Origin of the sequence: Candidatus Nitrospira nitrosa, assembly GCF_001458735.1 — a bacterium.
GTDB classification, from domain to species: Bacteria; Nitrospirota; Nitrospiria; order Nitrospirales; family Nitrospiraceae; genus Nitrospira_D; species Nitrospira_D nitrosa.
Map to the genome: position 1 here is coordinate 461,370 of NZ_CZQA01000009.1, position 86,044 is coordinate 547,413.

An 86,044-nucleotide genomic window follows, 5' to 3' on the forward strand; every position below is an offset into this window, starting at 1 on the left:
TCCGCGGGTTTCCCGTCACACAGGAAAAAGACATCCCCCATCAGCTGCGCACCCTCTTGTCCGAATCCGAGGCCCTATGGCTCGTTCCCGACCCAACAGTGCTGACGGACGAATCTATCCGCTTTATCCTGGAATCCGCAGTCGCCAAACAAGTTCCTGTTATCGCTTTTTCTACTGAGTTTACACGTCTGGGAGCCCTACTCAGCTTGTCGGTGGACTACAGCGAAGTCGGCCGCGAGACCGGTCGTTTGGCAAAACGCATTCTGAACGGCGAACCGATGATGACGCTCAAACCTGTGTCGGTCCAGCGAATCCATATCACCGTGAATCAGAAAACAGCTCGCTACCTAGGCATCACGATCCCAAAAGAGGTTGAGCCTCTCATCGACGAAACCTATTGAGCGACCCGTCATGTACCCTTCTCACCAGGACCAGCCCGAAGCTTCTCCACCAGGGCCACGCCGCGCGTTCGGCCTGCGCATTAAGTTCGTATTATTATTCAGCCTGATCCTCATCATCACCTGCTCGACTTTAAGCTGGTATTTTCTTGAAACCAGGCACCAGGCGATGACCACAAGCTTAGAAGAAATGGGGACCATTCTTCTCACCGCTACCATACGTAATGATCATTTCCGAGTGGCTGGGATCGTCTTAGAGGACCGCAGCACCCTCGATCAATTCCTCCAGAGTCTGATGACCATCGACCACGTGGTGTATGTCATCATCACGGGATCTGACGGTCGTCTACTCAGTAGACAAAGTAAACGCTCGCAGGATCCCGCTCGCAACTTATCGCGTGCCTCGCCTTCACCGATCTACCCGGACGACAGACTGTCTGAATCGTTGACTGATATCCCGTTGACGACTCCGTTGATCACGCGCTTCGTGTGGTCGTCAGACCAGAAGAGATTGATTCCTCAACAGACATCCTCGGACTGGTTCCTCCCCTTCCTGATTCGGGAAGAAACGCTCTTTGATTTCACCATGCCGATCTTGCGAGATGTCACTCCCTTATCCTCACCATCTATCGAGCTTGAGGACAGACGGAGGGCTCCATCACCCGCCACACAATCCTCGGTGGTGGGCATTGTCCGTATTGGGATCACGGATGGCCAAGCGAAGGCGGCATTGGCGCTCATTGTGCGCAACGTCCTCATCCTGACCATCTTCATCATTGCAACCGGCATCCTCATCATCTATTTGCTGACCTCCCGCATCACGACCCCGCTGCGCAGCCTTGCAGCAGCCACTCGTAAACTTGCTGAAGGTGAGGACACTACAGGCTTGCCTGTCTCCTCACACCATGATGAAGTCGGACAGCTCACCCATGCATTCAACTTGATGACGCAATCCTTGCGTGACCGTAACCAGGCAATTACCAGGAATATCGACACCATACGACAGCAAGTCCGGCAATTGACCGCCGTCCATCAGGCCAGCACCGCCATTGCAAGCACCAGTGTCATGGATATGGAGCGGCTGATTGAGACGGTGCTCCAGCTCCTTTCGGAAAATCTCGGATTTTCAAAGATGGCGGTTCTCCTCTACCACCCGGAGACAAATTGCTGCTCCGTTGCCCAAGTCTTCGGAGCTTCCCCTGCAATTGCTAACGCTGCGCGTCAAGTGCATATCCCTGTCTATGAAGGAAGCATCACCGCCGATCTCCTCTTTGACCACAAGCCATTCCTGATTCAGGACATAGAAACTATGGCTCCACGTTTCTATCCGCCGCTCCTTGATCTGTTACGGCGTTCCGGCACAAAATCGGTTGTCATCGTACCGCTTCAGAGTCAAGCCAAGATTCTCGGTTTTCTAGCAGGAGGTCGTGATACTCATCAATGTGATGAAGAAGATCTCCACATCTTATTGACTATCGCTGGCCATGTCGCAGCAGCCATTGACAATGCCACGGCTTACGCTAACCTGGCCGAGCTGACTCAGCATCTGGAAGAACGCATTGGACAGCGCACCGAGGAACTCTCTCAGGCCAATATCCAACTTCAGGAGCATGATCGGCGTCGATCGAAGTTTCTGTCTGTCGTTTCCCATGAGCTACGGACACCCATGACCGCAATTCGGAGTTTTGCAGAGAACATGCTGGACGGTGTCACCGGTCCGTTGACTGACCTCCAGCGAACCTATCTCACGCGGGTTCAGCACAATGTGGCACGACTTAGCAGAATCATCGCCCAGTTGCTCGACTGGTCACGTCTGGACACCAAACGAGTCGATTTGCGCTTGGAAACCGTCTGTCTCCATCACATCGCCACGATAGCCGTAGACAGCTTGCAGACGGTGGCTTCTGAAAAGAATGTCTCGTTGGTGGTTGTCCCCATCGGATCCCTACCGCCGGTTCTGGGGGATCGCGACAAACTGGAACAAATCTTCGTGAATCTGATCGGCAACGCCATCAAGTTTACTCCGCCCGGTGGTCATGTATGCGTTGAACCTTGTGCCTCATCACCAGGCGTCGTTCAGGTGTGTGTAGCTGATACCGGTTGCGGCATCGATGAGAGGCACCTCCCGAATATCTTTGAAGAGTTCTCCAAGGTGCCGTCGGCGATGCCCTCATCACAAGGTGCTCAACTTGGACTTTGGATCACCAAGACCTATGTGACGATGCACCATGGCCGGATCTGGGTCGAGAGTCAGCCTGGGGCAGGGTCTCAATTCTACATTGCCCTTCCGGCATGCGAGTCACAGGAGCAGGCGAAATCGAACCCAAATGAGTCCGTGTCAGCTGAATGTCCTCAGCCTGGGCACAGGTCTTTCTAGAAAGGAGTCTCCACTGATGCGTGCGAAAATCCTCATTGTCGATGACGATCACGATATCCTCCTTAGCCTGGAAAATCGCGTCACATGGATGGGTCATGAACCGGTGACGGCGACGAATGGGCAGGAGGCGCTCCGATTGATCCAAGAGGAACAGCCTGACCTTGTCTTGTTGGATTTGGAGCTTCCATTACTATCGGGGCTTGACGTCTTGAAACATGTCAGCCAAACATCCGTACGTACCGACTCTCCGGATGAGGAGGCCCATCCAATATCAGCAACCTATACGACTCCACTCATCGTGATGCTGACCGCGTACGGAACGATTGAACGCGCCGTGCAAGCCATGCAGTTGGGTGCATTTGATTTCGTCCCCAAGCCATTCACCTCTGACCACTTAACCGTCGTCATCAACAAAGCACTCGATACCGTGACACTTCACCGCCATGTCGCCACTCTCCGGAAGGAGGTTGAAAATCAGTTCCAGCCGGCAATCACCAACAATGCTCACATGGCTGCGCAGCTCGCTGTCGCCAAGCAGGCGGCCTCTTCACCCGTCACAGTCCTATTACTCGGTGAAACGGGCACAGGGAAAGAGGTCGTCGCACGGGCGATCCATCGGTGGAGCCCGCGATCCAGCAAACCCTTCGTCGCAGTGAATTGCGCGGCGTTCCCTGAAAACTTGTTGGAAAATGAGCTATTCGGCCACGAAAAGGGTGCTTTCACCGGAGCCATCAAACGAGAACCGGGGAAAATTGAAATCGCCGAGGGAGGCACCTTGTTTCTCGACGAAATCGGAGACATGCCACTCACCATGCAAAGCCACCTCCTCCGAGTGCTGAACGACCGAAGATTCTACCGAGTCGGAGGCACGCAGGAAGTGCGGGCTGACGTGAGGTTCATCGCAGCAACCAACAAGAATCTCCAGCAGGCAATTCGCCAAGGCACATTCCGAGAGGATTTGTATTTCCGTCTTGCGGTGATTTCCCTCAACTTACCCCCTCTACGCGATCGTCTAGATGATCTACCGGCGCTTGCCGACCATTTCCTCACACAACCTGGAAAACTTGGACTCAATCGGCGCTGTACGCTCAGCGACTCGGCCTTGGAGCTGTTGCACACGTATTCCTGGCCTGGAAACGTACGTGAACTCGAGAACGTCCTCACCCGTGCCCTCGTCCTCTGTCCTGGTGACACAATCGGCCCGGAACATCTCTCCTTAATGACCCTACCACTCGAGACGGACGCTTCATCCTCGTTGAATCAGCAACCATCCTCCGACATCGTGTTCTTCTCTTATCACGAGAGTATGGACGCCTATAGCCAAACACTCATTGAAAATGCCCTCAGGAGAAATGGCTGGAATCAAACCAAAGCGGCAACAGAGTTAGGACTCCAGCGAACCTACTTGACCAAACTCCTCAGGCAGAAACAGATCCCCGCAAAACCACCCTCTTCATTTTCGGCGGATTAGCCAGCAGTGAAACACGGTCGCTGGCAGACACCATAGCGGACCGTCTTGAATTCGCTCCCCAGAGTCCCCTGGATGCTCAGAATGGCCGTCCGGCGCAGCCGCTCTCTCCTCCTTTGTTGTGCGACTGGGAAGCGAACGGCGCTTCAGGAGATACACTGCCTGCACGTAACAGCACACTGGTAGAAAACACCATACTCCGCTGTAGCACGTCACCACCTCTCAGCACCGCCAGAGGCTGATCGAAGGCCGGCTTGTCGCTACCATGACTCGTCCGCTCTTCTACGCTCTCATTCACATCTGTATCAATTCAGATCCATGACAGAATCTTTCCTGATCCAGAATCTCACGAACGCAATGGCGCCACCCTACCTCTAGCACATTAGAATCGCCGCTCTTCTCCCGCAATACATCTTGGCGCAAGTCATGCTCCAACAATCTTCTGCCGATGCCGTACTGTTCCCAACAGTGAACAGCCCTGGGCGTGATGCCCCTGCCATCGGTGAATAACGGGAAGGCGCTTCAGTGGCTTTACACGTATGGCTTCTTCACACAGAGGGGAAACATGACATCAGATAGCATGACGGGACTCGGTCATCAGAAAAGAATAAAACAGATGAGGAATGATCTCACGATCTTAGCACTGTGAGTAACCATCTAGATCACCGGCCTGATACTGGCGATGTTCCTGATTGCTGTGGTGTTGTACGTCCTTCAATAACAACGGCAGGTCTCCGCAATGAATCGTTCAGCACATCCTTGCCTTAGAACAGTGCCCCTCGCCACATCGTTCGTGACGAGTCGTCTCCCATCGACTAGCCTGTGCTGAACTTGTCAAAGAACTCAGGACCTCAAGGACCGTAGAACCTACTCAGGCTCGACCTTGAACGAAGCAGAGAGGTCAAGAAACGTACGTAAACAACCCCACACGAGCCGGTTCTACAAGCTCACCGTCCTGAGCAGAGTCGAAGGACGAGCTTGCACTTCCTAATTCACGTACGTCGATTGAATTCATCAATTCTTGAAAGAGAGACCGTCAAAACTAGAGGGCCTGTAGATGTGGCTTGGGGGGGGGGGACCAGAGAAGCTGCCCATACCAAAGAAACAATTTCCCACAGAACGTGCGGGTTGTTAGATGAGGAAGGGAAACACAGGATGGGTTCATCCGCGTGCAACAGTTACGATAAGCCGATGCACAATACGAGGTACGCACGAGATGCAATTTGGTCGGGGCGAGAGGATTTGAACCTCCGACATCCTGCTCCCAAAGCAGGCGCGCTACCGGGCTGCGCTACGCCCCGACAGACTTGTCATGTATGGGATCTCATTTTCGATCAGCCATTCTCGTGCCTTAGTAGCATAGGCCCCGTTCAGCACAACTGACGCTTCATGACCGTTGTTTCAACCAGGCTCGCACCTGGGCAAATGCTTTGGCCCGATGACTAATACAATTCTTCTCCTCAATCGTCAACTGGGCGAGCGATTTTCCATATTCCGGGACCAGAAACACCGGATCATATCCAAACCCTCGGTCTCCGATTGGGTGCTCCGCGATGGCACCTTCGAGACTCCCCTGAGTAACATGAATGTCGCCACCTGGGAAAGCTATCGCGGCAACCGTGAGAAATCTGGCATGCCGTGCCTGCTTCGACACACCCTCAAGCTCGCGTAACAGTTTCCGACAGTTGTCCTCGTAGGTAGCATGTTCTCCCGCATAGCGAGCTGCAAACACACCAGGTCGGCCTCCGAGTGCATCGACCTCCAGGCCTGTGTCATCGGCCACGGACGGAAGACCGGTTGAACGAGCCACTTCCCTGGCTTTCTTGATGGCATTGGCTTCGCAGGTCTCACCATCCTCTTCCACTTCCGGCACAGCAGGAAACTCCGCCAGCGTGCGAATGTGGATTCCCAGCCCTTCGAGCAACGCCGCAAGCTCTCGTCCTTTATCAAGGTTCCGGGTGGCGAGAACAAGCTCTTTTACTGATTCCCTAGTCAATGGCACCAATCAACTCTTGCTGAATGGTCGTGAGCCGCTGAATGGCTTGCCAGCTCAGTGCCAAAAATTCATCCATATCCTGTTTCGCAAACGGCGTCCGTTCTGCGGTGCCCTGCACCTCGACATACCGCCCACGACCGGTCATCACCACGTTCATGTCCACTTCCGCCATGGAGTCCTCGCTGTAGGCGAGATCGACCATCACTTCTCCACCGACTTTCCCAACACTAATGGCTGCCAAGTAATCCGTCAACGGCAACTTCTTGATGAGTTCTTTTTTCTTCAGGACCGTGCAGGCATCGGCCAGCGCAAGAAATGCTCCGGTAATCGAGGCCGTCCTGGTTCCACCGTCGGCTTGAATCACATCGCAGTCGATCCAAATAGACCGTTCACCCAGTTGAGACAAATCGGTGACGGACCGAAGCGCCCGCCCGACCAAACGCTGAATTTCAAGCGTTCGGCCGCCTTGCTTCCCCTTCACAGCCTCTCGAGGCGATCGCTCATGCGTCGCGCGCGGCAACATCGCATATTCCGCCGTCACCCAGCCGCTGCCTTTTCCTTTGAGAAATGGGGGGACCTTCTCCTCCACCGAGGCGGTACAGATCACCTTGGTGTCTCCCATTTCGATTAGAACCGATCCTTCCGCATGCTTGGTAAAGTTCCGCGTCACTTTGACCGGGCGAATCTGGTCCCGCCGACGCCCATCGAACCGTACCACCCCTGAAATTGCACTCATGCCTTGTCCCTTCGTCAAGATAGGGACCGGATTATAGTGAAGCCCCTGCGAAAGCGCAAACCATCTTCATCTTCCCCTTCCTCTCGAGCATGAGATTCAGGCAAGTTGGTCAAAACCATCCGATAAAATTGGTGAATTCTGTACAATCGCTTGACGTAGAAGCAGAAGCATTCTACAGACTGAGTACAATGCTAGAGTACGCATCAATCCAAATTCGTTGAGTCTTCAATTGCACGACCATCAAAAAACAGACTGAACGGAACAATCTGGGTGGCGATAGGCCCAAAGCTTTCGGCACAAAATGTGCCTTTCGTACTAGTCCCCCCTGCCGATCATTTAAGTTGGCAGCAAATACACCGATAGGGAATTAACACGGCAATCCTCAAACCCTACGAAACCAGTAAGACCCGATCCATGACAGTCCTCCTGGACCAGACAACACACCACGCTCTGCTCGATAATCGCCTCATTCTCGTCGTCGACGACGAGGAGCCGATCCGCCGTCTGCTCGCCTATCTCCTGCAATCCCATGGCTACACAGTCGAGAGTGCGGCTGATGCGCGAGAAGCCCGACAGAAGTTGGCCACCCAGCCCTATGCCTTGATGCTCTGTGATGTCAATATGCCCGGCGAATCCGGTATGGACCTCGTCCGCCATACACTCATTGCACATCCACATACGGCTGCCATTATGGTGACCGGCCTTGATAGCTCTGTCCTAGCCAATGCTGCTCTCGACGTGGGCGCCTTTGGATACATCGTCAAGCCGTTTGAATCCAACGAAGTCTTGATCGACGTCGCCAACGCGCTGCGGAGACGCCGCCTCGAGTTGGAAAACCGCTATCATCGGGAAAACCTCGAGGATATCGTCAGGACCAGAACGCTGGCACTCCAGCAAGCCTTGGAGTGGCTCGAGCGCACGGAAAAAGAACTGCGCTTGTCTCGCGAGGAAACGATACAGCGCTTGGCCATCGCCGCCGAGTTCCGCGACAACGCGACGGCCCAGCATGTGCAACGTATGAGCCACTATTGTGAACTGCTGGCCAGCAAAGCCGGCCTCTCGCCAGAACGATGCGATTTGATCCGTACCGCCAGTCCGATGCATGACATCGGCAAAATCGGCACACCGGATCATGTACTGTTGAAACCCGGCAAGTTCACTGAAGAAGAGTTTGGAGTGATCGCACAACATGCAGAGATCGGTTATCGGATTCTGAGCGGGTCTGATGCCGAACTACTCAAAGTCGCAGCGATGATCGCGTACACCCACCATGAGCGTTTTGATGGGACAGGATATCCGCGACGGCTGAAGGGCGAGACTATTCCCATTGAGGGTCGCATTGCCGCCATCGCCGATGCCTTTGACGCACTCACGACTCAACGGGTCTATAAGCCGGCATTTGAGCTCGGGCACGCGATCGACCTCATGCGCAAACACCGGAGCGCGCACTTCGACCCGGAGCTCCTCGACACCTTTATCGCATCCACAGACGAACTCACTCGCATCCATGATCAGTACGCTGATCGCACCGACCCTACACCGCGTTCTGACGCATAAGCGCCTCCCGCAAGCGACCGTGTGTACGATTCGCTGCAATTCGTTGACCGCCCTAGGAACTGCCGATATACTTTTTTACTCACCGGTCCCTGGTTACAGTCTTGATAACCCGATCGTATATCTTGAAGGATGGTCGATGATGGCAAAAAAGTTGACGGTCGTTCGTAAGCGCCCCCGTAGTCGAAACTGGCTCGCCTACCTCTGCGAAGCGCTGGTGACCTCAGGCACCATGCCAACCTGGGAAGCGGCCACTTACCTCACGGAAAACCTCTTTGGAGAAAAACCCAACCCCCATCTCTTGACCCCGGCTACCCCTCATGAAATGACCAGGCAATTCCTGCAACGCCTCTACCAACCGATCGTTGAGGCCGCCTCGCGTGACGTCACGCTTTCTTCAACCGCCATCGTCCACCTCTTCACCGATATCAGTTTGACCGGAAACTCGGCCGTCCTAGTAGTCCTGTTCCAAGGACACGCAAAGCCCAAACAGCTTGTGCTATTCGATGCGGCTAAGGCCTGGGATCTCGTGTTTTCCGACGCGGAGGCCTTCAATATCTGGGCAGAAGAACGGTACCGCCTGCTGGTCAACGCGCTGCGCACGGCCTTGGCGCCGATGGACCAAGACATGCTCACCGCGATCTGAGCGTCTACTGTTTCGAAAAACTCGCAGGATAATTCCCTAAAAATCCACCCACATTCATAGAGTAGGCACTAGCCGAACCTCTGCCTTAGAGGTTCAGTTGCTAAACCGGTATTCGATGGAGTCAGCCTAAGTCCAACGATAAAGAAGCCACAGCGAACTATCTCGCCCAAATAGTATCTAATCCAATACTGCATCGAATTGGATACACAGCGAAGAAGCCAGCTGCCACATCGCTATCCTTCTTGCCTCATGCCTTCTTCAGCCAGGAACTCAGAATGCCTCACCGTTACGGCAAGCAAATACTAACTATTCCAAAGTATTGATACACGTTCAGCCCTGCCGTACATTCATCTACCGCATACCTCGACCGTTTTCTTCTACCAGCTCAGGTGAGATGCTGCGCGTACTGACCCATCATAGAATTCACACTGACGTACCCGGTCGGCGGATTCTGATAATTGGACAAATCATTGTGGGTGTCGTTTGGTGGTTGTCACATCCGCTCTGTAGTTGGGCTGACTCCTTGCTCCCTCTCGCCAGGGCGTCGTCATCGACAGAACGTCAGTTCCGTGAAGAGGCCCTCTACCTGAAAGAAGAAACCGTCAGCATTGCCAGTCGATATGAGCAGCCGATTTCCCGTGCCCCTTCCGACGTCTACGTCATAACAGACGAAGATATCAAGCACTCCGGAGCCACCGACGTTCCTACGCTGCTCCGACAGATTCCAGGCCTTGAGGTCATGCAGACAAATGCCGTCGACTTTAATGTCAGTGTGCGTGGGAACAATCAATTACTTGCCAATAAACTCCTGATCCTAGTCGATGGCAGGTCCATTTACATCGACCAATCTGGCCAGGTGTTATGGAAATCTCTCCCAGTTGCACTCACGGAAATTAAACGCATCGAAGTCCTCAAGGGGCCCGCTTCGGCGGTCTATGGATTCAATGCCTTTGATGGCGTGGTGAATATCATTACGAAATCTCCGGAGGAGATGCGTGGAACCACCTTACAAGTAGCAGGTGGTGGCCAAGGAACGATTCTGACAAACGGCATCTATGCAGGCACTGGAGGAAATTGGAGTTACCGCGTATCAGGCGAACATGAGCAAACCCAGCGATGGTCAGATCGAAACTCACCGGCGCTCAACCGTCAGCGCATCGCTGGCATGGTGGAACATCACCTCCCAAACCAGGGACGATTTCGCGGTGAAGCGAGCCTCGGTCGATCGAACCCCTATAATGGGTTTCTCACAGAAGCCGGCTCTTCAGATACTCATACCTCGTCGGCTCATGGCTTACTCAGCTATGAACAGAACGGTTTACTGATCCGCGGTTGGTGGAATGGTTTCTTTTTCAACAATCAGCCCAACACGGTATTCCCACCATTGACTCCGCTGCTGTCGATAACCGACAGATTTGGGCAAGGTGCAAGCGATGCGTCGTTCAACACCTATGACATGGAAACACGATATCAATTCAAACCGCTTGAGCCACTCAAGCTCAACATTGGAACAAATTTTCGCCATATCGCCGCATCTTGGAGCTATCTCAAATCTCGGACCACTGAAAATCGTCTGGGGCTCTATGCCCAAGGAGACTGGCAGGTGCTACCCTCTCTGGAGCTGAGCGCCGGGCTTCGATACGACCTTAACTCCCATGATGAACCTACTCTCTCGCCTCGAGCAGCGGTCATCTACCATGTGCATCCCAATCATACGCTCCGGCTCTCTACCTCTATAGCCTATCGCCACTCCACAATCATCGATGTCGCCCAACACATCAACACTGTGCTGATGCTGCCCGGATTTCCTCCAACCACAACCAGTATTCTAGGAACTAGTAACATAAGACCTGAACAGATTGTGTCCTATGAGTTGGGCTATCAAGGCTGGTGGTGGCAACATCGGCTACGAACCCGAGTAACCGGATATTTCAACCATATCTCTAACCTGATCGCCGTTCAGAACCCGACAGGGAACCCTTTGATCCCAGCCTCTCCCATGAATGGAGGCATCGCCGATCTATACGGAGGCGAAGCTGGCGTCGAAGTCCTGATCACGTCTTGGCTCTCAGGATTTGCCAATTACGCTTATCAAGATATTGGGCAAACCTTCAGTGGAATCAGTCGACGCGGCTTTTCTCATCACAAGGTGAACGCCGGCCTCCGTGGGAAATGGAACCAGTTCACGGGCGAGCTACTGTACCACCACACGAGTAGCGCAGCTTATCCTCTCACCGACCTACTGACCAATCTGGCTCCCTTCTTTCCAACCGGAACGGTTCTCCCACAAGGAGCCATCCCGGGCTATAACCTGGTCAACCTACGATTTGGATATCTGCTTTGGGAAAACTCTTCGATTGAATACCTACGCGAGGCCGAGATCGCGGTGTCTGTATTCAATGCCCTCAACGACACCCACCGAGAGCATCCCTTGGGCGACCTGCTAGGCACCAAGGTCCTGGGATGGCTCACGGTGAAACTATAAGAAGAATATGCCAGCTGGTTTCAATCAGAGACACAGGGAGAGGGAAATTGTCTTAAAAGAGTGAGACTGATGGTGCCTGATTGACTTCTAGCGACGAATTTTCCATTTCTAAGGCTGAACCCATGGTCCAAAACTTGCTTGATTATTAGATCTATTTGGACTCCTCCTAGGGGATCTTGCCTCTTGCAACCTGTACTGAGACTTGAGAGCATAACGATACCGAAGAGAATATCTGCGATGAAATCAACACCTTCATATCTGCAGCCAGTCTTCCGCGTACGATACTGCTGGTGGTTGATCGTCTGTGCCTTGCTCCTGAGCCCGATCTCTGTCGTGAGTGCGGGAGAGATCGCCATTCTCAAGTCATCCGATCTCCCCTACTACGAGCAAGCAGTCCTGGGCTTTCGGGCCGGGCTTCCTTCACCCATGCAGGTCCGTGAATACAATATCGGCGGTCAACTCACACAAGGGCGTGAGATCGGCCGAGCCTTGCGAGCCTCACCGCCTACCCTGGTATTTGCGGTGGGCCTCAAGGCGGCCATGGCCGCAAAATTGGAGATTTTCGACACACCGGTCATCTTTTGTATGGTCCTGAATCCTGAAAGTCATGGACTGCCCACTTCCAACATGACCGGTATTACCGTCAGGACCTCAGCGGCAACGCAGCTTACGGCCATTCGTTCTATCATGCCAGATCGACGGCGGATCGGCATGCTCTATGATGAAGCGCAGAGTGGCGACTTCGTTCGACAGGCGCATCGTCTCGCGAAACAGAGTGGATTCGAACTCGTGCCGGTGGCTGTCCGTAGCCAGGAGGACCTCGCGCCTGCCGTTCGGACACTTCTTCCAAAGATCGACGCCTTGTGGCTGCTTCAAGATCAAACAGTCATTTCGGAATCATCGATCCCATTCCTCTTAGAATCAACCATCGACGCAAAAATCGCCCTGTTTACCTTTTCCTCGACCTTGGTTCAGCAAGGGGCGCTTGGAGCACTCGTCGTCGACCCTTGGGCCGTGGGACAACAAGCAGCCCGGCTGGCACGCACACAGCTCGATGATCCCACGAAACCACTCGGCCCTCTTCACGAGCCCGAGTATCCTCAATTGGCACTGAACCTGAATACCGCTGAATATCTTGGCCTGAGACTCGCACCGGACGTGGTCCGTGTCGCCCGCCACATCTTCAGTGGAACCGGACCGATAGCTCGAAAATCAGACCACTCAGATTTGATTCCTTAGCCAACGTATCAGACCTGGGGTCATGGACAATCATTCGTAGCGGATTCCCGGCATGGCGTACGAGCAATCCTTCGGCTTAGGCATCTCAATCGGCGTCAGAACAAAGCTCGTCCTCAGCACGGCAGCAATTCTCATCGTAGCCTGTCTCCTTCTGGGATGCCTCTTTTTCCGACAACAAGTACAATCAGCAAGCGAGAGTCTCGTACAGAGCGGAACATTGCTCGCACATCACCTGGCTGGTATGGGGCGTGTGAGCATCCTCGCCGGCGACATTCATCGTCTTGATCAACTCGCGCAGGAGATTCTCGCGGTCAATCCGGTTGCTTATGTCGCCATCCTCTCCCCGAGCGGCGACCTCCACACCGGTTATGGAAAAGGCGAATGGCAGCAACAGTTTTCGGCTCCTTCAACAAACCGACGGCAATTCTCCGTCACGAAACTGGTCTCCCTGCCCAAGGCTGAGACGGGCGAGTCAATCGTCAATGGAATATGGCTGAGCAGGAACGGCCCCGTGCTTCGTTCAAGCCTTAATTTTTCACCTTCTGAATTGCTCAATCTCTTAGGAGGGTATGAACTCCCGATATTTTACGACCTGCTGGTCGAAGTTCCTCATCAATCTCACACCAACCAACGGGATCCCGCCCTTGAACTCACACTTAAGGAACGCCCCGGGATGCCAGAGGAGATACCGCACCTCACGTCAGGGTCTTCCTCGAAGGTGGAAATCGGCCTGTCCACATCTGAACTTCAACAGAACCTACGCCGATTGCTCTGGCAGGCCATTCTCATTACGGAGAGTACACTGATCGGTGGCGTCTGTATCGTTGTACTGCTGGCAAGCCGTATGACGGTCCCCCTCCAAGCACTGACGGCCGCAGCCATGAAACTTGGCGCCGGAGAGACGGCACCAACCATTACAATACATGCACGTGATGAAATTGGAACCCTGACACGGGTCTTCAACTCTATGGCGTCGACATTGCAGACGCGCGAGTATGAGTTGCGCGAGCTCGCCCAGACCTTAGAGGAGCGGGTCAAGGTCCGTACCCAGGAACTGGCGGCTGCGAACGCCAAGCTCCAAGAACTAGACCGTCGTAAATCGATTTTTGTCTCCACCGCCTCGCACGAGCTTCGCACCCCACTCACCTCGATGACGGTCAACCTTGCCAACTTACGGGATGGAATTGATGGCGCAGTCACCGCCGATCAGCGAGGATCGCTGTTGCGCGTGGAAGCCAATCTCTCGCGACTTCGTGGTCTCATTGAGGAATTGCTGGATCTCTCTCAAATTGAGCTGGGGCAAGCGATTCTACGCTTAGGATCTGTTGAGCTTGGGAACCTGATCGCCAAAACTGTGGAGGACCTTCATCCCTTCACGTCAGAACGTGCCGTGAAGATCGTCATCTCGCTCCCAACTGATCTGCCTCCGGTTTCGGCTGACCCTGAAAAACTCAGGCAGATTCTCCTCAATCTTTTGCATAACGCGGTCAAATTCTCACCGATGGATACCGTTGTGAATCTCAATGTCACAAGACTATCCCACGACAACGTTCAGATCTCCATCCACGATGTTGGGCCAGGCATCGCGCCGGACGACGTGGACAAAGTCTTTCAGCCGTTCTATCGTGCACCCACAGCACATAAGAAGACCAAGGGAACAGGGCTCGGCCTGGCCATTGCCAAGCTGTTAGTCGAACTGCATCAGAGTCGACTCGCAGTGGAGAGAGCGCCGGGCCTGGGCAGCTGCTTTTACTTCACGTTGCAGACAACGACACCAGCACGACTCACCTACGCGGATCCCCTCGCACCTCCTAAAACGTCGTACGTGAAACGTATTTCGTGAGGTGTCTTAACTCCGAAATGAGATGCACTTCACGATTCACGCACGCCATCTTGAGCATCCGGTTAGGAGGGCGGAGGCTTGACCGAGACCCCACGTTGCCTCAGCAACCTCGTAAGATAGGTGCGCTGGAGTCCCAGCATCTCAGCGGCCTTTGTCTGGTTCCATCCTGCACGTCGTAATGCTTCTTCAAGGACTTTGCGGCTGTATCCCTCCATCACTGCATGGTAATTCAGCGTCTCGTCATCAGAAAACGTCACGTCCACCGGCAACCTCCGAGGTATCATGATCCCAAGATGCTCCGGTTCAATACAGTCATCAGAGGAGAGGGTAATGGCTCTGATCAACACATTCTCCAACTCCCGCACATTGCCAGGCCAGTGATACCCCTGCATCACCTCGAGCGCGTCCGAGCTCACGCTGAACGAGCGATGCGCCACCTTCGCTCCATGAAGTCGGATAAAATGTTTAACCAATGCGCCCAAATCATCCAGTCGTTTCCGCAAGGGAGGGACCGTGAGAGAAATCACGTTCAACCGATAGAAGAGGTCTTCTCGAAATACTCCGTCCTGAATCGCATCCTTGAGATCCTTGTTTGTTGCCGCAATAAACCGTACATCCGTACGAATCGGCTGCGTCCCGCCGACCCGATAGAACTCCTGATCTTGGAGGAGGCGGAGCAGTCGAGTCTGTAGTCCGGCCGGCATGTCTCCGATCTCATCAAGGAATACGGTGCCGCCTTCTGCCGATTCAATTTTCCCTGGCTCGCGTTTCACCGCTCCGGTGTAGGCTCCTTTTTCATGACCAAACAACTCGTTTTCCAACAGACTCTCGGGCAATGCCGCACAATTCACGACGACAAAGGGCTTCGAGACACGTGGGCTCCACCGGTGCAACGCCCGAGCCATGACTTCCTTCCCTGTTCCGGTTTCACCCAACAGAAGCACAGTGGCCGAGGCACCGGCTGCTCGCCGTGCCGTATCAAGGAGCTCAACCATCCGAGGACTTTGCCCAATCACATGTTCATATCGCCCCGCAACTTCGGCTTGCAGAAGTCCAATTTGTCTGGTGAGGGCCATCTGCCCCCTAGCCTTTTCAATCACCGCAGAAAGATGATCCGGCTCAAACGGCTTCGTTAGAAAATCACAGGCCCCCAACCGGATGGCCTCGACCGCGCGATCGATCGTTCCGAAGGCGGTAATCACGACGACCTCCGGTGTGAACTGCGGCGGAACATTCGCTCGTCTCTCGGCCAGCTGCTTCAACACATCCAATCCACTCATACCTGGCAGCTCAATATCCAAGAGCATCAGATCAGGCTGATCCTCGACCGACAGCTTGAGTGCCTGCTCGCCGTCTTCGGCCGTCAGCACCTCATGCCCCATCCAGATCAAGCGTTTCTGGAGCGCCTGTAAGATGTCTTGATCGTCATCGACCACGAGGACTCGTATTTGCATGGACCACTCCCGGTTCGCTTGAGCACACGCTATTGTAGTGGCAGATCGGTCGAAAGCAACAGGCACTCCACGACATACTCGCCACGGAACATATCTTGGCTGCGCCATACCATTTGTAGCCATAAAGCATATTCCACACCTCAACTTGTAACTCTTCGAATAGTCCTAAACCAACGGGAAATGCCATGAAAGATACCTACAGATGGTCTACAGAACCCTGACTGGCGGAAACTGTCTACAAAAGGATTCAGTATCTAATTAGATTCACATCGCACACGGATCGCCTCAGACAACAAATCCCTTTCGAACAGCATTGCGTCTCCTGTATAAGCCGACGCGTAGACCCGCACCTAACAGCATATGTTCGGATTACGAGCGCACATTCAATCTGACAAAAAATTCTTCCGCTGGTCTCTGAGTGTGCCATGGCACAGCCTCATCCCGCTGGCAGGGTGTTGGTTTCTTGGACTGTCCCACAGCTGGGCCCAACCTTCCCCACCAATTCCCCGAGCATCTTCAGTGGTCGAGCAGCAACTTCAAGACGAAGCGCTCTATCTCAAGGAAGAAACCGTCAGTATCGCCAGCCGGTACGAACAACCGATCTCTCGAGCTCCTTCCGATGTCTATGTGATCACCGACGAAGATATTCGGAGTTCCGGAGCTACGGACGTCCCCACATTGCTCCGTCGGGTGCCGGGGATGGAAGTCATGCAAACCAATGCCGTGGATTTCAATGTCAGCGTGCGGGGGAATAATCAGATTTCAGCGAATAAGCTCTTAGTCCAGGTCGATGGCCGTTCCATCTATGTGGACCAAGCCGGAATTGTTTTTTGGAAGCAACTCCCCGTGGCCCTGATAGAAATTAAGAGGATTGAAGTTCTCAAGGGGCCGGCATCCGCCGTTTACGGCTTCAATGCCTTCGATGGTGTCGTGAATATCATCACGAAGTCTCCTGAAGAGATGAGAGGAACCACCCTACAGGTAGCAGGTGGCGAGATCGGCACCCTACTCACCAACGCCATCCACGCAGGAACCTCAGGCAAATGGGGATATCGTTTATCAGCTGGACACGAGCAAACACAACGCTGGTCAAACCACGACGCACCAGCCCTCAATGGCCAACGAATCGGTGGTGTGACAGAATATCACCTATCAGGTGATGGAAAGATCAGGGCTGAGGCAGGGCTCGCTAGATCCAACCCTTACAACGGCATCCTAAATTCCATTTCGACTGGAGAGAATAGTTTTTCCCAGAGCTATGCGCTTGTCAGTTATGAACAGAATGGCTTACTGGTTCGAGGCTGGTGGAATGGGTTGTTCTCGGAAGCCAATGCTCTCATCCACCCACTGCTAGCCCCCCTGCTCGGCGTCACGGACCGCTTCGGCAGAACAAATCAGGAATTCTCTCTGAGCACCTATGACATCGAAACTCGGTATCGATTTCGGCCGTTTGAAGCACTCCACGTGAATATCGGCGCCAATTACCGTCACATCATTAGTTCGTCGAATATGCTGAGCAGCCGGATACCGGAGGATCGCTTAGGACTCTATGCCCAAGGAGATTGGCAACTGTGGCCCTCCCTGGAGTTAAGTGCCGGTCTGCGTTACGACCTTGATACCTTCATCACCCCTACCCTGTCACCTCGTGGGGCATTGGTCTACCATCTGAACTTGAACCACGCACTTCGATTATCCAGTTCCCTCGCCCATCGTCCACCGACGACGAATGACGTCAACATCAGCGCCCTGAACCCGGTCATGCTTCCCGGATTGTCACCCGTGACCACCCCCATACAAGGATCAAGTGACGTGAGACCTGAACAAATCGCTTCCCATGAAGTTAGTTACCAGGGCTGGTGGTGGGACCATCGGCTGCGAACCAGAGTCACCGGGTTCTATAACCACATTTCTGATCTCATTGTCTTTCGAAACCCGACAGGTAACCCTTTGAACGGCGCTCATCCGATGAATGGAGGCGTAGCCGATGTGTACGGAGGAGAAGTAAGTGCTGAAGTCCTGCTGACTTCTTGGCTCTCAGGATTTGCCAATTATGCGTACCAGGAAGTTGGCCAATCCTCGAGTGGGTTCAGTCGGCGAGGCTTTCCTCATCATAAAGTGAATGCCGGACTCCGCGTGAATTGGCCCCAGTTCAAGGGAGAAATCATCTACCACCATGTGGGGGCTGCGTCTTATCCCTTGGCCGATGCATTTACCAATCTCGCACGCTTCTTCCCAACGGGAACCGTGTCGCCTGGAGAGGATGTCCGCAGCTACAACTTGCTGAATGTTCGATTGGGGTATCTCCTCTGGCGACAACAATCAGGCGACCATGTACGAGAAGCCGAGCTGGCGATTTCGGTCTTCAACGCGCTCAATGACACCCATCGAGAACATCCGTTGGGAGACATTCTCGGTACCCGCGTGATGGGATGGCTGACGGTGAGGCTCTGAGCCTGCTTGCACGACGCTCCAAGCCCACTCGATGAACGCTTCACGAGATATGCTTCAGCAGTTTCACAGGGATACGAGAACGCCGATGGCGGACTTATAGCTAGGCTCATAGTTACTGATGGACACGGGGTGAGCGTCTGAGCAAGCATGTGTGCATGAGATGCTCAGAAGATTTGCGCCAACGGGTGGTGGAGGCCAGACAGAGGCAGCTCGGCGGTTTAAGGTGGGCGAAGCGAGCGTGTATCGGGAACGCGCTCCACAAGATGGGATGGACCCTGAAAAACAACGACCGGCTACAAAGAGCGTAGCCCATAGCAACGACGAAGCTTTCTGCGTCTTCGTGAGCGGTATCGTCGTCGTGGCCTCCAGCTTGTGCATATTGATGCGTGCGGCTTCTTCCCTTCCGTCACACGCCGCTACGGATATGCGCCCAAGTGCCAGCACGTGGATGACCGGATCTTCGAACACCGACGCCCTCGCACCTCATTGATCACCGCCCGTATCGGACCCCAGTTTGAAGAACCCTTTCTCTTCGAAGGCACCTGCGAGACCGAGAGGTTCAACCCCTGGCTCAACGCGAGGCGATGTCCGCGTCTGGCCCGCCAGCACCTGGTCATCATGGACACCGCGCAGCCTGTCACAAATCACCCGAAACGGTGCACCTGATCGAGCACACTGGCGCCACACTACCGTTTTTCTCCCCGTATTCCCAGGACCTCAACCCCATCGAGCACGACTTTGCGGCCATCAGGAAACGCCGCGAATATCATGAAACTGTCTCACTCGACCAGATCGTGAAAGCCTATCAATGATTCTCAGCTTGATCATAGGCCTGGGCGACCAGCACCACGCCGCAGACCACCAGCGCATACTTCACCAGGTGTTTTACCGTCACAGCTCGACTCCCTCCGTTTGATGGCCAGTGCGCCCTGTCCGTCAACCAACACACTCGCATTACTATCCCTCCTTCCACCACATCGTATCGTTCACGCGGATTCAGGGCAACGCCCGGCGGTGACCCAGGGAGGAATCACCACCGGACTCGCCTGCCAAGTCGGAACCTCCCAAGGAGGTACATCACTGGACCAGGCAATCCAGTCAGGCCCCGACCCGAGAAGTAGAGAAGCCCTGAATAATCTCCACCCAACATAGACATCCATCAGCCGCTTGAATGTCTCTACGTAAGGATGCAAATGGTATACCGCGTCAGATGCGGGCCCACCGCACACTCATCAGCTCAGCATTGTCCTACCGATCCTTCCAGCAAATGACAGAAACACCCACCGTATACAGCGAACGGCGCGATTGCACTTCTGCGCTTGCTGGGCTCGATGTTCACTACGTTCATATCTCCATTACAGATCTACAAGATATTGCATCTATTTCGATTCAGTATCGAAATAGATGCACCGACGAGCATCACACCGCGATCAGCTCAGGCCGCGCGACCATCCGAATGAATTTCCCCCGTGGTTGTAATGAGCCTTGTGGTAAAAGATCCCCTTGCACTGACTGACACAGCAAGGCCTGGATGGAAATGATCGACGTGAGACAAGGTTGCATACTCGCGATCACGCTCGCTGGAGTAAGCATCCCATTCTTGTGCTGGGCTGAGCCGTCGCTCACAATCCCTAGAGCATCTTCAGCTATTGACCACCAGCTCCAAGAGGAGACCCTCTATCTCAAAGAAGAAACCGTCAGCGTCGCCAGCCGATACGAGCAACCGATTTCACAAGCTCCCTCCGATGTGTACGCGATCACTGATGAAGATATTAAAAACTCAGGAGCGACCGACATTCCGACGTTGCTGCGGCAAGTTCCAGGCATGGAAATCATGCAGATGAACGCGGTCGATTTCAACGTCAGCGTGCGTGGAAACAATCAATTACTGGCCAATAAACTCCTTCTCCTTGTAGACGGCCGCTCCGTCTATATCGATCAATCAGGAACCGTCTTATGGAAATCCCTTCCCATAGCATTGACTGAAATCAAAAGGATCGAAGTCCTGAAGGGGCCCGCGTCGGCTTCGTACGGCTTCAATGCATTCGATGGCGTCGTGAGCATCATCACGAAATCTCCTGAAGAGATGAAAGGAACCACACTACAAGTGGCAGGCGGTGGGTTGGGAACAGTTCTCACCACCGGAGTCCATGCAGAGAGGTGGCTCCGGTTGGTTGGACAGTTTCTGCCAGTTCTTAAGTGGCGCCTGGCGGAATGCTGACTACGCGGCGGTCTGCCGTGTCGTCAGATTGTCATAATAAACCTGGTCAGGCGTCTGGCCATCAAGCGCCTGATGCGGTCGGGTCTGGTTGTAAAACATCAGATAGTGCTCCAGCCCTTGATGGGCCGTGCTGATGGTGTCATACGCATGTAAATAGACCTCCTCATACTTGATGCTTTTCCAGAGTCGCTCCACGAACACGTTATCCCGCCAGCAGCCTTTGCCGTCCATGCTGATCTGAATCCCCTGGTCTTTCAAGAGTCCCGTGAATTCCTGGCTGGTGAACTGGCACCCTTGGTCGGTGTTGAAAATCTCGGGGCAGCCATACTGCGTGATCGCTTCCCGCACGGCGTCGAGACAGAAGTCCGTCGTCAACGTATTGGAGAGCCGCCAGGCCAGCACCCGGCGACTCGCCCAGTCGAGCACTGCGAAAAGATACACAAAGCCCCGGCGCATTGGAATATAGGTGATATCGGCGGCCCAGACCTGATTGGGGCGTAAGATCCCCAGGTCGCGCAGGAGATAGGGATAAACCTGCTGGGCCGGATGTCGCCGACTGAGATGTGGTTTTTGATACAGGGCCTCAATCCCCATGCGACGCATCAGGGTGGCCACCTGGCGCCGACCAACGGCCCGGCCCTCTTGCCTGAGGAGATTGCGCAGCATCCGCGCCCCAGCAAAGGGATACTGCAGATGCAGCTCATCGAGCCGCCGCATCAACACCAGCGTCGTCTCGGAGACCGGCGTCGGCTGGTAATAAGCGGTCGAGCGAGCCAGCTTCAGCAGTTGGCATTGCCGCACCACCGGTAACGTGTGAGTCCGGTCGATCATCGCTTTGCGCTCCGCAAGCCCGCCTTGGTGAGCGCCCCTTCTAAAAAATCATTCTCCAACGCCAGTTGCCCGATCTTCGCATGCAAGGTCTTGAGATCCGGTGTCTCTGAGGAAGCCTTCGTTCCGCCGAACACGTCTGCGGCTCGCGCCAACAATTGTTGCTTCCATTCGGTGATTTGAGTGGGGTGGACGCTGAATTGTTCAGCCAATTCGGCCAGCGTCTTGTCCCCTTTAACTGCGGCCAACGCCACCTGCGCTTTGAAGGTGGCTCCGTGATTCCGTCTCGTGCGTTTCATTGCCTCGCTCCTTTGTGTCGCCACCTCTCGGTGGCGTCGGTGAAGCCAGGCTACCACTTACCATACTGTCCGAATTTCCGGAGCCCCCTCTCAGGAATCACCGGGAATTGGGGGTACCGTATATCCGCCGGCCATGAACAGAATCAGCGGTGGTCAGACTCAAATGCACCAGCACTCAATAGTCAACGAATCGGCGGCATGGCAGAATATCAACTACCCAATCAGGGGCAGATACGAGCCGAAGCAGGCCTCAGTCGAGCGAACCCCTATAACTCATTTGTGACCGATATCAGTACGACTGCCGACCATATATCTCAAGCTCACTCCCTGCTCAGTTTTGAACGGAACGGTCTCCTCCTTCGTGGCTGGTGGAATAGCCAGTCTTTCAAAACTCCATCCTCTGATATATTTCCACCGTTAACTCCGCTATTTGCCGTAACTGACAAAACTGGGCAAACAGCTGGAACCGGCTCGTTCAATACCTATGATGTAGAAACACGATATCAATTCAATCCACTTGCGCCGCTCAAGTTAACCCTCGGCACGAACTTTCGGCATATCGTCGCTTCTTGGAACATTCTTGACACGCGCACAATCGAGAATCGCCTTGGGCTCTATACCCAAGGATCGTGGCTACTGCTTCCTTCCCTAGAGGTGAATACCGGAGTCCGGTACGATCTCGATAGCTTTCACGAGCCTACGCTGTCTCCTCGTGGTAGCGTGATCTACCATGTCCATCCCAACCACATGATCCGATTCTCTGGTTCTGTTGCCTATCGCCCCCCAACAACCTTCGAGGTCGGCCAACACAGCATCATCACCGTGACGCTTCCGGGGCTGCCACCCTCGTCAAGTGTCACGTTAGGGTCAAGCAGTGTGAACCCGGAAAAAGTCGTATCTTATGAAGCGGGCTATCAGGGTTGGTGGTGGGAGCACCGTCTGCGCACGAGAGTGACTGGGTTTTTCAACCAAATTAGGGATCTGATCATCTTTCGCAATCCCACGAATAATCCATTCAACCCAGCAATCCCCATCAATGCCAACTCAGCTGACATGTATGGCGGCGAAGTCGGGGTTGAAGTCTTGATGACCTCCTGGCTTTCAGGCTTTGCCAATTATGCTTACCAAGGGTCCATGCAACGATCCGGTGGGGTCACTGAGCGAGGTTTCCCTCACCATAAGGTGAATGCCGGACTCCGTGTCACATGGGAATCCTTCAAGGGTGAGGCGCTTTACCACCATGTGGGGATGGCTTCATATCCCTTGGCTGAACCCTTCACAAACCTGGCTCCGTTTTTTCCACCAGGCACCAACCTTCCGCAGCAAGGAGTCCCAGCCTATCACTTGTTGAACCTTCGATTGGGATACGTCCTCTGGCGGCAACAGACGGGCGACACTATGCGCGAAGCGGAACTAGCACTCTCCGTCTTCAATGCCCTGAACGACACCCATCGAGAACATCCGTTGGGAGACCTTCTCGGTACCCGCGTGATGGGGTGGTTGACGGTCAAGCTCTGAGCATGACCCACTACACGGCGAAGTATTGTCAGAACCTATGACACAGTTCGAGATACGTCATACTCACTACTCAGGCTCGTAATTCAGGTTCGGTGAGAGCCAGCGTTCGACGGTACGAATATCCATCCCCTTGCGGCGGGCGTAGTCTTCAACTTGGTCTTTCCCGATCTTGCCCACAGCAAAGTACTTGGCGTCCGGATGGGCAAAATAGAATCCGCTGACCGATGCCGCCGGCCACATGGCATAGCTGTCCGTCAACGTAATCCTCGCATGTTCCTCCACTTGGAGCAGATCGAACAACACCCGTTTTTCTGTATGGTCCGGGCATGCCGGATAACCAGGCGCCGGACGGATGCCGCGGTATTTTTCACGGATCAATTCCTCATTCGTCAGTTGTTCCGTCTTGCCATACCCCCACTCTTCTCTGACCCGCTTATGGAGACATTCGGCGAACGCTTCAGCCAACCGGTCCGCAAGGGCCTTCGCCATGATCGAGTTGTAGTCGTCGTGATCCCGATCGAACTGTTTACAGAGGTCATCCAGCCCGATTCCGGCGGTTACAGCAAACGCCCCGACGTAGTCCTGCCGACCGGAATCCTTTGGCGCTACATAATCAGCGAGTGAAAGATTCGGCTGCCCTGTCGGCTTCTCCGATTGCTGTCGGAGGTGATGGATCGTCGTGAGCACCGGCTTTCGAGAAGCATCCGTATACAATTCGACGTCGTCCCCGACCGAGGCAGCCGCAAAGAAGCCATAGACTCCCTTGGCGGTGAGCTGTCGTTTCTTGACGATCTCATCGAGGAGCCGCCGCGCATCGTCGTAGAGCTCTTGAGCTCTTGGCCCGACGGTCGAATCCTCGAAGATCGTCGGATAGCGCCCCTTTAATTCCCAGGTGTGGAAGAAGGGCGACCAATCAATGTACGAAATCAGTTCGACCAGCGACTGGTCCTCAATGGTTCGCACTCCCATTGTGGCCGGTGTTGGAATGTCAGTCTTCTCCCAATCGGGCATGAACCGATTGGTACGGGCCTGGGCAATCGAGAGCAACGGTTTGGCGCCACGATCCTGGTGTGCTTGTCGCATCCGCTCGTAGTCATCCCTCACTTGCTTCACGAACCCTTGCCGTTGTGTCTGGCTCACCAGACTCCCCACAACCCCAACGGCACGTGAGGCATCGAGGACATGGACCACGCCTGGCGCATATGAGGGGGCGATCTTCACTGCAGTATGAGCCTTACTGGTTGTTGCGCCTCCGATCAAGAGCGGCACCTCGAACCCTTCCCGAGTCATCTCCTTCGCCACATGCACCATCTCGTCGAGCGAGGGTGTGATGAGTCCACTCAAGCCAATGATGTCAGCTTTGTTCTCTCGTGCTGCAGCCAGAATCTTCTCGCAGGGCACCATCACACCTAGGTCAATCACTTCGTAGTTGTTACAACCCAACACAACACCAACAATATTTTTTCCGATGTCATGCACATCGCCCTTGACCGTTGCCAGCAACACCTTACCCTGCGACTGAAAATTACCGGACCGCTTCTTCTCTTCTTCCATGAAGGGCATGAGATAGGCTACGGCCTTCTTCATGACACGTGCGCTCTTCACAACTTGCGGTAAGAACATCTTGCCTGACCCGAACAGATCACCGACCACATTCATGCCGGCCATCAACGGTCCTTCGATCACTTCAATCGGTTTGGCATACTTCTGACGCGCCTCTTCTGTGTCCTTGTCGATAAAGTCCGTAAGGCCCTTGACCAGGGCATGGGACAGCCGCTCCTCGACCGTCCCCTTGCGCCATTCGTCGTCCTTGACCGCAACCTTGCCTTTCGCCTTGACCGTCTCAGCAAACGTCACTAGGCGTTCGGTCGCATCCGGCCGACGATTGAGCAGCACGTCCTCGACAAGCCCGAGCAGATCCTTGGGAATCTCCTCATACACGGCCAACTGGCCGGCATTGACGATGCCCATATCCAACCCGGCCTTGACGGCATGGTAGAGAAACGCCGCATGCATCGCCTCGCGAACAACGTTGTTGCCGCGAAATGAAAAGGAGATGTTGCTGATCCCGCCGCTGACCTTCGCACCAGGCAGATTCTGCTTGATCCAGCGCGTCGCCTCGAGAAAGTTCACCGCATAGTTGTTGTGTTCATCGATCCCCGTCGCCACGGTCAAGATGTTCGGATCGAAGATGATGTCTGGCGGAGGAACTCCAACCCGCTCCGTGAGGACCTTGTACGAACGCGCACAGATTTGTTTCTTCCGCTCCAGTGTGTCGGCCTGCCCCTGCTCGTCAAAGGCCATCACGACCACCGCCGCACCGTAGCGACGAATCACCGTCGCCTGGTCGATGAATTTCTGTTCACCTTCTTTCAAGCTGATACTGTTCACAACCGCCTTGCCTTGGATGTTCTTCAAGCCGGTCTCCAGTACCTCCCACTTGGAGCTGTCGACCATAATCGGCACTTTGCAGATGTCCGGCTCAGAAGCCACCAGACGCAGAAACTTTTCCATGGCCGCTTTGGAATCGAGCATGCCCTCGTCCATGTTGATGTCGATAATCTGGGCCCCACCGTCCACCTGTTGACGTGCCACCGACAGGGCTGACTCATAATCCCCGGCGAGAATCAGCTTGGCGAAGGCCGGCGAGCCGGTCACATTCGTACGCTCACCGATATTGACGAAGTTCGAGTCAGGCCGGATGGTGACAGCCTCCAGGCCGCTCAATCTGGTGTACGGCTCAACCTTTGACGGGAGATGCGGTTTCACCCCGCGTACCGCTTCGGCAATGCGGTGAATGTGGGCCGGTGTCGTGCCGCAACAGCCACCGACGATGTTCAGCCATCCATTGTTCGCCCAGTCCCGCAACTGAGGTGCCAAGGTCTCTGGCGTCTCGGGAAACCCGGTCGGTAACAGGGGATTCGGCAGACCGGCATTGGGATGGGCACTGATATAAATCGGCGCGATCTGAGATAGGTCCTCGATCAGTGGCCGCATTTCTTTCGGCCCCAACGCACAATTCATTCCCACGCTCAAAAGCGGCACATGGGAAATTGAATTCCAAAATGCCTCGACCGTCTGTCCGGTCACCCCGCGGTTGCTGCCGGCTTGGATGAACGTCACCGACGCCATGATCGGAACCCTGCGTACGCCTGATGCAAAGGCCTCTTGAATTGCAAAGAATGCCGCCTTGGCATTCAAGGTATCAAAAATGGTTTCGACCAAGAGAAGATCTGCACCACCTTCGAGCAATCCGCGCACCTGCTCGCCATACGCGGCAACGAGTTCTTCATACGTTGTCCCTCGAGCGGCAGGATTGTTCACATCGGTCGAAATCGATGAGGTCTTGGTCGTCGGACCGATCGCCCCGGCGACGAAACACCGCCGTCCCGGCTGTGCCTGTTCCACGGCAACGACGGCTCGTCTCGCGCACTCGGCGCCGGCTTTGGACAACTCGTAACCGAGCCGGTCCATGCCGTAATCCATAAGCGAGATCGCCTGAGAGTTGAACGTATTGGTCTCGACGATGTCCGCACCGGCCTCCAAATACTGCCGATGAATGTCTTCGATGACAGACGGCTGCGTGAGATTCAGCAGATCGTTATGCCCCTTGAGATCCTTCTTCCAATCCTTGAAGCGCTCTCCCCGAAAGGCTGCCTCATCCAGCTTCCGCTGCTGGATCATCGTCCCCATCGCACCATCAAGGATCAGAATCCGTTCGTTCAGCATCTCCACGATGGGCCATTTCTCTTGTCTCGGCATTGTCACCTTCTCTTAGGATCGGATAGTTATTGGCTGATTTGTGGCGATCATACTGGAAGGCCTTCCGACGCGGCAAGCAGGCGGTCACTTTCTTGACATGAATTTACATGCCTCGCTACGATACACGTGATGCACGGATCGATCATCGGACGTTCCATCATCCTCTCTCTGCTCTGGTGCGTCCTCGCTTTCGCCGCGATCCCTACAAGAACGACTGCAACTCCCTACTTTGAAGATGGGTTTCTCGGGCTCTCCCAACAGGAATTGCACGAGAAACTTGGCCGGCCACAGGCGGTACGCGATCGCAAGTCCGCCCTCAGGGTGTTCACTTATTATCCGATCACCGATTGGGCCACCTATTTCAGCAAACTGGTCTCCCCTGAAAATGGAGAGGATGTGTATACGTTTACCCGCGAGGGGATCGAGATCCGCTATTCATTCAGTTATGCGGTCGACCCAAATGTTGCCGAGGAGAATCGGCCCCTCATTGTGCGGCTGGTGGACATCGAGTTCCCCCACCCCGTCCCCATCGCTCGCCTCCCCTCACTGATTCCTGAACTTCACCCCTCATCGGACCCGACAAATCCGACGTTTCGATCCAATATTTGGGTGCTGCTGTTTCAAGGCGTTGCCTCAGCGGATGCCCGCTTCATCGTCAAGGAGCCGGGCAGGGACAAGTTCGATTGGACCCTCAGTTTTCAACTCTTCTCACTGCAGGGTCTTCCCGAGCGTTTGACGAGAGAGTCGCTGGTCGATCGTGTCGAGATCGGTGCACAGAGCGTGGAGTTCATCACCAGACGATTACGGCACACGCATGAACCGATCCTTAATCCCTTTTCCACACAATTCGAGAGGCAATCGCTTCTCCCACCGCGATCGCTGAGAACGATCCCGGTTCCCCACTATGCGGAGTAGTCAATCCCAGTCCGTCGGCGGCGTTCTCACGTTATTTTCAAGCCCGTGAGGCCTATCTCGGGAATCTCACCATTCAGAAACGAGATACGCGTTACCTCACACACACAACGTGAATGGTCGCAGTTGTCTGTGGGTGAGTTGGAGTAGAAACGCTCGCCAACGGAGGCGGGCTAGGGTGAGACCTGAAGTCGATTCTGTTGGGTCTGTCCTGCAGTGACCGCTTTCTCTTTCATACGATCCATTGGGCCGCCGTTGCTGGTGTACATCAGCACAGGTGTACCAATCCCCAACACAATCAAGAGGCCCAGCGCCAATAAGCGCACCATCGGGCTATTTTTACTGAAAAACATGATCGCCAACAGGACCACTGCGGCAAGGCCCGCTTGCGTCACAATCTTCGACTGCTCCGGTGCTAACCCTGAGAGATCGAGATTTACCGAGGACATCCCCGAACCAAGATTCTTGGCCTGTGCTTTGATTTTTTCTTGCACCGACTGCAGTGCTGAAGGCGGCTTCGTCACGGCATCGGGTTGCTCATGGGCTTTCACTTTTGCTCGATACTTTTGAGGAACGGTTTCCAGAGCATCCGTATAGACCAAGTTCCCCTGCTCATCAATATACGAATACATTGTTGTCGCCCAGGCCTCGACAGAAAGCCCCTGCCCCAGGACAACACAGAACCACATCACCAATGCCCAGCAGTATTGCTTAACCACCATCATATCGACCCACCTCGTTATGAGCTCACTGCACCATATATATCCTCGGGACACCGCTACACACCTACCCCATTAAGTATAGCTATCTCTATATCTATACGATTTTATAGGATATTAACAGCACTTCCTTGACTCTAGCGCGACCGCGCTGTTAGCATCGCTTCTTTTTCATCACACCATGGCTGCAGAATCTCAACCGCTGTCCCTCCATTCCGACAGGAATGAACCGTCGTTCATTCGCCGTCGGCCTGTGCGGATCATTATCTATACGGGGCTTGTTCTCTTTGCCCTGATGGCGGTGGTGTGGCCCATGATCGTGCAACTCGGCGATCCAGACTTTCGCAAACACATCGAGCAACATCGCGTCATGGTGGGGATGAGCAAGGAACAGGTGTTACAAGCCTGGGGTGGCCCGCAGACGATCAATACAACCTTCACTAAAGACGGGATACGGCAGGAAGAGTGGATCTTCGAAGATTGGGAAAGCACCTCGGTGGTCCGTCACCGCTATCTCTATTTCGAGGAAGGAGTCCTGAAGGGAGGATGGTACGAAGGATCTCGCGAACGACAAGCCCGGGACTTCCCCACCGACAAGCCGCACCCGAAAATCCAGCCCTAGCAGCAGCGTGAAGCGGTCGCTCGTGTTCGAGGCACGCGACGACATCTGAAATAGCCAGCCGTTTAAACATCCTCCCGCAAAGCGGCGCTGCAAAGCCTTGCTCGTTTATTCCTCATTCAAGGGGATGTGTCTCGAATGGAGAGCCGGAGTCGCCCGAGAAGTACCTCAGCGCGGGCATGATCTGCCGCATCAACCATCACGCGGCTCCCGACAAGCGGCACTCCAGGATACAGACTGCTCACATGTTCACCATGGACGACATACGTGATGCGATTGCCGTCCAGCAAACTCTTGATCATCGCGAGCTCGCCCACATCCTGCGCATTCATGAGATGGATCATCCGCATCATGGCTCCCTTGATCGAATCCTCACCTCAAAAACCTGCCCATCGATTGCACTTTGCTCATCCACGTTCTAGACTTGGATGAAACGTTAGGGCGTTTCCGTGATGCGCGCACGCCGTTCCTGACCTGGGCCGCCTGAGATCGTCAGGACACGTTTCCATTCACGGACTTGGTAGATGGCCCAGGCGTTTGGCTCGCCCTTAAAAAATGCGGTAGGATCTTCGCCGCTGGCATTGAGAAAGATGGGTTCGGTGAAACCTTCTTCTAATGCATAATCAAGCAAGGACTCGGTCGTAAACCCTGCTCCCCGAAGACTCACTTCGGCCAGGAGCGTCAGGATCTCATCAGGATTCTGGATGGTGATGGCTTTCATTTTATTTCCTCTGGATTCCGAATTGTAACGACACCACCTCAAAGAGGCAAGGCATCATGTCGGCTCACATGACAAAATCGGCGTTCCTTGAATCGTTGCTCCAACTTATGGACAACAAGCATCATTGGGCCTGGGACCATTTTGCTTCCGGCCGACTCACCCATACCCAACTGAAGATTCACTTTCAGCAAGAATATGCGGTCTACGTTCGCGACTTCCCTATCTTCTTAGCCAGAATTCTCGGAAAAAATCCACCCTCTTCGGCGCGTCACATGTTGGCTGAAAATATCTACGAGGAAGAAACCGGCGGGCTTTCGTTGGGTACCTCTCACCCGGAACTCTTTTTGACGATGATGGAAGGCCTCCGATTCAGCCGCAACAGTTTCGAACGGTTCCATCTCTTGCCTGAGGCCCGCAGCTACCGGGCCTGGCTTGATCGCATGTCCTATCACCGTGACTGGGTACTGGGTGCTGCAACCTTCACCATCTTCGTGGAGGGCAGTGTCAAGGACCGAACAGAACTCACAGCACCATCAAAGAAGAAACAGCCGAAAGAGATCGAAGCCCTCATCAACATCCACCCCCTCGTCCGCTATCATGGCCTCAATCCCAACCGGATGGATCTGATCCGTGCGCACCAGCTGGTTGAAGCAGGACATCGTCACGACGCCTATCACATGGTCGTCAATTACACCCCACCGGCAATCAGGCCATCGGTCCTGACGTGCCTTCGCAAAAGCCTGGCGCTTTGGCTGACCTATCGCGATGCGGTCGCCAAATCCTGCGGGATCACAAAGCCTTCATGATGGTCCGACTGTTCGCCTGCTGTACGCTGCTCCTCGCGGTTACCCATCATGATGAATCAACAGCTCAGGCCGAGGTTCTCTCAGACATGGTCATGATTCCAGCGGGAGAGTTCCTCATGGGCAGCCCGGAAGACGGGCTGAGCTTTGATGACGAGCACCCGCAACGCCTGGTGTATGTCGCATCCTTTTCGATTGATCGCTACGAAGTCACCAACGCCCAGTATAAACAATTTGTCGACGGCACCGGACATCCGCCACCGAGCCACCTCACCCCACGATTTAATCTATGGACCGAGACCGCCCCACTCCCTGGAAGCGACAAACACCCGGTGGTCAATATCAGCTGGCACGAGGCCGGTGCCTACTGCCGGTGGCAGGGAAAACGGCTCCCGACCGAAGCGGAATGGGAGAAAGCCGCACGTGGTACGAACGGCCGACGCTATCCGTGGGGTATTGACTGGGACATCTTCTCCGGCAACAGCGCAAGTTATTGGGCTGGACGCACGATCGAATTCAAAGACGGCGAGGCGTGGAAAGCCTTCTGGATGAACGGCGACGGTGCGCGGGCGTCACACGAGCATGGCCTCACGGGCGAGGTGTTGACGCTCCCGATCGGGACCTTCCCCCAAGGAGCCAGTCCCTATGGCGTCTTCGATATGGCCGGGAACGTCGCAGAATGGGTGCAAGATTGGTATGAGCCCTATTCATATCTCAATGCCCCACTCTCGGATCCCCAAGGCCCGCATGGGCAACTTCTCAAGGTCGTACGGGGAGGATCCTGGCTCAAGCCGGCACGAAACATCCGTGCCTCCGACCGTGACTATGCCTTGCCCACCGATCGCGCGACTGGAATCGGCTTTCGTTGTGCCAGAGACGTCTGGTAGCAGGCCCTCCTCATTCCCGCTTCCTACTGGTCCTCGGTGAATCCAAGGTACGAGCGCTCAGTCTTGTCGAGCTCCCGAAGCTGGCGGCTGTACAAGAAGGATCTCAATCTGTTCAACCCTCACGACCGGCATGATAAGTCCCATGCCCTCCTCCTCATGGGAGAAATCGTAGATGACCGACTCGGTCGGGATGAGCGCACCGACCATGACAAGGGACACCGGAACAGATTTATGGCGGAGAAGACTCCGGTCGATCCAATCCGCGAGGTACTTGTCGGGTCGCACGCGCAGATTGCCGGGGACCTCCTCCGGCTTGAATCGGACCACACCCCAGCTTGTTGGAGTAAACTCCGGGCCAACCGCGATGGCATACGACCTGGTCTCGGAATCGAAGTGCGAGACTTCTCCCGTCCAGATAAACGCGATTCGCCACGTCAAGGTTGGATTCTCTTTACGCGCCGCATCACGCGCGCGATTCAAATTGAATAGCCGCTCATCGTGCTCAGGATCATGATGCCCACGGCCATACACCGTGGGCCAATCAGGCGGAGTCCCTTCCAACGCAACCAGAAAGGACTCCATCGCACCCCGATTGATGAGGAGATGGGTTCCGGAGGGGAGAAGCTGTTCGATCTGGACAAGAGAAATCGTCCGCAGCGGACGAGGTCCTGGGTCATCTTCCGATCGTGCGGTGGCCGATGACAGGGAAACTGCGCAGAGTACTAGGCCTGAGGCGAGACACCTCAGCAGCTTACCCGACGACCGCACGGCTGAGCGCCCGTTCATAGGAGGCTTTTAATGAGATCAAACCCGGATGTTCATCGGACAACACCCCAGCCTGAGTGAGTACCGCAAGCCGCGGAGCAGGATTGAGCCGGAGCAAGTCGAATCGCGTGAAGCCATCCAAACTCAGGGCCTGTTCATAGATACCCAGCCATGATTCAGTGATGGCACGCAAGCCCGCATCGGTGGCCTGCATGCGGCCCATTCGCACTTGCTCAATAAGCTTGATCAGAGGGTCGGATTGAGAAATAGTCGAGATCGCTCGGGTCAATGCCTGTCCATCAAGAGTGCCCATGGCCTGGTTAGTTCATCGAACAGGCCCCGGGCCCACGCGGATCGCCGCAGCTGCCGCAAGCGCCTGGAGTTCCGGAAGAAGCCCAACTAGCCGTAGCGCCGACGCCAAAAGCCGAGAACTGTTTCTCAAGCTTCGTCGCCTTACATTGGGGACACACTGCTTCTGCTGACCCTTGGATCAACAACTCAAAACGGTGATTGCATTCACGACAGACATATTCGAAGATAGGCATAGTCAACAACTCCTTGGTTGTATAACGCATTATAAGATCACCTCCAGAGAATCGCAACGAGAGGGTCAGGATGTATCAGGAAGAAAAGACTTTTCGCCTTCGTGTGACGCTCGAAGCGTCATTCCCGGATGACTATGATGGGGAAGAAGACGAATCCAATTGGATCCGGGAGTGGGAGGCACGGATGAAACCTCAGCTGATCAAGTCGGTGTTCGACTCCCTCCGGCAACAGAGAGGCTGGTCGTCGCATATTCGTAACCGAGGGGTCTCGCCAGCCGATGAGATCGAGATTGTCGTGAGCAAGGATTTCTCAAAACCCGTTCCTCTTGTCTTTGAACGATGACGCCTACCGGAGATATTGGCCTCTATGTGCATATCCCCTTCTGTCAGCATCGCTGTCATTTCTGTGCCTTCTACCTTGAAATTGCCCATGTCGATCGCATAGCGAGGTTTTATTCCGCCCTCACGCATGAAATTCGATTGCAAGGCCATCACAATCCTCTCCATGGCCGTTGGCTCCAGAGCATTTATTTTGGTGGCGGGACTCCGACCGCCCTTCCAGCAGATCAACTGGTTGCTCTGCTGAAGCTGATCCGCACAACCTGGCCGACCAGCCCAACGGTCGAGGTCACGGTGGAAGCCCATCCCTCTTCAGTCACCCGTGAAGGTCTGACAATCTTGGCAGAGGCCGGCTTCACGAGAATCAGCTTCGGGGCCGAGTCGATGCGGGAGCAGGATTTTGTCCCCATCGGTCGGCATGGACAGGTACGAGACACGGCGACCGCCGTTCAGGCAGCCCGTGAGGCCGGGTTTGTCAACGTCAACCTGGATCTCATATACGGACTTCCCGGCCAATCGCTCCAGGATTGGCAACGTACCCTGGAGTTGATCCTCTCTCTCGACCCATCGCATATCTCCTGTTACGCCTTGACCATTGAGGAAGGCACCAAGCTCGCTCAGGACATTGCTCGACAACGAGTTCCACCGATCGACGAGCAACTGCAATTGGATATGGAGGCTTCAACAGAGCAGGTACTTGCACAGGCGGGGTTTGTCCGATACGAGATCTCAAACTACGCGAAACCGGCAAGGCGCTGCCGTCACAACTTACTCTATTGGACCGGCGGCGAGTACCTCGGCCTTGGTCCCAGCGCCCAATCGTATCTGGACGAGGCCAGGTTCGGCAATGTGGCGGATCTCGACCGGTATCTGACTTCCCTGAGTGAACACCGTCTGCCCCTGACGGATTACACCAAACTTTCACGCAGTGAGCGGGAACGGGACGCCCTCGTGTTCGGCCTACGCCTTCTGCGTGGGGTACCTCTGCAGGCAGTTACGGAGGCCGACCGGGATTCTGAGATCGAGCACCTGATCACAGGCGGGTTCTTAAGTACCGACCAAGAACATCTCTGGCTCACTCCACTGGGGCGACGGTATGCAGATTCAGTAGCCGAACGCCTGTTCTGAACTGGAAGAGCCAGGGTACATTCAACGCCTCACAGCCTGGGATCGAGCGTCTCGTCAGCTGGAGTCCCGTACCGATTGACAAGTTACTCATGTTTGGAGAAGACTACAGAAACATTGTAAGGAGTCTCCGTGCCGGTCAATATGGATCCAGCGAAAAAGCGTCGGCGTTCCCACATACCGAGCGTCCCGGCATCCGACTCCACGAGCGGAGGCACTGCTTCGGCTCAGCCTATTCAGCCCTTTGGCAGTGAGACCGAAGCGGATCGTGAAAAAGAGCTGGCTGATGCCGAGTCAAGAAACCTGTGGGAAGCGACGGAAGTAATCGATATGGACAAGGTGTGAAAATCGAGAAAGGGATCTGGTCACCCGACTGAGAAAGAGACGGGCTTCCTCATACGTGCGACAATCTCTGCTGCATGCCAACACCAGCCACACCAGAAACTATTCCTGACATTGGGGAAGAGATTCACACCGGCACCGGAAGCGGATTAGAATCCCGTGTCGTCGTGTACAATTGCGACTGTCATACCTATAAACAGGTCATCGATTTATTTTGCCGTTTCATTCCCGGCATGACCTCGGCAAAGGCATTTGAACTCGCCTATCGTATCGACCACGAAGGACAAGCCATCGTCTTTACCGGATCAACTGAACGCGCGGACGATATCGCGGCGAAGCTCGCAGGGGGTGGGCTTAAAGTAGTGGTTCAGTAGTGCGCTCAACAACCTACTTATGCTTCGCCTTAGGCTTAGCAACCGTTTTTGTCGCACCGGACGACTTCCCGGGCGAACCCTTCGGCACCGGCTTGGGCGATTTCTTTTCTCCTTTGACCTGATCCGTTTTGCCGTTCTTCCCAGCCCCCTTGGACTTGCTCCCCGACGAAGATTTCACCGGTGCCATATATACGGAGGTGCGATTAACCTTCGCCAACTGGTCTCCATTGAGCACACGCACTTGGTACAGCTCAAACAGTTTACTGATGGCTTTCGTATCGCCTCGTCTCGCCGCACTGAGCAGCTTTCGGCGTTGGTTCATCTCTTCTTCTTCGGTATGCGAAGCAGCTCGTCGTTCCATGCCCATCCTCTCTAGTCAACACCCGATGGTCGGTTAGGTTTCCGAGTCTTGAACACCCAAGCCTAAGCAAATTAATGGATTATATCAGAATTGATGGTGTATTGTGAACCTCAAACAACGTCTCCCCTGACACAAACAAGGCCCTTGAGGAAGACCGACACCACCCGGTATAACAGGCCTACACAATTTTAAAAGCTATGTCTGAGAGGAGCTTGAATATGGAACATCGGTCTGACCCATCCACCGTCGCGGATGACCCACGGGCTCGGGACCTTCTTCGTCGCGCCTTTGAGGCAACTGCGCGCTGGCCCAAGGACTTCCAAGGCTTTACCGCCGACCTCACCGTGAACGTGAACGGCAAAGAAACCAACGGGTCGGTCATCGTGAAAAGTCCTCGTGAAGTGTCCGTCCAGCTCACCGATGGCGATATTCAAAAGTGGGCACAGGAACAGCTGGGCATGATCGCCGTCCATCGTGGTCCGCGGAGCTTCGACGAATCAGACGGCAAATATACCCTGACCATGGAAGAGGATGGTCATCCCTTGGGAGTCAAACTCACGATTCATGGGTCCAATTCCTACTATCGGCTCAAGGACAACCGCATTACCCAAATTAACCGTAAGATGGCCCACCCGGGCATGAATCCGTTCGCCTTTACCATCAACGTGGAAGAAAGTGCCGTCACAAAAGACCAGAAAAACCTCACGAGCAAGTACACCGTCTATTACTACTCCCCGACGGACGGCACGTTGACCAATGTGGAGAGTTTCACCGACACCCACGTCCGTGTCGGGGCCTGCGACCTGCCGGCCACCAGACGGATCATCACCTATGAAGGCAAGCAGGTTGTCGTGAAACACCTGAACTTCACGAATCACAGCGTCCTCTAACGATGGACTTGCGGAAAGAGTTCCCCCGCAGCATGAAGTTCAAGCTGGGGGGATATGCTCATCTTGCGCGTATGATCGACAAGTGCCGAGCCGTCCTGGCCGGGACGGAAGGTGAGTATATCTATCCCTGCCCGATGGACGAACGGTTGCTGGAATTTGTCAGGCTCACCAGTGACCAGTTTACGGTCGCCGTGAAGGCTAATACGACCGATGAGGGTGTCCTGGCGTGGTTTCAGCAGCATGCGCAACCACACCAGCCGGCAGAAGTAGAAGACTGGAATCATCGGCTGCTGGTACGGGGGCCGAGTTCTCCGGAAAGTGCGGCGAAGTTCAGGAAATACCGTGATGCCATCGATCCATCCCGCACCGACCTGACGGCCTGGTCCGACCTGCAGGATCTCGAAGAAGGACGACTCGTTCCAAGACGAGACCCCGCGAGCCCATCCACCTAAATCCGGTTACGGCTTCTCTTCACCCTCTCCCTAACGAGGCGAGAACCAAGCTGGAAGTCTTTTCCAACGTCCTGTCAGTACGTCAGTGCCGGATGCTTGCCAAGATAAGTCGGTTGCTCAGCCTGAGTCACCAGAAACTGGGCGACATCGGCACGAGCAATAGCCCCTACCTTCATCTCGTCCACGAGGGTATCGAGGACGCGATAGCGCCCGGTCATGCTGCCGTTGGTGAGCCGCCCTGGCCGTACGATCTCCCACCGGGGGTACCCGGCGGCAATCAGCTCTTCCTGTCGCTCCTTATCCAGATAGACCTGCTTCAGCGCCAGCGTAAAGAGAATCTTCATCGGAAATGAATTATAGTTCCAGCTGTTGCCTGTTCCAAAACCAGTCAGAACGATGAGGGTTGGTGAGGAGCCGATCTCCTTCAAAACTTGCAGCAAGATCCGAGCAGAGTCTGAGAATATCGTGGTCGGCAATGGACTTTTTGTGCCGATCGTGACCAGAACGGCCTCGACTCCCTCCACGGCTCGTCGCACAGCCTCGGCGTCCGTCGCACTACCCAGTACCCGTGTCAGCTTGACATGATCTGGAATGGGTACAACCCGACGCGAGAGCGTCACAACCTCATGTCCCTTCTGCAGAGCGAGCCGCACACACTGCAGCCCTATCCCAGCGGACGCGCCAAGAACAGCAATTTTCATCGTCGCTCCTCTCTCCAGGCCGCAACCAGCGTTGAGGCACCAGACCATACCCGCATAATTATTGACGACTCCAGTCCACTCTATTCGATGACGTAAACGAAAGATCAATCTGTAGGTCCCGCTTCAAGAGCAGAGTGACGTGGACTTGAATGGGATCGCACCGATGGATGGTCCGAGTAAGTGCGACAGGCCGACCATCTTGGATCATCGGCGCACTCGCGTGAGGCAATGCCCCCTCACGACATGACAGCGGCGAAGTCATCTCACTCGTCAGGACGCCTGCACGGGAATAGGAAGTACATTCACCATTTAGTATCGTACTTTGGGAGCTTTCGGATCGATAACAGCGGACGTGACGTCCTTGTAGAGTCGGTGAAACGCCTCCGTACTCAACGTCGGATCTTGGAGTTTTGATAGTGTGTCCTGCGTAATGTGATATTCAACGGTGTCATCATAGTTAGACGACGCAATCGTGATGAACCGAGGAGGAAACAATCGTTCAGGGAGTAAAATACCGACACCCAGATTGTATTTCATGGCCAGACGAATCGCCTCCCTGGCCTTATCGGCCGGCACGTCTCGGCCCATCCCGATGTTTTGTGGCGGCTGACCCATCCTGGCATACTGGACGTGTACATTTGTCAGACCGGCTTGGACAAAATCTTTTTTTATTTCTGTCTCTCGAGTCCGATACTGATAGGCAAGCACGACTTCAATCCGGCTCACGGGTGCAGCCACGACAGCATCAGTCGAGGCATTCGTGACTGTCGATTCCCCGACCGCCAAGATGAGCATGAAGATGATGAAAACAGGTAACAAGGCCATGGGCTATTCCTCAGCAAAAAATGAGACAAGCGTGAGATAGGTCATTGTAACTGAAAGTGTTTGAGGAATGCTTGAGGAGAACACAGTTTCTTCAGAACAATATGGAAAACTGTGCGGTAGGAATGGCGTACCCGCTTGAGTGCGGGTACGCCACCAGACTTACCTTACTTGACGTTCAGCGAAGCGGGAGAGGCTTTGGCCTTCCCATTTTGCTTGGCCGTCTTGGTCGGAGGCACCTGAGGCGTCAACGGCTTAATCCGTTGGTCATCCGTCGGGAGCACCCGGAAAAGACCCCACTGCCCAGCGTTGGCATAGGCCGGACGCTGATTCTTCCAGATGTAGTCACCAGCGATCCGGTTAGGACCGCCTGCGCCACCAGTCAAGTGGGCATTGATGATTTCTGAGCCACCAAACTCCATGGTGCTGACCTGATCAGCCCCCTGCATGTATGGTTCGTGCGGCCACTCATGGCCGTCGATCGTGAACAGCTGCACCTGTTCGCTGAAGGCACCCAGGACATGAACCGCCACTGGATCGCCGACATGAGCCTGGAGCAACGGAGTCGACGGCGTCTCCCCGGCCTTTACACAGGCAAAGACCTCAGGGATGTCACAACCCTTTTCCATCCGCCATGCAGTCGGTTCCGAGCGGTAGTTCACCGCCGTGATCCCTGCCACTTGTTGGATGTAGGGCATGAAGCTGACCCCGACGATGTTATCCTCGTCCTGGAACATCAAGGAAAAGTCTCGGTAGTTCTTCCGATTCTCGTTCCCTGAAAGGGTCCGGTCAACGAGCACATCGGCCCGCCAGCTGCTCTTCATCGTCACATCTTCGCCGGTCACCGGATCACGATACCGTGAACCCTTCGGACCAACGATGATGGACCCGAATAACCCGTTCCGCGGGTTTTCTACCACATTACCCCAATCTTGAATGAGTGCGGCCAACTCACCGTACTCCGGATGGGCATAATAGGTGTAGATCTTGCTCTGGCCAGGCGCAACCGTCTGGTCGCCAGGATTGTTACCAACGTTGGCACCGAACGAGTCCTTCGGGTCAAACGCCATCATGTCGACGTGGAACCCAGCCCGATCCTTGGCCATTTCGTTTTTCAGGTTGACCTTCACACAATCACCGACGTTGACGTGCAGAGTCAGTGGGCTCGGCTTCAACTCACCGGCCTTGACCCGACCACGATCCCCATCGAGGACGTACATTTTGCCCTGCTCGTTGCCGAAGACCATCTTCCGCTCGAGGTCGACTTCCATGACACCCGGTGCTCCATCATGGTACCGGATCTGTTGATCAACCGCCGACACGTTGAACGTCTTCACTGGCGCTTCAGCCGGGCACACGGACGCTGCAGACTTCTGGATCTGCTCACGCCCAGGCAATGGCTTCAAATCGCCCTGTAATTCATCAAATACTCTGAAGATACCCCAGCTCCCTTCCGCAAAGTGCGAGGCGCGGCCACTGTAGTAGAGGTAATCGCCCGCTTGCTTCTGCGGTCCACCGGCCGCTGGAATGGCCGGATCGTACCGTTCACCGATCACCAGATGCACAGTACTACGGGGCATGGCATCCTTGGCATAGCGTTCCATCGGGAACCAGTGCCCAGTCACATGCCAGGTATGGACTTCATTCGCGGAGCCAACCAGCGCCCGAACCAAAATGGGATCGCCGAGATAGGCCCGCAGTAATGGAGTACCGGGATCACCATGGATTCCGGAGACGAACAGCTTCGACGGATCCGGATTGTTGGCAAGGCGCACGCTCAACGGCTCAACACGCATGCCGTAGCCGCTGCCGGTCGTGGCTTCTCCACCGTTCAAGAACCACATCGGAGACTTGTTGATCTTCTCCGGGAATTGGTGCGACGGCGGCCCATCCACCGTGACCGCTCCAACCTTCGCCTGAGGATTATCGGTCGTAATCAGCTCCGCCGTTCTGGCATTGCTGTCCATAATATGCATCATGACTTCGCGGAAGCTTCCACGAATATGGGCCGAAACCGGCTCCAACGTATGGATGTCCGCGACAGGACCACTCCGGATCTCTTTGCCGCTGACCGGGTCATGATAGGTCGACCGTGGAGGCTCCGTGATGAAGGCTGAGAAGAGCCCATGACCCCACGTATCCGTACCAAACACGTGATCATGCCAGTAGACCGTTCCGAGATCCACATCCACATACCAGCGCTCACGGATGAACTCCACGCTGGCGATATCGTTCTTCTTATGTGCGTGCTTCAATGGCGCATCAAACGTGATGGTTTTCCCATTGATGGCCTTGATCCTGGCCACTTCAAAGTACTTCGGATCATCCATACCAACGCCCAGTTCCGTATTGACATGGAACTTCGAGGTGTCGGCAACGGCAATACTCCGTGAACCGGCCTTTGTATCTGCCGCCAAGACAGTGTTCCCTGGCAACGGCATACCCTTGTCCGGTTGCGGGTCCTTCAACATGGTAAAGGCCCGGAGCGACATGTCATACGAGAAGCCGATGGTCGGACCATCGGATGCGCTCGTATCAAACTGGAAGAAGTGCGGATGGAGGTTGATCTTGTTCGACCAGCCCGTCCGCGCATCGTCCGGAATTTCATTCTTAAAGATGACGTCCACACAATCGTAGACGTTGCCGCGTATGACCAACGGTACTTGCTTCTTGGGGTTGTTCCGAACCTCCGCTTCCTCCTCGTGCAACACATAGAGCATGGCGATCGGATCGACGAGCGCTGCCGTCTTCGCCGTCGCCGGCTTCAGTGTCACCGGCAAGGTGATCGAATGGATCGTAAAGAACTTCCGTGGAGCATTTTCCGGGCACAAGCTCCAGGGACCTTGTGCACCAGGCTTCGGTGGTTCAGTGTCCCTTGTCCCATCCTCACGAACACGGAACGGCTCCAGCCAGGGAGCTCCACCATGGTTCGGGGCAAAGGGCGGACGCTTTCCGAGGTGCGGACGCAACCACGGGAACGCCAGCTTGCCGGTCTGCGGATCAAACGTGATCGCAGGACGCTTTAACGGCGTGGGTGACACATAGTCGGCCCACTTGTGAGGAGTTTCCGGCTCGTTGAGAGCCAAGGCACCCTCCCACTTCCAATTCACCACCGTCGGATCGTTTGCTTGAGCTTGCTTCACCTGATCTTCCGTCTTCCCAGGCAACCCCTGAGGCGGAAGCATGTACTCAACCCAATCCTTGATGGACACCTTAACAGGATTGGCCTTCCAATCCGTCTTGTCCTTCGTGATCTCCCACTTCTTCCCGCCGTACCAATCAACCGTGGTGCCAACCAACTTATCGGAGCTGACCGCCTGCTTGATCTTGCCCTTTCGATCAGGCAGTTCTGCCAACGGCTTCATGACGTCGGTCTGGAACCCGGGAGCCTGCAGCGTGTTATACACACGCCAGAACCCCCACATACCCGTCACGTAGTGCTGCGGGATATGACAATGGAACACAAATTCTCCGGCCAACGCTTGCAACCCACCGGATCCACCTTCGATTACTTCATCATAGATCTCGGACGGTCCGATTGACTGCACGTCCAAGCGATCCGATGTATCGTTGATCAACGGAAACTTGACTGGACCATTCTTCGACAGCGTCGGATCCAGCTTACTGGTTCCTGGCTGTCTGGCCCAACGAATCGATCCACCATGCAAGTGGTGCGAATGGACGATTTCTGACCCACCGATCATACGGAAGGTCGCAGGATCGCCCAAGTACGAACGCGGAATCGTGGTCGCTGGATCACCGAACGTATAGGACCCATAGCCCTGCGACTCATCGGCAAAACCCACGAGATGCTCTTGCATCTCCAAGCGCGTCCCATGCGGCTCACTGCGATAGTTGAGCAATCGAGCTGCCGGCCGATAGGTATCGGTATGGGCGTCGCGCTGCGGGAGCATGTCGCCTTTGCGATTCAAGAGTCGGAATGTCTCGTCGCCGGCTTCATGATAGAAAATCACGAATTCGCGGAAATCCGATCCCTTGTCCTTATCGATGATGGCTTCCCAACCGCTCTTCATCTCTTCGCCGGTGAAGGGGCTCAAAAAACGAGATCCCCGTGGCTCCACCACGAGCGAACCAAGCAACCCTAAGGAATACTGGTCTCTCGAGGCATGGCTGTGGAAAGCATGGCCGCCTTCTTGTGTGTCGGGCTGGATGTACCACTCAAACTCACCGGCTTTCCCTGAAGCCACCAACGCCTCTGGGTTGTTGGCCGTGGCCGGCTTGCCGGTGCTGGTCACCAACATTTGAGACCCATTGATGATGATGTTCGTGGGCTCACCTTCGATTTGATTGCGGAGGGTAATCCGCAAGCAGTCACCCTGGTTAGCCCGGATAACCAACGGCTGAATCAAATCGCCCTGCAAGCCGTTCGAGACCGCCCCACCAGCAAAGCTGGGATCTTCACTCTCGCGCGCCGCCTTGTTCTTCGTCTCTTCGTCACGCACGCCCGCCACATTCTCAGTGAGGACATACATGAAGCCCGGATAGAAATCGCCGAAACGGTTGACCGTGATCTCGACGTTCATCGCGGTCACGTCATAGGCCCGAACCGGCGCATGGGCTGGGCATCGTCCACCCTGTGTCACCTTCACCTTATCCATGTCATCTGCAACAAGGAGTACACCCTGCTGCATCGCATGAGCACTGGCTCCCTGGAACGGTCCCTTGCTGTGAACCTGCCGCTCAACCTGTTCGACGGCTTTTGACATCTTGTCCATCAACACTGGACCAGCTTGCGCATGGACCGGCTTTGCCAGATCCTGCTTCGAATCCTGAGCAATATGGGCATCGTGCGACATGATCGCACCAGCCGGCAACGCCCCAGCCAAAATCAGGCTGGCAGCGAATCCCCAGATTCCCGGCCTCGTCCATTTCTTTGAATCACTCATACATCGACCCTCCCATGCATCAGTGTGTCAGACACGAATCAACCTCTATACCGCACTCCACAACACAGTTTGTAATCGCACAACGAGACACCCATCCCAGGATGGGTTAATTCAGAAATAGCATTAAAAACTGGTGCCCGGCCTTAGAATGGGCAAGTTATTTTGCTTGAAACCCTTTCATATATATCGATTCGTTGAATGGATTGCAAGACGGATTTTGACTCAATTTGTCATTGCGTCACTCTGTACTCGCTTCATTTTCGTACTATCCGACACTGGACTTATAGACGTACGAGTTCGAGCGGGTTTATCTCATTTTCCGATCAGACGCCGTGAACGGAGATTCGAAACCTTCCGTGCAAATAGGGCAAACGACTTCTCCAAACCATTGACTCCTACCGACTATTCTCGGTACAGGAAACCATGAGACACATACACAGCCCGTCCCATTTCCTTACGATTTCAATACTTCTCATTCTGATGTTGCCCGACAGCGTCGGAATGACCGAAGAGCGCTCGCCTTATGAATATATCGCATCGCTTGCCCTGGCCTCCCCGATGATGACCATCCCTGAAGGTCGGTTCTTCATGGGGACAGCCAAAGCCGGCCAAGACTTGTTCAGCTTGGATCTCCCGTACGATGACACCGAACAGCCACAGCGCCAGGTCTGGCTTGACCGGTTTGCGATCGACCGCGATGAAGTCACCCTTGGTGAGTTTCTACGATGGCTTCACCAACAGCACCGTCCCGTCTCTGGTGAGTTACGCAAATTGATCGATCACATGATCACGGTCCACGCGGTCGAACCCGACAGACTCACTCGATGGCCAGCCCTCTATGTCACCTGGGCTGAAGCCTCTACGTTTTGCCGTACGTATGGCAAGCGCCTTCCAAGCGAGGCCGAATGGGAAAAGGCTGCCCGTGGAGACACAGGCAATCTCTTTCCTTGGGGACAGAAGCCTCCCACCTCGGGCTTGGCCATGTTTGGACAGTACCATGTCCATGAGATTCCCATCGTGACCTCGGTTGAGAACGGCAAAGAGGGACAAAGTCCTTATGGTCTGTATCACATGGCAGGCAATGCCGCCGAGTGGGTCGACGATTGGTTTGGGATCGACTACTATGCAACCATGCCTGATCGTAACCCACATGGGGTGAAACAGGGCCGCTACAAAGTCGTCCGGGGAGGGTCCTGGAAGAGCGCTCCGACGTTGCTACGAACCGCAACCAGAAGTGGCGCGTCACCTGAACAGCGTGCAGCGACCATCGGATTTCGTTGTGCTAAATCGCTCCGGGAGTGAAAAGGAAAAGGGCCGCCTCATGAGGACATGCATGATTCGACGCGCTGTTGTGTTATCAGTGCTTGTGCTGTGCCTTGTTCCAAACATTTCGCCAACGTATGCCGGTACGACAGAGAGTACCAATGAAGCAGGATGGAAACTCTACACCAACGCTCGATTCGGGTTCTCGATTCGCTATCCCGATGAGTGGCGCCTCGGCAATCCCATGCCGGACGGAGTCGGCGTGATGCTCCACCCTCCGATTGAACAGAGCCTTGTGGCAGTTTCCGGCCATATGAATGTGGTCAGCGGGAACAGTCCGGAGGGCAGACAGACGCTCGACGAGTTCGCCTCAGCCCACCATCGCATTATCACAGATCTCTATAGCAAGAAACGGGTCACGCTCCGATGGCAACCGGATCAGGAGAGATCGCTCGCAGGATTTCCGGGGAAGGAACTCATCTTCACCTATAAGGACGATACACAGGGCGAGATCATCGAACACCACATCTTCTCGCTGGGCCGAAACGAAGGACGCGGAATACGAGTCAAAGTTCCTCGTTCAGCTGAAGGGCAAATCATGCCGACAATTAGGAAAATGCTGGAGACGTACCAACCCGGACGAGAACAAAATGCAGTGAGTCCCCTGGTGCCCAAAGAAAAAGGTTAAGGTTCAAGATTCGATCAAGCAGAGGTCATTCAACTTTGCTCAACCTTAGCCTTGGCCTGATGTATCACACCAAGGATTAACCTAAAACAGGCGTTCAAAAACATCGCCAGCAAGGCCGCAGCCGATGAAAGCGTCGGAGGCGTAGCTTCAGGGCTACGGTGAGGATACTTTCGAGGCGAGAACGCAGCTTGCGGCGCTTTTTCAACGGCTGCTACGCGCCACCGTCCTTCATCGCCATAAGATGTTTCATCGCTTCTTTGGCTGCAGCCCTCGCCTTCACAGCCGGATTCAGGCTGGCGCCTGGATCAACCTTATCTCCCATCTCAGCCACTCGTGCGCAATGCTTAATCGCATCCTGCAAGTGCGGAACAGCTTCTTTGCCCTGTTCATCCGTAGCCGGTAAGGCCTTGAGAATAGCCTGAGCTTGTTTCGCTACTTCGGCGCAATGATGGAGGATTGCATGCCCGTCGCCCATGCCGCCGTGCATCACCATCTCTTCTGCATCCCGGACCATGGCCCTGCCCTGCTCCTGAATCGCCGGGATCGCGCCAGCCCCCGCCGGCTCACTCCCCATCACAAGGGCCAGCGCGAGAATGCCAACCCCAAGGCCTGTGACTCTGATCGGTTGCGCTCCCATATTATTTCGCCGCCTGAGTGGTGTCGAACGCCAGGTCTAGCATGACGGTCTCATTGGGCTTCACGGTGATCTCCCGCTCGTGCGTCCCCAAGGTCGGATGCCATACTTTGAGGCGGTACGTCCCGGACGGAAGATCCCCGATGGTGAATGCTCCAGTGGGTCCCGTCACGGCGTAATAGGGATTGTCAATGGCATAGCCCCAGTTCTGCATATAGGGGTGCATGCCGCACTGCATGGTAAAGACTTTCCGCCCTTTGACGAGCTGCACGACATCGGTGGTCCCGCTCACATGCAACGCCGGTCGATGAAGGACAATGTCGACGCCAGCCTGGTCGTAGGCATAACCCTGAATATCGTGTGACACCGGATCTCGATTAAAGACCGTAACTCGGCGCTTGTCGCTGACAACGGTGACAAACGGCAGAAACTGACAGAGACTGGCCTCCACGTCCGCATCGGTGGCGGTAAATGCCTTGCCTTTCTCAACACCCTCGATGACCACCACGACATCCTTCAGACCGCCATCCTGGCCGACATTGACTTCCTTCAGAAGCCGATGCCCCTTTCCATCTGAAAGAGTCGCGCAATACTCGCGGTCGTAATAGCGCCGCAGTTCAAAGGTTTTTGGCTCAGGTACGGCTCCCGTGAACGTGATCTTGCCTTGCACGGTCGCCCCATTTATTACGGTGCCAGATTCATATGCCCAGGCATCCCGTTGGAGAGCGCTTGACATGATCAGGCACCCACAAATTGCGAGGTAGAGTCCGGCCAAGATGATTCGTTTCATCACACTCCCTCCTAACTTCACTAATTATTCGATGTTGGTTGCATATTTGCGGGTGGATTGGCTGGATCCAATCTCTGCGGCAGCTCGAACAGAAATCGGGACTGCTCGGTAAAGACCAACCGGCGATACTCTTCCGACCATTCCCCCTGCTTGCTCACGGTCTTCATAGGAAACCGCTGAACCTTGGTCACCCACCGATAGTATTGCCGAGTTTCCCCTTCGTCTGCAACTGTGACATCAAACAGCTCCGTCGGATATCCATTGAGCATTTCGTCTCCGACCAGCTCGCGCGAGATTTCACCGGGCATGTTCTCGCTCACTTCTAACCGATACTCATTCGTGATCGGCTCTTCCAGATACAGCCGCTGCTTGGACAAGATCAGCCAGGCCATGCCGCGATCCACTCGAACGATGACCACGCTGGCCCCTCGTTGAGGGATGAGAAACTCAAATCGCCAGCGATCGTCCTTGGCGTTGACATGCGCTGTCACCACGGACTTCCCTCGCTTGACGATTCGATCACCGGAAAAGTCGAGCGCTGTGGCCGCCTCCGGAAGACTACCGACCGCCATCGACAGCAGCCAAACCAAGAATGCGCCGATCAATCTAGATACTACTTGCAGGCCCATCAGCCCTTTTACCGTATGGCTGAGCCGGGTTCAAGACATCGTTTGCCGACGACAAACGAACGGGGGAACCAAGCTCTCGCGAGCCGGATTCCCCCGCGTATTACGTCTCCACGTCGGTCTTCTACTTGGCCTTCGCCTTCATAGACACCGGGAGAGATTTTGCTGAGGACTTACCCTCGGCATGTTGTGTAGCCGGGGCTTTCCCACTCAGCGGAAGGATCGCACGGCTGTCTCGGTCCAATACTTTTAACATGCCCCAATGTCCGGCATCGAGATAGCCCGGACGCTGGTTCAGCCAGAGATAGTCACCGGGAATCCCGTTCGGTCCGCCCGCTCCGCCGTTCAACCAGGCATTAATGACTTCGGATCCACCGAATTCCATGGTGCTCACGAGGTCTGCGCCTTTGATGTACGGCTCGTGTTTCCACTCATGGCCGGAAACGCTGAACAGCTGTACCTGTTCACTGAAGGCGCCCAGCACATGAATGACAACCTGATCTCCGACATGCGCGGCGATCGTCGGCGTCACCGGCTGATCGCCCGTCTTCACGCAGGATAACACTTCACTGTAGGCACAGCCCTTCTCGGTGCGGTAATCGGTCGGCTCCGACCGATAGTTCACCGCCGTCACGCCGGCCACCTTTTGGATGTAGGGCATGAAGCTCGTGCCGGTGATATTGTCCTCGTCCTGGAACAGGAGCGCAAACGAGCGGTAGTTCTGCCGATTTTCGTTTCCTGATACAGTCCGATCGACCATCACATCCGCCCTCCACGAGCTCTTCTGGGCCAAATCCTCGCCGGTCGCCGGATCGCGATACTGAGATCCCTTCGGACCGATGATGACGGCACCAAAGAGTCCGTTCCGCGGATTCTCGATCACGTTCCCCCAGTCTTGAATCAGAGCCGAGTTCTCCCCGAACTCCGGATGGGCGTAGAACGTATAGGTCTTACTCTGGCCCGGCGCGACTGTCTGATCGCCAGGATTGTTACCCGCATTGATGCCCATGGACTCCTTCGGGTCAAACGCGAGGTTATCCACGTGGAACCCGGCTCGCTCCTTGGCCATCTCGTTCTTCAGATTGACCTTGATGCAGTCACCGACATTGACGTGCAGTGTCAACGGGCTCGGCTCAAGGTTGCCCGACGCGACTTTCGTCTTCTCGCCTTCGAGCACGTACATCTTACCCGACTCATTGCCGAGCACCATTTTACGCTCCAGGTCGACTTCCATCGTCCCTGGCGTCCCCTTGTTGTAGCGGATCGCCTTGTCGATGGCCGAGACGTTGAAGCTCTTCACCGGTGCATCATCCGGACAGACCGACTTGGCCGACTGCGGAATCTCGCTGCGCCCTGGAAGCGGTTTGAGTGTCGCATCCGCCTTGTCCAGGACCCGGACGATTCCCCAGCTACCTTCGACGAAGTGCGACGCCCGACCACTATAGTACAGGTAATCGCCCGCCATCTGTTGCGGTCCGCCGGCGGCCGGAATGGCCGCATCGTACCGTTCCCCGATCACCACGTGCAGCGAGCTACGCGGGATGGAGTTCTTGCTATACCGCTCCATCGGGAACCAGTGCCCGCTGATGTGCCAGGAATGCACTTCGTTGGCCGATGTTTCCAGCAGTCTGACCACCACCGGATCGCCCAGATAGGCCCTCAACATCAGCGTATCCGGATCTCCATGGATCACACTACTGAACAACTTCGAAGGATCCGGGTTGTTGGCCAAGCGGACAGACAAGGGCTCTACCCGCATGTTGTACCCGCCACCGGTCGTCGCTTCGCCGCCGTTCAAGAACTTCATCGGCGACAGATTGAGTTTGGCTGGATAGACCGCTGACGGCGTCCCATCCACGGAGATTGCACCGACCCTCGCCTGTGGATTGTCGGCCGTAATCAATTCCGCCGCCCGAGGGTTGGAGTCCATGACATGGGTCACGATCTCACGGAATGACCCTCTGATATGTGCGGACACCGGTTCGGTCGTGTGAATGTCCGCGACCGGGCCGCTCCTGATTTCCTTACCCGTGACCGGATCATGATAGGTCGATCGCGGCGGCTCCGCGATGAATGAGGCATACTGCCCATGCCCCCACGAATCGAGACCATACACATGGTCATGCCAGAACGTGGTGCCGAAGTCGGCGTCCACATACCAGCGTTCGCGGATCCACTCGACCGAGGCAATCTCACCCTTCTTATGAACATGCAGCAACGGCCGCTCGAAAGTGATCGTATTGCCGTCGATCTTGCTGATACGGGCCGACTCGAATCCATTCACCTCATCCATCCCCACGCCTAGTTCCGTCTTAACGTGGAACTTTGATGCATCCTTGACCTTGATGCTGGTCGCCCCCTTGGCGGCATCGGCCTCGATCGTGGTATTCATCGGGACCGGCATGCCCTTCCCCGGGTGCTCATCCTTCAAGATCGTGAACGGACGGAGCGACATCTCATAGGAGAAGCCGATGATGGGTCCATCAGAAGCTTGAGTGTCGAACTGGAACATGTGCGGATGCAGGTTCGTCTTGCTGGAGAACCCTTGCCGCGTATCATCTTTCAGCTCGCTTTTATAGACGACGTCAATACAGTCCTGCACGTTTCCACGAATAACCAGCGGAAACTGCTTCGCTCGATTCTTTCGGACCTCAGCTTCCTCTTCATGCAACACATACAGCAAGCCGCCTGGATCGACGATCGCCGGCGTCTTGGGCGTCGCCCCTTTCAAGGTAATCGGCAAGGTGATCGCATGGATGTTGAATTTCTTGACCGGCGCTCCTTCTGGACAGAGACTCCATGGCCCCTGTTCTCCCGGCCTCGGCGGCTCGGTCGAGTTGCTGCCGTCATCACGCCGGTGGATCGGTTCCAACCAGGGCGCGCCGCTGTGGCTCGGCGAGAATGGCACCCGTCTGCCGAGATGCGGCCGCAGCCATGGCCACGAGAGTTTTCCACTCCGCGGATCGAAGAGAATCTCCTGCCGCTTGCCCGGCGTCGCCGACTTGTAGTTCACCCATTCGTACGTCGTTTCAGGCTCGGAGAGAGCCTTGGATCCGTCCCAAGCCCATTCGTTGACGGTCGAGTCATAGGCCAGGGTCTGTTCCTTTTCCGTGTTCTTATGTCCTGGCTTACCCTGCGGCGGCACCTGCATCTCAACCCAATCCTTGATGGAAACCTTGACCGGATTGGCTTTCCAATCAGACTTATCCTTGGTGATCTCGAATTTCTTGCCGCCGTACCAATCGACCATCGTCCCCACGAGCTTATCGCTCGATACGCCGCTCTTCATACGACCGACACGGTCCGGCAATTCGACCAACGGTTTCATCACATCTGTCTGAAGCCCAGGCGCTTGCAGCGTGTTGTACACTCGCCAGAATCCCCACATCCCCGTGACATAGTGCTGCGGGATGTGGCAGTGGAACACGAACTCTCCGGCTAATGCTTGCAACCCTCCGGAACCGCCCTCGATCACCTGATCGTAGATCTCCGTCGGCCCAATGGACTGCACGTCGAGACGATCAGATGTGTCGCTGATGAGCGGAAATTTCACCGGACCATTACTGGAAGCTGCAAAGTCCAGATTGCTGTTCCCAGGCTGGCGTGCCCAGCGAATGGACCCACCATGGAGGTGATGCGAATGCACGATCTCCGAACCACCCGCCATCCGGAACTTGGCCGGATCGCCGAGATACGAGCGCGGAATGGTGGTAGCCGGGTCGCCGAACGTGTAGGACCCGTAGGCCATGGACTCATCGCCATAGAACCCCATATGTGCTTGGAGTTCGATACGGGTGCCGTGTGGCTCGCTGCGATAGTTCAATAGACGTGCTCCCGGCCGATACGAGTCGGTGTGAGGATCGCGCTGCGGCAACATCTCACCCTTCTTGTTCAAAATCCGGAAGGCCTCATCTCCCGCTTCATGATAGAAGATCGCGAATTCACGGAAGTCCGCCCCGTTCGGATCTTCGATCATCGCTTCCCAGCCGCTGGCCATCGGCTTTCCATCGAACGGACTCAGATAGCGTGAGCCGCGTGGCTCGACGACCAACATACCGATCAAGCCAAGATTGAACTGTTCGCGTGAGGCATGTGACCGGAGAAACCGTGCGCCCTCTTGCGTGTCCGGCTTGATATACCATTCAAAACTCTGCTCTTTCCCTGCCGCCACGGTGGTATCCGGGTTCGACGGGGTTGCAGGCTTGCCGGTGGAAGAAACCACCATCGACGAACCGTTGATGACGAGATTCGTCGGCTCATCGGTGATCCGGTTGTGGAGCGTCATCTTGAGGCAATCACCCTGATTGGCCCGGATGACGAGCGGTTGGATCATATCGCCCTGCAATCCGTTCGACACGGCGCCAGGATCGTTCTCCTTCTCCCTCGCCTCCTTGTTCGCCGTCTCCTCGGATCGCGCCTTATCCAGATTTTCGTTCAGGACATACATGTACCCAGGAAAGAAGTCGAGAAACCGGCTCAGCGTGATTTCCATGTTGATCGCCGAGACGTGATATTCCTTGATGGGCGCTGTCGCCGGGCACCGCTGCCCGTTCGTGACCGCGACTTTGTCCGGGTCATCCGCCACCAGCAACACGCCCTGTTGCATCATGTGACTGCTGGAACCCGCGCTGTACCCTCCCTTCTTTCCGATAAATTCCTGCTGCCGCTTGATCTCGTCCATCATGCGGTCGTGAAGAACTGACCCGCCTTCACGATAGATCACTTTTTTTGCAGGCACCAGCTCCGCGCTGCCCTGGTGACCATGCGGCTCAGCAGCCCACGCGATCGATACGACTAAGGGCACTATCAGGGCGGCTGCAACCCCCAATATCTCCCTCCATACATCTCTCATTGAACTACCCATACACTTAGCCTCCTCCCTCAGGTCGGTGAAACGCCCATATTGCATACAAGAAATCCCAGCCTTGTCGTCATAACTCTTCGGTTGAGTCTGATGGGGGGCCGCTCACCACGGAGGAAGCGAGAAGAGGCCAATCCTGCCGTTCCCATCCCCCCATCAGACAAATCAACATGCTGGGAAACACCGGCCTGTTTCCCTTCTTCCAGCAACAGCAAGTCTCGTTCCTGTCTTCCTAAACACTCATGACTTAGTTAAATCAAGCAAGATTCCGCTCTGAGTATTCCACCGGTCACCGATGGAATGGGACATGGACGCCCCATAAAAACACCGGAGGTTCAGAAACACTCTATTCAGAAGGAGAGAGTGAGGGTACTTGAAGAAGAGTCGAATGGGGCATGATCGCCCCATTCGACTGGGAGCAGGCCTATCAGGATTCGTTCAGAAAGATCCGCGCAGGCCGTGTTTCTTCACCATGCGCTCGATTGTCTTTCGATCCACACCGGCTTCTCGCGCCGCTCGTCCCATATGCCCGTCATGGCGTTTGAGAAGATCGACCAAGAAGTTTCGCTCAAAAGATTCTACCGCCTGCTGTTTCGCCTGCTTGTAAGAACTTGATTCGGATGGTGAGACGTCTCTCTCGGTCAACGCAAAGAACCGCTCCGGCAAGTGTGCACTTGTCACAGTCGGCCCGTCGACCAGCACAGCAGCTCGTTCCATGACATTTTGCAGCTCACGCACATTGCCTGGCCAGGTATACCGCATCAAGAGATCTGCCGCCGACGGATCAATTGTTGGAACCGTGCTGACCTCAGCTCGAACACGCTGTGCAAACCGAGTCAGAAACTCGTTGGCCAGAAGGAGAATATCCTCCCCACGGGCTCTCAGAGGGGGGAGGCTCAAGGGAATCACATTCAGTCGATAGTACAAATCCTCACGGAACGTCCCTCGCTTACACTCCGCTTCAAGATCTTGATTGCAGGCGGCAATAATACGAACATTCAACGAGGTAAACTGCGTCCCTCCCACCCGGCGTACGTGCCGCTCTTGCAGGACACGAAGCAGTCGAGCTTGGAGATTTGCCGTCATTCCGCTCACTTCATCGAGAAAAATCGTTCCACCGTCCGCTGCTTCAAAAAGTCCGGCCTTTGCGGCATGCGCTCCGGTAAACGCACCTTTTTCATGGCCGAATAACTCAGTTTCCAACAGTGAATCCTGGAGGGACACACAATCCACGGGGATAAACGGGTGATCCGATCGACAACTCGATTCATGAATCAACCGCGCGATCATTTCCTTTCCCGTTCCACTTTCCCCGTACACCAGAACATTGGAATCGGTCGGCGCCACCTTATTGACTAACGCCAACACCTGACTCATCGCGATACTATTCCCGACAAGCTGAGTCTTCTCACCCGGCGAACGCGTGGACGGTCGCTCCAGCGGCTGACCAGCGCGCGAACCGGCACCGCCATTAGTTGGCAACGATTGAAATGCTCGCCGAGCCACTTGCACAAGCTCATCACTCGTAAACGGCTTCGCGATATAATCAAAAGCACCATGCCGCATAGCCGTAACCGCCGTTCCTACTGTGGCATGGGCGGTCATCAGTACGACGCGGACCGTCGGATCTTTTCGTTTAGCAGCCGCCAATACCTCGATTCCGTCCAACCTCGGCATCCGCAGATCGGTCAATACCAGCCCGGGCCGTTCGCGCTCAATTATGCCCAGTGCTTCATCGGGATTGGAGGTCACCACGCAGTCATAGGGCACACGGCTCAGGATCCTTCGACAGTTTTCGAGGGCCTCTTGCTCATCATCGATTATGAGAACTTTGCCTATGATACCCATACCGCCTCTTTGTCGTCTTGTGCTCCATAACTCAGAGCCGGTAACGCCACCACGAATAGCGCCCCCGTCTCTCCATGTTTTGCCTCAATCCGCCCACGGTGATCCGCGACAATTCCATAGGCGAGAAACAATCCCAACCCGGTTCCCTGTCCGGCCGGTTTCGTGCTGAAAAACGGATCAAACACCCTGCCGATGATGTCGTCTGAAATACCAGGGCCGTTATCGGCTACCAACACTTCGATACCCGGCTTGCCATCCATCTGTGCCGTCCTCGTCTGAACGGTCACGACACCATTGAGACCTTCTTGACTCACCGCATCAATTCCATTGTTGATCAAATTAAGCACGACGGTTTCGAGCCGATCACGATCACCCATCGCGGGAGGAAGCGACGGGTCGAGGATACATTCAAGTCTCACGGAAAGAGCTGAAATCCTTTCGCCAGCCATATCGGCGCATGAACGCACGATACAATTGACATCAACGGGCTTCAAGGTCGAAACCGACCCACGGGAGAATGTGAGAATACTTTTTGTCACTCTGGAGATACGCCCGGCCTGGGCCTTGACCGCAAGCAGATCACTCCGCACTTCTTCCGAGATTGCAGACCGCACGGCATCCGCTTCCATACATTCAATCCGATTGAGAATGATCCCCAGAGGGTTGTTGATCTCGTGGGCAATTCCACTTGCAACCTTGCCAAGAGTCGCGAGACGCTCGGCTAACTCGAGGTTGCGCATGTGTTTGGTGATTTCCTGAGTCTTTTCCTCCACCCGGCGAGTCAGGTCTTTGTTGAGTCCCTCGAGTTCAGACCGAGAAGCCTTGAGCCGATCGGCCATTCGATGCACGGCAACCGCTAACTCCTCGAACTCATCGCCCGTGTGGATGTTCAGTGGTTGCTCATACGTGCCTTGGCTGATCGCCTCGACACCACTGTGCAGAATGTGAATCGGACGAGCGATGCGCGCCGCCGCAAACTGTCCGATCGCCCAGAGAAGTCCCACCATGATCATGCCGATCAGCGCAAGATTCCGTAATTGATCCCGAATCGGCGCATAACTCTCCACCGGTTGCTGACGGACAAAAACGTGCCACGGATTATCCGGGATCATGAGCTGGGTGATGGGCGCATATCCGACAACGGTATCCGTTCCACCATGTCCATCATCCTCAGCAATCCCCCACCCGGGTTCGGATGACACGATCATCGCCATTAACTGACCGGGAATCCGATGCGCTTGCCTGGGAAGAATCGGGCAGACGAGAGGATTTCCTGCATCATCGAACAGCATCGCGTGGCCGGTTTGCCCAATGTGGATCTGTTTAACCATGGCGAAGAGTGTATCGAAGCGGTAGGAAGCCTTGACGGCCCCAATGACAATACGCTGTCGGTCATCAAGGATGGGCACTGCGATATCGATCGTCTCTTCCGGGGTTCGAAACGACCCCTCTTGGGCTTGAATCATTCCGCTGATATACACCTGGTCTCCAGTACCCGTTTGGACGGCGTTCCACCACGATTCATCCCCGAAAAAAAAGTGGTCCGGATCGGAGCTGGCGGCAACCAATGCCCCATATTGATCCACGATGAGCAGGCCCACAACCTTATCCCCATCACGAACCTTTGTTTCCCGAAGAAAACGGGAGAGATCGGTGTCTATGAGTCGTCCGGCACTCTCCGCCCCCTTGGCCCACAGCTTCGTGCGGTCTGAGATGAGGTGTTGTGCGCTCTTGGGATCCTTGGGATAGGCTCGATTGACCGTCTCAACCGGCTGGCGCACGCGCAATGGCGTGTTTCCTAACAACCGAACACCTTGCACCTCAGCCTGAACCATCATGGTCACTCGATCGGCCGCTTGAACTGCCACCGCTTGAAGATTTCCACCGATCACATCTCGAAGGGACTGCATACCAGACACATAGGCGAGCACAAGCCCAATCAACAACGGAATACACCCCACCAGCACGATCGCCAGCATGATTCGAGCCCGAATCGTTCCAATTTTCATTGGGTCTGTCGCCTCTTTACGACGATATTGTAGGCAGCAGGACTTGGAAAACTCCAGGCCCACATCACACCGACTAGCTCTCCCTGTCTCCCTTACGAGATGGGATCGCAAGGACGTTCATATGAATACACATCGCAGGACTCGGTTCAGCCCCCACCTAAGACCACATGAAACGTGAGGTCGGCATCGACTCTACGCACTTTGATCGACACCTCTTGCCCCGGAGTCGTTCGCTCGATCAAAAAATTCTTCAGCTGGGCGGCATCGATAATTTCCGTATCCTGAACGGCCAGCAAGATGTCATGTTTCTGCAGACCTGCCGCTTTCGCCGGCTCAGCAACATCCTTCACGGCCACACGCAGTCTCGTACCATCTTTGACCGAGGTCAGATGGAGCCCCAACTTGGAAAAGGTGAGTGGTTTTCCCGAGAGCGCCGCGTTGACGATACGCTCGGCGAGCCTTCCGGGAATTGCGAAGGCCATGCGGCTGCAATAGGTCTGGGTCTCCTCCTTGTCGGTGTGAATCACCGCGTGGAGAATTCCCACGATTTCCCCTTGTCCGTTGAAGAGTCCCCCCCCTGAATTGCCGCTACAAGCCGAGAGGTCCGCTTGAATCAAGCGAGTATCGACGGTCTGTAGGAAGGTATTGGTATTCCCTAGCCTGCCAAAAGCCATCGTCGGTCCCCAGCCAAGCGGATAGCCGACCGTGAAGACCTCCGTACCAGGTATGACGTCTCCGGTGGCAAATGCGGTTCCTGTCTGCAGTTTGGAGCGATGCGGCTCCGCCACCCGATAGACCACGACATCCATAAATGCACTGTCGCCGACAAGATCAGCCGGCAGCTCGTGAAGGTCGCTCGTCAGGATGCGGATTCGTTTCTGAATGATGGTGCCGGTCGTCGGATCATGCTTTTCCGCTGCGTGCCTGGCGGTGACCACGTAGCCGTCTCGCAGGTGAACTCCCGTGCCTCGAACGGAAATCTTTTCTGGTTTCTCCGGCATCCGTTGATCCTGCGTATCGGCCAGGATGCCCACCGTCACTAGTTTCGCCCGTTGAAATGCCTCCTGGCTGAGTGAAGTTGTTTCAGCTCCGGCAGAAGCGGCGACGAGCGTGGCGAGAGCCCAGACACATAAGAGAGAGAAGCACGTCTTCAGTGACCGATAGCGGATCATGTGAGACTCCTTTCTTGAACTATCAACGCTTTGCGTGAACATATCCGTTGGCTCAGCAGCGCTCCACCGCACGCGCTTATCCTACCCAAGCATTTCGTGGTATCTCAATACACCGATGGATTCGGCAGATCGCCCAGGCACGCCTGGTCTTTACAATCAGCTCATATCTCGTCAGGGGCACCCGGATGCAGCCTTGTCGACCTCTATGGTAATCTGGCAGTCATTGAACAAGGCTGAGCACCTGTCAGCCATCGAGGACAAAGCAATCGTGCAACGCCCTCCGGCCCCACGATAAGGCGTTTGGATACCATCACATGTTGGATTCTCGTACAGGTCTCGTGACTGCTCTTTCCTTCCTCACCATCCTTGGAACCTCCGCGGTCACGGAGGCTGGATCAAAACCGTCACCGGAATTATCTTCTCATTTAACCGCCATTGCGGCACTGGCTAAGCCATCCCCAATGGTCCCCGTCCAGGCCGGCACTTTTCCATACGGGAGCAAGAGCGTCCCTACTGCGCCCTATGGCAACTGGACCCCTTTCGATGATACGGAGCTTCCCCAACATCGCGTCTGGTTGGACAGCTACGAGATTGATCGGGATGAAGTCAACCTCGGGGAGTACCTTGTTTTCTTGCAACAACGAAACCAGCATCCACCGGACGAGCTACAGAAACTGCTCTGGCATGTCATCACCATCCATTTCATCCGGGACGAAACCTTGACACGATGGCCTGCGCTCTATGTCACGTGGGCAGAAGCCAATGATCTCTGCACAGCCAAACAGGCGAGACTCCCGACGGAAGCCGAATGGGAAAAAGCAGCGAGAGGGTCAGACGGCAACCTATTCCCTTGGGGTGAAACCTCCCCAAGCTCCTCATTCGCGATGTTTGGACAGCATCATGTACATGAGATCCCGATCCTCGCAGGTGTCGATTCCCTTGATCAAGGTCGAAGTCCGTACGGCCTACACCATATGGCCGGAAACGTCGCTGAATGGGTACAAGACTGGTTCGGCCCTGACTACTATGCCTATATGCCGGAACGCAATCCGCCAGGCCCTGCCATGGGGCGATACAAGGGCGTTCGAGGCGGTTCATGGAAAAGCGCTCGCATCATGCTCAGAACCGCCACAAGAGGCGGCGCATCTCCCAATCAACGTTCTGCAACGATCGGCTTTCGGTGCGCACGTTCATCGATCAAGAGCGCCCCGTAATCGATATCCTCACACCACATTAAACACAGAGCCACTAATCGATGAGGAGAGATCAAGTGAACAATGGAGTCAGTTGGATGAAAAGATTCGGATGGTATCACGTTTGGCGGATTCTCATGATGACATGCAGCGTCCTTCTAACAAGTATTCCGACCCAAGCGTTGGAGTTCACTGCCGATCAGATCACAAAGATCAACGGACGCTCACAGAAATCCAACGTCTACTACCGCGACAACATGTGGCGTATTGAGCACCACACGATGGGACCTGTCAACGTCAGCATCGTGCGCAAGGATAAGCAGGTCGTCTGGCTGCTCCTCTCCCGAATGAAACATTTCAAGACCATTCCGTACAGTACAGAACAGGACCTCAGAGTGGGTGAAACATTGCCTGGTGAGGTGTCACGGGAGGAAATCGGCCAGGAAGTCAGGGAAGGACATCCGACCGTCCTGTACGAAGTGACGACGAAGCAAGGGGAGCAGGTCGACGTCTACTACCAATGGCTCGCGACGGACATTCATTTTCCCATGAAGCTGGCCAAAAAGGACGGAAGTTGGATCATGGAATACCAGCACGTCAAGATGCACCCGGTCCAGGATTATCTGTTCAATCTCCCACTGAACTTTCAACCGTTGGAGGACTTTAATAAGCCAGCTGAACCAGAGTCGGCAAAACCTGCCATGTAACCATACTGAACGGGGCTACTGAGCCTTATATCAGTCTATTCCCTTATCAGCGGCACAGCGAAAGCCGGTCGACTCATTGCGCATGGTCGGATCACTATCGACACGGGTAAAAATGCGCACCGTTGGGGTTTCGTTCTGCCAGCCCGCTCCTCGAATCACCTTCTTCGTGCCTTCCTGGGGACCTAGTGGATTCTTGGAGGGACTCTTTTCATAATACCGCGCATCGTACCAGTCATTTACCCATTCCCACACGTTGCCGACAATGTCATATACGCCGTAAGGGCTCTTCCCCGCCTCATAACTTCCGACTGGCATGAGCGTCTTCTCGCCGATCCACTTCTGGTTGTAATTCAGATGTTTTGCGGTCGGCTCGACATTTCCCCAAGGGAACCGTCGATCAGATGTCCCTTTTGCGGCTTTTTCCCATTCGGCTTCCGAGGGAAGTCGTTTTCCGGCCCATTTGCAGTAGGCATCCGCGTCGAACCAATCGACATTGATGACAGGACGCTCTGCAAGTGATTCTGTGATGGTGCCACCTTGCCAAAGATTTCTCGTAGGATTTGTCGGGTTCTGTGGGACACGATGGCCGGTGCTCTTGATGAACTCCAAATAGCGGCCATTCGTCACTTCGAATTGATCGATTAGAAAGGTATCCAACACGACCTCGTGACGTGGGTATTCGTCTCGTCCACCGTCTCGATCTCCAGGTGGCACCCCCATGGGAAATGAGCCGGTCGGGACCTCAACCATCGGCGCACGGTCCTTTCCCTTCGGCGGTGCGATCACAGCCTGCAATGACTGGGCAGACGCCATGAGGAGAAACGTATTGAACAGCATGCTGAACGTTGCTATCCCAATCCACCATCGAATAACCATCAGACCTGACTCCTTACTTGTTGCGTCAGCCTTCTCATACTTCCGTTATCACGCAACGGACCACGGGCTTGTGGATAGGGCTGACCTATATGCCGAATATTCATGCGAAACTTTTTCTCACGTCAAGGCCGGTCATGGATGCGAGTAACACTCGCGACCATTACTCCTTGGTCGACATCACATGGAGCAGCTCCCCTCCTGCCGTTGCACGAACCGCGTCATCGTCATCATGAAGCCCCTGCTTTAGAACCGGAAGAGCCCCTCCGCCATCTATTTTTGCCATCGATTTAAGCGCTGCAATTCTGACACGAGGCATCGTATCCGCGAACAACGACATCACCACTGAATGAGCTGCAGCGTGATTCTCCTTGGAGGCTCGTCCAAGGGCTCGAGCGAGGGCGGTCCTGACGGCCAACTCCTTCGTGTTGATAAGAGCCCAAATTTGACCGGATAGCTCATCAAACCGTTCCCCCTGCTCAAGCAATCCCCCGATCACAAACGCCCGGACTGACGCATCAGGTTCCTCCGCTATGGCCTTTCTCAATGGTGAAATCGTATCGAGACCATGGAGTTGTCCGAGACTCACCGCAGCCGCCACTCGAACCGGAGGAAGCGGGTCCCGCAGAAGCCTACTCAAGACAGTGATCACCTCCGGCTTAGACACATGACCAAAGCCCATGGCAGCCACACCTCGAATCGACGGTTGTGTGTGCCGGCTGGCTTCGATCAGAATCGGCAACACCTGCGCTCCTTGCAAGTCGACCAACGCACGAATCGCCGCCCCCCGTTCATCAGGGTTCGGAGCCTTCCCTAAGCGTTCCAACAACCCACAACCTTGTTTGCGTCCAAAGCGACACAAGGCCTCTGCCGCGGCCACGCGCACCCGCACCTCAGGATCTTGCAACAGTGGTTCAACAAGACTGACGACCGCTACATCGCCGGACTTTCCTAGTCCCTTGAGAACCGCCTCCTTCACCAAAGCCGCTTGGTCGTCCAACGCCTGTCGGAAACGAGCCGATCGGCGACCGCCATCTAATTTTGCAAGCCCTTCAGCGGCCAATGCACGGACAAGTCCTGATCCATCGTTGAGTCCATCTTCCAAAAATGGAATCGCTTCAGGACTCTGCCACTCCTTCAGAGCTGTGTACGCGACACCTCGCATCTGTTCCCGCATATCCTGAGTAAGCACGACCACGAAAGCCAGTGCGACCTCTTGGAGAGTCGATTGATCATCATGTTTGAGCAATTGCACAAGATCGTCATAATCCGATAAGGCGTCCTTCGGCTTCCCCAACCTCAATAATGTGCGAATTTTGAGTCGACGAACATCGGGCGAACCGACCATGTTTGAGTCAAGCTTGGCCAACTCATCCAGGACCTTCTGATATTCTTTCTGATCGTAGAGCGCCTGAATTGCCTGCATGCCTGACGTGGTTGTCCCCGCCGCCGTCTCGTGCAGCGGCATCAACCAGGTCAGGAGCAACAAGCCAATTGCAACGTATCGATTCGCCAAGAAATCTATCTCCTACTCCTCACGCCTTCCACCGGTGGAGCCTCGCCGTTTCTGGTAACCCGGTGGCTCCTCAAAATACATGGCAGGCTGCGGTGACCTCCGGATTCGCTCATACTGAAACGACCAATCACGGTCTTGGTTGACAAGTTTGAGTATAATGCCCAGCTCATCATCAACCCATTCATAGAATCGTTCCTCACGTCCATGGCGATCCGTCCAAACCTCAAACAGCTGAGCAGGACGTTCGGCGACCACCGATAGGCCGATCAGGGTTCTCTTCGTTTCTCCCATCAATTTTGGAAAGATGGGAATAATGTCCTCCGTCAGCGGCATCACCAGCAGTTCTCGAAGTTGAGGGAGGACATACCATACCTCTGCGTGATCCAGTCGTATGATTTGGATCGCCGCAAATCCTCGCTCCGTTCGAACGGCATACTTATACTCCAACCGTACCCGATCACCTTTCCCAAACACCTGCGCCTGATATTGCTTCCCGTCAACGTGTTTGAGAAGACGGCCTGAGAATTCAGGCTCACGGGAAAGACTGTCGCCACCCTCTGCAACCGCCAGTGGAGCCCAGATCAAGATCACCACAAGGAGAACAAGGAGCACCGGCGTAACGGTTGTCCTCGTTATCCTGCGCCACATCGCTGGTTACTGCTGGATCTCAACCACCGGTTGGATATCGATGGAATACCCCAAAGACTCAAGACCGAATCGAGGATTATCCATAACCTTATAGGCCGTTCGACTCCCCTTTGGAGCCGGTAAGGATAGTTGTTCGACCAATTTTCCGTCGGGCTGCACCACAACAAATTTCGTCGTGCCAGGGCCTGTCTGCGGATGCCACACCACCAACTGATACGTCCCGGGCGGAATACCATCGATCACAAACTTTCCTTCTCTATCTGTGACAGCATAGTAGGGATTGTTCACAGCCATCGCCCAACTTTCCATATAGGCATGAAAACCACACTGCATATAGAATGTCCGTCGACCTTTATTGAGATACACCGGCCCGACCAGCGACTTCCCCGGCGCATGATTATGCATGGCATGAAGATCGCCCCTCCGATGCTGGTGATTCATGATCAGTGGTGTGTTGAACAAGACCCGGTTACCTGCCTCAGGCGACGTCTCATATCCCTGAATATCGTGCATGACCGGGTCCATATTGATCACTTCCACCGCATGCCCATTTCGAACAATCGTCATAAACGGCTCGAATTTGCAATCCCTCGCTTCAATCAACGGAACGGATACATCAAAGGACTTGCCGGACTCGACCCCTTCCAGCAAGACGATCGCGTCCTTCAGGCCTCTGCGGGAGTCGACGACAAAATCATACAGCAAGCGCCACCCACGTCCATTTGAAATCCTCCCGCAATAGACAGGATCAGGAAACGTGATGAGGTTGAACCCTTTCGGTTCAGGAGAATCACCGCTCAGGGTCACCACGCCTTCGATCGTTCCTGCATGCTGGACATCAATAACTTCATATGCCTCCGCACTGATCGGCAGGAACGCGGCAGCGACGAAAAGTACGGGCGCGACACAACTCGTGCGCAACAACCCATTCACCGATGAACTCCTCTGTCAACATTCACGAGTTCACTACCTCAGTATCCTTTAACCACTACAAAAATACTCCCCTGGAAGAGCAAAAGGTCCTGGCTCCCTTCCAGACATACACTCAGATCATGCAGATGTTCATACAGTGCAATCTTGATAGACCATGCCAATTCTATTGACTAGGAGCCTTTCGGTTAGCGGTACCCTGTAAATCCATTTCCAGCAAGACAGGGCCATCCGTCTGCCTGGAATCAATCCGACGGGGCATCTGGTCAACCATAAGTTTTGTTAACGGGACTGCCGCAATCGTCGTCGCGTTGCTGAAAGGATTTGAGTACAGGAACAGCCGTACGCTTTTCGGTCGTTCACTCGGCTTGATCTGAGCAACCACCTCGCTCCCCACAAATCCGACCAAGAGACCGCTTCCATCGCCGAGTTTATGAATTTCGTAGGATCCTGACGAAGATGATACCCGCTCCAACATCAAATCCGGACTCTGTGTCACCAATGCCATGCCAAGCTGCTTGGGGGCGATGAAACCATAGCTCCCCGTAGGTGCCAGCGAAAACCGAACCGTACCACTCGCCAACTCCGCCACACTGTTCCTTGTTCTCATCTGGCGCCTCAATTCCAGTTCCGTTCCAGCTGCCTCGATGACCACTGCCGCAGGCGCAGCCTTTTCCACAGGCAGCACCTCGGTCTTTCCTCCTGGCGCCGCCCCGCTCAGCTGCGGAGCGCTCACCGGAAGAATAACAGCAAGCAGAAACGCAGCAAGCCGCAGTTCTGGTAAGCCTGCACGGGTCATGTATGAAGCAAGCCCGGTGACAAACATATTCACTCCTTGCCTGATCAGCTCATTATAACCAGCGTGTGCCCATGTCGCACGACACGATAATTCAGCGCGCTGACTCCACAGATGAGGTTACATAATGCACTTGAGAGGTCCTAACCGATGACGGCTCCTCGGTCACCGACTTCGCGCAACGAAATCCCAACCAATTAATCTTCGTGTTCGGATCCGTCCCGTTCCTCATCGCCACTCTCATCGTGGTGGTACTGTCCATCCAACCTCCACCGCGAAACGCTTTTTGTGTTCCAGTTGCTGGCCCCTGAGGATTTCGATCAGGCGCCGTCTTGTAGTAACCCTGGTCATACCAGTCGGACACCCATTCAGCCACGTTCCCCATTGTTTGATAGAGTCCGTAGGGACTCACCGAGTTTTCATACTTGTCCACGGCGATGATGGGTGGGTACATCAGTGATCGTTCAGGCCGATCCCGCACGGGTCCAGAAAGCCCCGTCCTTCCGAAGTTCGCCCGGCTCAATCCCGCGGATTGACTCCCCCAGGGATTCATTCTTCCGTCTTCACCTCGCGCCGCCTTTTCCCATTCCGCCTCAGTCGGCAGCCGCTGCCCAGCCCACTTGCAATACGCATCGGCGTCGTGCCACGTCACGTGCATGATCGGATGGTGCGCCATAGCCTCTTGGAAATTTCCACCGTCGTAGCGCCAATCCAACTGGGGATTGCGCCCGGTCGCGAGAATGAATTTCAGATAGTGAAGATTCGTGACCTCGTACTTATCGATCGCAAAGGCATCGAGATACACGCGCCGTTGCGGAATCTCGCCTCGATAGGCTAGGCGATCCGTCTTCTTATCGCTGCCCATCAGAAACTCTCCCGCGGGCACCACAATCATTTCCCCTTTCGTCTTCCAGTTGGCCACCCGTTCCATGGCCAATTTCTTCCCGGATTCCGTCCATTCCACCGTGATGTCTTGTGTATCGAGTCCCCATGCGACATGAGACATGCTTGCGATGACACCGGCCATGATCACGACCAGACTGGCCCTCCGCCATACTCGTCCACTTGCTTCTCTCATCATGCGGCCTCCTTCTTGAAGAATAAAGTTCTTTACGTAGCGTCCGTCACTCCGAGAGCCGCATCACCGTCGGTGCGGTACCATCTCGGCCGATATTCGATGCTTCACCATTTACATGGTCTCCAGACTGCGCACAGCGAAACCCCGTCAAGTAACTCTCCCGATCAGGCGGACCACCATTGCGGCCGGCGGAGCGGGCAACCTCCGGGTCTTCGTTCCAAGACCCTCCACGAAAGACCTTGAGTTCTCCGGTCGTGGGCCCTTGCGGATTCTTGTCGTGACCATGCCGGTAATACTCCGGATCAAACCAATCCGATACCCATTCGCTGACATTACCGGCCATTTGATACACGCCGTACGGACTGGCCCCTTTGTCATAGCGATTGATATTGGCGAGCGGTGGGTACTTGAATCCTCGCTTCGACCCAGGGTGGGCAATATTACTCTTGATCCAACCTGCAGGCTCATTCCCCCATGGGAAAATCCGACCGTCTACCCCACGGGCTGCTTTCTCCCACTCGGCCTCAGTCGGAAGTCGTTTACCGGCCCACCGGCAAAAAGCGTCGGCTTCACGCCAGCTCACGTTGATCACGGGATGGAGTGTTGCTTTTTCTGGAAATGGATTCTCTCGCCAGAACTTCGGCCAATCTGCTCCCGTCCCGAGGACGAATCTAAGATACTCAACGTTTGACACCTCGAACCGGTCGATCCTGAACGTGTCGAGATAAACCTCATGCTGTGGCTGTTCCTGCGGGCCGGCGGCACGGTCTTTTCGCGGATCACTCCCCATAAGAAACGATCCTGCCGGAACCAATACCATTCCACCCGGCACCTCCATTGCCCCCAACCGCTCGGCTTCATCATGTGGCACCCACAGCTGCGGCTGCTTCGAGCTCTCGTGGTCAGCCCTCGCCGGGACATCAATAAGCGACAGCAGCCCACACACGACGATTATGCAGATGCATCGCATGAGACCGACGAATGATGGCACCGCTCCCTCAACTTGCATCGATCCAACCTTCGCTCACCGTTTCTGCTTCTGAATCATTGGATCAATCTCTTTCTGGGCTTCCTCCGTCACATTATAACGGACATAGTCATGTTCTAGGACCTCATTGGCATAGAGTCGACCCGTTGGAGCCTGGACCATCAGCGTCGTTTCCATCGTCTCTTTGGGACGCACCGTAATCGTTTGCTCAACGGATGTCCTCACGTAGGGATGCCAGACGACCAACTTATAGGTGCCCGGGGGAACGTTGGTGATGGCGAATCGCCCCTCCTCGTCCGTCTTGGCAAAGTACGGATTGTTGACCGCTACTCCCCAACTCTCCATATACGCGTGAAAGCCGCACTGCATCACGAAAATCCTGCGCCCCTTGCTGAGATTCACCAGTTGCTTCGTGGGAGCACCGGCCATGTGTCTGTGATACATCGCGGCATCGCTACGATCTTTAAAGTTTCGAGGATGTTGTGGATTCATCGGTAACGGAACATTGAACAGTACTCGTGCGCCCAGATTCGACGTTTCATACGCTTGGATATCGTGCATGACCGGATCCATATTGACGACGGTCACTGATTGATCGTCTCGCACCGCCATCGTGAAGGGGAGAAACAAGCAGTCCTTGGCTTCAACTTGAGGCGTACTCGTCTCGTCAAACGGCTTACCTTTCTCCACCCCTTCGAGATACACCACGACTTCTCGAAATTCCCCACCGAGTCCCACATTGAAGGGCTGCAAAATGCGCCACCCTTGTCCGTCTGAGATGCGGCCGCAGTAGAAGGGATCAGGCAACGTCGTGAGATTATAGCCTTTCGGCTTCGGGACCTGCCCGCCGAGATACACCGTCCCCATAATACTTCCACCGTCTGAAACCATGTATTCTTGGTACGCCGCAGCCTGACTGCCCCCGGCGAGTATGATTAATCCGATGATGAATCGCCCCCACATCACCATGTTCATGTTCACTCCTTGTGCATCCTGATTTTTCCATCGCAATCAACCAACACGATAGGACTGGAGTCACTACAAACACAAGTGGGGGAGCCGCATGAAACAGGCGACTCCCCCACAGATGCGATACTATCTCCGTTCCGCTATTTCATCGCGGTCGGAGTAGCTTTCGGTTGGGGCGCTACCTCAGCCCGCTTGACCGCCGCTCCCATAGCCCCGAGCGGCTGGATCCGGGTATCACCTGCCGGCAATACTCGGAGATAGCCCCACTGACCGGACTGCGTGTAGGGCAGCCGTTGGTTCGACCACACGAAGTCACCGACTTGACGATACGGACCACCCGCACCGCCACGTAGGAAGACATCAAGTGTTTCAGAACCGGCGTACTCCACAACACTGATCATATCAGCACCCGGCATGTACGGCTCGATCGGCCACTCATGGCCCTCGACTCCAAACATCCCGTTTTGCTCACTATTGGCGCCGATCACGTGAATCCTGACCGCATCGCCTGCGTGCGCTTCGATCAACGGCGTCACTGGATCCTCCGGCTTGTCAACGACACAAGGCTGGAAGATCTTCCCGAGTGAACATCCCTGATCTTCTCGGAACTTGTAGGGCTCTGCGCGGTAGTTCACCGACGTCAAGCCCGCGACATTCTGCACATACGGCATGAATGCCGTCCCGATGATGTTGTCCTCATCTTGGAAGAAGAGGGCCACGTCACGGTAGTTCCGTTTCCCAACGTTGTCTGGGAGCGTCGTATCCACGATCACGTCCGCTCGCCAAGCGTTCTTCTGTGAGACATCTGCACCGCTCACAGGATCACGATACTGCGATCCACGTGGGCCGATGATGATCGCGCCATACAATCCGTTCCGTGGATTGACAACGATATTACCACCATCCCACACCAAGGAGGTCGTCTCCTTGTTCGACGGATGCGCATAATAGGTGTACTGACGTTTTTCACCTGGACCAATGGTCTGATCGCCGCCGTTGTTGCCGACGTTCAACCCTTGACTGTCCTTCGGATCAAAGGCCAATCCAGGCGCGAAGAATGACGCCCGACTCGCCTTCATCTTGTTGGTCAAGTTCACCTTGATACAGTCGCCCAAATTTGCACGCAGCGTCAACGGGTGCGGCGTCGCACCGCTGGACACCGTCGTGGCTTCTCCTTCCAGCGCGAAGATCTTGCCTTCCGGCATGGTCATTTCAATCTTCCGCTCGAAGTCCACTTCAATTGCGTCCGGCGCTTTCGGATTCAACTTCATTGGGCGATCCAATGCCACCACACTGAAGTTCTTGACCGGTGCATCCACCGGGCAGACTGAGCTCGGCGTGGCAGGAATGCTCAAAGGATTGGTTCCCTTTGGCAACGGCATCAGATCGGACACTTGCTTATCAAGTACCCGCAGGATTCCCCATCCACCTTCCGCGAAGTGTGAACTTCTACCATTAAAGTGGATATAGTCACCCGGCATGCCCTGGAAACCGCCCGCCTTTGTGACCAAATCATACCGTTCGGCGATTCCAACGTGAATCGAGTTCTTCCGATTGGCATCCGCCGCATAGCGTTCCGTGAGGAACGTATGACCGGAGATCGTCCAAACATGGGACTCATTCATGAGCTGGTGCAACAAGCGGACGACCAATGTGTCACCTGTGTACGCCCGAATCAACGGTGTCCCAGGGTCTCCATGGATCGCGCTGCTGAACAGCTTCGAGGTATCCGGATTGTTTGATAGGCGTTGTGCAAACGGAGCCGCGCGGAAATTGAAGCCGCTACCGGTCGTATGCGTTCCGCCGTTGATGTACTTATTCGGCGCATTCAGGATTTTTTCCGGCATCTGGAACGACACGGTCTTTCCAGCTTCCAGAGCAACCTCTACCGGCTGTCCTGGAGGATTACCGGCCTCGATCACGTTCACGGTGTGTGGCACCGTGTCATGGATCGATACCATCAGCTCACGGAAACTCCCACTCACGCCCGCCCCGATCGGTTCGTTGCTGTGAATGTCTGCAACCGGGCCGCTGTAGACCAGCTTGCCGTTCTTCGGATCATGATAAGTCGATCCGAATGGCTCCACGATCGTGACGCCGAACCCGCCGTGCGGCCAGGTCGTCGCACCGAAGGCATGGTCGTGCCAGAACACGGTGCCCATGTCCACATCCACCCACCACCGATAGCGGACAAACTCCGGTGATACCAGATCACCCGCCGGGTGACTATTCTTCAACGGCTTATAGAACGTCACCTGATCGCCCTTGATCTCCTTGATCCGGGCAACCTCTTGACAGCTCTTATCCCGTGGCAACGAGGCCGTCGGATCGTTCCCTTTGTCTAAACAATCCATCCCGACCATGACTTCGGTATTGACATGGAAGGGCGAGGCGCCTGGAGCCATCTTGATCTTGAGTGATTTCGCTCCAGCCTTCACGGCACCCTCTAGCTTCGCCACCATCGGAGCCGGCAACCCATGCTTGGTCTTTTTCCCCCACATGGTGAACGGCCGGACCGACATCTCATATTCAAACCCTGAGATCACACCATCCGAGTTCCCCGTATCGAACTGGAAAAAGTGGGGATGGATGTTGATCTTGGATGACTGGAAATTCGTGTAGTCGTCGTCATCCCACTCGCTCGTCAGCAGCACATCCACACAGTCATACACGTTGGCACGAATGACTGCGGGAAGCTTCAGATCGTCATTCGCTCTGGTCAAACGTTCTTCTTCATGCAGCACATAGATCAAGCCGTCCTTGTCGACCATGGCCGGCTCTTTCCCCTGCTTCTTGGCCAGAGTAATCGGCATCCGCACGAAGTGGATGTTGTAGTGCTTACGATTCGCGTTTTCGGGGCAGAGGCTCCATCGGCCCTGCTCACCCGGCTTGGCTGGCTCTGAGGTCCGCTCACCATTTTCATCCTGGTGAATCGGCTCCAACCATGGCGCTCCGCTGTGGTTTGCTGAGAACGGCACACGCTTGCCGAAGTGCGGTTTGAACAATGGCCACGCCATCTTGGCCGTGGTTGGATCAAACAGAATGGCAGGCCTGGTGCTGTCCTCCCACTTAGCTGCCCATGCATATTTAGGATTCTGCGCGGTACTTTCACGTTCACCGCGCGCGATATTTCCGTCCCACTTCCAATCCCACACCGTTGAATCATAGGAAAGGATCTGTCCCTTTTCATCCTCGGTATGGCCCGGCTTTCCTTGTGCCGGGACAAACATCTCAACCCAATCCTTGACGTTCACGACGACCGGGTTGGACTTCCAGTTGGTCTTCTGCCCCTTGTCGACAATCTTAAACGTCTTTCCGAACCAATCAACCGTGGTCCCGATCAACTTATCGGACGAAACACCGAGCTTCATCCGACCGATGCGATCCGGCAACTCACGGAGATCCGGCATGCTGTCAGTATGGGCCGCCCCCATTTGAAGCGTATTGTAGAATCGACCATACCCCCACATGCCGGCTACATAATGGTGGGCCACATGGCAGTGATAGAGAAACTCACCTGCCAAATGCTGACAACCACCGCCACCGCATTCAGGCTCAAGGTCCAACGCCTCAGATGGCCCGATCACTTCCACATCCACACGATCCGACTTCGTTCTCACGATCGGATACTTCACGGGCCCATCAGAACCCATGGCCCAAAGATTGTTGGGCTCGGTGCCTGGGCTCCGCTGCCACCGGATCGTCCCACTATGAGGATGGTGTGAATGGAACACCTCGGAACCGCCATGGACCACCCGCCACTTCACTGGATCGCCCAAGTAGCCACGAGCAATCGTAGTCGGCGTGTCGCCGAACGTATAGGAGCTGTAGGCCATCGATTCATCTTCAAACCCGAAATACTCGTGCTGGAGATGCATCTGGTCGATCCCAAACGGCTCACTGCGATAATTAATCGCGCGACCGCCTGGACGATAGGCATCGGTCAATGGGTCACGTTGAGGCAAGAAGTCGCCCTTCTTGTTCAATGGACGGAACGCTTCGTCCCCGATCTCATGGTAGAACAGCACAAACTCACGGAAGTCAGGTCCTGAACCATTGTCAATATTGACCTGCCAGCCGCTCTTCACTTCAGGTGCGGCCCCCGCGCTCCCCAACGCGTCCACGTACTTTGAACCCTTCGGCTCGACAACGAACGCCCCGAAGAGGCCCAACACCGTCAGCTCACGGTCATGGCTGAAGGAATGGAACTGACGTACGCCTTCCTGCATCTGAGGATGAAGATACCATTCAAATTCTTGTACCTTGCCTGGCGCCACAATCGATTCAGGATTCGTGGTGGTCGCCGGCTTGCCGGACGAGCTTACGATCATGCTGGACGCCTGAATGAACAGACTCCCATCCTCACCTTCCATCTGATTGCGCAAGGTCATCTTCACGCAATCTCCAGGGTTTGCGCGCATGACCAACGGCTGAATCACATCACCCTGCAAGCCGGTGGTAACGGCACCCGGATCATACCCATCCTTCTCTCTGGCTTCTTTATTTTTCGTTTCCTCTGCACGAGCCTTGGAGAGATCCTCCGTCAATACGTACATGTAGCCCGGATAAAAATCGAGCCAACGATTCAAGGTGATTTCGATGTTGATCATGGACACATCGAACTGTTTTACCGGCACGCCGGCAGGGCACTTCCCTCCCGAACTGAGGACCGGTTCACCCTTTCCTGCATCCGTCATCAACAGGAAGCTGCTCCCATCCTGCCCCATATACTGGTGCATCATCGACATATTGTTGAATGCACCGGACGTCTGCTGCACCTGCGCATCACTTTGAGCCTGCTGTCCGAGCTTCTCCATCAGGCGATGATGCTGCATCTCCATCTTTTGGGCATTGTCGGCGCGCCCTTCGATGGCATTCTCAACCACCGTCTGCCCCTTCAGCTGTTGGGCCCAGCCTGGCATCGCCACCGGAGTCGCATGCCCCCCATGAGGAGCAACCCCCGACTCGGCAGCAAACAAACCAGGCGCCGCAAACAGACCCCCAGCCAACAAGACTGACTGGAGCATCCGCGCGATGCCTGATCGCCTCAGCCCTCTAAAAGGTTTTAAAAATAGAACTCCCATACTTGGCCTCCCCTCGCTTAGATTCATCCCTTAGAGCGGATGATCGTATTGAAAACCCCCAATTACTCCTCCCACTTCAACAGCGACCCACATTCAGAATTAAGTATTTTCACGCTCTTAGCCTGACTCATCACACTTATGAGCAAGCTATGTAGCCGCTTGTTAGAAACGGTGTCAAGTTTTTTGTGTGGCTGAGGTGCTTTTGGACACCACATCCCCACGTCCTCTGATGGAGCACTGAGACACCGGCCTCCAGCGTGACTCCGGCCTCTAGTGAACCTGAGAAATAAAGAGCTGGTGAAGGGTTCCTTCTTGCGAAGGAATGGGTCATTCGGAGGCCGGTCCAAAATCACCCAAACCTTCACCAGCAACAATAATTGTGAGCAATCACTGTGCCTTTTTGTACGAACGATCAAATGGATCGGTATTTTTTAATAGATACAATAAGTTGTGGTGACTTCACGCTCACAACACCACTCCGCAGACTTTGTGGAACTTTTCTACAGAGAAAGACAGCTGGTAGGCAAAATCTACAGCTATCAATATAAATCATATGGTTACAACTGTCTAATTATTTAGACAATTTACACTGCGTGTTTGGGGCAGGATGGGACAACGAAAATGATTATTACGGACTGAGCTGTCATTAGAAAAACGCCATGCTGGTGTAGGTCGCCGTAGAGTTATATTGATCGGTGATACCGCGATCGTAGCGGAGAACCTGACCCTTCTCGGCTTGGATCAATCGCAAGAGGCAGTAGATAGGCGAGAAGCCGGAAATGCGACGCTGATCGTTTTCTCTCTGAATATAGGCGGCGAATTCCTCAGGCTTGAGTTCTTCCACGTGCTTCAGCATCTCCAAGTCCCGTTGCATGGAACGATGGAACGAAAAATCGGTGGGTGGCGCAGTATCGCCATAGCGCAGACCGAGATGAGCCAATTCTCCTGCCGCAATCACACAGACTGTCTTTCCAGATTCAGTAATGGTATTCCGGAGAACCGTAAGAAATTGCTCCACGGAATGCTGAACGGTTGTATCCTTCAAGCTGGATGCTGAAAACGAAGAGAGAATTGGAACAATCGTGAAAGGCTTATTGACACTCGTCTGAAGAAACGGCAGCTGAAATTCAATCGCATGTTCAGCCTGATGTGCGATCTCTTCGTCGACACAATCGCGCACCAGCGCCTTGAGCTGCTTCAGAATCTGTTGATCCGTTGGAATCAGACCGAGCGGCGTTTCAAAATCCTTGTCCGTCACGGCAAACACGTTTTCGAGACCGGCATGGGCGGTCCCGATAATGACATAGACGTCCGGCTGCTGACTTTCTTGAAGTTCTTTGTAGCCCCATGCGTAGACCGGCCCTGCTTGTTTGATGTCGTAGGTGGGCGTCACGAGCCCTTTGATCAACTTCCCTTTGTTCTCAGATGGCTTGAAATCCGGCCCCTCGCTTGACGTGAAGAATCCGTCGATCTGCTTGCGCAGTTTGGCGCCGTCTGCTTCGTAACTTCGTCCGGCAAACACCGCGGGACGGAACGGCCGTTGTCGATACTCGGCCAGAGCCTGTTGTCGTGCGGCCTCAATCCGTGGACCTTCCAGAAACAGCTTCTCATCCAGATCTGCGACCAGCTGCTCAACTTTGCTCGGGAGCAGAAACTCACCGAACCGTTTCAAGTACAATCCCCCGATATCCAGGAGGGAATGTTCTCCATCAAAGTGCTGCACGATAAAAAAGAAGTTGAGCGGCAGCACCAGCTTTTCTTTACTCAGCCCACTTGGGTCCCACAGCACGACCAACTGATCCTCCCCCTGCTTGATGGGTGAGAACTGAAGATTTCTGAGGATCGGATATTGGACAGAGTCTTTGGTTGAACTCGTTGTCATCATGATGAGGTCGATCTCGTCTATGTGGTCTGTTTGGCCTGTTTAGAACACAATACGTTTCATCTCGCAGACACAGTGTATCTGGACTATGGTCCATTTCGTCAAGAGTCTGGCATCGGCAGATCCGGCTCACCAGAAAAACCGGAGAGACTCAAAAGATCTACTGTCTTTCCTGCGCGCCGGTGGTCGACCGCCGACTGAGAAGAACCAACGCGGCCACGACGGCAACCACCAGCCAGATCGTGGGCCGGCCGTAGGAGGCATCGGAGAATTCAATCAAGTCGCTCAAGCGACCGATCAAAAGCGACATGCGAGCCATGACCGTGTACCCAAACCCGGCGCCGAAGGAGATCATGAGGAACATGATGCCGGTTCGCGCCACCGCTTTTCCCGTTCCGCTATGCTCGATGGAAAAGAAAAAATAGAAGAGCACCGAGCTGACCCCCAGCAAGATAATGATGGCATTGAGGTTACTAGCCGGATTAAGCAGATTCATCGAAAATGTGAGTCCCTCCGGCCCCGCGATCGACAAGAGCGGACGCACGGTATCCTCGATTTGCTTCAAAATGAACGATGAGATCGTTCTCGGAATCGCCAAACCTGAGCCCATTCCCACAATAAACGCAAAGGCATACCGAGACATCCAAGCCGCCTTGGGCACATAGCGAGTCAGCATGAGCATCCCGATTGCCACGGGAATGAAGAGCGCAAACTCTCCGTTCTCGACGATCGGCTTGATGATGAGGTGCAGAATCACGGTGTCGTAGGTCTTCACGATCGTGTACCCGATCGAGACACCGACATAGAGGTGTTCGGCGAATTTAAAGAGCGGGGTGTCCTTATAGAGAAAGGAAAAGATCAGGAGCGTTAACCCTGTTGCAACCCAAGCTCCAAATATTGTGGCATCCATCCTTATCCCCTATCTGCTACCCGAGGTGCCCCTGAGCCCGTAAGGCCCGCCGCTGCGAAAAATAGATCAGGTTGCACGTGATGACCAGAACAATGATCGCCACATGCGTCGCGGACTGTGCATCCATGCCGGCCACCGCCTTGCCTTTTTGACCGATCAAGCTTTCATATTCCGCCGCCCCACGGAGCCCCCCGATCAGGCCGTTGATCTGCCCGCTCCGGAGCAATGGATAGAGTCCAGGCGCCATGACGCCTGTACAGCCACCACCCATTTCAAATTTGTACTTATCCTTCCCAAAGACGTACCACTCTTCCACCCCCGGTCGTCCTGCACCCAGACTGACCATGTACGTCACATCTTTCAAATTGCGCACGCCCTCCAACACAGGCAACCCCTTCGTCGGTTTGCCGCCATAGTCGCTGGGGAAGGCCGAGTAGAGATCCTGTCCCATATTGATGATCACAGCCTGTCCGCCGGGACTCCACCCGAGAAAGGCGTAGTCCTTTCCATATTCCTTTCCCATCTCCTTGGCGACCTGCGTCACGATCTGGTCCGCCATCCCGGTGCCGGATACCCACAAGGTCATCGTCATCACACGAAGATTTTTTCTGAACGCGTGTCGGAGCAGCGAAATCGCTTGGGGATACAGCTCCGGCTTTGAGGCCGGGTCAAAATCGATCGAGAGGAGAAACACAGACCCTTCCGGTAACGACTCAATGTGGTCATACACGCCGCGCACCTCTGACGAAATCTTGATCGGCAACCCGACCGGATAGAGCAACGGCAAGAGGGTACAGAGACCGATCATCAAGAAGATGATTCGCCGATCGATCTTGAGCATGCGCTCCGAGAAGCTCATGACCCGGTCCTCGTGACGCACGGGAAGTTTTGAGTTTGGGGTTTCGAATTTCCGGTCCCGCCGAACCCGAAACTATCGTTCTGCATGCGATAGTGAGAAACGAGAGACGAACGAGGTTTCACGTTACTCTTTTCCCCCACCCAGATACGACCGTTCCACGCCGAAGATGATCTTGAACGACAGGGCAATGGCCCCAAGACTGACTCCGATCAGAATGGCTCGACGCACGGACGAGTTGAGTACGTTTAAAATCCACGAAGACACGTCGCCGCTCAGAGGAATCAGATACTCACCCAGCGGCACCCGCCCCATCATCACGATCACGGCCGCCACCAGGAGCACCGCCGCTTCACGGCTTCTCGCCCTGAACGAACGATAGGCCGCCGACGCGATAAAGAACGCCAAGATGGCGAACATCGTGCCTTGTAACGGCACCATCATGAAGTTGTAGACCCAGCCGAAGGCCGTCATCGTGCCATCGATACTTTCTTTCCCATTGGCCCAGAGCCCAACCGCGATTGTGCCGAGCATGCCGACATAGAGAACGAGGCTATACCCCCAACCTGCTTCCTGGCGTTTGATCTTCACCGCATGTTGATGGAACAGACTGGTCACTCCCAAGATCAACGCAAACCCGCCGACGATCTGCATCCACTTTGTGGCAGACGTGAGCATCTGCTCAGAGGCCGGATGCGGCACATAGTACTGCGCGGCAAATAACAAGCCTGTGACCAATGTAATGAGGAGAGGAAGCTGTCGGCGCAGAAAAATCATTTCAGGTCCCTCATGAGATCGAGAAAGAACTGCGGCCATTGCGCCCCGGTGACGACTCCCACGGTCGCCAAGACGGTTCCCACAGCCAGCGCCGCCAGAATCACGGCCTTCCCGATATCTTGTCCGCGCAGGGTTCCGATCTGGACCGACTCTTTGGAAAGGTAGGCGCTGGCTGCGTAGAGTTCCTCACCGATCAGAGTGTAGTCGCAGGTCGTCACGAAGAAGGGCAATTGGTGGTCCGCATCGGTTCCGGCGATTTGAATGGCCCCGGTACTCGCTCCTGTTTCCGTCAAGAGCAACGATTCGGCAAAATAATGACCCATAAAAAAATTCGCCGCGGGCTTTTTGCGCAACATGATGCCGTCCACCGCCGCCGTATAGCTGAACTGATCCGATGTGATAAAAAAGTTCGCGTCCTCCTTAAAGAGGTCCGGCTTCCCCGCTTCCAAATACGCCTGTTTCGTGATCTCTTGGCAGACCGCCATCGTGATCGGCTCGCGATGAGGCACCATCAGTTCCGTCTCATAGAGCGCCGCCCGTTTGGCCACCTTCCCGAGAATGACCGCTGCGGCGATCGTCGAAGGGTCGTGCAGATCATGAGCCCCGGTGAGATAGAGAATCGGCTTGCCCAGCTCCGTCGCCCGGCCAATGGCTTCATCGACGGCATCCAACCCCGGAATGCGGCGCAGAAAAATCTCGTGCCGCTTGGCATAAGTGATCGCAAAGAACACCAGACCACCGAATGAAAGACCGATGATCAAATTATTGAGCTGGTTCCAGTTGAACCAGTTGGCCGTCGGCGTCGCGACCTGGACGGCACTGAAGAGGCGTTGATCAGCCTGCATGGCGGCTACTGCCACGGCATAGGGCTGATCATTCTTGACCTCCAGACCCTTCGTACTTTTCACCATCGCCTGATGCCACGTCTTCTCCGCCGTCCTGGTCCACCAAGCGGTTTTTACATCTTTGACATACTTGGCATTGGATGGAAATTCTGCAACGACCGTCAACTTCTGAGGATCCGTCGTGGAGGCATCACCGACTAGCACCTGAAATCGGACATCCGGACCATCAGTCGGCAGAGGCGCCCACTGAACGGTGAGGCTTTCTCCTCCGTCGTTCGGCGTATCAAAAACCCGCACCTCCTGTGGTACAGTGATCAGAGGCTCTGCCACGGCATGTGACGCCAACACACCCGTCATCCAGCCAATCGCGAATAGCAACCGACAGGTTGAGCGAGCATACCAACGTTTGACGAGATACGCTTCACGCTTCACGCAACTCATGCCCCTTCAATCACTTCGATATTCGTCCGTGGAATCACGGCGGTCTTTCCGTCGGCAAATGTGACCTCCAAGATGCGCACCTCACTCTCCGTAGCAATCTTCGTCAGCTCGGACGGGAGCCCCGACACTTCACCGATTCGCCCAAACATCGGATCTCGGATGATCCGAACAGGATCACCAAGGCTGATGCCTTCCCGCTGCGATTGGCTGACAGTCTTCGCCTGCCCTTCCCCCTGTGGAATGATAATCTCCGGGCGAATGACGCCTGCCCTGATCTGTGTGGCCCCGGAGATCGAGGCTTTCCGGCCGGCATGAGCTGCGAGGAGCTTGAACGTTTTTGCGGCCATCGGAATGGTCCCAAACCCCTCGGTCAGGATCAACGTAAACCCCACCTGCTCGGTTCCAGTGATGGCCACACCCAGGTCATAGCCCAACAACGCACGGAGGTCTTCGTCATGAATCCCACCGACCACCACACCAGCCACACCAACAGCTTTCGCCTGTTTCATCGTCTCAGCGGAAAGAAATGAGCCTCCCACCACTACCTTCCCCTTCATGGCGGACGTGAGATGATTCGCCGTCAATGGTTCGTCCGGAGCTGTTACCGCAACCACAATGTCGCCGGACGTCTCCCCACCAATGCCGAAAATCCCCTGGACGAGACTACAGGTCGTCTCAACCACGACACCTTGCTGTGGAATCGTGTCGGTAATTGTGCCATCCACATAGGCCAGCAGCTCCAGCACTCGCGGCGGCTCACGTAACAAAACCTGGCCGGTGACAGACGAGATGGATTCGATCGTGCCGGAGACCGGCGAGCGAATTTCCGTCTTAAACCATTTGATCAGCGGTTGATTCTCCGCCAAGACCTCGTCTTTGGTGACCACATCACCTTCTCGTTTGGTCAAATACCCTTTCATCTCTCCTGGAGTCACGCTGAGCTGATTGGCAAGATTGATCGGGAAGACTTTTCCAGGCAACTCAGCTTTGGCCACCACCTGATCGGACCGGACTCGATCACCGACGGCCACCAAGACTTTCCCTGGGAGCGGCAGCATGCGGCGACGGTGGATCACCGTGCGGTCAGTGACTGTCAGGCCGGGTGTATAGGAGTGCGCCATGCTAGCAATAGTCTTGCGTGTTGAGGACTGAGTGCTGAGCCAAGAGCGTGCCTCGGATATCTGTCTCAGTCCTCATTGCTCGATACTCGGGCCTGGGTAGAGCCCAACGGCGTTGAACCATTTCGTGAGGGACGCCACACGAGCCTCTTGCTCAGCCGGCAGTTTCAGTGGCCGTCCTCGGCCATCGAGCAAGAGTCCCACGACGCCACCATGGACCTCTTTGGTCACAGTCACACCTGCTCCGGCACCCATGCTGACACCTTTGGCAGGCTGAACTTTGATCGTGGCCTTCTGCTCAGAGTCCAACGGTAACAACTTCAACTCGCCGAACTTCAATTGTTCCTTGGTGAGCTTCCCATCGGGCCACGTAATCTCAACATCAGCGCAGACATCACCATCTTTCCCTTGTCCAATCGGTGCCATGCAGGTCCCGAGATAAACCATGCAATCTCGCACGAACACGTCGGTGGCGGCCTGTTCGTTGATCGTCGACAACACCCCGAGATGTGGCATCATAAAGATGCTGTCGACCGACAATCTCGTACAGCCCATCGGTTCATAGGCATCGACCATCATCAGCATCGATTGGATCCGGCGTGGCGCATGAGAGAGAATCCCGCCGCTCCCGACGATCAAATCCAGCTTCAACATATCGATCAGCGACTTGCCGGACGTTTGCTGTTCAAACACATCAGAGATCGTCCGTTCCTGCTGCACACCCTTCAATCCCGTGGCCAGCGACTTGTGATGAATCAAGGCCAGCCGCAAGGCTTCACGCGCGATCGCTTGCTCGATTTGCAACTCGTCAAGCGTTTGCGGAATGGTCGTCGGACGGATCATCTTGTTCTTGATGCGATTGCGCAGCGTCTGTTCATCGATCGTGAACGGCACCCATCGCATGATATTGGCGAGTCCCGCTTCAGCCAGAACATTCGACACACTGTAGGACATCCCAAGATTGGCACTGACCGTCCGATTGAATACCCCGTCGAACACGGAAAACACGTCGGTCGTGGCTCCACCGATATCGACACCGATCAGGTTGAGATGCTCCCGCTTGGCAATGGCCTCCATAATGAGGCCGACTGCGGCGGGAGTCGGCATGATCGGCGCACCGGCCATCTCGATCAGCTTCTTATAGCCAGGGGCCTGCTGCATGACATGTTCGAGAAACAGATCATGGATCTTGTTCCGAGCCGGCGCGAGATTCTCTCGCTCGAGCACCGGACGAATGTTGTCCGTCACGACGAGTGCGGATTTCGCTTCAAGGATCTTTCTGACTTGTGGTTGCGCTTCCTTGTTGCCGGCATAGATCAACGGCAACTTGTACGTCACGCCGAATCTCGGTCGCGGTTCCGCCGCCGCCACATACTCGGCCATCTCCACCACGTGATTCACCGCTCCACCGTCCGTTCCACCGGCCATCAGGATCATGTCCGGTCTCATCGAGCGGATCCGTTCGATCTTTTCATGCGGCAAACGCCCATCATTCGCCGCCAATACATCGATGACAATGGCCCCGGCTCCCAGCGCCGCCCGTTGCGCGCTTTCACCCGTCATATTCTGCACGACACCGGTCACCATCATCTGCAGGCCGCCGCCCGCACTACTGGTAGAAATATAAATGTCGACACCCGTCTTCTCATCGCGGCAAGGCGTGATGATCTGATCACCATCCAAAATCTTACGCCCGGACAGTTCTTCAATTTCCGCGATGGCGTTCAGCACCCCGCGTGTGACATCTTCGAACGGAGCCTCGACGGTCGTCGGTGCTTCACCACGATAGGTCTGTCGATAGGTATCCCCAACTTTCTCGATGAGAATGGCTTTGGTGGTCGTACTGCCGCAATCAGTGGCGACAATGACGTTGAGGGGATGATCGATCTTTGGAGAAGTGGAAACAGAAGCCGTCATTGAGCCGTTGCTCCCTGTGGAGCAGACTTGGTTTCAATGATGGCGATGAGACGAGTCACTGTATCACGTCGTTCGAGCAAGCGAGCGACCTGTTCAACTTCCTTAGTATTGAAGGCACAGTCAAGGATGGGGGTCAGGAAATGGAGCGCCTGGCTTCCGAGAAAATTCATCGGCCCCATAGACTCCAAGAACATCGTCGCCGGCGCCGCCATCCGACGATTGACAATGACGTCGGCGATGCGCTCCAGCAATTGGACATCTTCTATCGCGAGGGGTTGGTCATCCGGCTGCACGGCAAAGGCGTGGCGTAGACCGGCTCGAAGTTGAGCCAGTTTTCCAACTGCACTTCCAGTGAAGAATGATCGCATAAGTATCGGTTGGATAAAGGAAACCAAGAACGGGTCGCATTATATGAAGGGGGTGGAAGAGAGTCAATTCACCTCTGGAGCGAAGAGATCGGTAACAATCACAAGTTTCCTCCCACACAATCGTTATGATTCGAGATGTACATCACAATATGGTATCTTCTGGCAGTGATGACATTAGGCACACATTGGTCTAGACTACCTCATGAAACCGTTTCGCTGGAGCCATGAGAAAAACGAACGACTGAAAGCTGAACGGAATATTTCTTTTGAGGAGATCGTGCTGGCCATTGAAGCCGACGGATTGCTTGATATCGTGGCACACTCCAATCCCAGCAAATACCCTCACCAACGAATGTTTATTGTCTCGGTTGAACACTATGCCTACTTGGTTCCGTTTATTGAAGAGGCTGACCACTACTTCCTCAAGACGGTTATCCCGAATCGGAAGGCGACCCGTGATTACCTGAAAGGTGGTGCATAGATGAAAAAACGCCGATACACTTATGAAGAACAAGTCACCAGAGACTACGAGAACGGCCAGTTTAAGTCGATGACTCCTTCAAAGTCCGACCTCAAGCGATTTAAAGAGGCGGCCCGGGCGACGTTCATCAAGAACCGGAGGGTCAACGTGAGGTTGTCTACACCCGATTTGATAGATATTCAAACCCGTGCAGCTGAAGAAGGGATCCCATACCAAACGCTCATTGCCAGTGTGCTGCATAAGTTTGTAACTGGTCGATTCACTGAGAAACCATCGCGGCTCACAACGCGGGAGAGCGGACGAACCAAACGACGCCGTGCTGCCTAAGACTTAGGCTCATTGAGAAGTCTGATGGCCACGGCACTTATCACACGTAAGACTATTGCTGAAAAGCTTGCCGCTCACCTACAGCATGAGTTGCCACTGGGCAACCTCGTAGCCTGGGCGGAATCGGCTTGAAATGGACGAGGAATTCGATCCGGCCTATCTTCCGACCTTCGTGATGTTGTGGCAAGAATTGGCGTCGCCGACATACGCGCATTCGGTCTCACCTGGGAGGATTGCGAATAACTCCTTCCCCAGCCAGACCATTGCGAACAAGTCAGCATTGTCGCTCGGTAATTTCCTCTCTCATCCCACCAAAAACTTGTCCTGACCCATCTCATCATCTAACTGCATTATTTTTTCTATCAGCGTTTACGCTGACAAGTCACCCACGTCTAATGACTATGACTGTGGACAATGTCGTAATCTTACAGGGAGGCCGGGTGTGATGATGAAACCATGGAAACGACAGATAGTACTGACGACTCTTGCCCTTGTGCTAGCGGGAATGTTGTACGAGGGAGTGACAAAACCAGCTGCGGCGGAGGGGATCTTCGACGACGTGAATCTTGGGCTGCTCTCCATCGGCGGTCGTGCGACATACTTTGATCCCAAAGATGGGGACGCGAACTGGTTCGGCGGAGGCCAGCTTCGCTTGCACCCATTCCAATTTCTCGCCGTCGAAGGTTCTGTCGATTATCGCACGACAGACATCAGCTCCACCACTGTCCGAACCTTTCCCGTTCAAGGGTCCGCCTTGATCTATCCCTTTGGCACCAAACGGCTTTCCCCCTTCATTCTCGGCGGCGCCGGCTGGTACTTCACCAATGTCGAAGGCCCTCATGGTTTCGACAAGACGCAACATCGGTTCGGCGCACATGCCGGAGTCGGCCTGCAGCTCTTTCTCAGCGAACATCTCTCGCTCGACGGCACCTATCGCCATATCTGGCTTGAGAAGATCGACTCAAAGGATGCGTCACTGCGCGATAAGCAATTCCAGGATAACGGGCACATGGTGACCTTCGGGTTAAACTTACATTTCTAGCCTTGCCGACGTAAGCTCATTCAGCTCAGTGTTATAACGCATCGCCGTAGCCAACCCGCGGCGATTGGTTTAAACTCGTCTGTATGAGTACGACCGTAGGTCTAGCCTGAGCGCAGATTGCTAGGCAGAGGAAAACAGCCTGGATTTACATATGAAATTTGAGTGGGATCCGCGCAAAGCCGAGAGCAATCTTCGCAAGCACGGAGTCTCGTTTGACGAAGCAGGTTCGGTCTTTCTGGATCGTCTAGCCCTTTCAGGCCCCGATCCAGATCACTCAATCAGCGAATTGCGGTATATTACCTTTGGGATGTCTCGCTTAGGTCGGTTACTGGTTGTTTCACATACATATCGAGCTGCTGCCATTCGAATCATCAATGCCCGTCGCATGACACGCAGCGAAAGGAAATTATATGAAGAAGGATAAAGCCGATATGCGTCCAGAGTACAAGCGCTCGGACTTTACAAGACTGGAAAGAGGAAAGTTTTATCCGGCAGTAGCGGCAGGAACTTCGGTCGTCTTGCTGGAACCTGCCATTGCCAAGGCCTTTCCTACCTCAAAGGCGGTTAATGAAGCACTGGCCAGCTTACTCGTATCGACTGAGAAAACAACCCGCATAACCCGGTGCTCAACTCGGTCACGCAGAAAGACTGCACGCACGGCATAACGCTGGGTTAGCTATTCTCATAGGAATAGCACCCGCGTGAGAACAGCAGGGCTTATTCATTAGATGTGCACATTCGGCCACACGAGGGACGACTGTGAACAGCCCCTCACCCAGCTCGACTACTCCGCACAGACCAGCATCGTCAGACAGTAGTTTTCAGTTCATTACTCCCATATCCCAAATCAGGTTACCAACAAGCATGCCTCAGAACCGACCACGATCAAATCACCCGGCGGTTTCAAGTTCCAAGTGCACCGGGTGACTCATGACGCAGCTGTGTGAAGACCTCCAGCGGCGTGGCAAAGTTGAGACACTTGCGTGGGCGCGTATTGAGCCGATGCGCGATGGCGTTCAACGCGCGCTGGGTGTACATCGACAGATCCGTGCCCTTTGGCAAGTACTGGCGCAGCAGGCCATTGGTATTTTCGTTGGTCCCACGTTGCCAGGGGCTGTGCGGATCAGCAAAGAACACCTGGATCGAGAGACGGTGCGCCAACCGCTCGTGTGCTGCCATCTCTTTACCCCGGTCGTACGTCAGCGTTTTCCGCAGCGGGGCAGGCACATGCCGGAGCTTCTTCGTGAAGCCCTGGGATGCACTCGCGGCATCCGTACCATCCATTCTGGCCAGCAAGACCAGGCGGGTCGTCCGCTCCACCAGCGTGCCCACGGCCGAGCCGTTACGGGCGCCTTTCAGCAGGTCGCCTTCCCAGTGGCCTGGCACTGTGCGGCTGGCCACGTCTGTGGGGCGCTCGGTAATTGGCGTGATGTTGGGGAGCTGGCCCCGACGATCGATGCCCCGCGCTCGAGGCCGACGCGTTTTGCGCGCCTGACGCAGTGCCGCCAACAGCTCGGTCCGCAATGCCCCTCGTGGCAACACATACAGACCCGCATAGATGGTTTCGGCAGACTGACCCCGGTTGTCAAGAGTGGACGCCATGAATGACAGTCTCACGCCGCCGACTGTTGACGGGCCCACCGTTGGGCAAATGCCGCGGGCGAGCGATTCCCCAGCCGGGAATGCCGTCGCTGGCGGTTGTAGAACACCTCGATGTATGCTGTAATCTCTTGCCGAGCCTGCTCCCGCGTCTCATATCGTCGGTGATGCACCAGCTCAGTTTTCAGTGTTCCCCAGAAACTCTCCATCGGTGCGTTGTCATAGCAATTGCCCTTGCGACTCATGGAGGGGATCATGCCGAACTGCCGCAGCTGATCCTGATAGTCGTGGGCACAATATTGAGACCCACGGTCGGAGTGGTGGAGCAAGCCCGGGCGTGGGCGTTTCGCCCCGACCGCGTTCCCCAAGGCGTGGCGCACCAAGTCCGTCGTCATCCGGGCCCCCATGGCATACCCGACGACCTCACAGGTATACAGATCCTTGACCCCGGCTACATACAACCACCCTTCCCCTGTAGGAACATAGGTGATGTCGGTGAGCCAGGTCTCATTCGGGCGTGTCGCGGTGAACGTTTGTGCCAAGCGATTCTCCGCCACCGGCAGGTGATGCGCCGAATCCGTGGTGATCGTGAACCGTCGCACCGGTGTGCAGCGCAGGCCCAGTTTCTTCCGCAGCCGCTTGATACGGCCGATCCCAGCTGGAAAGCCGTCTTCACGCAATTCCGCTTGGAGGCGCTCCGGGCCGTACGTGTGTCGGGTCCGCACGTGTGCCGCCTGAATCGCCACTTCCAGCCGCGCATTCTCCTGGGCGCGTGTCGACGGACGCCGATGCTGCCAGGCATAGTAGCCGCTTCGGGACACCTCCAGCACCCGACACAACAGAGTCAACGGATACTGGAGACGCAGCGTCCTCATGAGCGCGTACCGGGCAGCTGCGCCTTGGCAAAGTACGCGGTGGCTTTTTTTAAGATGTCGCGCTCCATCCGCGCTTCCGCAAGATCCCGTTTGAGCCGAGACACCTCGGCCTCCAGCTCCGTCACGGGCCGTCGGCTCTCTCCCAGCGTAGTGAGCTGGCCCTGCCGAGCCCGACCCACCCAGCGCTCGAGCGTCCTGCCCGACATGCTCAGGCGCCTGGCGGCCTCCGGAATCGTCACCTGCTGTTCCAGGACTAGCCGCACGGCCTGCTCTCGGAACTCCTTCGTATACTGCTGTCGCGGGACCTGTTCCATCTCACACCTCCAGCCCTCTCATTCTAGGTTGAAGGCGTCCACTTTTTCGAGCTTACCTCA

71 protein-coding genes, 1 tRNA gene and 1 pseudogene (1 of these 73 running past the window's edge) are annotated in these 86,044 nt (G+C 55.0%); 31 read left to right on the forward strand and 42 right to left on the reverse strand.

Annotated features, from left to right (window positions below):
• The 3 genes in view from COMA1_RS14175 to COMA1_RS14185 are tightly spaced (at most 16 nt apart) and all read left to right on the forward strand, a layout consistent with a single transcriptional unit that may run on beyond the window.
• Positions 1-401, forward strand: the 3' end of a protein-coding gene (locus COMA1_RS14175) for an ABC transporter substrate-binding protein (protein WP_090749624.1). The gene continues 568 nt to the left of window position 1, outside the view; only the last 401 of its 969 coding nucleotides appear in the window; its start codon lies beyond the left edge, outside the window; the stop codon is at positions 399-401.
• Between the two features lie 10 nt (positions 402-411).
• Complete coding sequence (locus COMA1_RS14180; RefSeq protein WP_090749626.1) at positions 412-2,775, forward strand: ATP-binding protein; 2,364 nt, start codon at positions 412-414, stop codon at positions 2,773-2,775.
• Positions 2,776-2,791: 16 nt separating this feature from the next.
• Complete coding sequence (locus tag COMA1_RS14185; RefSeq protein ID WP_090749628.1) at positions 2,792-4,246, forward strand: sigma-54-dependent transcriptional regulator; 1,455 nt, start codon at positions 2,792-2,794, stop codon at positions 4,244-4,246.
• Positions 4,247-5,467: 1,221 nt separating this feature from the next.
• On the opposite strand, the gene COMA1_RS14190 is transcribed toward COMA1_RS14185, so the two are convergent.
• The 3 genes from COMA1_RS14190 to rph all read right to left on the reverse strand — a co-directional run bounded on the left by COMA1_RS14190 (position 5,468) and on the right by rph (position 6,957).
• Positions 5,468-5,544, reverse strand: a tRNA-Pro gene (locus COMA1_RS14190).
• 86 nt (positions 5,545-5,630) lie between these two features.
• Positions 5,631-6,245 carry an XTP/dITP diphosphatase gene (locus COMA1_RS14195; protein WP_245631103.1) on the reverse strand — a complete coding sequence of 205 codons (615 nt, stop codon included), beginning with the start codon at positions 6,243-6,245 and terminating at the stop codon, positions 5,631-5,633.
• The gene (gene rph, locus COMA1_RS14200; RefSeq protein ID WP_090749801.1) at positions 6,232-6,957 is read right to left on the reverse strand and encodes a ribonuclease PH; all 726 of its coding nucleotides are present in this window, start codon (positions 6,955-6,957) and stop codon (positions 6,232-6,234) included. Before rph ends, COMA1_RS14195 begins: the two co-directional genes overlap by 14 nt.
• 432 nt (positions 6,958-7,389) lie before the next feature.
• Here rph and COMA1_RS14205 point away from each other — a divergent pair, with 432 nt between their 5' ends.
• From COMA1_RS14205 to COMA1_RS14225, 5 genes are all read left to right on the forward strand, one after another.
• On the forward strand, positions 7,390-8,532 hold the full coding sequence (locus tag COMA1_RS14205; protein ID WP_090749630.1) for an HD domain-containing phosphohydrolase: 1,143 nt from the start codon (positions 7,390-7,392) through the stop codon (positions 8,530-8,532).
• Positions 8,533-8,668: 136 nt separating this feature from the next.
• On the forward strand, positions 8,669-9,175 hold the full coding sequence (locus COMA1_RS14210) for a hypothetical protein (RefSeq protein WP_090749632.1): 507 nt from the start codon (positions 8,669-8,671) through the stop codon (positions 9,173-9,175).
• Positions 9,176-9,647: 472 nt separating this feature from the next.
• Positions 9,648-11,660: a TonB-dependent receptor plug domain-containing protein gene (locus COMA1_RS14215; protein ID WP_176698074.1), complete on the forward strand. Its 2,013-nt coding sequence runs from the start codon at positions 9,648-9,650 to the stop codon at positions 11,658-11,660.
• A gap of 237 nt (positions 11,661-11,897) precedes the next feature.
• A complete protein-coding gene (locus COMA1_RS14220; protein WP_090749636.1) occupies positions 11,898-12,899 on the forward strand; it encodes an ABC transporter substrate-binding protein in 1,002 nt (333 codons plus the stop codon).
• Between the two features lie 52 nt (positions 12,900-12,951).
• The gene (locus tag COMA1_RS14225) at positions 12,952-14,742 is read left to right on the forward strand and encodes a HAMP domain-containing sensor histidine kinase (protein ID WP_090749639.1); all 1,791 of its coding nucleotides are present in this window, start codon (positions 12,952-12,954) and stop codon (positions 14,740-14,742) included.
• 62 nt (positions 14,743-14,804) lie between these two features.
• Here COMA1_RS14225 and COMA1_RS14230 read toward each other — a convergent pair whose 3' ends face one another.
• On the reverse strand, positions 14,805-16,196 hold the full coding sequence (locus COMA1_RS14230) for a sigma-54-dependent transcriptional regulator (RefSeq protein WP_090749641.1): 1,392 nt from the start codon (positions 16,194-16,196) through the stop codon (positions 14,805-14,807).
• A gap of 519 nt (positions 16,197-16,715) precedes the next feature.
• Here COMA1_RS14230 and COMA1_RS14235 point away from each other — a divergent pair.
• The 3 genes from COMA1_RS14235 to COMA1_RS14250 all read left to right on the forward strand — a co-directional run bounded on the left by COMA1_RS14235 (position 16,716) and on the right by COMA1_RS14250 (position 20,868).
• The gene (locus COMA1_RS14235) at positions 16,716-18,647 is read left to right on the forward strand and encodes a TonB-dependent receptor plug domain-containing protein (protein ID WP_176698075.1); all 1,932 of its coding nucleotides are present in this window, start codon (positions 16,716-16,718) and stop codon (positions 18,645-18,647) included.
• 372 nt (positions 18,648-19,019) lie between these two features.
• On the forward strand, positions 19,020-19,313 hold the full coding sequence (locus COMA1_RS22225) for a transposase (protein WP_407921321.1): 294 nt from the start codon (positions 19,020-19,022) through the stop codon (positions 19,311-19,313).
• Between the two features lie 871 nt (positions 19,314-20,184).
• Positions 20,185-20,868, forward strand: coding sequence for a TonB-dependent receptor plug domain-containing protein (locus tag COMA1_RS14250; protein ID WP_090749805.1), 684 nt, complete (start codon positions 20,185-20,187; stop codon positions 20,866-20,868).
• Here the strand turns inward: COMA1_RS14250 and COMA1_RS14255 are convergent.
• Positions 20,869-21,995, reverse strand: a protein-coding gene (locus COMA1_RS14255) for an IS3 family transposase (RefSeq protein ID WP_407921320.1) whose coding sequence is annotated in 2 segments (ribosomal slippage) — positions 20,869-21,749 and positions 21,749-21,995 — 1,128 coding nt in all. Because the reading frame shifts where the segments join, the coding sequence is not laid out codon by codon here.
• A gap of 39 nt (positions 21,996-22,034) precedes the next feature.
• Here COMA1_RS14255 and COMA1_RS14260 point away from each other — a divergent pair.
• Positions 22,035-23,513: a TonB-dependent receptor plug domain-containing protein gene (locus COMA1_RS14260; protein WP_281176262.1), complete on the forward strand. Its 1,479-nt coding sequence runs from the start codon at positions 22,035-22,037 to the stop codon at positions 23,511-23,513.
• A gap of 66 nt (positions 23,514-23,579) precedes the next feature.
• On the opposite strand, the gene metH is transcribed toward COMA1_RS14260, so the two are convergent.
• Entirely contained in the window at positions 23,580-27,275 is a 3,696-nt protein-coding gene (metH, locus tag COMA1_RS14265; RefSeq protein ID WP_090749651.1) for a methionine synthase, read from the reverse strand.
• 129 nt (positions 27,276-27,404) lie between these two features.
• On the opposite strand from metH, the gene COMA1_RS14270 reads away from it, so the two are divergent.
• A complete protein-coding gene (locus tag COMA1_RS14270; protein ID WP_090749653.1) occupies positions 27,405-28,190 on the forward strand; it encodes a hypothetical protein in 786 nt (261 codons plus the stop codon).
• A gap of 170 nt (positions 28,191-28,360) precedes the next feature.
• Here COMA1_RS14270 and COMA1_RS14275 read toward each other — a convergent pair whose 3' ends face one another.
• Complete coding sequence (locus tag COMA1_RS14275) at positions 28,361-28,912, reverse strand: DUF4124 domain-containing protein (protein WP_090749655.1); 552 nt, start codon at positions 28,910-28,912, stop codon at positions 28,361-28,363.
• Between the two features lie 175 nt (positions 28,913-29,087).
• Between COMA1_RS14275 and COMA1_RS14280 the strand changes: the two genes are divergently transcribed.
• Positions 29,088-29,528 (forward strand): hypothetical protein, encoded by a 441-nt coding sequence (locus COMA1_RS14280; RefSeq protein WP_141654351.1) that lies wholly within the window; start codon positions 29,088-29,090, stop codon positions 29,526-29,528.
• Between the two features lie 116 nt (positions 29,529-29,644).
• Here the strand turns inward: COMA1_RS14280 and COMA1_RS14285 are convergent, their stop codons facing one another.
• Together COMA1_RS14285 and COMA1_RS14290 are read right to left on the reverse strand one after the other, a co-directional pair.
• Positions 29,645-29,878 (reverse strand): putative signal transducing protein, encoded by a 234-nt coding sequence (locus COMA1_RS14285; protein ID WP_090749658.1) that lies wholly within the window; start codon positions 29,876-29,878, stop codon positions 29,645-29,647.
• Positions 29,879-29,961: 83 nt separating this feature from the next.
• Positions 29,962-30,246 carry a hypothetical protein gene (locus COMA1_RS14290; RefSeq protein WP_090749660.1) on the reverse strand — a complete coding sequence of 95 codons (285 nt, stop codon included), beginning with the start codon at positions 30,244-30,246 and terminating at the stop codon, positions 29,962-29,964.
• A gap of 56 nt (positions 30,247-30,302) precedes the next feature.
• Between COMA1_RS14290 and COMA1_RS14295 the strand changes: the two genes are divergently transcribed.
• Complete coding sequence (locus COMA1_RS14295) at positions 30,303-31,052, forward strand: iron-containing redox enzyme family protein (RefSeq protein ID WP_218055394.1); 750 nt, start codon at positions 30,303-30,305, stop codon at positions 31,050-31,052.
• A complete protein-coding gene (locus COMA1_RS14300; RefSeq protein ID WP_090749662.1) occupies positions 31,049-31,936 on the forward strand; it encodes a formylglycine-generating enzyme family protein in 888 nt (295 codons plus the stop codon). Before COMA1_RS14295 ends, COMA1_RS14300 begins: the two co-directional genes overlap by 4 nt.
• 57 nt (positions 31,937-31,993) lie before the next feature.
• Here COMA1_RS14300 and COMA1_RS14305 read toward each other — a convergent pair whose 3' ends face one another.
• The 3 genes from COMA1_RS14305 to COMA1_RS22230 are packed head-to-tail and all read right to left on the reverse strand — an operon-like array spanning position 31,994 to position 33,276.
• Entirely contained in the window at positions 31,994-32,722 is a 729-nt protein-coding gene (locus COMA1_RS14305) for a hypothetical protein (protein ID WP_141654352.1), read from the reverse strand.
• Positions 32,688-33,014: a hypothetical protein gene (locus tag COMA1_RS14310; protein WP_090749666.1), complete on the reverse strand. Its 327-nt coding sequence runs from the start codon at positions 33,012-33,014 to the stop codon at positions 32,688-32,690. The genes COMA1_RS14305 and COMA1_RS14310 overlap by 35 nt, the downstream gene beginning before the upstream one ends.
• Before the next feature lie 7 nt (positions 33,015-33,021).
• Positions 33,022-33,276: an FmdB family zinc ribbon protein gene (locus COMA1_RS22230; RefSeq protein WP_090749668.1), complete on the reverse strand. Its 255-nt coding sequence runs from the start codon at positions 33,274-33,276 to the stop codon at positions 33,022-33,024.
• 40 nt (positions 33,277-33,316) lie between these two features.
• Here COMA1_RS22230 and COMA1_RS14320 point away from each other — a divergent pair, with 40 nt between their 5' ends.
• From COMA1_RS14320 to COMA1_RS14335, 4 genes are all read left to right on the forward strand, one after another.
• Entirely contained in the window at positions 33,317-33,589 is a 273-nt protein-coding gene (locus tag COMA1_RS14320) for a hypothetical protein (protein WP_090749670.1), read from the forward strand.
• Positions 33,586-34,713: a radical SAM family heme chaperone HemW gene (gene hemW / locus COMA1_RS14325; protein ID WP_090749673.1), complete on the forward strand. Its 1,128-nt coding sequence runs from the start codon at positions 33,586-33,588 to the stop codon at positions 34,711-34,713. Before COMA1_RS14320 ends, hemW begins: the two co-directional genes overlap by 4 nt.
• 129 nt (positions 34,714-34,842) lie before the next feature.
• Positions 34,843-35,055, forward strand: coding sequence for a hypothetical protein (locus COMA1_RS14330; RefSeq protein WP_090749675.1), 213 nt, complete (start codon positions 34,843-34,845; stop codon positions 35,053-35,055).
• Positions 35,056-35,129: 74 nt separating this feature from the next.
• The gene (locus tag COMA1_RS14335) at positions 35,130-35,426 is read left to right on the forward strand and encodes an ATP-dependent Clp protease adaptor ClpS (RefSeq protein ID WP_090749677.1); all 297 of its coding nucleotides are present in this window, start codon (positions 35,130-35,132) and stop codon (positions 35,424-35,426) included.
• 13 nt (positions 35,427-35,439) lie between these two features.
• Here COMA1_RS14335 and COMA1_RS14340 read toward each other — a convergent pair whose 3' ends face one another.
• Entirely contained in the window at positions 35,440-35,787 is a 348-nt protein-coding gene (locus tag COMA1_RS14340) for a hypothetical protein (RefSeq protein WP_090749679.1), read from the reverse strand.
• A 218-nt stretch (positions 35,788-36,005) separates the two neighbouring features.
• Between COMA1_RS14340 and COMA1_RS14345 the strand changes: the two genes are divergently transcribed.
• Positions 36,006-36,677: a DUF3386 family protein gene (locus COMA1_RS14345; protein ID WP_090749681.1), complete on the forward strand. Its 672-nt coding sequence runs from the start codon at positions 36,006-36,008 to the stop codon at positions 36,675-36,677.
• A 32-nt stretch (positions 36,678-36,709) separates the two neighbouring features.
• Positions 36,710-37,129 carry a DUF5069 domain-containing protein gene (locus COMA1_RS14350; protein ID WP_218055395.1) on the forward strand — a complete coding sequence of 140 codons (420 nt, stop codon included), beginning with the start codon at positions 36,710-36,712 and terminating at the stop codon, positions 37,127-37,129.
• A 74-nt stretch (positions 37,130-37,203) separates the two neighbouring features.
• Here COMA1_RS14350 and COMA1_RS14355 read toward each other — a convergent pair whose 3' ends face one another.
• The 3 genes from COMA1_RS14355 to COMA1_RS14365 form a co-directional block, all read right to left on the reverse strand.
• The gene (locus tag COMA1_RS14355) at positions 37,204-37,830 is read right to left on the reverse strand and encodes an NAD(P)-dependent oxidoreductase (RefSeq protein ID WP_176698077.1); all 627 of its coding nucleotides are present in this window, start codon (positions 37,828-37,830) and stop codon (positions 37,204-37,206) included.
• Positions 37,831-38,139: 309 nt separating this feature from the next.
• Positions 38,140-38,655 (reverse strand): hypothetical protein, encoded by a 516-nt coding sequence (locus COMA1_RS14360; RefSeq protein ID WP_090749687.1) that lies wholly within the window; start codon positions 38,653-38,655, stop codon positions 38,140-38,142.
• 164 nt (positions 38,656-38,819) lie between these two features.
• Positions 38,820-43,559, reverse strand: coding sequence for a multicopper oxidase domain-containing protein (locus tag COMA1_RS14365; RefSeq protein WP_090749689.1), 4,740 nt, complete (start codon positions 43,557-43,559; stop codon positions 38,820-38,822).
• Positions 43,560-43,982: 423 nt separating this feature from the next.
• Here COMA1_RS14365 and COMA1_RS14370 point away from each other — a divergent pair, with 423 nt between their 5' ends.
• Entirely contained in the window at positions 43,983-44,861 is an 879-nt protein-coding gene (locus tag COMA1_RS14370) for a formylglycine-generating enzyme family protein (RefSeq protein WP_090749691.1), read from the forward strand.
• 31 nt (positions 44,862-44,892) lie between these two features.
• Positions 44,893-45,510: a hypothetical protein gene (locus tag COMA1_RS14375; protein ID WP_090749693.1), complete on the forward strand. Its 618-nt coding sequence runs from the start codon at positions 44,893-44,895 to the stop codon at positions 45,508-45,510.
• A gap of 211 nt (positions 45,511-45,721) precedes the next feature.
• Here the strand turns inward: COMA1_RS14375 and COMA1_RS14380 are convergent, their stop codons facing one another.
• The 7 genes from COMA1_RS14380 to COMA1_RS14410 all read right to left on the reverse strand — a co-directional run bounded on the left by COMA1_RS14380 (position 45,722) and on the right by COMA1_RS14410 (position 57,450).
• Positions 45,722-46,147: a hypothetical protein gene (locus COMA1_RS14380; protein ID WP_090749695.1), complete on the reverse strand. Its 426-nt coding sequence runs from the start codon at positions 46,145-46,147 to the stop codon at positions 45,722-45,724.
• Between the two features lies 1 nt (position 46,148).
• Positions 46,149-46,934, reverse strand: a complete 786-nt coding sequence (locus COMA1_RS14385) for a carboxypeptidase regulatory-like domain-containing protein (protein ID WP_090749697.1) — start codon at positions 46,932-46,934, stop codon at positions 46,149-46,151.
• 20 nt (positions 46,935-46,954) lie between these two features.
• Positions 46,955-47,563: a hypothetical protein gene (locus tag COMA1_RS14390; protein WP_141654354.1), complete on the reverse strand. Its 609-nt coding sequence runs from the start codon at positions 47,561-47,563 to the stop codon at positions 46,955-46,957.
• A 121-nt stretch (positions 47,564-47,684) separates the two neighbouring features.
• Complete coding sequence (locus tag COMA1_RS14395) at positions 47,685-52,424, reverse strand: multicopper oxidase domain-containing protein (protein WP_176698078.1); 4,740 nt, start codon at positions 52,422-52,424, stop codon at positions 47,685-47,687.
• Between the two features lie 435 nt (positions 52,425-52,859).
• Complete coding sequence (locus tag COMA1_RS14400) at positions 52,860-54,269, reverse strand: sigma-54-dependent transcriptional regulator (RefSeq protein ID WP_090749703.1); 1,410 nt, start codon at positions 54,267-54,269, stop codon at positions 52,860-52,862.
• Positions 54,257-56,278: a sensor histidine kinase gene (locus tag COMA1_RS14405; RefSeq protein WP_090749705.1), complete on the reverse strand. Its 2,022-nt coding sequence runs from the start codon at positions 56,276-56,278 to the stop codon at positions 54,257-54,259. Before COMA1_RS14405 ends, COMA1_RS14400 begins: the two co-directional genes overlap by 13 nt.
• A 146-nt stretch (positions 56,279-56,424) precedes the next feature.
• Positions 56,425-57,450 (reverse strand): S1C family serine protease, encoded by a 1,026-nt coding sequence (locus tag COMA1_RS14410; RefSeq protein WP_176698079.1) that lies wholly within the window; start codon positions 57,448-57,450, stop codon positions 56,425-56,427.
• A gap of 314 nt (positions 57,451-57,764) precedes the next feature.
• On the opposite strand from COMA1_RS14410, the gene COMA1_RS14415 reads away from it, so the two are divergent.
• Positions 57,765-58,664, forward strand: coding sequence for a formylglycine-generating enzyme family protein (locus COMA1_RS14415; protein WP_090749709.1), 900 nt, complete (start codon positions 57,765-57,767; stop codon positions 58,662-58,664).
• A 77-nt stretch (positions 58,665-58,741) separates the two neighbouring features.
• Positions 58,742-59,350, forward strand: coding sequence for a hypothetical protein (locus tag COMA1_RS14420; protein WP_090749711.1), 609 nt, complete (start codon positions 58,742-58,744; stop codon positions 59,348-59,350).
• A 30-nt stretch (positions 59,351-59,380) separates the two neighbouring features.
• Here the strand turns inward: COMA1_RS14420 and COMA1_RS14425 are convergent, their stop codons facing one another.
• From COMA1_RS14425 to COMA1_RS14505, 17 genes are all read right to left on the reverse strand, one after another.
• On the reverse strand, positions 59,381-60,226 hold the full coding sequence (locus COMA1_RS14425) for a formylglycine-generating enzyme family protein (protein WP_090749713.1): 846 nt from the start codon (positions 60,224-60,226) through the stop codon (positions 59,381-59,383).
• 160 nt (positions 60,227-60,386) lie between these two features.
• A complete protein-coding gene (locus COMA1_RS14430) occupies positions 60,387-61,739 on the reverse strand; it encodes a HEAT repeat domain-containing protein (RefSeq protein ID WP_090749715.1) in 1,353 nt (450 codons plus the stop codon).
• A 12-nt stretch (positions 61,740-61,751) separates the two neighbouring features.
• A complete protein-coding gene (locus tag COMA1_RS14435; RefSeq protein ID WP_141654356.1) occupies positions 61,752-62,387 on the reverse strand; it encodes a hypothetical protein in 636 nt (211 codons plus the stop codon).
• A 6-nt stretch (positions 62,388-62,393) separates the two neighbouring features.
• Complete coding sequence (locus tag COMA1_RS14440) at positions 62,394-63,320, reverse strand: carboxypeptidase-like regulatory domain-containing protein (RefSeq protein ID WP_245631105.1); 927 nt, start codon at positions 63,318-63,320, stop codon at positions 62,394-62,396.
• A gap of 163 nt (positions 63,321-63,483) precedes the next feature.
• Complete coding sequence (locus tag COMA1_RS14445) at positions 63,484-64,143, reverse strand: hypothetical protein (protein WP_090749719.1); 660 nt, start codon at positions 64,141-64,143, stop codon at positions 63,484-63,486.
• Positions 64,144-64,207: 64 nt separating this feature from the next.
• Positions 64,208-65,194 carry a formylglycine-generating enzyme family protein gene (locus COMA1_RS14450; protein ID WP_090749722.1) on the reverse strand — a complete coding sequence of 329 codons (987 nt, stop codon included), beginning with the start codon at positions 65,192-65,194 and terminating at the stop codon, positions 64,208-64,210.
• Between the two features lie 43 nt (positions 65,195-65,237).
• On the reverse strand, positions 65,238-66,200 hold the full coding sequence (locus COMA1_RS14455) for a formylglycine-generating enzyme family protein (protein WP_090749724.1): 963 nt from the start codon (positions 66,198-66,200) through the stop codon (positions 65,238-65,240).
• Between the two features lie 15 nt (positions 66,201-66,215).
• Complete coding sequence (locus COMA1_RS14460) at positions 66,216-67,154, reverse strand: carboxypeptidase regulatory-like domain-containing protein (RefSeq protein WP_245631106.1); 939 nt, start codon at positions 67,152-67,154, stop codon at positions 66,216-66,218.
• 134 nt (positions 67,155-67,288) lie between these two features.
• Positions 67,289-72,232, reverse strand: coding sequence for a cupredoxin domain-containing protein (locus tag COMA1_RS14465; protein WP_245631107.1), 4,944 nt, complete (start codon positions 72,230-72,232; stop codon positions 67,289-67,291).
• Positions 72,233-72,878: 646 nt separating this feature from the next.
• Positions 72,879-74,117: an AmmeMemoRadiSam system protein B gene (amrB, locus tag COMA1_RS14470; protein WP_090749728.1), complete on the reverse strand. Its 1,239-nt coding sequence runs from the start codon at positions 74,115-74,117 to the stop codon at positions 72,879-72,881.
• Positions 74,118-74,274: 157 nt separating this feature from the next.
• Positions 74,275-75,024 carry a hypothetical protein gene (locus tag COMA1_RS14475; RefSeq protein WP_090749730.1) on the reverse strand — a complete coding sequence of 250 codons (750 nt, stop codon included), beginning with the start codon at positions 75,022-75,024 and terminating at the stop codon, positions 74,275-74,277.
• Positions 75,025-75,040: 16 nt separating this feature from the next.
• The gene (locus COMA1_RS14480) at positions 75,041-75,883 is read right to left on the reverse strand and encodes a hypothetical protein (protein WP_090749732.1); all 843 of its coding nucleotides are present in this window, start codon (positions 75,881-75,883) and stop codon (positions 75,041-75,043) included.
• A gap of 123 nt (positions 75,884-76,006) precedes the next feature.
• Positions 76,007-76,657: a hypothetical protein gene (locus COMA1_RS14485; protein ID WP_090749734.1), complete on the reverse strand. Its 651-nt coding sequence runs from the start codon at positions 76,655-76,657 to the stop codon at positions 76,007-76,009.
• Positions 76,654-77,934, reverse strand: a complete 1,281-nt coding sequence (locus COMA1_RS14490) for a DUF6754 domain-containing protein (RefSeq protein WP_176698080.1) — start codon at positions 77,932-77,934, stop codon at positions 76,654-76,656. Before COMA1_RS14490 ends, COMA1_RS14485 begins: the two co-directional genes overlap by 4 nt.
• Before the next feature lie 5 nt (positions 77,935-77,939).
• Positions 77,940-79,064, reverse strand: a complete 1,125-nt coding sequence (locus COMA1_RS14495) for a hypothetical protein (RefSeq protein WP_090749736.1) — start codon at positions 79,062-79,064, stop codon at positions 77,940-77,942.
• A 72-nt stretch (positions 79,065-79,136) separates the two neighbouring features.
• Complete coding sequence (locus COMA1_RS14500) at positions 79,137-80,978, reverse strand: glutamate mutase L (RefSeq protein WP_176698081.1); 1,842 nt, start codon at positions 80,976-80,978, stop codon at positions 79,137-79,139.
• Positions 80,975-81,346 (reverse strand): hypothetical protein, encoded by a 372-nt coding sequence (locus COMA1_RS14505; RefSeq protein ID WP_090749738.1) that lies wholly within the window; start codon positions 81,344-81,346, stop codon positions 80,975-80,977. The genes COMA1_RS14500 and COMA1_RS14505 overlap by 4 nt, the downstream gene beginning before the upstream one ends.
• 202 nt (positions 81,347-81,548) lie before the next feature.
• Here COMA1_RS14505 and COMA1_RS14510 point away from each other — a divergent pair, with 202 nt between their 5' ends.
• From COMA1_RS14510 to COMA1_RS14535, 5 genes are all read left to right on the forward strand, one after another.
• Positions 81,549-81,827: a toxin gene (locus tag COMA1_RS14510; RefSeq protein ID WP_090749741.1), complete on the forward strand. Its 279-nt coding sequence runs from the start codon at positions 81,549-81,551 to the stop codon at positions 81,825-81,827.
• Positions 81,828-82,154: a hypothetical protein gene (locus COMA1_RS14515; protein WP_090749742.1), complete on the forward strand. Its 327-nt coding sequence runs from the start codon at positions 81,828-81,830 to the stop codon at positions 82,152-82,154.
• Positions 82,155-82,599: 445 nt separating this feature from the next.
• Positions 82,600-83,196 carry a porin family protein gene (locus COMA1_RS14525; protein ID WP_090749746.1) on the forward strand — a complete coding sequence of 199 codons (597 nt, stop codon included), beginning with the start codon at positions 82,600-82,602 and terminating at the stop codon, positions 83,194-83,196.
• Positions 83,197-83,347: 151 nt separating this feature from the next.
• On the forward strand, positions 83,348-83,620 hold the full coding sequence (locus COMA1_RS14530) for a BrnT family toxin (protein WP_090749748.1): 273 nt from the start codon (positions 83,348-83,350) through the stop codon (positions 83,618-83,620).
• On the forward strand, positions 83,607-83,861 hold the full coding sequence (locus COMA1_RS14535) for a hypothetical protein (protein ID WP_218055396.1): 255 nt from the start codon (positions 83,607-83,609) through the stop codon (positions 83,859-83,861). The genes COMA1_RS14530 and COMA1_RS14535 overlap by 14 nt, the downstream gene beginning before the upstream one ends.
• 238 nt (positions 83,862-84,099) lie before the next feature.
• On the opposite strand, the pseudogene COMA1_RS14540 reads toward COMA1_RS14535, so the two are convergent.
• Positions 84,100-84,768: pseudogene (locus COMA1_RS14540) on the reverse strand (IS30 family transposase); the annotation flags it as partial.
• A gap of 41 nt (positions 84,769-84,809) precedes the next feature.
• Positions 84,810-85,984 (reverse strand): IS3 family transposase gene (locus COMA1_RS14545; RefSeq protein ID WP_407921304.1). Its coding sequence is split into 2 segments (ribosomal slippage): positions 84,810-85,708 and positions 85,708-85,984, totalling 1,176 coding nucleotides; the frame shifts between segments, so codons are not numbered across the junction.
• Between the last annotated feature and the right edge of the window lie 60 nt (positions 85,985-86,044).

Bases quoted from the DNA above. Each gene is read 5' to 3' on its own strand.
- COMA1_RS14525 (WP_090749746.1), top strand. From the start codon at position 82,600: ATGATGAAACCATGGAAACGACAGATAGTACTGACGACTCTTGCCCTT.
- COMA1_RS14220 (WP_090749636.1), top strand. From the start codon at position 11,898: ATGAAATCAACACCTTCATATCTGCAGCCAGTCTTCCGCGTACGATAC.
- COMA1_RS14465 (WP_245631107.1), bottom strand. From the start codon at position 72,232: ATGGGAGTTCTATTTTTAAAACCTTTTAGAGGGCTGAGGCGATCAGGC.
- COMA1_RS14300 (WP_090749662.1), top strand. From the start codon at position 31,049: ATGATGGTCCGACTGTTCGCCTGCTGTACGCTGCTCCTCGCGGTTACC.
- COMA1_RS14535 (WP_218055396.1), top strand. From the start codon at position 83,607: ATGAAGAAGGATAAAGCCGATATGCGTCCAGAGTACAAGCGCTCGGAC.
- COMA1_RS14205 (WP_090749630.1), top strand. From the start codon at position 7,390: ATGACAGTCCTCCTGGACCAGACAACACACCACGCTCTGCTCGATAAT.
- COMA1_RS14295 (WP_218055394.1), top strand. From the start codon at position 30,303: ATGTCGGCTCACATGACAAAATCGGCGTTCCTTGAATCGTTGCTCCAA.
- COMA1_RS14425 (WP_090749713.1), bottom strand. From the start codon at position 60,226: ATGGTTATTCGATGGTGGATTGGGATAGCAACGTTCAGCATGCTGTTC.
- COMA1_RS14370 (WP_090749691.1), top strand. From the start codon at position 43,983: ATGAGACACATACACAGCCCGTCCCATTTCCTTACGATTTCAATACTT.
- COMA1_RS14270 (WP_090749653.1), top strand. From the start codon at position 27,405: ATGCACGGATCGATCATCGGACGTTCCATCATCCTCTCTCTGCTCTGG.
- COMA1_RS14210 (WP_090749632.1), top strand. From the start codon at position 8,669: ATGATGGCAAAAAAGTTGACGGTCGTTCGTAAGCGCCCCCGTAGTCGA.
- COMA1_RS14500 (WP_176698081.1), bottom strand. From the start codon at position 80,978: ATGACGGCTTCTGTTTCCACTTCTCCAAAGATCGATCATCCCCTCAAC.
- COMA1_RS14275 (WP_090749655.1), bottom strand. From the start codon at position 28,912: ATGATGGTGGTTAAGCAATACTGCTGGGCATTGGTGATGTGGTTCTGT.
- COMA1_RS14410 (WP_176698079.1), bottom strand. From the start codon at position 57,450: ATGATCCGCTATCGGTCACTGAAGACGTGCTTCTCTCTCTTATGTGTC.
- COMA1_RS14360 (WP_090749687.1), bottom strand. From the start codon at position 38,655: ATGGCCTTGTTACCTGTTTTCATCATCTTCATGCTCATCTTGGCGGTC.
- COMA1_RS14350 (WP_218055395.1), top strand. From the start codon at position 36,710: ATGAAGTTCAAGCTGGGGGGATATGCTCATCTTGCGCGTATGATCGAC.
- COMA1_RS14305 (WP_141654352.1), bottom strand. From the start codon at position 32,722: ATGAACGGGCGCTCAGCCGTGCGGTCGTCGGGTAAGCTGCTGAGGTGT.
- COMA1_RS14400 (WP_090749703.1), bottom strand. From the start codon at position 54,269: ATGGGTATCATAGGCAAAGTTCTCATAATCGATGATGAGCAAGAGGCC.
- COMA1_RS14185 (WP_090749628.1), top strand. From the start codon at position 2,792: ATGCGTGCGAAAATCCTCATTGTCGATGACGATCACGATATCCTCCTT.
- metH (WP_090749651.1), bottom strand. From the start codon at position 27,275: ATGCCGAGACAAGAGAAATGGCCCATCGTGGAGATGCTGAACGAACGG.
- COMA1_RS14320 (WP_090749670.1), top strand. From the start codon at position 33,317: ATGTATCAGGAAGAAAAGACTTTTCGCCTTCGTGTGACGCTCGAAGCG.
- COMA1_RS14225 (WP_090749639.1), top strand. From the start codon at position 12,952: ATGGCGTACGAGCAATCCTTCGGCTTAGGCATCTCAATCGGCGTCAGA.
- COMA1_RS14180 (WP_090749626.1), top strand. From the start codon at position 412: ATGTACCCTTCTCACCAGGACCAGCCCGAAGCTTCTCCACCAGGGCCA.
- COMA1_RS14345 (WP_090749681.1), top strand. From the start codon at position 36,006: ATGGAACATCGGTCTGACCCATCCACCGTCGCGGATGACCCACGGGCT.
- COMA1_RS14365 (WP_090749689.1), bottom strand. From the start codon at position 43,559: ATGAGTGATTCAAAGAAATGGACGAGGCCGGGAATCTGGGGATTCGCT.
- COMA1_RS14435 (WP_141654356.1), bottom strand. From the start codon at position 62,387: ATGTGGCGCAGGATAACGAGGACAACCGTTACGCCGGTGCTCCTTGTT.
- COMA1_RS22230 (WP_090749668.1), bottom strand. From the start codon at position 33,276: ATGCGTTATACAACCAAGGAGTTGTTGACTATGCCTATCTTCGAATAT.
- COMA1_RS14335 (WP_090749677.1), top strand. From the start codon at position 35,130: ATGCCAACACCAGCCACACCAGAAACTATTCCTGACATTGGGGAAGAG.
- COMA1_RS14415 (WP_090749709.1), top strand. From the start codon at position 57,765: ATGTTGGATTCTCGTACAGGTCTCGTGACTGCTCTTTCCTTCCTCACC.
- COMA1_RS14475 (WP_090749730.1), bottom strand. From the start codon at position 75,024: ATGGATGCCACAATATTTGGAGCTTGGGTTGCAACAGGGTTAACGCTC.
- COMA1_RS14250 (WP_090749805.1), top strand. From the start codon at position 20,185: ATGATCGACGTGAGACAAGGTTGCATACTCGCGATCACGCTCGCTGGA.
- COMA1_RS14385 (WP_090749697.1), bottom strand. From the start codon at position 46,934: ATGAAACGAATCATCTTGGCCGGACTCTACCTCGCAATTTGTGGGTGC.
- COMA1_RS14355 (WP_176698077.1), bottom strand. From the start codon at position 37,830: ATGAAAATTGCTGTTCTTGGCGCGTCCGCTGGGATAGGGCTGCAGTGT.
- COMA1_RS14310 (WP_090749666.1), bottom strand. From the start codon at position 33,014: ATGGGCACTCTTGATGGACAGGCATTGACCCGAGCGATCTCGACTATT.
- COMA1_RS14405 (WP_090749705.1), bottom strand. From the start codon at position 56,278: ATGAAAATTGGAACGATTCGGGCTCGAATCATGCTGGCGATCGTGCTG.
- COMA1_RS14505 (WP_090749738.1), bottom strand. From the start codon at position 81,346: ATGCGATCATTCTTCACTGGAAGTGCAGTTGGAAAACTGGCTCAACTT.
- hemW (WP_090749673.1), top strand. From the start codon at position 33,586: ATGACGCCTACCGGAGATATTGGCCTCTATGTGCATATCCCCTTCTGT.
- COMA1_RS14450 (WP_090749722.1), bottom strand. From the start codon at position 65,194: ATGATGAGAGAAGCAAGTGGACGAGTATGGCGGAGGGCCAGTCTGGTC.
- COMA1_RS14390 (WP_141654354.1), bottom strand. From the start codon at position 47,563: ATGGGCCTGCAAGTAGTATCTAGATTGATCGGCGCATTCTTGGTTTGG.
- COMA1_RS14285 (WP_090749658.1), bottom strand. From the start codon at position 29,878: ATGATGCGGATGATCCATCTCATGAATGCGCAGGATGTGGGCGAGCTC.
- COMA1_RS14420 (WP_090749711.1), top strand. From the start codon at position 58,742: ATGAAAAGATTCGGATGGTATCACGTTTGGCGGATTCTCATGATGACA.
- COMA1_RS14375 (WP_090749693.1), top strand. From the start codon at position 44,893: ATGATTCGACGCGCTGTTGTGTTATCAGTGCTTGTGCTGTGCCTTGTT.
- COMA1_RS14290 (WP_090749660.1), bottom strand. From the start codon at position 30,246: ATGAAAGCCATCACCATCCAGAATCCTGATGAGATCCTGACGCTCCTG.
- COMA1_RS14280 (WP_141654351.1), top strand. From the start codon at position 29,088: ATGGCTGCAGAATCTCAACCGCTGTCCCTCCATTCCGACAGGAATGAA.
- COMA1_RS14230 (WP_090749641.1), bottom strand. From the start codon at position 16,196: ATGCAAATACGAGTCCTCGTGGTCGATGACGATCAAGACATCTTACAG.
- COMA1_RS14530 (WP_090749748.1), top strand. From the start codon at position 83,348: ATGAAATTTGAGTGGGATCCGCGCAAAGCCGAGAGCAATCTTCGCAAG.
- COMA1_RS14495 (WP_090749736.1), bottom strand. From the start codon at position 79,064: ATGGCGCACTCCTATACACCCGGCCTGACAGTCACTGACCGCACGGTG.
- COMA1_RS14460 (WP_245631106.1), bottom strand. From the start codon at position 67,154: ATGAACATGGTGATGTGGGGGCGATTCATCATCGGATTAATCATACTC.
- COMA1_RS14380 (WP_090749695.1), bottom strand. From the start codon at position 46,147: ATGGGAGCGCAACCGATCAGAGTCACAGGCCTTGGGGTTGGCATTCTC.
- COMA1_RS14480 (WP_090749732.1), bottom strand. From the start codon at position 75,883: ATGAGCTTCTCGGAGCGCATGCTCAAGATCGATCGGCGAATCATCTTC.
- amrB (WP_090749728.1), bottom strand. From the start codon at position 74,117: ATGATGACAACGAGTTCAACCAAAGACTCTGTCCAATATCCGATCCTC.
- COMA1_RS14455 (WP_090749724.1), bottom strand. From the start codon at position 66,200: ATGCAAGTTGAGGGAGCGGTGCCATCATTCGTCGGTCTCATGCGATGC.
- COMA1_RS14485 (WP_090749734.1), bottom strand. From the start codon at position 76,657: ATGATTTTTCTGCGCCGACAGCTTCCTCTCCTCATTACATTGGTCACA.
- COMA1_RS14515 (WP_090749742.1), top strand. From the start codon at position 81,828: ATGAAAAAACGCCGATACACTTATGAAGAACAAGTCACCAGAGACTAC.
- COMA1_RS14445 (WP_090749719.1), bottom strand. From the start codon at position 64,143: ATGTTTGTCACCGGGCTTGCTTCATACATGACCCGTGCAGGCTTACCA.
- COMA1_RS14510 (WP_090749741.1), top strand. From the start codon at position 81,549: ATGAAACCGTTTCGCTGGAGCCATGAGAAAAACGAACGACTGAAAGCT.
- COMA1_RS14340 (WP_090749679.1), bottom strand. From the start codon at position 35,787: ATGGAACGACGAGCTGCTTCGCATACCGAAGAAGAAGAGATGAACCAA.
- COMA1_RS14395 (WP_176698078.1), bottom strand. From the start codon at position 52,424: ATGGGTAGTTCAATGAGAGATGTATGGAGGGAGATATTGGGGGTTGCA.